This is a genomic window from Pseudomonas campi (assembly GCF_013200955.2).
Taxonomy (GTDB): Bacteria; Pseudomonadota; Gammaproteobacteria; order Pseudomonadales; family Pseudomonadaceae; genus Aquipseudomonas; species Aquipseudomonas campi.
Genome location: NZ_CP053697.2, coordinates 1,984,888 through 2,097,512, shown reverse-complemented (window position 1 = coordinate 2,097,512; position 112,625 = coordinate 1,984,888). Strand labels below are relative to the sequence as shown.

Below are 112,625 nucleotides of genomic sequence, written 5' to 3'. Positions count from 1 at the left end.
GGGCGATCTTCTCGATCTCGCGGGCCAATGGTGCCGGCACCTCGTCGCGGCTCATGCCCAGGTAATTGAGCACCGCATCCACCGCACCCTTGCGGTAGCTGTGGCCATTCCAGTCGGCGCCGGACAGGCGCGTCTCGGCACTGAAAGCAATCGACTTGATCGCACTGCGCTCCGGCTCCTGCATCGGGCTCAAGGCGCGCAGGTACTCGACGATCGACTTGCCTTCGGCAGTGTCGTCGGCCAGCGAGGCCAGCAGCCCAGCTTCCGTCAGATCCTTGCCGGATACGCCGGGGGCCTTGATCATCGCGCTGCAACGACGGTTACCGAAGGTGATGGTGCCGGTCTTGTCCAGCAGCAGCACATGCACGTCACCGGCGGCTTCCACCGCACGGCCGGACTTGGCGATCACGTTGAGGCGCACCAGACGGTCCATGCCGGCGATGCCGATGGCCGAGAGCAGGCCGCCGATGGTGGTCGGGATCAGGGTTACCAGCAGCGCCACCAGATACACCAGCGGCAGGTCGCCACCGGCATAGCGGGCGAACGGCTGCAGGGTGGCCACCACCAGCAGGAAGATCAGGGTCAGGCCGATCAGCAGGATATCCAGCGCCACTTCGTTGGGCGTCTTCTGCCGCTTGGCGCCTTCGACCAGGGCGATCATGCGGTCCAGGGTCGACTCACCCGGGTTGGCAGTGATCTTCACCAGCAGCCAGTCGGAGACCACGCGGGTGTTGCCGGTTACGGCCGAACGGTCACCACCGGACTCGCGGATCACCGGCGCGGACTCACCAGTGATGGCCGCTTCGTTGACCGCGGCGATGCCTTCGATGACTTCGCCGTCACCGGGGATCAGCTCGCCGGCTTCGACGCGGACGATATCGCCGCTGCGCAAACTGCTGGCCGCCACGGTCTCGAACTGCTGACCACTCTTGCGGCGCGCATTGAGCCCCTGGCTACCGGCTTTGAGGCTGTCGGCGCGGGCCTTGCCACGGCCTTCGGCCAGCGCCTCGGCAAAGTTGGCGAACAGCACGGTGAACCACAGCCACAGGGCGATCTGCACGGCAAGGCCGGTAGAAACCTGCGGGTTGGGGATAAAGCACAGCACGGTGGTCACCACGGCAGTCAGTTCGACCACCAGCATCACCGGAGAGCGCAGCAGTTGGCGCGGATCGAGCTTGACGAAAGCCTGGCGCAGCGCCGGCTGCCACAGCGCGGCGAGGGAGGTTTTCGGCTGTTGCTTGGCGCTTTTCAGCGCCTTGCTTTCAGGTTGGGTACGGGCGTTCATCATGGTTCTCCCTTAGAAGCCCTGGAACATGGTCAGGTGCTCGGCAATCGGGCCCAGGGCCAGTGCCGGCAGGAAGGTCAGGCCGCCAACCAGCAGAATGGTCAGGGTCAGCAGGGTGACGAACAGCGGGCCATGGGTCGGGAAGCTGTTGCTGCCCACCGGTGCGCGCTTCTTCGCCGCCAGGCTGCCAGCGATGGCGAGGATCGGCAGGATGTAGCCGAAACGACCGATCAACATGGCCAGGCCGATCATCAGGTTGTGGTACGGCGTGTTGGCGCCGAAGCCGCCGAACGCAGAGCCGTTGTTGGCAGTACCCGAGGTGTAGGCATAGAGAATCTGGCTGAAACCGTGGGCACCGGGATTGGTGACCGAGGCCGCCGGGCCCGGCAGGCTGGCCGCCAGCGCGCCGAACACCAGCACACCCATCGGCATCACCAGCAAGGTGGCCACCAGCAGGCGGACTTCGCGGGCTTCCAGCTTCTTGCCGAGGTATTCCGGGGTGCGGCCGATCATCAGGCCGGCGAGGAACACCGCGATCAGCACGAACAGCAGCATGCCGTAGAGCCCCGCACCAACGCCGCCGAAGATCACCTCACCGAGCATCATGTTGAACATCGGGATCATGCCGCCCAGGGCACTGAAGCTGTCGTGCATGGCGTTGACCGAGCCGTTGGACGCAGCGGTGGTGCTCACCGCCCACAACGCCGAGGCCGTGGTACCAAAACGGCTCTCCTTGCCTTCCAGCGAACCGACCTGCTCGATCGGCAGTGCGGCCAGGGCCGGGTTCGGCTGGTATTCAGCCCACAGGGTTGCACCCAGACCGATGACGAACAGAATCAGCATGCAGGCCAGCAGCGCGCGACTCTGGCGCAGGTCCTTGACGTAGTGGCCGAAGGTGAACAACAGCGCTACCGGAATCAGGATGATCGAGGCGGTCTCGAACAGGTTGCTCCAGGCCGTCGGGTTCTCGAACGGATGCGCCGAGTTGACGCCGAAGAAGCCGCCACCGTTGGTGCCCAGCTGCTTGATGGCGATCTGGCTGGCCGCAGGACCCAGCGGTACGACCTGATCAGTGCCGGTCAGGGTGTTCGCCGTCACGTACTCGAGGAAGGTTTGCGGAACCCCCTGCCAGACCAGGAACAGCGCCAGCAGCAGACAGAACGGCAGCAAACCGTAGAGCGTGGCGCGGGTCAGGTCGACCCAGAAGTTGCCGACGCTGTTGCTCGAACGCCGCGCGATACCTCGGCAGAACACCACCAGCACGGCCAGGCCGACCGCCGGGCTGACGAAGTTCTGCACACCGAGTCCGACCATCTGGCTGAAGTAGCTCATCTGCGCTTCGCCGCTGTAGGCCTGCCAGTTGGTGTTGGTGACGAAGCTCACCGCGGTGTTGAACGCCAGGGTCCACTCCAGGCCAGCGAAGCCCTGCGGATTAAGCGGCAACACACCTTGCAGCAGGAGGATGGAAAACAGCGCCAGCAGGCTGACCAGGGTGAAGGCCAGCAGCGCCAGGCTGTAAGTTTTCCAATCCTGCTCGGCCTGGCTGTCGATACCGGCCAGGCGATAACAAAGCCGCTCGACGGGTTCGAGCACGGGGCTCAGCAGGGTCTTCTGCCCTTCCATCACGCGGAACAGGTAGCGCCCGAGGAACGGTGCCGGCAGCAATACCAGCACGAAGAAGGCCAGGATCAGCCAGTAGTCTTGGACTTGCATGTTGCCTCCTAGCTACGCTCGGCGCGCAGCAGCGCAACCAGCAAATAAATAAAAAGTCCCACGGCCAGGCCGAGTGACATCCCGTCGAGAATGCTCATGTGTGTACTCCTTGTTGCGGTGGTTACCGCGTGAGCGAATTTTCGGCAGGGAGGGCGTAAAGGAACGAGTGCCGAGCCCGTGGCGCGGCATAAAGAAAGCGTAAAGATGCGCCTAAAAACTGGCGGCGGCCGACTTAGGCAGGCCTTGAAAGGATGTCGATACCAGCCCTGCCAGCCCGTGCGCTAAATCAGGAGGGTGACGAGCAAGCAAAACTAGAAGCGGATCTCAAACAGTGCGCTAGCAGTGGCCGCGACTCGTCGAGCAGTGGCGGGCAGCTGAATAGCTCGGCCAGAAGCAAAACGGCCAACCGACCTGCGGCTGCAGGTGGGTTGGCCGTTATTCAAACGGCGGGCGACAAAGGTCGCCCGACAGTGCTTATTGCTCGAGCGAGGTTTCCTCGGCGGCACCTTCACCGTCCATCAGCGCCGGGTCTTCGATGACCGGAGCCTCTTCTGGCATATCACCGCCCATGCCGGCACCCAGGCCGCCACCGGTGGCGAAGGCCATGGCGACGAACTCTTCGACGCTCATCTGCTTGCCGTTGAAGTTCACCTGATTGTTGGCGTAGTGCAGGCTGGAAACGATGTTCTCGCCTTCCACGGTGGCCAGCTCGGTGGCCACGGCCATGCCGCTGGCCATTTCGCTCATCATCGTGGCCTGCTGGGCAATGGCTTCCTTGTCGGTTTCACCACCGATGGCCGCCTGCACACCCACCACGTCACCGATCATGGCCTTGGACACCAGCAGTTTGGCGTCGAGCTGGGCGATCAGCTGCTTGGCCAGTTCCGGCGCCGGCAGTTCGAAGGACTCAGGTTTGTTCAGGTCCAGCGCCAGGCTGAAGCTGCTTTCGCCGTTGGCGGTCTTGAACGAGAGTTTTTCCAGGGCCAGGCTCGGTTTGCCGGCCAGCAGCGTCTCGATGTCGGCCTTGAGCAAGGCGCTCTGCTCTGCGCTCAGCGTGGGCATGCCGGTTTCGCTGTCGACCTGGCCGGCCTGCAGCAGCTGGCCATACAACTCGACCAGCGACTGCAGTGCCGTGGCATCGAGGTTCTTCACGCCCCAGATCATCTGCGAGCCACCGATATCGTTGCCCTGGTAGCTGATCATGCCGATGTCGTAGCTGTAGCGAGCGGACAGCTTGTTGTCGTTCTCGGTGGTTTCGTCGCGCTGGACGAAATCCTTGAGCAGGATCGGCTGGCTGTCGCCCAGCAGCAGTTCGATGCTCTGCAGGCGCACTTCGTTGTTGCCCAGGTAGAAGTCGCTGCTGCCCTTGTGCGCCTCGCTGTCGAGGGTCAGGCCCTTGAACTCCAGGGTCATGTTCTGCGCGTTGTCCAGCGTGGAGGTGATCTTCAGGCTGTCCATCACGCCGTTGGCGCTGACTTCCTGGACATCGGCGCTGCTGTCGAAGTCGATGTTGAAGCCGCTGAAGTCGACCGCGCTCTCTTCGTCCAAGGCCGCTTTAAGCGGCTGCAGTTGCAGGTTGCCGTCGAAGGAGCGGTCATAGCCGAGGCTGACCTGGCCATTGAGCGGCGACACACCGTTGCTGGCGACGAACCATTTTTCCAGTTCCGGGCTCTGTTCCAGCGCGTAGTTGCTGGTGGCCATAACCGGCATCAGTTTGAAGGCCTGCAGGCGCGACAGCGGGAACGGGCCGTGCTCGATGCGATCGGTGATCACCCACTCCAGGTTGCTCGGCGACTCGCCATCCAGCGAACCGGAGAACTTGACGCGGTAGCGCGCGTTGCTGCTGAAGAACTGGCGCTCCAGCGACAGCAGCTCGATCGACACGCTGATACCCACGGCAGGAAGGGTCTTGGCCATTTCCTCGTTGGCTTGCTTGATCGAGGTGTCGAGCAGCGCGGGGAGTTGTTGCCCGGTGTACCAGGCTCCGGCCGTGCCCAATGCACCAATGGCCAGGATGACGCCTACAGCAATGCCTGCAGATTTTTTCATGGAATGACTCGCGATTATCCGTTGTGTTGTGTTGGTTCTTCCCTGCGCCCGCATGAGCTTCTAACGAGCTGTTGCGCGGCCTGAGGCGAGACTGGGAGGACTCCTCCCGCCCCGGCTTCACCTGCCTGAGGCAGTGACAAAGCGCAGCAAGGCTAACACCGGATCAAGCCAGCGACCAAGGCAGGGCTGGCAAGAAATTGCGCAGGATGCCAACCCGGTCGAACAACCCGACAGGCCAACAGACACGAGCAGATACCCGTGCTGCGGGATCAATCGCGGTTTTCTTCGCTGACCATGGTAACGACCTGCACGGATTCCTTCGGTTCGCTGCTGACCCAATCGCCGAGCAGGCTGAACGCCACAGCCAGCAAGGTCGGGCCAAGGAACAGGCCCATGAAGCCGAAAGCCAGGATGCCGCCGAACACACCCAACAGCACCACCACCAGCGGCAGATTGCCGCCGCGGCTGATCAGGTAGGGCTTGAGCACGTTGTCCACACCACTGATGACGAACATGCCCCAGAGGCCGAGGAATATGGCAAAGCCGTAATCGCCCTGGCTGACCAGCCAGGCCGTGGCCGGTATCCACACCAGTGGCGGGCCCATGGGTATCAGGCTGAGCACGAAAGTAAGGAGGCCCAGCACCAGGGCACCCGGTACGCCAGCGATATAGAAGCCGATCAATCCCAGCAGCGCCTGGGCCACCGCGGTGCCGATCACCCCGTTGACCACCCGCTGCACGGTGCCGGCAACCAGCTCCTGGTAATGCCCGGCGCGCTCGCCGATCAGGCGTTGCAACATGCTCTGCACGAAGTCCGCCATGCGCGGGCCGTCGCGGTAGAAGAAAAACACCAGCACCAGGCTCAAGGTCAGTTCGAGCATGCCACCGCCGATCTGTGCACTGCGCGCCAGCAGCCAGTTGCCCACCTGACCCAGGTACGGACGGATAGCGGCGAACAGGGCCACGCCCTCCTCGTCGATGCGGTTCCACAGCCCGACCAGGCGCTCGCCCACCAACGGCAGACCACCCAGCCAGCCCGGCGGGTTCGGCAGGCCATCGACCTGAAAGTCTTTGAACAGCTCGGTCGCATCGCGGACATGGTCGGCCAGGTTGAAGCCCAGCCAGACCAGCGGCACCGCCACCAGCACCATCCAGCAGGCGGTGAGGATGGCGGCGGCGGTGTTTTCCCGGCCATTCAGCGCCCGCGTCAACAGGCGCATCAGCGGCCAGCTGGCAAAGGCCAGCACGGCAGCCCAGAACAGCGCCGAGAAGAACGGTGCCAGTACCCAGGCGCAAGCACCGAGCAGCACCAGCAGGAGGATCTGTACCAGCAGGCGATCATTGTTGAGCATTGCAAAGGTCCTGCAAAAAGATCTCGATGGGCCGCCAGGCGACCGACGCACATTATTCAGCGCAATTGTTGCAACAGCAGACCATCACCTGAGGCAGAGCCAAGCTCCAGGCGGCTGGCGCGCACACCCTGCTTCTGCAAGGCCTGCGCCCATGCAGCCGCGCTGGCCCCGGACAAACTGACTCGCAGGGTGCTGTCCAGGTTCAGCGTCCGCCCCAGCAATTCGCTCCACACCTCATCTGGGGCCTGCAGATGCGGCAAGGCCAGCGCGCCATGCTCACGCAACTGGCGCAGCAAGGTCGCGGCAACCGGCAGCACCGCCTGCAATGGCGTGCTGGCATCCAGTTGCTCGGCATGCAGATAGCTACGCCGATTACCACGCGTAATACCGTACAAGGCCAGCAGACTGTCCTGCTGAGGAGGTGCCAGACGCAGCAGCAGATAGCTCTGGCGTTCTTCCGGGCCATACAACTTGGCGTTATCGAAAATGACGTTGGCCCACAAACTGCTGGAGCCGCACTCGCGGCCCACGCACCAGTAAAGCAACTGGGCGCCCTGCTCCAGCAAGGTCTGGCGCGCTGCAGTGAGGGCATCACGGGGCGTATGTTCGTCCGGCAAGCGGTAGGTCAGCGAACGCAGGCGCCCTTCGGCCAGCACCTCGCGCTCCAGACGCAGCTGGCTGCTGATGCGTTGCACCGCGCCCAGTGGGTAGCGTTTCTCCAGGCTGGCAACATCCTGGTAGTCGACTATTTCGCTACGCGGCAAGCGTGGCAGCACGTCGAGATCCTGGCTGCCCGGCATATCGGCAGCCAACGCGGAACCGCTCAGGCACAGCAGGTAAAAGGAAAGTCTGGAAAGCATCCGGCCCTCAGCGTATCAGCATGGTTTGCGCAGTTTTCACCACAGATTCTTCGTCGCTTGCCCGTTGCGGAACTTGCAGACCACGCTGCACCGCTGGGCGCGCTTCGAGGGCCGCCATCCAGCGCTGCAAGTGGGGCAGACCGTCGACGGCAACCCCGGCCCAGTCATGTACGCGCACCCACGGATAGGTGGCGATATCGGCAATGCTGTAGTCACCTGCAAGGTAATCGGCTTCGCCCAGGCGGGTGTCGAGCACTTCATAGAGACGCCGGGTTTCATGCTGGTAGCGGTCGATGGCGCCTTGCAGTTTCTCCGGAAAGTAGCGGAAGAAAACGTTGGCCTGGCCCTGCATCGGCCCTACCCCGCCCATCTGCAACATCAGCCACTGGATCACCCGTGAGCGGCCCTTGGCATCACTGGGCAACAGCTGGCCAGTCTGCTCGGCGAGGTAGATGAGGATGGCGCCGGACTCGAACACGGCAAAGTCGTCGTTGCTTCTGTCGACTATCGCCGGGATGCGCCCGTTGGGGTTGATGGCGAGAAATGCCGCGGCCTTCTGTTCCCGCTTGTCGAAGGACAAGGCATGTACCTGATAGGCCAGCCCCAACTCCTCGAGGGCGATGGACACCTTGTGGCCGTTGGGTGTCGCCGCCGTGTAGAGATCGATCATGCGCGCTTCCCTGAACAATCTGCCCAGCCTCGGCAGTTGCAGGGGGCAAGTCAAGTCACAGCGAAGAATCGATTGAAACAGTCTGCAACCTGCTGTGCGCCCGCCTCCTCGTTCAGGTGCAGGTGATGGCCGCCAGGCAAGGTGTGCACATCGAAATGACGCCCTTCGAGCAGACTGGCAATCCGCGGTTCGACCGCCATCTGCCCCTGCGCTGCCAACACCAGACTGACTGGGCACTGCACACTGCGCACGAACTGCTCGACATGGGCGAAGGTCAGGCGCATCACCGAGGGCAAGGTCAGGCGGATATCGGAGCGCCAGGTGTAGCCGCCCGGTACGGGTTCCAGGCCGCGTTGGGCAAGCAGCTCGGCGGCTTCGCGGCTGACCGCGACCACGCCCTGCATGCGTGCCTGTACCGCACGTTCCAGGTCGGCATACACCGGCTTGCGTTTGTCACGTACCGCCAGGCGCGCGCGCAACGCATCGCCCAGGCGCTTGGCCGCGCCATCGGCTTCCCCGGTGAATGGGATCAGGCCATCGATCAATGCCAGGCGCTCGATGCGCTCCGGCACGGCGGCAGCCAGCAGGGTCGAGATGATGCCGCCGAGGGAATGCCCCATCAGGCTGAACCGCTCCCAACCCAGCTTTTCGGCCACCAGCAGCACGTCCTCCAGGTATTCCCACATGCTGTAGCTGGAGTTGCTGGCGTAATGTCCGGAGTGGCCGTGACCGGGGAAGTCCAGGGCGACGATGCGCAGCCCCTTTAGCTTGGGTGCCAGGCGTGCGTAGGTCATGGCGTTGTCCAGCCAGCCATGCAGGGCGATCACCGGGATGCCGTCTTCGGGGCCGAACAGGTGTGCGGCCAGCTCGACATGCGGCAGGCTGAAACGGGTTTCCTCGACGCTGAAAGTCATGCGCTGCGCTCCATATCCTGGCCCTGCCAGCGGCTGAACAGTTCGCGCAACAGGCGCGCGGTGTCTTGCGGGCGTTCCAGGGGGAACATGTGCCCACCCGGCAGGCTGTGATACTCGCCCTGGGGTACACGGTTGACCAGGCGCGCATGGTGCGCCATCACCACCCGGCTGTGTCGACCGCGCACCAGGGCCAGCGGCACCTGCAGCTGCTGCGGGCGGCCCGGACTGGTATGCGGCACGCTGCGGTAGATATTGATCTCGGTGGCCGGATCGAAGCGCAGGCGCAAGCCGTGTTCGGCTGGCCGCAGGCCATGCTGCACGTAGGCGTCCAGGCATTCCGGATCGAAACGGTTGAACAGGGTCTTGCCGGCGAAGTAGCTGCGCGCCTCGGCCAGATCAGTGAAGGCTTCACGGCGGCCCACGGTGCGGCCCGCCGGAGTGATCCGGTCGATGAAACCGAAGCGCTTGGCGGCGCGGATCACCAGTTGGTCGACACGGGTCAGCAGCGGTGAATCGAGCATCACCACACCGCGATACAGATCAGGCCGGCGCAGCGCCGCATGGTAGTGCAGCACGCCGCCGAGGGAATGGCCGACACCCCAGACCGGTTGTTGCCAGGCCTCAAGGTGCGCGATCAGTTCGTCGACCAGGTTCTGCCAGTTGTCGTCCACCGGGAAGCGCGGATCGTGGCCGTGCTGCTCCAGATGCTGCACCTGGTAGTCCGGCGCCAGGGCGGCGAACAGCTTGCCGTAGGTGGCCGAGGGGAAGCCGTTGGCGTGGGCGAAGAACACGGATTGCGACATGACGGCGAGCTGCACGGGAAAGATGCCTGAATTGTCGTGCAGCACAGGCTGGGCAGCAATCGGCGATCAGCCGTAGATGGGTGGCACAACGGCCAAAAAACAGCAGCGACGCGCCAGAAGGCGCGTCGCAGAGGGGTTAGCAGGCTTCTGGCTGCGCTTCGCCGCGCAGCCGATCCAGCCCTGCCGCCGCCAGCAGGGTCAGCGCCACTGGCACCACCCAACCCAGTCCCTGCGCAGCCAAGGGCAGTTGCGCGAGAAAGCCTGGCAGCAGCGACTTGAAACCGGCTGCACTGATTGCATCCGCCAGGCCGAACAGCAGGGTCACCAGCATCACCGGAATGAACACCCGCGGTGCCGAGGTCCAGAAGCGACTGAGCAGACTCAGGCCGATCAGCACGATGGCCAGCGGGTACAGACCGACCAGCACCGGTATCGACACGCTGATCAGTTGCGACAGCCCCTGGTTGGACACCAGCAGGCTGAACAGGCCGAACGTCAGCACCACCTTGCGGTAGGACACCGGCAGCAGCCCGCTGAAATACTCGCCACAGGCGGTCAGCAGGCCCACGGCAGTGGTCAGGCAGGCCAGGGTGATAACGACGGCCAGCAGCAGGCTGCCTGGCGTACCGAAGGTGAACTGCACATAGGCGGTAAGAATCTGCACGCCGTTCTGCGCATCGCCGGCAATCCCCTGGCTGGTGGCGCCGAGGTAGAACAGCGACAGGTAGACCAGCGACAGCCCAGCAGCCGCGATCAGGCCGGCGATCACCGAGTAGTGCGTGACCAAGCGGCTGTCGGTTACCCCACGGCCACGAATGGCGGTGGCAATCACGATGCCGAACACCAGCGCGCCGAGGGTATCCATGGTCAGGTAGCCCTGCAGAAAGCCCTGCACCAGAGGCATCGCCTGATAGTCGGCGCTGCTCTGGCCGATCGCACCGGCCGGCGCCATCAGTGCCGCGCCACCGAGTACCAGCAGTGCAGCGAGCAGCACCGGGGTAATGTACTTGCCGATGCGGTCGACCAGTTGCCCGGGGTTCAGCGAGAGGAACAACACCACGGCGAAATAGGCGACGCTGTAGATCATCAATGCCGCCGGTTCGTTACCGGTGAACGGCGCCACGCCCATCTCGAACGACACTACCGCGGTGCGTGGCGTGGCAAACAGCGGGCCGATGGCCAGATAGACCGCCACAGCGAACAGCGTGCCGGCCTTGCGCCCGAGTGGCGCAGTGAGGTTGGCCATGCCACCGCCGACGCGGGCCAGGGCGACCACAGTGAGCAGCGGCAAGCCGACGCCGGTCAGGAGGAAACCGAGGGCGGCGGACCAGAGGTTCTCCCCCGCGGCCATACCGGCGCTGGGTGGGAAGATGATGTTGCCAGCCCCGAGGAACAGGGCAAAAGTCATAAAACCAAGGGCCAGGAGATCGGGGCCTTTCAAACGGGTCATAGCGGGAAGTACCAAGCTGGAAAACAGGGAGAAAACGCAGGTTTCCTTTGAGTTCAGGAAGCGTGCAGCGCCAGGTTCAGGCGATTCACAGGTACCCGCCGCCAGCCCTTGTGGAGCCTCGCCGGGGGAATACTTGCAAGCCTAACGATTTTCACGATAGACCGCGTCTGACAGCGGTCGGGCTGTCGATCGGACGCAACAATCTGTCGCCCCGACACAAATTTCTGATCGAATCGACAGCAATAAAAAAGGCCACCCGAAGGTGGCCTTTTTCCGATCAAGTCAGCCTCAGGCTTTCTTGACTTCCCAGCCGGTCAGCTCGGCCAGGGCCTTGCCGATGTCAGCCAAGGAACGCACGGTTTTCACACCAGCGTCCTGCAGGGCGGCGAACTTCTCGTCCGCAGTACCTTTACCACCGGAAATGATGGCGCCGGCGTGGCCCATGCGCTTGCCGGGCGGCGCGGTGACGCCAGCGATGTAGGACACCACCGGCTTGGTCACGTTGGCCTTGATGTAGGCAGCAGCTTCTTCTTCAGCGGAACCGCCGATCTCGCCGATCATCACGATCGCCTCGGTCTTCGGGTCTTCCTGGAACAGCTTCAGGATGTCGATGAAGTTGGAGCCCGGAATCGGGTCACCGCCGATGCCGACGCAGGTGGACTGACCGAAACCGGCGTCAGTAGTCTGCTTCACGGCTTCATAGGTCAGGGTGCCGGAACGCGACACGATGCCGACTTTGCCTGGCAGGTGAATGTGACCGGGCATGATGCCGATCTTGCACTCGCCGGGAGTGATCACGCCCGGGCAGTTCGGGCCGATCAGGCGTACGCCCAGCTCGTCACACTTGACCTTGGCTTCCAGCATGTCGATGGTCGCGATGCCTTCGGTGATGCAGACGATCAGCTTGATGCCGCCGAAAGCCGCTTCCAGGATCGAGTCCTTGCAGAACGGAGCCGGAACGTAGATCACCGAAGCGGTGGCGCCAGTGGCGTCAACGGCTTCCTTGACGGTGTTGAACACCGGCAGGCCCAGGTGAGTGGTGCCGCCCTTGCCCGGAGTCACGCCGCCAACCATCTTGGTGCCGTAGGCGATGGCTTGTTCGGAGTGGAAAGTACCCTGCGAGCCGGTGAAGCCCTGGCAGATGACTTTGGTGTCTTTATTGATCAGGACGCTCATTACTTGCCCTCCGCAGCTTTGACGACTTGCTCGGCAGCGTCGGTCAGGCTGGTTGCCGCGATGATGTTCAGGCCGCTTTCGGCCAGGACCTTGGCGCCCAGTTCAGCGTTGTTGCCTTCCAGACGAACCACGACCGGAATCTTCACGCCGACTTCTTTCACGGCGCCGATGATGCCTTCGGCAATCATGTCGCAACGAACGATGCCGCCGAAGATGTTGACCAGTACGGCCGCGACGTTGCTGTCGGACAGGATGATCTTGAAGGCTTCGGTCACGCGCTCTTTGGTCGCACCGCCACCTACGTCGAGGAAGTTGGCTGGCTTGCCGCCGTGCAGGTTGACGATGTCCATGGTACCCATGGCCAGGCCGGCACCGTTGACCATGCAGCCAATGTTGCCTTCCAGGGCTACGTAGTTCAGTTCGAACTTGGCAGCGTGGGCTTCGCGCGGATCGTCCTGCGACGGGTCATGCATGGCGCGCAGCTTGGGCTGGCGATACATGGCGTTGCTGTCGATGTTGATCTTGGCGTCCAGGCAGTGCAGGTTGCCGTCTTTCTTGATGACCAGCGGGTTCACTTCCAGCAGTGCCAGGTCGTAGTCCTGGAACAGCTTGGCCAGGCCAACGAAGATGTGGGTGAACTGCTTGATCTGATCGCCTTTCAGGCCCAGCTGGAAAGCCAGCTCGCGGCCCTGGTACGGCTGCGCGCCAACCAGCGGGTCGATGGTGGCCTTGAGGATCTTCTCGGGAGTGTCGTGGGCGACTTTCTCGATGTCCACGCCACCTTCGGTGGAAGCCATGAACACGATACGGCGGCTGGAACGGTCGACGACGGCACCCAGGTACAGTTCCTGATCGATGTCGGTGCACGACTCGACCAGAATCTTGGTCACCGGCTGACCATTGGCGTCAGTCTGGTAGGTCACCAGACGCTTGCCCAGCCACTGAGCGGCGAACGCCTTGGCGTCTTCCTTGTTACGCACCAGCTTTACACCGCCCGCTTTACCGCGGCCACCGGCGTGCACCTGGGCTTTGACAACCCACTCGCTGCCACCGATCTTTTCGCAGGCCGCAGCCGCTTCTTCCGGGGTGTCAACGGCGTAGCCAGTGGAAACCGGCAGGCCGTATTCAGCGAACAGCTGCTTACCCTGATACTCGTGAAGATTCATGCTTATCTACCGTTCTTCGTTTAGGTATTGCGCATCGGTGCTGCGCTCGAAGGCGCCGCACCACCTGTGACTGCTCTGGTTAGCAGTCCTGACGGACATTCCTGCGACACACCGTGTGAGGCTGCCGCGGGCCGTACGCCGTGGTTCTTTTCCTGCGTTTGAGCGCCCGGCCAGGCCGGGCGCCGCATGCTCTGGTGGTACTTAGCGCTTCTTGCGGTTAGCGATGTGGATGGCATGGCCATTCACCGCCAGGGCCGCCTCGTGCAGCGCCTCGGACAAAGTCGGGTGCGAGAACACCATCATGCCCAGGTCTTCGGCACTGGTGCCGAATTCCATGCCGATGGCGCCCTGCTGAACCAGCTCGGCGGCGCTTGGGCCGATCACATGCACGCCCAGCACGCGGTCGGTTTTGGCATCGGCGATGACCTTGACCAGACCGGCGGTGTCGTTGGCAGCCATGGCACGGCCGCTGGCGGCGAACGGGAAGGTGCCGACGTTGATTTCAACGCCCTCGCCTTTCAGCTGCTGCTCGGTCTTGCCGACCCAGGCGATTTCCGGGTGGGTATAGATGACCGACGGGATCAGATCGTAGTTCATCTGGGCTTTGTGGCCCTTGATGCGCTCGGCAACCATCACGCCCTCTTCCGAGGCCTTGTGCGCCAGCATCGCGCCGCGCACCACGTCGCCGATGGCGTACACGCCCGGCACGCTGGTGGCGCAGTAATCGTCGACAAAGATGAAACCACGCTCGTCCAGGGTCACGCCGCTATCGGCAGCCAGCAGGTCGGTGGTCACCGGGCGACGGCCCACGGCAACGATCAGCTTGTCGAAGGTCAGCTTCTGCTCGCCGGTGGCGTCGGTGAAGGTCACAGTTACCTGCTTCTTTTTCACTTCGCTGCCGGTCACGCGGGCACCCAGACGGATGTCCAGACCCTGCTTGCTGAGGATCTTCAGGGCTTCCTTGGAGATCTGGTCATCGGCGGCGGCGAGGAACTTGTCCATGGCCTCCAGCACGGTGACTTCGGCACCCAGGCGAGCCCAGACCGAGCCCAGTTCGAGGCCGATCACGCCGGCACCGATCACGCCCAGTTTCTTCGGCACGGCCTGAAATTCCAAGGCGCCGGTGGAATCGACGATCACATCCTGGTCGACCGGAGCCGGTGGGATGTCGACCGGCTTGGAGCCGGAGGCGAGGATCACGTTCTCGGCTTCGACGACCTGCACCGAGCCGTCAGTGCCAGTGACTTCGACTTTCTTGCCGGCCAGCAGCTTGCCGTGGCCTTCCAGCAGGGTCACGCCGTTGGCCTTGAACAGGCCAGCAACGCCGCCGGTGAGGTTCTTGATGATGCCGTTCTTGCGCGCGACCATCGCCGGTACGTCCATGGTGACGCTCTTGGCCTCGATACCATGGATTTTGAAGCCCTCGTGGGCCTCGTGATACTTGTAGGAGCTGTCCAGCAGCGCCTTGGATGGAATGCAGCCGACGTTCAGGCAGGTACCGCCCAGGGCAACCTTGCCGTCCTTGTCCTGGTACTTCTCGATGCAGGCGGTCTTCAGACCGAGTTGTGCGGCCTTGATGGCGGCCACATAGCCCCCAGGGCCAGCACCAATCACTACCACGTCGAATTTCTGGGTCATAACTCATTCCTTCTCGGATAAAACCGGGCGACCCCTCGTGAGGACCGCCGCGTGTACAGCAGCGTGATCAGATGTCCAGCAGCAGACGAGCCGGGTCTTCCAGCAGGTTCTTGATGGTCACCAGGAAGCTCACGGCTTCCTTGCCGTCGATCAGACGGTGATCGTAGGACAGCGCCAGGTACATCATCGGACGGATGACCACCTGACCATTGATGGCCATCGGGCGCTGGAGAATATTGTGCATGCCGAGGATGGCGGCTTGCGGCGGGTTGACGATCGGGGTCGACATCATCGAACCGAAAGTACCACCGTTGGTGATGGTGAAGGTGCCACCAGTCATGTCGTCGATCGACAGCTTGCCGTCGCGGGCCTTCTTGCCAAAGGTGGCGATGCCGTTCTCGATCTCGGCCAGGCTCATCAGCTCGGCATTGCGCAGCACCGGAACCACCAGGCCACGGTCGCTGGACACGGCAACACCGATGTCGGAGTAGCCGTGGTAAACGATGTCGGTGCCGTCGATCGATGCGTTGACCGCCGGGAAGCGTTTCAGCGCTTCGGTGGCTGCCTTGACGAAGAACGACATGAAGCCCAGGCGCACGCCATTGTGGGTCTTCTCGAACAGGTCCTTGTACTTCGAACGCAGGGCCATGACTTCGGTCATGTCGACTTCGTTGAAGGTGGTCAGCATGGCCATGGAGGACTGCGCCTCGACCAGACGCTCGGCCACCTTGGCACGCAGGCGGGTCATCGGCACGCGCTTCTCGACGCGGTCGCCAACGGCGAAAACCGGAGCGTCGGCAGCCGGCGCAGCGGGTTTGGCCACCGGAGCCGGAGCGGCTTTCTTGGCGGCAACAGCAGCCACAGCGTCTTCCTTGGTCACGCGACCGCCTTTGCCGGTACCGGTGATGCTGTTCGGATCGATACCACCTTCTTCGGCGATCTTGCGCGCGGCCGGCGAGAGGATCGCATCATCGTCAGCAGCGGTCGGGGCTGCAGCAGAAGCGGCAACCGGAGCGGCAGCAACCGGGGCAGCGGCTACGGCTGCGCCAGCGGCACCCAGTTTGCCCAGCAACTCGCCAGACAGCACGGTGTCGCCTTCATTCTTGACGATTTCGGCGAGTACGCCGTCGGCCTCGGCGAGTACTTCCAACACCACCTTGTCGGTCTCGATGTCGACGATCAGGTCATCGCGCTTGACCGCATCGCCCGGCTTCTTGTGCCAAGTAGCGACGGTGCCGTCGGCAACCGATTCCGGGAAGGTTGGGGCTTTGATCTCGATAGCCATTCTGAGTGTTTCCTTAAATTCGTTTTCTTCAAGGAGGCGGCGGCCCGTGCCGCCGCCTCGATACGCGAAGGCGTTAGACAGTAAAGGCGTCCAGCAACAGTTTTTCCTGCTGCTCGGCGTGCAACGAGGCATAACCGCAAGCCGGCGCAGCCGAAGCTTCGCGACCTGCGTACTCGAGGAACAGGGCCTTCTTGTGCGCAGAAGCGACACGACGCATGTGGTGTTGGCTGCAGTACCAGGCGCCTTGGTTCATCGGCTCTTCCTGACACCAGACGATGTGCTTGAGGTTCTTGTACGGTGCCAGAACCTCGGCCAGATCATCTTCCGGGAACGGATAGAGCTGCTCGATGCGCACGATGGCAATGTCTTCGCGACCTTCGGCTCGGCGCTTGGCCAGCAGGTCGTAGTAGACCTTGCCGCTGCACAGGACCAGACGCTCGACCTTCTTCGGATCGATCGGATCGATCTCGGGAATGACAGTCTGGAACGAGCCTTCGGCCAGATCTTCCAGGGTCGAGATGGCCAGCGGGTGGCGCAGCAACGACTTCGGTGTCAGCACCACCAGCGGCTTGCGCAGCGGACGAATCACCTGACGGCGCAGCAGATGGTAGATCTGTGCCGGGGTGGTCGGTACGCAGACCTGCATGTTGTGCTCGGCGCACAGCTGCAGATAACGCTCCAGACGCGCGGAGCTGTGCTCCGGGCCCTGCCCTTCATAACCGTGCGGCAGCAGCATGGTCAGGCCGCACAGACGGCCCCACTTGTGCTCGCCGCTGGAGATGAACTGGTCGAACACCACCTGGGCACCGTTGGCGAAGTCGCCGAACTGTGCTTCCCAGATCACCAGGGCGTTGGGCACGGTGGTCGAGTAGCCGTATTCGAAGGCCAGTACCGCTTCTTCGGAAAGGAAGGAGTCGTACAGGTCGAACTTTGGCTGGCCCTCGAACAGGTTCTGCAACGGCAGGTAGGTAGTCGCGTCCTTCTGGTTGTGCAGCGCCGCATGGCGGTGCGAGAAGGTGCCGCGGCCAACGTCCTGACCGGTGATGCGTACCGGATGACCGGCTTGCAGCAACGTGGCGTAGGCCAGGTTCTCGGCGTAGCCCCAGTTGATTGGCATGGCACCGGCAGTCATCTTGACCCGGTCTTCCAGCACCTTGGCCACCTGACGCTGCAGGACCAGACCTTCCGGCAGTTCGAGCAGCTTGCCAGCCAGATCCTGCAGGGTCTTCAGCTCACAACGGGTGTCGTGACGGGCAGTCCAGGCATGGCCCAGGTACGGGCGCCAGTCGACGAACAGCTCCTTGTTCGGCTCCTTGACCAGACTCTTGACCACGTGTTGACCGTTGTCCAGCGCGTTGCGGTACTCGTCGATCTTGGTCTGCACGCGCTCGAGGTCGAGGCGGCCGCCGTTGATCAGGCTTTCCGCATACAGCTCACGGGTGGTGCGCTGCTTGGCGATCTGCTGGTACATCAGCGGCTGGGTGCCGCTCGGCTCGTCGGCCTCGTTGTGGCCGCGACGACGGTAGCAGACCAGGTCGATGACCACGTCACGCTTGAACTGCATGCGGTAGTCGACGGCCAGCTGGGTGACGAACAGCACGGCTTCCGGATCATCGCCATTCACATGGAAAATCGGTGCCTGGATCATCTTCGCCACGTCGGTGCAGTACTCGGTGGAGCGCGAGTCTTCCGGACGGCTGGTGGTGAAGCCGACCTGGTTGTTGATCACCAGGTGGATGGTGCCGCCAGTCTTGTAGCCGCGGGTCTGCGACATCTGGAAGGTTTCCATGACCACGCCCTGACCGGCAAAAGCCGCGTCACCGTGGATGGAAATCGGCAGTACGCTGTCGCCGTTCGGGTCGCTGCGGCGATCCTGACGGGCGCGCACGGAACCCTCGACCACCGGAGAGACGATCTCCAGGTGCGAAGGGTTGAAGGCCAGTGCCAGGTGCACTTCGCCGCCCGGGGTCATGACGTTGGAGGAGAAACCCTGGTGGTACTTCACGTCACCGGAAGACAGGCCATCGACCTTCTTGCCTTCGAACTCGTCGAACAGGTCGCGCGGGTTCTTGCCGAAGGTGTTGACCAGTACGTTGAGACGGCCACGGTGGGCCATGCCGATGACGATTTCCTTGGTGCCGTAGGAGCCGCTGCGCTGGATGATTTCGTCCAGCAGCGGAATCAGGCTCTCGCCGCCTTCCAGACCGAAACGCTTGGTGCCCGGGTACTTGGTGCCCAGGTATTTCTCCAGGCCTTCGGCAGCGGTCAGACGCTCAAGCAGGTGGCCCTGCACTTCCGCGGAGAATGCCGGACGGCCACGCACGCTTTCCAGGCGCTGCTGGAACCACTTGCGCTGCTCGGAATCGACGATGTGGGTGAACTCGGCGCCAATGGTGCGGCAATATGTCTGCTGCAGCGCTTCGTGGATTTCCCGTAGAGTCGCCTCCTCCTTGCCGATGTAAAGCTCACCGGTACGGAAGGTGGTATCGAGGTCGGCGTTGGTCAGACCATAGTGGTTGACCGCCAGGTCAGCCGGAGCCGGACGCTGCCACAGACCCAACGGGTCGAGCGTCGCAGCCTGATGGCCACGCATGCGGTACGCCTGAATCAGACGCAGGACTTCAACCTGCTTCTTCTCGTGCTCGCTGCTGACACTGCCGGCGGAAACCGGTTGTGCGCGGCGCTGGTTCTTGGCCAGCAGCACGAAATGATCGCGGACGGTCGAGTGCGAAACGTCGGTGGCGGCATTGCCGTCAGTCGGCAATTTCTGGAAATAGGTGCGCCACTCTTCTGGCACAGCGTTGGGATCGTGCAGGTAGAGCTCATAGAGCTCTTCCACATAGGCAGCGTTACCACCGGATAGGTGGGCACTGTCCCACATGCGCTGCATCACGCTTTCTTGCATGCTTGGTCACCCTCGGTAAGGGGACACCACCGGCGTGGAGGCCGTAATTGAGGCTCAAAGTCCTGAAGCAGCGACGGGTAAGCCACTACGGATCCCGCAGATAGTCCGGGCACCAGCCCGGATGCCCCTGCTGGTCATCAAATTCTTTTCAAGTAAGAACCGCGGCTTTGTGAGCTGCGGTTCTGGTTTTACTGCGGCAGCGGAGTTACGCCGCTGCCACAGGTGTCACGGGTAAAACTGAATCAGGTACCGCTCTGCAGCAGCATGTTACGTACGTGGCCGATTGCCTTGGTCGGGTTGAGACCTTTCGGGCAAACGTTCACGCAGTTCATGATGCCGCGGCAACGGAACACGCTGAACGGATCGTCCAGCGAGGCCAGACGTTCTGCGGTCTTGGTGTCACGGCTGTCGGCGAGGAAGCGATAAGCCTGCAGCAGTGCAGCGGGACCGAGGAACTTGTCCGGGTTCCACCAGAAGGACGGGCAGCTGGTGGAGCAGCACGCGCACAGGATGCACTCGTACAGACCGTCCAGCTTCTCGCGCTCTTCCGGCGACTGCAGACGCTCGATGGCCGGAGCCGGCGTGTCGTTCTGCAGGAAAGGCTGCACCTTCTCGTATTGCTTGTAGAAGATGCTCATATCGACCACCAGGTCACGAATGACCGGCAGACCAGGCAGCGGGCGAATCACCAGCTTGTTGCCCTTGACTACGGAGGAGATCGGCGTGACACAGGCCAGGCCGTTCTTGCCGCTGATGTTCATGCCATCGGAACCGCACACACCTTCACGGCAGGAACGACGGTAGGAAAAGCCCTCATCCTGCTCTTTGATCAGAGCCAGTACGTCGAGCACCATCAGGTCCTTGCCGTCGATATCGACGGTGAAGTCCTGCATGAACGGCGCGGCATCTTTTTCCGGGTTGTAGCGATAAACGCTGACTTGCAAAGTTTTACCAAGAGACATGATGACCACCCTTAATAAGTACGTACTTTGGGTTCAAAAGCAGGAACGGTCTTCGGCGCGAAGTTCACAGCGCGCTTGGCGACACGTTTCTCACCCGGGAAGTACAGGGAGTGGCACAGCCAGTTCTCGTCATCGCGATCCTCGTAGTCTTCGCGGGCGTGGGCACCACGGGACTCGGTACGGGTATCGGCGGCGATGGCAGTGGCTTCGGCCACTTCCAGCAGGTTCTGCAGCTCCAGCGCTTCGATGCGCGCGGTGTTGAAGGCCTGGCTCTTGTCGGCGATCTTGACGTTGGCGATGCGCTCGCGCAGATCGGCCAGCTGAGTGATGCCCTTCTTCATGTATTCGCCGGTACGGAATACACCGAAGTAGTTCTGCATGCACTGCTGCAGCTCTTTACGCAGCGGCGCGACATCTTCGCCGGAGCTGCGTTCATTGACGCCCGCCAGACGCTTGAGCGACTGCTCGATGTCGGTTTCGCTGGCACCGCGGACTTCCACGCCTTCTTTCAGCGCTTTTTCCAGGTGCAGGCCAGCGGCACGGCCGAATACCACCAGGTCGAGCAGCGAGTTGCCGCCCAGACGGTTGGCACCGTGTACCGATACGCACGCCACTTCGCCTACAGCGAACAGGCCTTCGATGATCTTGTCGTTGCCGTTGGCATCCTGGGTGATGGCCTGGCCATGAATGTTGGTCGGCACGCCGCCCATCATGTAGTGGCAGGTTGGGATCACCGGTACCGGAGCAACCACCGGGTCAACGTGAGCGAAGGTCTTCGACAGCTCACAGATGCCTGGCAGACGACTGTGCAGCACGTCTTCGCCGAGGTGGTCGAGCTTGAGCAGCACGTGGTCCTTGTCCGGGCCACAGCCGTTGCCGGCGAGCACTTCCTTGACCATCGAACGCGCTACTACGTCACGACCGGCCAAGTCTTTGGCGTTCGGCGCATAACGCTCCATGAAACGCTCGCCATGGGCGTTGATCAGGTAACCACCTTCACCACGGCAACCTTCAGTAACCAGTACACCAGCGCCGGCAATACCGGTCGGGTGGAACTGCCACATCTCGATGTCCTGCACCGGCACGCCGGCACGCAGGGCCATGCCCACGCCGTCACCGGTGTTGATCAGGGCGTTGGTAGTGGAGGCGTAGATACGACCCGCACCGCCAGTAGCCAGAACCACGGCCTTGGAACGGATATAAACGGTTTCACCGGTTTCGATGCAGATGGCGATGGTGCCGACGATGGCGCCATCCTGGTTTTTCACCAGATCGACCGCGTACCACTCGTTAAGGAACGAGGTGCCAGCTTTCAGGTTGGCCTGGTACAGGGTGTGCAGCAGGGCGTGACCGGTACGGTCAGCCGCGGCGCAGGTACGCGCAGCCTGAGTCGGGTTGTTCGGACCTTTGGACTGACCGCCGAACGGACGCTGATAGATGCGGCCTTGTTCGGTACGGGAGAACGGCAGACCCATGTGCTCCAGCTCAAATACGGCTTCCGGGCCGACGGAACACATATATTCGATCGCGTCCTGGTCACCGATGTAGTCGGAGCCCTTGACGGTGTCGTACATGTGCCAGCGCCAATCGTCGTTCGGGTCAGCCGAAGCGATGGCGCAGGTGATGCCACCCTGAGCAGATACGGTGTGCGAGCGAGTCGGGAAAACCTTGGTGACTACAGCGGTCTTGTGGCCGCCCTGAGCCAGTTGCAGCGCGGCACGCATGCCGGCACCGCCGCCACCAACGATGATGGCGTCATAGGAAAGAGTACGAATGCTAGACATTAATCAGACACCCCAGAGAATCTGTACGCCCCAGACGAAGAACGCGAACATGGCAATGCCGCAGAACGCCTGGAACAGGAAACGCACGACAGTCGCCCACTTGCCCAGCGCCATTGGCGTCAGGTAGTCAGTGGAGATGGTCCACATGCCGACCCAGGCGTGTACGCCCAGGGCCACCAGGGCCAACAGACTGAAGATGCGCATCGCCGTGTGAGCGAACAGACCGTGCCATTCGGCATAGCCGAGGCCCGGATTCACCACGAGGAAGCCGATCAGGAAGAGGAAATAAGCCGCGAGAACAACCGCAGACACGCGCTGGGCCATCCAGTCGTAGAGGCCCGAGCGAGAGAAGTTCGTTACGTTGGTTACCATATCCACACCCCTGCCAGCAGGATCACCACCACGGAAACCACGATGACGATTTTCGAGCCCAGCTTGCCGCCTTCCAGCGACTCGCCGACACCCATGTCCATGATCAGATGGCGTACACCGGCCACCAGGTGATACAGCAGAGCGGACAACAGGCCCCAGACAATCAGCTTGGCCAGCGGACTGGTCAGACACGCCTTGACTTCTGCAAAGCCTTCCTCGGAGCTCAGCGACTTGTCGAGTGCAAACAGCAGCACGGCAAGGCCGACAAAGAGGATGACACCGGAAACACGGTGCAGAATGGACGTATAAGCGGTGATCGGGAGTTTGATAGTCCTGAGATCTAGGTTTACAGGTCGTTGGCTATTCACGGCTTTTTTCACACTAGAGGCCCCTAACAAACAGGGCAAGTTGTCGGGAAGTGCACTGGTCAGGTACCCCTCACCAAGGGAGTGCCAACCGCCAAAACGCAGGCCCTAAAGCCCCTGACGGCCGGGCGCAGAGTATAGACAGTTAGGTAACTAATGACAACGTAAAGACCCTCGCTAAAAGCGGATTGCGCCACCTTAATAAATGACGTATTAGCGCCCCTTCCTGCGCCCCAAAACAGGGCTGGAAGCCGTCTGCCATCTGGCTTAGCGCAAATTGACATTCAAATTTATGTCTCTATAGTGTTGCGGGCCCTGCGTGGGGGGCGGTCTGATGATTTCAAGCATAAACAGGAGGCCGAACATGGCTGACAAAAAAGCGCAGTTGATCATCGAGGGCAATGCCCCCGTAGAGCTGCCCGTTCTGACCGGCACCGTTGGTCCCGATGTAGTTGACGTACGGGGCTTAACCGCCACGGGTCGCTTCACATTTGATCCTGGCTTTATGTCGACCGCCTCTTGCGAGTCGAAAATCACCTATATCGATGGCGACCAGGGCATCCTGCTGCATCGCGGCTACCCGATCGAGCAACTGGCCGAGAAATCCGACTACCTGGAAACCTGCTACCTGCTGCTGAACGGCGAACTGCCGACCACCGAGCAGAAAGCCAAGTTCGTCAGCACCATCAAGAACCACACCATGGTTCACGAGCAATTGAAGAGCTTCTTCAACGGCTTCCGCCGCGATGCCCACCCGATGGCCATCATGTGCGGCGTAGTAGGCGCCCTCTCCGCCTTCTACCACGACTCCCTGGACATCAATAATCCGCATCATCGCGAAATCTCGGCCATGCGCCTGGTCGCCAAGATGCCAACCATCGCAGCCATGGCCTACAAGTACTCCATGGGCCAGCCGATGATGTACCCGCGTAACGACCTGAACTACGCGGAAAACTTCCTGCACATGATGTTCAACACCCCGTGCGAGATCAAACCGATCAGCCCGGTGCTGGCCAAGGCGATGGACCGTATCTTCGTCCTGCACGCCGACCATGAGCAGAACGCCTCCACCTCCACCGTACGTCTGGCCGGCTCTTCCGGTGCCAACCCGTTCGCCTGTATCGCTGCCGGCATCGCCGCGCTGTGGGGCCCGGCACACGGCGGCGCCAACGAAGCCGTACTGACCATGCTGGACGAGATCGGCAGCGTCGAGAACATCGACAAGTTCATCGCCAAGGCCAAGGACAAGAACGATCCGTTCAAGCTGATGGGCTTCGGTCACCGCGTTTACAAGAACCGCGACCCGCGCGCCACCGTGATGAAGAAGACCTGCGACGAAGTGCTCGGCGAACTGGGCATCACCAACGACCCGCAGCTGCAACTGGCCATGCGCCTGGAAGAGATCGCCCTGACCGATCCGTACTTCAAGGAACGCAACCTGTACCCGAACGTCGACTTCTACTCGGGGATCATCCTCAAGGCGATCGGCATTCCGACCAGCATGTTCACCGTGATCTTCGCCCTGGCGCGCACCGTCGGCTGGATCTCGCACTGGAAAGAAATGCTCTCCAGCCCGTACAAGATTGGCCGTCCGCGCCAGCTGTACACCGGCTACGCGCAGCGTGACATCGTGCCGCTGGATCAGCGCAAGTAAGCATCGCTGCAACAAGAAAAAAGGCTGCCATCTGGCAGCCTTTTTTCGTTTCAGCAGAGCATTAACAGGCAGTTGAAAAACGTTGGCGAGGCAGCCAGCGCAAGGCGCTACACCAGTAACAGCCTCCGGCTGGTCAAAACGGCGGAACGGAGCAACGCGAAGTAACAGCCGAAGGCTGGCCCGCAGGGCGAACGTAGTGAGTCAAAAGCGCAGTTTACGAGCTGTAAATGAGCATTTTGAGACGCCGCGTCCCGGCCTGTTTTTAACGCCGCGATGGCAACGCAGGTAGTTTTTCAACAGCCTGTTAACGGCCCTCGGCTTTGGCCCGCAGCCCCTGCAGGGTGTTGAACGGCGCATCCACCACAAAGCTGTTGGCCAGCCAGGACGGTACGCTGCCGCCCGGCTCGGTGTGAACCTGATAGGTCACCTCCACCTCGCCTGCCGCCTTCGGCATGAAGGTCCACGAACCTTTCAGGCTGGCGACCCTTACATACGCCTTGTCCTCCGGCAGGTACTGCGGCTGGCCATCCATAAGCCGCACCAGGCTACCGTCGGCATTTACCTGGGTCACCACACGCAAGATCGAATCGCGAGCAGTCACGGGCCAAGGCATTTCGAAGCGGGTATAGACCCAGCTCTCCATCCCCTCATGTTTGAGCAACATCTGCCCAGCACAGGCATGAATCCAGGGACAGGAGCCCTGCACATCATCCTGCAGGGCGCGCAGCCTGGCGACATCGCTTTTGATCGTGGTCACGCCCCGGTAGGCCTTGTATTTCGAGCCTTCGACGGCACTCAGATAGACGCGGATACCCTCCTCATCCTTGACCAGCTGCCAGTCTTCGGCTCGAGTCAATCCGCTAGCGGCCAAGATACCGAGACCACAGAATGCAGCCACACGCGTCAATCCCTTCATGGGTATTCCTTAAACAAGAAAATCAGTCGGCAGAAAGTGCCGCCCGGATGAACATCACTATGCCGTGGCCTGTTCCAGCCAACCCAGCAGACGAATCGCCTCCTCCCGACTCTCACCACACACCACAGGATCGGCCCTGAAGCCAGAACACACGGCAGGGCGCTCGGCCTGACCGAAGATGGCGCAGAGGTAATCGAGCGTCAGATGGATACAACGCTGCCCCGCGGCCTTGCCTTCTGGCATGCCGGGGATCGGCGAACTGATGGAAGGGGCAATGCAGCAAGCACCGCAGCCCACACGGCAATTCATGGCAACAAAACCTCAGAACAGTCTGATCAGCTAAGACAGTCGATTTTATCCTTGGCGCCGAGAAAACACAGCTCCGCCAGGCCTGTTGCACCGGCAACGCCCTGGAGTGCTGGATACCTATCTGGCTGCTAGTGCTCCACGCGCACGGCGCACCCTACGCGCGCCCCGTGAACAGATCACTCAGCCCTTGGGCACCTGCCTGAGGCGCGCCAGCAGGCTGGAGGTGTCCCAGCGCCCACCGCCCATGGCCTGCACATCCGCGTAGAACTGATCGACTAGCGCCGTCACCGGTAGTTGCGCGCCGTTGCGGCGGGCCTCGTCCAGCAGGATCGACAGATCCTTGCGCATCCAGTCCACCGCGAAGCCGAAATCGAACTTGCCGGCCAGCATGTTCTGGTGACGGTTTTCCAGCTGCCAGGACTGCGCCGCGCCCTTGCTGATCACCTCCATCGCCGCATGCCCGTCGAGCCCCGCGCACTGGGCGAAATGCAGCGCCTCGGCCAGCCCCTGAACCAGGCCGCCAATGCAGATCTGGTTGACCATCTTGGTCAGTTGCCCGCTACCCACCGGGCCCATCAGCTTGACCATCTTGGCGTAGCTGTCGATCACTGGCGCAGCGCGCTCGTAGAAGGCCTGCTCGCCACCGACCATCACCGTGAGCGCGCCATTTTCCGCGCCGGCCTGACCGCCCGACACCGGCGCATCGAGAAAACCCAGCTCACGCTCAGCCGCCAGCACTGCCAGCTCACGGGCGACATCCGCCGAGGCTGTGGTGTGATCGACCAGCACGCTGCCGGGCGCCATGCCGGCAAAGGCGCCGTCGACACCGAGCACCACGCTGCGCAGGTCGTCATCATTACCCACGCAAGTCATCACCAGGTCGGCGCCTTGCGCCGCTTCACGCGGGGTCGCCGCCGACTCACCGGCGAACTGCGCAACCCACGCCGCCGCCTTGGCCGTCGAGCGGTTGTACACGCAGACCTGATGCCCCTTGCGCGCCAGATGCCCGGCCATGGGAAAGCCCATCACGCCCAGCCCGATAAACGCCACCTTCGCCATGCCCACCTCCGTCATCAATGGACGCAAGCATAGCCTGCCACCTGGGGTGTCCGGCCAGCACAGCGGTGCAGGAAAACTGTATGGATATCGTTTTGCCCAAACGCCACGCAACTCCCATACTGCCCGCAAGCAATGGAGGGCCTATGCGCAACTGGTTGGTGATCGACCTGGAAGCCACTACCGAAGAAGGTGGCTGGCCAGTGGAAGACATGGAAATCATCGAGATCGGTGCCAGCCTGGTGGCGGTCGATGGCCACGAACTGGACCACTTCCAGCGTTTCGTCCGCCCACTGCGGCGCCCCTGCCTGACCAGCTTCTGCCGTGAGCTCACCCATATCAGCCAAGCCAATGTCGACAGCGCCGCAACGCTGACGACGCTCTGGCCACAGTTCGAACGCTGGCTGGCGCCGCACCTGGGCAATCTGGCCGGCTGGGCCAGCTGGGGCGACTACGACCGCCGCCAGTTCGAACTGGAATGGCAGCGCCATGACCTGCGCAGCAGCCTGCGCCCGCTTCCCCATACCAACCTCAAACAACGCTTCGCCGAGGCCCGTAAGCTGAAACGTGCCGTTGGCCTGCACACGGCCCTGCAATTGGCCGGTCTGGCCTTTCAGGGCCAGCAGCACCGCGCCCTGGAAGATGCGCGCAATACCGCGCGCCTGCTGCCGCTGATCTTTGCCACCTAACAGGCCGTTGAAAAACGTAGGCGAGGCAGCCAGCGCAAGGCGCTACGTTAGTAACAGCCTCCGGCTGGTCAAAACGGCGGAACGGAGCAACGCGGAGTAACAGCCGAAGGCTGGCCCGCAGGGCGAACGTAGTGAGTCAAAAGCGCAGTTTACGAGCTGTAAATGAGCATTTGATTCGCTGCGCTCACCCCTTCGGGGCCGTGCTAAAGCACGTTCAGCCGTTGGCTGTGAGCCTGTTTTTAACGCAGCGATGGCAACGCAGGTAGTTTTTCAACGGCCTGCAAGGCCGCAAAGCGGGTGACGCCCCGGCATGCCTTGGGCATACTGACGGGCCATTTTTCACCCCTTCGAGGAACCCCGCATGTTCAAGGTCAACGAGTACTTCGACGGCACCGTCAAATCCATCGGCTTCGCCATGAACGAAGGCCCGGCCACTGTCGGCGTGATGGCCCCGGGCGAATACGAATTCGGTACCAGCCAGCTGGAAATCATGCACGTAGTGGCTGGCGCCCTGACCGTCAAGCTGCCGGGCAGCGACAACTGGGAAACCTTTGCCGCCGGCAGCCAGTTCACCGTGCCGGCCAACAGCAAGTTTCAGCTGAAAGTTGCGACTGATACTGCCTATCTCTGCGAATACCGCTGAGTCAGGCCGCTGTGAAGAACCGGCCCCGGTGGCCGGTTTTTTTATCCTTGCAAAACGACTGACCAGTCATAGTTACGGACCGCCCCATGCCCCGCTCCCGCGCCATCCTTCTGCCGATCGTCCTGCTCCTGGTGGCGATGGTTTCCATCCAGAGCGGTGCGTCCCTGGCCAAGGGCCTGTTCCCGCTGATCGGCGCCGAAGGCACCACCGCCCTGCGCCTGAGTCTCGGCGCACTGATCCTCTGCTTGGTCATGCGCCCCTGGCGCACACCGGTCAATTTCTCCGCCTGGCCGTCGCTGCTGGGCTATGGCTTGTCGCTGGGCAGCATGAACCTGCTGTTCTACATGTCGCTGAAGACCATTCCCCTCGGCATCGCCGTCGCCCTGGAGTTCACCGGGCCGCTGGCCCTGGCGTTGTTTGCCTCGCGCCGGCTGTTGGATTTCGTGTGGATCGTCCTGGCGGTGTTCGGTCTGTGGCTGCTGCTGCCAACCGAGCAATCCAGCGCCCATCTGGACCCGCTGGGCATGGCCTTGGCCCTCGGCGCCGGGGTCTGCTGGGCGCTGTACATCGTCTTCGGGCAGAAGGCTGGAGCCGCCCACGGCGCGCAGACCGTGGCCTTCGGCACTATTGTGGCGGCACTGCTGGTGTTCCCTATCGGCCTCTGGCAGAACGGCAGTGCGCTGTTTTCCCTAGACCTGCTGCCCATCGCCCTGGGCGTCGCCCTGCTCTCCTCGGCCCTGCCCTACAGCCTGGAGATGATTGCCCTGACCCGCATGCCGGCGCGCACCTTCAGCATCCTGATGAGCATGGAGCCGGCAGTTGCCGCACTGATCGGCCTGCTGGTGCTCAGCGAGCGTCTGAGTGGCAACCAGTGGCTGGCCATCGGCGCGATCATCCTTGCTTCAGTCGGCGCCGCAGCGACCAGCAAAGGCAAGCCGATGCCGCCAGTCGAGCATTAAGCCCTCAGGGGCGCCGGCGGCGCGCCCAGAGCAGCCCGACGATCTTCCAGGCCTTCCCTCCATCCAGGCGGCGTGCCGGCCACAGGTTGCCGCAGGCGATAAACAGGTTGAAGAAACCGAGGAAGAGCGCCACCGGGCCGTAGTACCCCAAATCTGGGCCAAGCAGCGGCAATGGCAACAGCACCAGGGCCGCCACGCTGAACTGTGCCAGCACGCCACCCCAAGCCACCTTGACCTCATCGAGGAAGTCCGCCGGTTTCTGGAATTGACACAGGCCGTGGAAGAACCCCAGCTGCACGGCGAACACCCGCAGGCCCAGACGATGGGCAACGAAGGCATGGCCCCACTCGTGGATCAGGATGATTGCCAGGTAGCAGAGCGTGGCCATCACCCCATAGAGCCCGTATTCCGCTGCCCAGATCAGGCAGAGCCCGGCAAACAGCCCCACCGACCAGTGCAGGAAAACCGGAGCCGTGTAGATACGCAGCCACGGCACCAGGAGGTAGCCGTTGTTCATACCGATACGCCGGCCTCGGGCAGCACCCGCAGCTCACTGCTGATCGCCAGCCCCTCCAGCTCGGCCAGGTACTCCTCCAGCGTCAGCAGGCCCAGGCAGGGCAACGCTCCGCGCGTGGCGAGGGTGCCGGCGGCCAATTTGCGCGCCAGGGCCACCGCCGCCATGCAGGGAATATTCGGCCCGTCGTTGTGCAGCGCCTGCAGCTCCCAGCACAGGGTTTGCGCCTGGCCGGCGTGATCCAGCCCCTGCAGACGCACGAACATGCCGCTCAGGCCATCACCCAGGGGTTCGACCAACACGGCGCCACGCCGGAGCAGGCCGGCCAGTGGCACGCCACTGCGCAACAGGCCTCCGCGCACCAGCCAGGACAGCAGCCAGGTGCCGAATTGGGTCAGGCGCAGGCTGACGCCAGCCGAAAAGCGCACGCTGCGCACGCCCGGATAACGCGCCGGGAACAGCTGTAGATCGGGGATATCGCAGTTGCCGACCCAGCGCCGACCCAGAGGCGCGGCAAAGTCATGCGGACTGAGATCCTGCCAGCCATAGACCGCCTGCCAGGCGCCATCACGCCACTGCTGAAAGGGTTTGCCACAGTAGTTGAGCACCGCCGCCAGGGTCGATACGCCCGGCGTCTTCTCCGAGGAGCTGATGCCATGCCAGATCGCATCCAGCCGCGAGAAGCGTGGCAGCAGGCTGTCGATCACCGCGGCGCTGAGTGCGGGCACCGAGCTGGCGCCGCCACAGATCAATACCCCGGCCGCTTGCGCCGCCTGATCCAGCGCACCGATGGCACAGACGAACTCACGCGCATCGGCCAGGTCGACGTAATGCGCACCCGCCGCGATGCAGGCCTCGGCCACCCGGTAATCCTGGTTCTGGAACGGCCCGGCCGTGGAGATCACCAGCTGCGCCCCCAGCGCGCGCAAACGCTCGGCCAGATCGGCCTGGTTCATGTCCAGGCGCACGGCCTGGCTGCCCGTCTCTTTCGCCAGGGCTTCAGCCTTGGCCAGGTCGCGGCCGGCCACCCACACACGAATGCCGGCAATAGTGCGCAGGCGGCGGACGATCACCGTACCGAAATTGCCGTAACCGCCCAGCACCACCACCCGATAATCCGTCACCCGCCCTACTCCTTGTTCAGTCCGCGTCATTGCTGTCGCTATTGAATTGCAGCTCAGCCAGCCGCGCGTACAGCGGGTTGCTCGCCACCAGCTCGCTGTGGCTGCCGATCGCGACCAGCTTGCCATGCTCGATCACCGCGATGCGGTCGGCACTTTTCACCGTGGCCAGGCGATGCGCAATCACCAGGGTGGTGCGGCCCTGCATCAGGGTCGGCAGGGCCTGCTGGATCAGGTGTTCGCTTTCCGCATCCAGGGCGCTGGTGGCCTCGTCCAGCAGCAGGATCGGCGCGTCCACCAGTAGCGCGCGGGCAATCGCCAGGCGCTGACGCTGGCCGCCGGACAGGCCCAGGCCGGCATCGCCCAGATGGGTCTGGTAACCCTGCGGCAGACGCTGGATAAATTCGTGGGCATGCGCCGCGCGCGCCGCCGCCTCGACCTCGGCCTGGCTGGCTTCGGGTTTGCCGTAGCGCAGGTTGTCTTCCACGCTGCCGTAGAACAGCGCCGGATTCTGCGAGACCAGGGCGAAGCAGCGGCGCAGATCGGCCGGATCGAGTCGGTCGATGGCCACGCCCTCGACCAGAATCCTGCCCTCCTGCGGATCGAAGAAGCGCAGCAGCAGATCGAACAGGGTCGACTTGCCGGCGCCGGACGGCCCGACCAGGGCCAATGTCTCGCCAGCGCGCACCTGCAGGCTGATGCCATCCACGGCGAAATGCTCGGGCCGCGACGGGTAAGCAAAACGCAGTTCCTCCAGCGCCAGCTCACCGCTGATCCGCGCTGGCAAGCGTTGCAGGTCATCGCTCGGCGCGGTGATGGCATTGTCCGTCTGCAGCAGTTCGGCGATGCGCTCGGCGGCGCCGGCAGCGCTCTGCAGCTCGCCGATAACCTCGCTGACCGCACCGAAGGCCATGCCGACGATCAGGCTGTAGAACACGAAGGCGGCCAGGTCGCCGCCAGAGATCTTCCCGGCGATCACATCCATGCCGCCGACCCAGAGCATCACCCCGACTGCGCCGAGCACCAGCACGATGACCACGGTGATCAGCCAGGCGCGCTGCTTGATGCGCTTGCGCGCCGTGTCGAAGGCCGCCTCTACCGTCTGGCCGAAGCGGGTCTTGTCCTGGGCCTGGTGGTTGTAGGCCTGCACCGTCTTGATCTGGCCGAGGGTCTCGCCGACATAGCTGCCGACATCGGCCACGCGATCCTGGGTCTGCCGCGACAGGGCACGCACGCGGCGGCCGAAGATCAGGATCGGCGCCACTACCAGCGGCAAGGCGACAATCACGATGGCGCTGAGCTTGGGGTTGGTGACGAACAGCAGGACGATGCCACCGAGCATCATGATGATGTTGCGCAGCGCCATCGACAGCGACGAGCCGATCACCGTTTGCAGCAAGGTGGTGTCGGCGGTCAGCCGCGACTGGATTTCCGAGGCGCGGTTGCTCTCGTAGAAGCCCGGATGCAGCTCAATCAGGTGGTTGAACACGCGCTTGCGGATATCGGCGACGAAGCGCTCGCCGATCCATGACACCAGGTAGAAACGGGTGAAGGTACCGACCGCCAGGGCCAGCACCAGGGCGAAGAACAGCCCGATCGACTGGTTCAGCGCCTGCTGCGACTGAGTCGCCAGGCCCTGGTCGACCAGCAGGCGAATGCCCTGGCCCATGGACAGGGTGATCGCGGCGGTGAACATCAGGGCCAGCAAGGCGCCCATCACTCGCCAGCGATACGGCGCGACGAAGCGGGCGGCCATGCGCAAGGCGGTACGCTGGCGGGAAGACAAAATCGACGGCATGCGGTTCTCGCAGACAGGCCCATGGCCCGGATTAGTCAGTTGCCGCACGCCGCAATGAGCCAGCAGAGGCTTGTTCACCGGTACAGGCCGGCCTGTTACAGCAGATGGGGGCTGTACGGCAGCAGATCAAGTCAGCTGTGCTTGGTGCATTTATTCATGCAGGAAACGTCGGGCATGGTCGGCATCCGGCAGCAGGCAACTGTCGTAGCGACCGAACAGGCGGTAGCGGTTGAGCGCGATGCGGTCGTAGCACCAGTCGCGCAGCGATCGCGGGATCAGGCGTAGCCCAGCCAGTAGGCGCCAGGGCGCTGGCAATTGGGCGAGGATGCGCAGCACGGCAGTGGAACGGACAAACAGTTCGGTGCCTTCGACATAGGCCATGGTGTCGAAATGATCGGTCGGCAAACCGAACCACTGCAGGATCGCCTGGCCTTCGTCTGACTGCACCGAACACAAGCGAATCCGTGCTTCACGGTCATGGCGGATAAGGAACTTCGCCCAGCCATTGCACAGCTTGCACACCCCGTCGAACAGCACCACGCGCTCGCCGGGCTGGATAAAGGGTGGCAACGGGTTAGCTGTCATCGCACGCTCCTTGGCGCCTGCATGCTACGCCAATCAACGACTGGCGAAGCGGTAATGGCCGGTCACGGTGAAGGCAAACAGGATGTCCTCTTCCTGGGTGCCACGGCCGATGTTGTGCAGGATCAGCGGCACGCCCTGCGCGGTACGGCGGTCGGAGACAATGCCGATATGGGTCAGGCCGCGGCCCAGATCCCAGGTGACGATGTCGCCGGGCTGGTAATCCGCCGCCTGGCGACTGATGGGCTGCGCCAGACCCTGACGGCGCAACCAGGTCATCAGATTGGGCACACGGCGGTGGTCGATATTGCGGTCCGGGCGCTTGAGCCCCCAGTTCTGCGGGTAAGCGGCGAAATGCCCGCGCATGTCCTCGTGCACCGCCTGCTGCAGGTCCAGGCCCTGGACACGCAGGGCACGGATCAGCACATCGGTGCACACGCCGGTAGCCAGCGGCACATCGCCACCGGGATAGGCCAACTGGCGGTAGACCGGGTCATAGCTGAGGGTCACGCCAACCTGCTGGCGGGCGGCGCTGATCAGCTGCTCCGGCTGGATCGACTGCGCCCATGCCGGCAGCGCCAGGCACAGACACAGCCAGACCACAACGGCACGGCCCACTGTCTGATAACGCTCCATCCTCTTGCAACCCTGGCGCATTTAACCCTCCTTGGGTGATTCCGCACTCCAACCTACCGGATAGAGCAGCTCTTCCTTGTACCCCGCCCAGACTCGCACCGCGTCGGGGAAAGCTTCGTCCAGCGCCGGATCGCCGCTATCGACCAGCAGCGGCCGGCCTTCCAGCGTAGCGAGTTTGCGCTTGGTGGCGATGACCCGCAGGTGTTCCAGGCCGATGGCGCGTAGTACCCGTGGGCTGATCTGCTGGTTGCCGCGGCCGATGATATGGCCCTGGCCGCCGATAGCGGTGACCAGCAGGCGCGCAGGGTAGCCGTCGACCAGCTCGAACAGCTGGGCTTCGGTCACATCGCGAGCCAGCACGGCGCCATCCTCGATCACGTCGACGCCGAGCAGGGTGGTCTGCAGGCCGAGGTTCTGCGCCAGCCCATGCAGGGTCGAACCGGGGCCGAAGACGTAGCGCACGCCCTGCTCCCAGCTTTCCTGCAGCCAGTCCGCCAGGTCGACCAGTACCAGCTCCTCGGACTCCACGCCGGCCTGCTTGGTGTGCTGCATGAAGCTGCCTTCGACCGGCACCGTCAGCTCGCCGTACCAACGGGCGCTGACCTTGCCATCGCGCAGCGCCGCTTCGTCGAGATCGCGCACTTCGCCACTGGCCAGACGTACCAGGCCGCCTTCCACCAGGCGCCGGGCCAGCTCACCAGCAGCGCGCGGGCTGATGGCGTAGACCCCGGAATGGATCTTCACCCCGGCCGGAATGCCCAGCACCGGCTGGTCCTCACGCACCGCGGCGCAGATATCGCGGGCGGTGCCATCGCCGCCGGCAAACAGGATCAGCGCACAACCGGCATCCTGCAGCGCCTGCACGGCACGTTGGGTATCGGCGGCGCTGGTCGCGCCCTCGCCCAGATCACCCAGCACGCGATGGGCATAGCCCAGTTCAGCCAGCAGATCGGCGCCCATCGGCCCGGGAAAGCTGAGGAACTGCAGACGCCCGGCCACCGGCCTCAGGCATTCCAAAGCGATGCGCGTGCGCTCGGCGGCACGCGGCTCGGCGCCTCGCGCCAGGGCCTCGGCGGCCACCCCATCACTGCCCTTGAGCGCAGCGGCACCGCCCAGGCCAGCCAGGGGGTTGATGATCAAGCCGATATGAAAGGTGGCGCTCATGCAGATTCCCGCTCCGACTACATACAAAGTCTGATTGGCAGACAGCTGGCTTTGCCGAAAACTGCCGCCATCGACTATAAGAAAACTTCCACGTGAAGCGCAGGCCCGATAACAGGGTCAACCCTCCTCGGGTGGAAAACGACGTGGCACAGGGTCTGCTTTACCGCGACCGAACCGCTTTTCAAGCGCTTTTTTGGCGCTTCTGACTGTCACCGCGCGTTCACACAGTCGCTCTAGACTGCGCACATTCACCTGATGAGGAGACAGGCCATGAGCTTGAAAGACAGCAACTCCACCCCTCAACGTCTCGTCCCGTTGCAACCGCAGCACGCGGTGGGCGGCTCGTTCATTGATGCCCAGGGGCGCGAAGTACCGATCACCGAAGGCATGATCCAACGCGCCTGTCGCGAATTGGAAAAGCACTGGTCGCTGCCCAAACAAGCCTGAGCCTTATCCCTCCTGCCCTATGGGCCAATCAACCCGGGCATTACCCAGGTTTTTCTTTGCGCTCACACCACCTGGGCACCCAGCGCGGCTACCAGTTGACGCAAGACCGTCGATTCATCCTGCAAGCGAACCCGCAGTCCGTCGATCTCGCGGCGATAGGGATAGTGTTTGCGCAAAGCATCGAAGGCCGCCTTGCGCTGCTCGGCGCTACCCACCAGCGAGCGGCGGAAATCGGCATCGTCGCGGCGCGGGTCGTAGACCGCACGGCACAGGGTGGCCAGCGCCCATTCAGGCGTAGCCTTGGCATGCAGGCTGAGTTCGCCGAGCCAGGCCGGCGGCAGCAGATCGCTCAGCTGCACCTGCTCGGCCAGGCCGTTGGCGGCGCAATAGGCTTGGTAGATCTGCGCGGTGCCGCGCAGCTTGCCGTCCAGGCTGTAGCCGGCGATATGCGGCGTGGCGATCTGGCACAGCGCGGCCAGCTCGGGGTCGGCCTGCGGCTCACCCTCCCAGACATCCAGCGCCACCTGCAGATCCGCCCCCGCGCGCAGATGGCCGAGCAGCGCCTGGTTATCCACCACCGCGCCCCGGCTGGCGTTGATCAGCCAGCTGCCGGGACGCAGCTGTTGCAGCTCGCTGGTGCCGATCAGATGACGGGTCGTGGCATCCAGCGGGGTATGCAGGCTGAGCACATCGCAGTCGCGCAGGATGCTTTGCAGCTCAACAAAGTCGCCCCCTTCGGCAGCCTGCCGCGGTGGGTCGCAGACCCGCACATCCCAGCCCAGCCCGCGCAGCACCTTGACCAGGCGCCCACCCACCTGGCCGGCGCCGATCACGCCATAGCAGCGCTCGGCCAGCGGCTTGCCTGTCTGCTCAGCCAGGGCCAGCAGCGCGCCCAGCACGTAATCCACCACGCCACGGGCATTGCAGCCGGGGGCACTGGACCAGGCGATGCCGGCTTCCTTGAAATAATCGAGGTCGAGGTGGTCGGTGCCGATGGTGCAGGTACCGACGAAGCGCACCGCGCTGCCCTCCAGCAAGGCGCGGTCGACGCGGGTTACCGAACGCACCAGCAGGACTTCGGCATCGCCCAGGGCGGCACGGTCGATCGCGCGCCCCGGATGGCGGTTGATTGCGCCAAAACCGGCAAAGAACTCGTCGAGCAGGGGGATATTTTCGTCGGCTACGATACGCATGCGGCTCTCCACAACAGAGGCGCTATTCTAGGCGCAGCCGGGCCGCCTGGGTATTCGGCCTTTCCTGACCGATCCGTCAGCGCGTAAACTAACGCGCCTCGCGCCCTCTCCCGTTGGTCCTTGCATGTCCGCCCTGTCCCGCCCCGCCCGCGTCCACACCGAACTGCGCGCCCTGCTCAAACTGGCCACGCCAATCATCATCGCCCAGCTGGCCAACACCGCCATGGGCTTCGTCGATACCGTGATGGCCGGACGCGTCAGCCCCCATGACCTGGCCGCCGTGGCTCTGGGCAACTCGCTGTGGGTGCCGGTGTTCCTGCTGATGACCGGCATTCTCCTGGCCACCACGGCCAAGGTGGCGCAACGCTTCGGTGCCGGCCAGGAAAGCGACATCGGCGCGCTGGTGCGTCAGGGTCTGTGGCTGGGCCTGGCGGTGGGTTGCGGCTCGGCCGCCCTGCTGTGGAACGCCACGCCGGTGCTGCGCCTGATGGACGTCGACCCCAGCCTGATCGAACCGGCCATGGGCTACCTGCGCGGCGTCGCCTGCGGTTTCCCGGCAGTGGCGCTGTATTACGTGCTGCGTTGCTACAGCGATGGCCTCGGTCATACCCGACCGAGCATGGTCCTGAGCCTGTGCGGCCTGCTGCTGAACATCCCGCTCAACTATGTGCTGATCTACGGCAAGCTCGGCCTGCCGGCGCTGGGCGGCGTGGGCTGCGGCTGGGCCACCGGCATCGTCATGTGGTGCATGCTGCTGGGCATGCTGTGGTGGGTGAACTGGGCGCCGTTCTACAAGCCCAGCCAGCTGTTCAGCCGTTTCGACTGGCCGCAGTGGCCGGTCATTCGCCGTCTGCTCAGCGTGGGCGTGCCGATCGGCGTGTCGGTGTTCGCCGAGTCGAGCATCTTCGCCGTGATCGCCCTGCTGATCGGCAGCCTGGGCGCCACCGTGGTGGCCGGGCACCAGATCGCCCTCAACTTCAGCTCGCTGATCTTCATGATTCCCTACTCGCTGGGCATGGCCGCCACCGTGCGCGTCGGCCAGGCGCTGGGGCGCGGCGAGCCGCGCAATGCGCGTTTTTCCGCCGGGGTGGCGATGGGCACCGCGCTGGGCTATGCCTGCCTGTCCGCCAGCCTGGTGTTGCTGCTGCGCGAACAGATCGCGCAGATATACACACCAGACCCGGCGGTGATCGCCATCGCCGCCACCCTGATGGTCTATTCGGCACTGTTCCAGTTCTCCGATGCGGTACAGGTCACCGCCGCCGGCGCCCTGCGCGGCTACCAGGACACCCGCGCGACCATGCTCTTCACCCTGTTCGCCTACTGGGGCATCGGCCTGCCGGTAGGCTATGGCCTGGGCCTGGCCGACTGGTTCGGCGAGCCTTCCGGGCCCAGCGGGCTGTGGCAGGGGCTGATCGTCGGGCTGACCTGCGCGGCCGTCCTGCTCGGCATTCGCCTGGCGCGCAGCGCGCGCCGGCGTATACGCGCTCAGTCGTCGAGTGCGACGGTGGCGGCCAAAGCAGTCCAATAGTCAGCAGAAAGGTACTCGCGCCCGGCCAGCAGGTGTTCCAGATAAGCGCGACTGGGGGCCAGCCCCTCGCTGCGCCAGAACGGGTTGGCGATATAGACCCAGGCGGTGATCGGCCCCCGCTCGGTCTGCACCGCCAGGCGCTCGCGGCTGTAGTACACCGGGGTGCCTTCGAAGTGATCCAGCTTGAAGATCTCGTGCTGGTCGGCCAGACGATACAGCACGCCTTCGACCACGCCGCCGAGCTGATGGCGAATATTGGCGTAGGCGCGGCCAGGATGGTCATGGGCGCGCTTGTTGAAGCACAGGGCAAAGCCCGGCAAATGCCCGGACAGCGCCTCCTCCACCCGCAATCCGCGCGCCTGCATGCGCGCCGGGTTCATGTTGGAGCCATAGGCGAAGTAGTACGGCATTACTCGGCTTTCTTGCGAATCCAATAGAGATAGACGCCGCCTTCTTCGCTCTGCTCGACCAACTGGTGATCGAGGAACATGCAGAACTTGGGGATATCGCGGCGGGTCGAGGGATCGGTGGCGATCACCTTGAGCAGGCCACCGGGCGCCAGGTCACGCACCTTGTTGTGCAGCATCATCACCGGCTCCGGGCAGTTGAGCCCGCTGGCGTCGAGGATGGCGTCGGGGATGACGGCAGAGTGTTGGGACATCGAGTTACTCCAGAAACAGGCTGCAATTGTCGCCGATACGTGCCCCTCAGGACAGCCGACGCAGATGGCAGGTCACTTCCTCGCGGTCGTGGTAGAGCTGCTTGCAGGCGATCGAGACCTTGATCTTGCGCGCGGCGAAGGCATCTTCCAGGCGCTGCAGCAGGCGGCAGACCTCGGCATAGCGCTGCTTCATCGGCAGTTTGAGGTTGACCACCGCCTCGCGGCACAGCCCTTCCCCGATCCAGGTTTCCAGCAGCGCGGCGTTGCGCGCCGGCTTCTCGACGATGTCGCAGACCATCCAGTCCACCGGCTGCTTGGGCTTCCAGGTGAAACCATCGACCATCAGGTGCTGAACCAGGCCAGTATCCATCAGGCTCTCGGCCATCGGCCCGTTGTCGATGGCGGTGACCAGCATGCCGCGCTTGACCAGTTGGTAAGTCCAGCCGCCCGGTGCGGCACCGAGGTCGACGCCGGTCATCTCATCCGACAGGCGCGCGTCCCACTGCTCGCGCGGGATGAAGTAGTGCCAGGCCTCTTCCAGCTTGAGGGTCGAACGGCTCGGCGCCTCACGTGGGAACTTCAGGCGCGGGATGCCCATTGGCCAGGGCGCCTGATTGTTGGCCTCGGCGAGACCGAGGAACACCTCGCGGCCGCTCTTGAAGGTCAGCAGCAGGCGCGGCTTGCTCGGGTCGTCGACCAGCTTGCCCGCCGCCGTCAGCGCCTTGCGCAGCGGCGCCTCGAATTTCTTGCAGAAGTTCGACAGCTCCTTGCCGTCGTTGGTGTCGAACACCTCCAGCCACAGGCTGCCGCACACCGGGTAAGTGGCCAGGCTGCTCAGCAATACGCTGATGCGGTCAGTTTCCGGCAACTCCACGTAACTGCCACGGGCCCATTGCCGCGGGAAGATCAATTTATTGAACCGCAGGCCCTGCATCAGCCTCTCAGTACCATCGGCCTCGCTGCAGACGAACTCGGCGTGGGCGCTGCTCGCCTTGCCCTTGGCATAGCCGGACACCCCCAGGCGCGCGGCGTGGTCGCTGATCTCGGAACAGACTTCACCTTCGAAGCCCGGGCGGCAGTGCATTAGCAGGGTATTCATGGTGGTTCTCCTCAGGCCGCGCATGATAGCCGAGTCCACCCTGCGCAGCGCGTCCGGTAGCAGGGCGAAACTGGCAGGAGTTGACTGGGCGGTCTAGTTTCACTGCTTGGTCTGAATCGATACTGACCATTCAGGAGATATGCAGATGGCTTCCCTTGATAGCCTCAATTGCCAGCGCAGCCTGGATATCGACGGCACGATTTACCACTACTACAGCCTGCCGGAGGCAGCCAGGAGCCTCGGCGATATCAGCCGCCTGCCGCTGTCGCTCAAGGTGCTGCTGGAAAACCTGCTGCGCTGTGAAGACAACGCCACGGTCAGCGTTTTCGATATCAAGGCCATGGTCGACTGGCAGCAGGAGCGGCGCAGCGACCACGAGATCCAGTTCCGCCCGGCGCGTGTGCTGATGCAGGACTTCACCGGCGTGCCGGCGGTGGTCGACCTGGCCGCCATGCGTGCCGCCATGGCCGCAGCCGGCGGTGACCCGCAGAAGATCAATCCGCTGTCGCCGGTGGACCTGGTGATCGACCACTCGGTGATGGTCGACCAGTACGCCTCGCCCGGCGCCTTCGGCCAGAACGTCGACCTCGAGATGCAGCGCAACGGCGAGCGCTACGCCTTCCTGCGCTGGGGACAGGACGCCTTTGCCAACTTCCGCGTGGTGCCGCCAGGCACCGGCATCTGCCACCAGGTCAACCTGGAATACCTGGCACGCACCGTGTGGACCAAGGAAGAGAACGGCCAGACCTTGGCCTTCCCCGACACCCTGGTCGGCACCGACTCGCACACCACCATGATCAACGGCCTCGGCGTGCTCGGCTGGGGCGTCGGCGGCATCGAAGCGGAAGCGGCGATGCTCGGCCAGCCGGTGTCGATGCTGATTCCCGAGGTGATCGGCTTCAAGCTCAGCGGCAAGCTGAAGGAAGGCATCACCGCCACCGACCTGGTGCTGAGCGTGACGCAGATGCTGCGCAAGCACGGCGTAGTGGGCAAATTCGTCGAGTTCTATGGCGACGGCCTGGCCGAACTTCCCCTGGCCGACCGCGCTACCATCGCCAACATGGCCCCGGAATACGGCGCCACCTGTGGTTTCTTCCCGGTGGACGCGATCACCCTCGACTACCTGCGCCTGTCCGGGCGCCCGGAGGCCACCATCAAGCTGGTCGAGGCCTACAGCAAGGCCCAGAGCCTGTGGCGCGAGCCTGGCCATGAGCCGCTGTTCAGCGCCAGCCTGGAGCTGGACATGGGCAGCGTCGAGGCTTGCCTGGCCGGGCCCAAACGCCCGCAGGATCGCGTACCACTGCCGCTGGTAAGCCAGGCCTTCGACGACTTACTGGCGCTGCAACTCAAACCCGCTGCGGGCGCGCCCGGCAATAGCCTGGTCAAGCATGACAGCCAGATCTACAAGCTGCAGGACGGCGCCGTGGTAATCGCCGCTATCACCTCCTGCACCAACACCTCCAACCCCAGCGTGATGATGGCCGCCGGCCTGCTGGCGAAGAAAGCGGTAGAGAAAGGACTACAGCGCAAGCCCTGGGTGAAGAGTTCGCTGGCCCCCGGCTCCAAGGTGGTCACCGAATACTTCGCCGCCGCCGGACTGACTCGCTACCTGGACGAACTGGGCTTTGCCCTGGTCGGCTACGGCTGCACCACCTGCATCGGCAATTCCGGGCCGCTGCTCGAACCGATCGAGACCGCCATCCAGCAGGCCGACCTGACCGTGGCCGCGGTGCTGTCTGGCAACCGCAACTTCGAAGGCCGCGTGCACCCGCTGGTCAAGGCCAACTGGCTGGCCTCACCGCCGCTGGTGGTGGCCTACGCCCTGGCCGGCACAGTGCGAATCGACCTCAGCAGCCAGCCACTGGGCACCGGCCGGGACGGGGCGCCGGTGTACCTGCGTGATATCTGGCCGAGCCAGGCAGAGATCGCCGCGGCCGTGGCCCAGGTCAGCAGCACCATGTTCCGCCAGCAATACGCTGCGGTGTTCAGCGGCGATGCGCAGTGGCAGGCGATCGCCGTGCCGCAGGCCGCCACCTATGTGTGGCAGGCGGACTCCACCTATATCCAGCACCCGCCGTTCTTCGCCGATATTGCCGGCGATCCGCCGCATGTCGGTGATATCCACGGCGCACGCATCCTCGCCCTGCTGGGTGACTCGGTGACCACCGACCACATCTCCCCCGCCGGCAATATCAAGAAGAACAGCCCGGCCGGGCGCTACCTTGGCGAGCACGGCGTGGCCCAGGCCGACTTCAACTCCTACGGCTCCCGGCGCGGCAACCACGAGGTGATGATGCGCGGCACCTTCGCCAATATCCGCATCCGCAACGAGATGCTCGGCGGTGAGGAAGGCGGCAATACCCTGTACATGCCCAGTGGCGACAAGCTGGCTATCTACGACGCAGCCATGCGTTATCAGGACGAAGGCGTGCCGCTGGTGATCTTCGCTGGCCAGGAATACGGCACCGGCTCCAGCCGCGACTGGGCGGCCAAGGGCACCAACCTGCTGGGCGTGAAAGCAGTGATCGCCGAGAGCTTCGAGCGTATCCACCGCTCCAACCTGGTGGGCATGGGCGTGCTGCCGCTGCAGTTGCGTGCTGGGCAAACGCGCAAGACGCTGCAATTGAATGGCACGGAGAAAGTCACCATCGGTGGTCTGGATGGCGTCAGCCTGCGCCCGCATATGAGCCTGGCCCTGGACATCACCCGCGCCGACGGCAGCCATGAGGAAGTCGAAGTGCTGTGCCGCATCGACACGCAGAACGAGGTGGAATACTTCAAGGCCGGCGGCATCCTGCATCACGTGCTGCGGCAGATGCTGAAGAGCTGACTGAACAGGAACGTAGCCCGGATGCAATCCGGGAAATATCCATCACGCCCCGGATTGCATCCGGGCTACGCCTGAAGCTGGCTGGTGGTCGGCCGCCAGCTTCAGGCCACCGCGTCAGCTGGTCACCGTAGCCTTCGGCGTGCGCCCGTAGACGTCTTCCAGGCGTTCGATGTCGTCCTCGCCCAGGTAGCTGCCGGACTGCACCTCGATGATCTCCAGGGGGATCTTGCCGGGGTTGCTCAGGCGGTGCACCGAGGCGATGGGGATGTAGGTCGACTGGTTCTCGGTGAGCAGGAACACCTTGTCGTCACAGGTCACCTGCGCCGTGCCAGACACCACGATCCAGTGCTCGGCGCGGTGGTGATGCATCTGCAGCGACAACTGCGCACCGGGTTTGACCGTGATGTGCTTGACCTGGTGGCGCGAGCCGTTGTCCACCGAGTCGTAACTGCCCCAGGGGCGGTAGACGGCGCAGTGACTCTGGGTTTCCTTGCGGCCCTGGGCGTCGAGCAGATTGACCATCTTCTTGACGTCCTGCACGGCATCCTTGTGCGCGACCATCACCGCATCCTTGGTCTCGACCACCACCACGTCACTCATGCCGATCAGGGTCACCAGTTTGGACGTGCCATGCACGAAGCTATTCTGGCTGCTGTGGGTTACCACATCGCCCTTGAGCACATTGCCGTCGCTGTCCTTCTCATGCACATCCCACAACGACGACCAGGAGCCGACATCGCTCCAGCCCGCCGCCAGCGGCACGACACAGGCCCGCGCGGTTTTCTCCATCACCGCATAGTCGATGGAGTTGTCCGGGCAGCACTCAAAGGTGCCGGCATCGATGGTCAGCATGCCAACCGTAGCCTTGCTGCGCTCCAGGGTCAGCACGCAGGTATCGTAGATATCCGGTTCATGGTTGCGCAGTTCATCCAAGAATCGACTGGCGCGAAACAGGAACATGCCGCTGTTCCAGTAATAGCCTCCGCTGCGCACAAACTCGCTGGCGCGCAATGCATCCGGTTTCTCGACGAACTGAGTCACCCGGTAGGCGCCGGGAACCAGGCCATCACCTTCCTCGCTGCGGCCGGCCTTGATGTAGCCGAAGCCGGTCTCGGGTTTGTCCGCCGGCACGCCGAACAGCACCATCTCCCCCTCTTCCGCCGCCGCGCGCGCCAGCTCCAGGGCCTTGCGCAGGTTCAGCTCGTCGTTGATCACATGGTCGGCAGGCAAGATCAGCATCAGCTCGTCGCGCCCCTCGGCCAGCAGTTGCAAGGCGGCCATGGCCACTGCCGGTGCCGTGTTGCGACCGAAGGGTTCAAGCAGCATCGACTGGGCATGGCTGCCGATTTTGGCCAGCTGTTCGTTGACGATGAAGCGGTGATCCAGGTTGCACACCACGATGGGCTTCTGCATACCTTCGAAAGCCAGGCGCTGCAGGGTCTGCTGGAACAGCGACTGCTCGCCGGTAAGGGCAAGGAATTGCTTGGGATACAGCTTGCGCGACAGGGGCCAAAGCCGCGAACCGCTACCGCCGGAAAGGATGACCGGGATCATGGGGTGTCTCCATTTAATATCCGTTTTAAATAGGACCTGTCCCGCGCAGCCGGAACGGATGTACCGGGCCTGGGAAATGCTTCAGGTCTCACCTCAAGGCAGTTGCCCGCATGACGCGTGGCGATGGAGTCGCCCGGCAGCCGGCAGAGTGCAGTCACACAGCGGTCGTCAGGATACCAAGACGAGCTGTAATGAATCTCCGTCAACCGAGCAGCGGCTTCCCTGCGCGTCCTCCATGGCGGGCCGAGCAGCCGTTTTTCTTGGAAATTGTGCCCACCGCCAGCAAGCGCGAGCTGAATGGATAACGCCTTACCAGCCGATACCGACCAGTTGCTCGGTACTGGTATGGCGCATGAAACCGACCAGATCGAGCATCTTCTTCTCCGGAGCGAGCTTCTCCACCACAGCGGCGAACAGTTCATCGCCATTGCCCAGCACGATCACATCCGCATCGGCTACCACCTGCTCGAGGTCGGTGCGCAGCAAGGAAGATACGTGAGGGATTTTCGACTCGATGTACTCGCGATTGGCCCCATGGACCCGGGCATACTCGACATTGCGGTCATAGATCTGCAGGTCGAAGCCCTTGCCGATCAGCATCTCCGCCAGCTCCACCAGCGGGCTTTCGCGCAGGTCATCGGTGCCGGCCTTGAAGCTCAACCCCAGCAGCGCCACCTTGCGTTTGTCGAAGCCAGCGATGATGTTGAAGGCTTTCTGCACCTGGCCACTGTTGCTGCGCATCAGTGAGTTGAGCAGCGGCGAGTCGACATCCAGCTGGTTGGCCCGATAGGCCAGCGCGCGCACATCCTTGGGCAGGCAAGAGCCACCAAAGGCGAAGCCGGGTTTCATGTAGTACTTGGACAGGTTGAGCTTGTGGTCCTGACAGATCACATCCATCACCTCGCGCCCATCGACCCCGACCGCCATGGCGATGTTGCCGATCTCGTTGGCGAAGGTGACCTTGGCCGCGTGCCAGACATTGCAGGTGTACTTGATCATCTCCGCAACTTCGATGCTCTTGCGGATGATCGGCGCATCCAGCTCGCTGTAGATGGCTTCGAGCAGGTCACCGGAGGTGCTGTCGAGTTCACCGATCACGGTCATGGCCGGGAAGTCGTAGTCCTTGATCGCCGTGCTTTCGCGCAGGAACTCCGGGTTGACTGCCACGCCGAAGTCCTTGCCGGCCTTAAGCCCCGAGTACTTCTCCAGGGTCGGGATGACCACCCCACGCAACGTCCCCGGTAGCACGGTACTGCGCACCACCACGGTGTGCCGCGTGGCTTTCTCCGGCAGAACCTTGCCAATCTGCTGGCAGACTTCCTCGATATAGGACACATCGAGGTCGCCATTGCGTTTGCTCGGTGTTGGCGGAGCCAGGAAGGAAATATCCGTGGCCATCACCGCCTCGCGCACGTTGAGCGTGCCGCGCAAGTTGCCGCTGGCCACCCCCTTTTGCAGCAGAGCTTCCAGGCCCGGCTCGACTATGGGTGACTTGCCGCTGTTGATCAGGTCTATTTTCAACGCCGAGATATCCACCCCGACAATCTGGTGGCCACGCGCCGACAGACAACCGGCACATACCGCGCCGACGTACCCCAAGCCAAAGATGCTAATGCGCATTGAACGATCTCCTCCTTGCGTTAACCCGTGCAGCAACCCCCAGGTAGCTGCACCCTCGCGAGACCGACAGGTACTACAGACTCCTCGTCCCACACTTCAAATTGCACATTCCACTGATGCTTATTTGAAATGCTATTCCGGCATTCAACGTGTCGAGAGCAAAACCGGTGCCAGTTATATCCAGCCAGACTCAAGACCGAACACTTTCAAACTTTCCTTACAAAACAGCCATCTAGTTAGCGACAACAACCGCAGCACAGCCCGAGAAAACCAATATGACGGCACCAAAACAAGGCAACCGCTCTAGAATGCAGCGCACGGCAGGTTTTTTAGAAAACATCACCTAATTAATAGATAGCTAAAAATGAAATAAAAACACTGGATTAGTAACCAATTCTACTAACCAGCCAGTTTATTGACCCTGAGTAAAGTCAGCGAGTTATTACCCTGAACAGAGATGCCAGATCGAGATGAACAAATGATTAAACCTTACTGCCTTATTTCGACAGCGCTCATCCGCCGCCCCATGGAGTAAACGGCAAGTTCAAAAAATATTATTGACGTCAAAATATTATTGATCGCCTTCTGCCGTTACACTGCAACCCCTTCAGGATCAGCCGCTAAACTTCCAGCAGCCACGGCCGATCCATCCTGGACAGCCACCCGCACAAGAATCGACACGCATGCGCAATAATCAGCCCGTCACACAGCGTGAACGCACCTTCCCCGCCCAGCAGCGCCTGATCTCCACCACGGACATCAAGGGCCAGATCACCTACTGCAATGAAGCCTTCATCGAGATCAGCGGCTTTTCCCGGGAAGAGCTGATGCGTGCTCCGCACAACCTGGTGCGCCATCCGGACGTGCCACCGGCCGTGTTCGATCACATGTGGACGACCCTGAAGAAAGGCCGCCCCTGGATGGGCATCGTCAAGAACCGCAGCAAGAATGGCGACCACTACTGGGTCAACGCCTATGTCACCCCGGTGCTGGATAACAATCAGGTGGTGGGCTACGAGTCGGTACGGGTAAAACCCACCAGTGAACAGATCAAACGCGCAGAAGCCCTCTATGCGCGGATCAATGCCGGCAAGTCGGCCATCCCCAGCAGCGATGCCTGGTTGCCGATGCTGCAGGCCTGGTTGCCGTTCATCCTGGTCAGCCAGATCGGTTTCCTGGTCGGCCACTGGATGGGTTCGACCTGGGGCTTCCTGCTCGCCGCCCTGCTCTCCGTGCCGCTGGGTCTGGCTGGCCTGGCCTGGCAGAACCGCGGGGTAAAACGTCTGTTGCGCCTGGCCGAACAGACCACCTCCGACCCGCTGATCGCACAGATGTACACCGACAGTAGGGGCGCCGAGGCGCGCCTGGAAATGGCCATGCTCAGCCAGGAAGCGCGTCTGAAGACCTGCCTGACCCGCCTGCAGGACACCGCCGAGCGCCTGACCAAGCAAGCCCGCCAGGCCGATCAACTGGCGCACAACAGCTCCGCCGGCCTGGAGCGCCAGCGCGTGGAGACCGAACAGGTCGCCACCGCCATCAACGAAATGGCCGCCACCACCCTGGAAGTGGCCAGCAACGTGGCGCGCACCGCCATTGCCACCCAGGAAGCCAATCGCCTGACCGGCGAAGGCCGTAATGTGACGGCGGAAACCCGCGCCGCCATCCAACGCCTCTCGGTATCGGTCGGCGAAACCGGCGAAACCGTGTCGCGCCTGGCCCAAGACAGCAATGAAATCGGCGGCGTGGTCGATGTGATCAAGGGCATTGCCGATCAGACCAACCTGCTCGCGCTCAACGCCGCCATCGAGGCGGCGCGTGCCGGCGAGATGGGCCGCGGCTTTGCCGTGGTGGCCGACGAGGTGCGCTCGCTGGCGCAGCGTACCGCCGAATCCACCGGGCAGATCCACGGCCTGATCGCCAAGCTGCAGCGCACCGCGGAGGAAGCGGTGATGACCATGGAAATCGGCCGCAAGCAGGCCGACGAAGGCGTCGAGCGCGTGCTGCAGGCCGACCAGGCCCTGGCCGGGATCAGCGAGGCAGTGGCCAATATCACCGACATGGCCAATCAGATCGCCGCAGCCGCCGAGGAACAGAGCGCCGTAGCCGATGAGGTCAACCAGAACATCACCACCATCGCCCAACTGGCCGACCAGACTGCCGGAGAGGCCTTGAGTACCGCCCATCTCAGCCAGGAGCTGACAGCCACCGCGCAGGATCAGTACTCGCTGGTCGAACGCTTCAACCGCTGATTGGCGACACCCTAGAAAGTCCGGCATCTGCCTGATGCTGCTCACTTGAGAAAACGCCGCGATTTCGCCCAGGAATCGCGGCGTTTTTTCTGCGGTGGGCAAACTGTAGGAGCGAGCTCTGCTCGCGAACTTGGCGTCCCAAGAGCTTCGCGAGCAGAGCTCGCTCCTACGGTCTGGGTGTTTTACCTGCCCCAATCCCGTTGCAACGGTTTTTATCCAGCCGTAGCCCGGATGCAATCCGGGGAACAGGCAGCTCCGCCCCCGGATTGCATCCGGGCTACGACTGTTTGCGATCTTGTGGCGGCAGCTCCAAGGGATGCAGCCAGTGCAGACTGCTTTGCTCCCTCTCTCGTTTACGGGAGAGGGCTGGGGAGAGGGTTAGTGGGCCAACCCCCTCTCCCCCCAGCTCCTCTCCCACAAGTGGGCGAGGGGAGTATTCGGCGCCCGCTCAGGTCCCGCTAGCGAGCCAGGAATGCCGCCACGGCATCGGCCGCCGCCTGCAGATGCTGCTCATGACTGAAGCCGGAAGCTTTCAGCGGTTTCAGATCATGATCCCCCGCAGCTAACCAGTGCAGCTGGATACTCGGCGCCAACGTATAGCCAGCCACCGTCTGGCGATTGCCCATGGCATCGCGCTCGCCCTGCACGATCAGGGTGGGCGTGCGCAGTTCGGCCAGGTGCGCCACCCGCGGCTTGTCCTGTTTGCCCACGGCATGGAAGGGATAACCGAGACAGACCAGCGCATCGGCCTGTAGCTCATCAGCCAGCAGGCTGGCCATGCGCCCGCCCATGGACTTGCCGCCAATCGCCAGTGGCCCGGACACCTGCGTGCGCACGGCCGCATACATCTGGCGCCAGCACTCCAACAGCTGCGCCTGCGGGTTGGGCGGGCGCTTGCCGCCATCGACGCGCCGCGCAGCCATATAAGGAAACTCGAAGCGCAGCACGCTGACGCCCCGCGCCGCCAGTAGCTCGGCCATGCCCTGCATGAAGGCGCTGTCCATCGGTGCGCCAGCGCCATGGGCAAGGATCAGCGTGGCCTGCGGTATCTGGCCTGTTTGCGACGTCAGCGCTGCCTGCGACATTCCGTCCGCCCCATTCCATAGCCACCCGCGCGCCTGGCATTGATCCCCGTCAATAACTGTCACCGTGCCATTACCCATGCTTAGCCTGCTTTTAATAAACCGTGGATGGAAGCCCAACAAATGAACACAACCAGCAGCACCGCCTACAACTATAAGGTGGTCCGCCAGTTCGCCATTATGACGGTGGTTTGGGGCATAGTCGGGATGGGGCTCGGCGTGTTCATCGCCGCGCAACTGGCCTGGCCCGAACTCAACTTCAACCTGCCGTGGACCAGCTTTGGCCGCTTGCGCCCGCTGCACACCAATGCGGTGATCTTCGCATTCGGTGGCTGCGCGCTGTTTGCCACCAGCTATTACTCGCTGCAACGCACCTGCCAGACCCGGCTGATCTCCGACAGCCTGGCCGCCTTCACCTTCTGGGGTTGGCAGCTGGTGATCGTGCTCGCCGCGATCAGCTTGCCGCTGGGCTGGACCAGCTCCAAGGAATACGCCGAACTGGAATGGCCGATCGACATCCTGATCACCATTGTCTGGGTCGCCTATGCCCTGGTGTTCTTCGGCACCCTGCTCAAGCGCAAGACCAAGCACATCTATGTGGGCAACTGGTTCTTCGGTGGCTTCATCCTCACCGTGGCGATTCTGCACATCGTCAACAACCTGGAGCTGCCGGTCAGCCTGACCAAGTCGTACTCGCTGTACGCCGGCGCCACCGACGCCATGGTGCAGTGGTGGTACGGCCACAACGCCGTGGGCTTCTTCCTCACCGCCGGCTTCCTGGGGATGATGTACTACTTCGTGCCCAAGCAGGCCGAGCGTCCGGTGTATTCCTATCGTCTGTCGATCGTGCACTTCTGGGCGCTGATCACCCTGTACATCTGGGCCGGCCCGCACCACCTGCACTACACCGCGCTGCCGGACTGGGCGCAGTCGCTCGGCATGGTCATGTCCCTGGTGCTGCTGGCACCGAGCTGGGGCGGCATGATCAACGGCATGATGACCCTCTCGGGTGCCTGGCATAAGCTGCGCAGCGACCCGATTCTGCGCTTCCTGGTGGTGTCCCTGGCGTTCTACGGCATGTCGACCTTCGAAGGCCCGATGATGGCGATCAAGACCGTCAACGCCCTGTCCCACTACACCGACTGGACCATCGGCCATGTGCACGCTGGCGCCCTCGGCTGGGTCGCGATGATCTCCATCGGCGCGCTGTACCACCTGATCCCCAAGGTCTTCGGGCGTGAGCAGATGCACAGCATCGCCCTGATCAACGCCCACTTCTGGCTGGCCACCATCGGCACCGTGCTGTACATCGCTTCGATGTGGGTCAACGGCATCACCCAGGGCCTGATGTGGCGTGCGGTCAACGAAGACGGCACCCTCACCTACTCCTTCGTCGAAGCCCTGGAAGCCAGTCATATCGGCTTCGTGGTGCGGGTACTGGGTGGCGCGATCTTCTTCGCCGGTATGTTGCTGATGGCCTGGAACACCTGGCGCACCGTGCGCGCCGTGCAAGCGGCCGAATATGACGCAGGCGCACTGATTGGCGAGGGGGCCCACTGATGAGCAGCAAACACGAAATACTCGAGAAAAACGTCGGCCTGCTGGCCCTGGCCATGGTGCTGGCCGTCAGCATCGGCGGCCTGACCCAGATCGTTCCGCTGTTCTTCCAGGACGTAGTCAACGAGCCGGTGCAGGGCATGAAGCCCTACACCGCGCTGCAACTGGAAGGCCGTGACATCTACATCAAGGAAGGCTGCGTCGGCTGCCACTCGCAGATGATCCGGCCGTTCCGTGCCGAAACCGAGCGCTATGGCCACTACTCGGTCGCCGGCGAAAGCGTCTGGGATCACCCATTCCTCTGGGGCTCCAAGCGTACCGGCCCGGACCTGGCCCGCGTGGGCGGGCGCTACTCCGATGATTGGCACCGCGCGCACCTGTACAACCCGCGCAACGTGGTGCCGGAGTCGAAGATGCCGGCCTACCCCTGGCTGGTGGAAAACAAGCTGGACGGCAAGGGCAGCGCTGCCAAGCTCGAAGCCATGCGCACCCTGGGCGTGCCCTACAGCGATGCCGACATTGCCGGCGCGGCCGAGGCCGTGCAAGGCAAGACCGAAATGGAGGCGCTGGTCGCCTACCTGCAGGTCCTCGGTACCAGCCTGAAGAACAAGAGGTAAGTCATGGTCATTCCCCCCAACCTGTTCCTGTCACGGAGTACACAGCCATGACCTCTTTCTGGAGTGGCTATATCACCCTGCTCACCCTTGGCAGCCTGGTCGCCTTGCTCTGGCTGATCTTCGCCACCCGCCGTGGCGAGCGTCCGGGCCCTACCGACCAGACCATGGGCCACGCCTTCGACGGCATCGAGGAGTACGACAACCCGCTGCCCAAGTGGTGGTTCATGCTGTTCCTCGGCACCATCGTCTTCGCCGTCGGCTACCTGGTGCTCTACCCCGGTCTGGGCAACTGGAAAGGCGTGCTGCCGGGCTATGAGGACGGCTGGACCCAGGTCGCCCAGTGGCAGCGCGAAATCGACAAGGCCAACCAGCAGTACGGCCCGATCTACGCCAAGTACGCGGCCATGCCGGTCGAGGACGTGGCCAAGGATGAGTACGCGGTGAAGATGGGCGGTCGCCTGTTCGCCTCCAACTGCTCGGTCTGCCACGGCTCCGACGCCAAGGGCGCCTATGGCTTCCCCAACCTGACCGACCGGCACTGGCGCTGGGGCGGTTCACCGGCAGAAATCAAGCAGACCATCAGCGCCGGCCGCCACGGCATGATGCCTGCCCAAGCACCGATGATCGGCGACGATGGCGTGCGTAACGCTGCCGCCTTCGTCCTCGTCGAACTGGCCGGGCGCAAGCTGCCGGAAGGTGTCAGCGCAGATATCGAGGCTGGGCGCAAGGTCTTCTCCAGCACCTGCTTCGCCTGCCACGGCGCAGCAGGCAAAGGCACCCCGAGCATGGGCGCGCCGGACCTGACCAACCCCAGCGCCTTCATCTACGGCAGCAGCTACGCGCAACTGCAGCAAACCATCCGCTACGGCCGTAACGGCAACATGCCCGCTCAATTGCCCTTTGTCGGCAGCGAGGACAAGGTGCATCTGCTGGCCGCCTACGTGTACAGCCTGTCACACGACGAACGTAGCGCTGCAGTCGAGCAGTAAGCGAAAACGGAGGGCGTCGCCCGACGCCTTCCTTCACCTAGCAACACCCTCTCCCCTGCCTGCAACCCACGCTGCAGGCGGCCTGCCGCGCTGCGACCCAGTGTCGCACCCCGCCGACAAGTTGCACGTCAGCCCCCTTGACATGGGCTAAGCTGCTGACAATCGCACGTTGTAACAATTCCAACGCGACCCCTTCTTCAGCGCAACACGCTCCAGCTGCGAAATGTTCGCAACTGGATGGCTATTTTTACCGTTCGAAACCAGGGTAAAAGCCGCTAAAACCTTGATCGTACAGGCATGTAGCGTTGCAATGGGCACCCCGTTTCTCCATACTTGCCGCCGATTTTTACCCCCCTAAGAAACCTCCATTAACCGTGGAACCCCTAGCATGAGCACAGCAATCAGTCAGACTGCTTATAACTACAAGGTGGTCCGCCAGTTCGCCGTTATGACGGTGATCTGGGGCGTCATCGGCATGGGTCTAGGCGTGTTCATCGCCGCACAACTCGTGTGGCCGGAACTCAACCTGAACCTGCCGTGGACCAGCTTCGGCCGCCTGCGCCCGCTGCACACCAACGCAGTAATCTTCGCCTTCGGCGGCTGCGCCCTGTTCGCCACGTCCTACTACGTGGTGCAGCGTACTTGCCAGGCCCGCCTGATTTCTGATGGTCTGGCTGCCTTTACCTTCTGGGGTTGGCAGGCTGTGATCGTGCTGGCCGTAATCACCTTGCCGCTGGGTTACACCAGTTCCAAGGAATACGCCGAGCTGGAGTGGCCGATCGACATCCTCCTGGGGATCGTCTGGGTCACCTACTGCGTGGTGTTCTTCGGCACCATCGTCAAGCGCAAAGCCAAGCACATCTATGTAGGCAACTGGTTCTTCGGTGCCTTCATCCTGGTTACCGCCATGCTGCACATCGTCAACAGCATGGAAATGCCGGTAAGCCTGTTCAAGTCGTACTCGATGTACGCCGGCGCCACCGACGCCATGGTGCAGTGGTGGTACGGTCACAACGCCGTGGGCTTCTTCCTCACCACCGGTTTCCTGGGGATGATGTACTACTTCGTGCCCAAGCAGGCCGAGCGTCCGATCTACTCCTATCGCCTGTCGATCGTGCACTTCTGGGCGCTGATCACCCTGTACATCTGGGCCGGTCCGCACCACCTGCACTACACCGCGCTGCCGGATTGGGCGCAGTCCCTGGGCATGGCTATGTCGCTGATCCTCCTGGCTCCGAGCTGGGGCGGCATGATCAACGGCATGATGAGCCTCTCGGGCGCCTGGCATAAGCTGCGCAGCGACCCCATCCTGCGCTTCCTGGTGGTGTCCCTGGCGTTCTACGGCATGTCGACTTTCGAAGGCCCGATGATGGCCATCAAGACCGTCAACGCCCTGTCCCACTACACCGACTGGACCATCGGCCACGTGCACGCTGGCGCCCTCGGCTGGGTCGCGATGATCTCTATCGGCGCGCTGTACCACCTGATCCCGAAAGTCTTCGGTCGTGAGCAGATGCACAGCATCGCGCTGATCAACGCCCACTTCTGGCTGGCGACCATCGGCACCGTGCTGTACATCGCCTCCATGTGGGTCAACGGCATCACCCAGGGCCTGATGTGGCGTGCAGTCAACGAAGACGGCACCCTCACCTACTCCTTCGTCGAAGCGCTGGTTGCCAGCCACGAGGGTTACCTGGTGCGCATGATCGGCGGTGCGTTCTTCGCTACCGGCATGCTGCTGATGGCCTACAACACCTTCCGCACCGTGCGCGCAGCCAAACCGACTGAATACGAAGCTGCCGCCCGCATTCCTGCCGAGGTTGCTCACTGATGAAAAGCCACGAAATAGTCGAGAAGAACATTGGCCTGCTGGCGTTCTTCATGGTCATCGCCGTCAGCATCGGTGGCCTGACCCAGATCGTCCCGCTGTTCTTCCAGGACGTGACCAACACCCCGGTCGAAGGCATGAAGCCGCGTACCGCGCTGGAAGTCGAAGGTCGTGACATCTACATCCGCGAAGGCTGCGTTGGCTGCCACTCGCAGATGATCCGGCCGTTCCGTGCCGAAACCGAGCGCTACGGTCACTACTCCGTCGCCGGCGAAAGCGTCTGGGATCACCCGTTCCTCTGGGGCTCCAAGCGTACCGGCCCGGACCTGGCCCGCGTTGGCGGCCGCTACTCGGATGAGTGGCAGCGCGCGCACCTGTACAACCCGCGCAACGTAGTGCCCGAGTCGAAGATGCCGGCTTACCCGTGGCTGGTCGAGAACAAGCTGGATGGCAAGAACACCGCTACCAAGCTTGAAGCCATGCGCACTCTGGGCGTGCCCTACACCGACGAAGATATCGCCGGCGCGGCAGAAGCTGTGAAAGGCAAGACCGAGATGGATGCGCTGGTCGCATACCTGCAAGGTCTGGGCACCTCAATCAAGAACAAACGGTAACGCATGATGGATATCGGGACGCTTCGCGGTATCGGCACCGCCGTGGTTTTCATCGCTTTCATTGGCGTGGTGCTCTGGGCCTACAGCAGCAGACGCAAAGACAGCTTCGACGAGGCCGCCAACCTGCCCTTCGCCGACGACGCCCCCGCCAAAGAGCGTGACGAACAAGCTTCTGGGAGCAATAAAGAATGACTACCTTCTGGAGTCTCTACATCACGGTGCTGAGCCTGGGCACCATCATCGCCATGGCCGTGCTGATCTTCAGCGTGCGCAAGGGCCAGCGCCAGGACCCCACCGAGGAAACCGTCGGCCACGAGTTCGATGGCATCGCCGAGTACGACAACCCGCTGCCGAAGTGGTGGTTCATGCTGTTCGTCGGCACCATCGTCTTCGCCCTCGGCTACCTGGTGCTCTACCCAGGCCTGGGTAACTGGAAAGGTCTGCTGCCGGGCTACAACGAAGCCGGTGACGGCAAGCCGTTCGCCAATGGCGAAGCCGGCTGGACCGGTGTGCACCAGTGGGAAAAAGAGATGGTGCGGGCCGACAAGCAATACGCCCCGCTCTATGCTGCCTACGCCAAGATGCCGATCGAGGAAGTGGCCAAGGACGAGAAGGCCCTGAAAATGGGTAACCGTCTGTTCGCCTCCAACTGCTCGGTCTGCCACGGCTCCGACGCCAAGGGTGCCTATGGCTTCCCCAACCTGACCGACAACGAATGGCGCTGGGGCGGCTCGCCGGCCGAGATCAAGCAGACCATCATTGCTGGCCGCAGTGGCGCCATGCCGCCGCAGGCTCCGCAGATCGGCGAAGACGGCGTACGCAATGTTGCCGCCTACGTGCTCACCGAACTGGGCGGCCGCAAGCTGCCGGAAGGTGTGACTGCTGACATCGCTGCCGGTAAGAAAGTGTTCGAAACCACCTGCTTCGCCTGCCACACCAAGGAAGGCACCGGCAACAAGATGATGGGCGCACCGAACCTGACCAACCCCAGCGCCTTCATCTACGGCAGTAGCTACGCGCAACTGCAGCAGACCATCCGCTATGGCCGTAACGGCAACATGCCGGCGCAGCTACCCTATGTGGGCAGCGAAGACAAAGTGCACCTGCTGACCGCCTACGTGTACAGCCTGTCGCACGGCGAGAAAGCCGAGCCAGTCGAGAAGTAAGCATCACCCGCCCGGGACGCGACCGCTGGTCGCACCCGGGCACAGCTCGATCAGGCGTACCATAGAGCCGTGAAATTCTGACTCCTTCGGCAAGTATCGACAGGAGCACTCACCCAAGCCGTGGTACGACCCTGATGAGCGACCAGATTCCCGTTCGAAACATCACCCCTCCTGCGGCCACAGGCAACGCCAGCGTCGACCTGTACGCCAGCCAGGAAAAAATCTATACCCGCGCCTTTACCGGCCTGTTCCGCAACCTGCGGGTCAGCGGCGGGGCCTTCCTGTTCCTGCTCTATTTCGGTACCGCCTGGCTTAGCTGGAATGACCGGCAAGCGGTCTGGTGGGACCTGCCCGAGCGCAAGTTCTACATCTTCGGCGCCACCTTCTGGCCGCAGGACTTTGCCCTGCTGTCCTGGCTGCTGATCATCTGTGCCTTCGGCCTGTTCTTCATCACCGTGTTCGCCGGCCGCGTCTGGTGCGGCTATACCTGCCCGCAAAGCGTGTGGACCTGGGTGTTCATGTGGTGTGAGAAAGTCACCGAGGGTGACCGCAACCAGCGCATGAAGCTGGACAAGCAGCCCATGAGCGGCGAGAAATTCGCTCGCAAGGCGGCCAAGCACAGCCTGTGGATACTCATCGGTCTGGTGACCGGCCTGACCTTCGTCGGCTACTTCTCACCGATCCGTGATTTGATCCCCAGCCTGCTCAGTGGCGAGGCCGATGGCTGGGCCTATTTCTGGGTCGGTTTCTTCACCCTGGCCACCTACGGCAATGCCGGCTGGCTGCGCGAACAGGTGTGCATCTACATGTGCCCCTACGCGCGCTTCCAGAGCGTGATGTTCGACAAGGACACCCTGATCGTCTCCTACGATCCGCGCCGCGGTGAAAGCCGTGGCCCGCGCAAGAAGACCGCCGACTACAAGGCCGACGGCCTCGGTGACTGCATCGACTGCACCATGTGCGTCCAGGTCTGCCCGACCGGCATCGACATCCGCGACGGCCTGCAGATCGAGTGCATCGGCTGCGCCGCCTGCATCGACGCCTGCGACAGCATCATGGAGAAGATGAACTACCCCAAAGGCCTGATCAGCTACACCACCGAGCACAACCTCTCCGGGCAGAAGACCCACCTGCTGCGCCCACGGCTGATCGGCTATGCGATTGCCCTGGTCGCCATGATGGGCCTGTTCGCCTGGGCGGTCGGTCATCGTTCGCTGGTGGAACTCGACATCCTCAAGGATCGAGTGCTGTTCCGCGAGAACGAGCAGGGCTTCATCGAGAACGTCTACACCCTCAAGCTGATGAACAAGGCCCAGCGCGACCTGACCTTCCGGGTCAGCGTCGAAGGTCTGGATGGCCTGGTCTATGGGGGCAAGAGCGAACTCAAGGTCGCCGAAGGTGAGGTACTCTCCGTGCCGGTGGAATTGTCCATACCACCGGAGAAACTGCCCTCCAGCGCCAACGAAATCCTCTTCAAGGTTCAGGCCGTTGAAGACCCGAGTATCCACAGCGACACCGACAGCCGCTTCATCGGCCCCAGCGTTCGCTAACCTTAGGAAATTGCATGCAACCCGACCCCCTCGCCCGGCCCTGGTACAAAGAATTCTGGGTCTGGTTCATTCTCGGCATTCTCGGCATGTCCGTGGTGCTGGGCACCTCCATGCTGGTGATCGCCACGCGCAATCCGCCGGGGCTGATCTCCGACAACTATTACGATGTCGGCAAAGGCATCAACACCTCGCTGGAGCGCGAAAACCTCGCCGTGCGCCTCAAGCTCAAGGCCAGCCTGCAGCTGGACAATGAGCGAGGCACCGCCAGCCTGCAGCTGCAGGGCTACAGCAAGCCGCCGCAACTGGTGCTCAACCTGATCTCGCCGACCCAGCCCGAGCGTGATCGGCGGGTAGTGCTGCAAGCCCAGGCGGACGGCAGCTATGCCGGCAACCTGCTGGATGCGGTCGAAGGCCGTCGCTTCGTCGAAGTCATCGGTCAGGAAGGCGGCCAGGACTGGCGCCTGTTCGAGGAAGAACAACTGGCCAGCGGCCAGTCGGTTCAGCTCGGCGAGTGATCCGCCAGCGTCCATGAGCAGCAGTCCCCTTCCCTGCTATCACTGCGGCCTGCCGGTACCTGCCGGCAGCCGTTTCGAGGCCCGCGTGCTGGGTGCACCGCGGGCCTTGTGCTGCCCAGGCTGCCAGGCCGTGGCCGAAGCCATCGTCGCCGGCGGCCTGGAAAACTACTACTGCCACCGCAGCGACAACGCGGTCAACCCGCAGGCCTTGCCCAAGGCCTTGCCGGATGAGCTGGAACTGTACGACCGCGACGAGGTGCAGCAGGACTTCGTCCAGCACCAGGGTGAACTCAGCGAAACCAGCCTGTTGATCGAAGGCATCAGCTGCGCCGCCTGCGGCTGGCTGATCGAGAAGCACCTGCGCACTTTGCCTGGCGTCGCCGAAGCCCGTCTCAACCTGTCCAACCATCGCCTGACCCTGCGCTGGGCCGACAGCCTGCTGCCGCTCAGCCAACTGCTCAAGGAGCTGCGCAGCATCGGTTATGCCGGTCACCCCTGGCAGGACGATGCAGCCAGCACCCGCCTGGCGGCCGAGAACCGCAAGTCGCTACGGCAGATCGGCGTCGCCGGTCTGCTGTGGATGCAGGTGATGATGGCGGCCATGGCCACCTGGCCGGAATTCAATGTCGACCTCTCGCCCGAGTTGGACAAGATCCTGCGCTGGACCAGTCTGTTCCTCACCACGCCCATCGTCTTCTACTGCTGCGGCCAGTTCTTCCGCGGCGCCCTGCGTGACCTGCGCACCCGTCACCTGACCATGGACGTGTCGGTGTCGCTGGCCATCGGCGGCGCCTATGTCGCCGGCATCTGGTCCACCGTCACCGGCATCGGCGAGCTGTATTTCGACGCGGTCGGCATGTTTGCCCTGTTCCTTCTCGCCGGTCGTTACCTCGAGCGGCGTGCCCGCGAGCGTACGGCGGCGGCCACCGCGCAACTGGTCAGCCTGCTGCCGCCGTCCTGCCTGCGCCTGGATGCCGAGGAGCGCAGCGAGCGCGTGCTGCTGCGCGAACTGCAGGTCGGCGACCGTGTACTGGTGCCACCGGGCGCGCTGCTGCCGGCCGACGGACATATCGTCGCCGGCCAATCCAGCGTCGACGAATCGCTGCTCACTGGCGAATACCTGCCGCTGCCACGCGGCATCGGCGATGCGGTGACCGCCGGCACCCTCAACGTCGAGGGCCCGCTGACCCTGCAGATCAGCGCCCTCGGTGCCAACACCCGGCTATCCGCCATCGTCCGTCTGCTGGAGCGCGCCCAGGCCGACAAGCCGCGCATCGCCGAACTGGCCGACCGGGTCGCCCAGTGGTTCCTGCTGATCGTCCTCGGTGTGGCCGCCATCGTCGGCCTGGTCTGGTGGCAGATCGACAGCGACCGCGCCTTCTGGATCGTCCTCGCCCTGCTGGTCGCCACCTGCCCCTGCGCCCTCTCCCTGGCCACCCCGACCGCGCTGACCACCGCTACCGGCAGCCTGCACAAGCTCGGCCTGCTGCTGACCCGCGGCCATGTGCTGGAAGGCCTCAAGCAGATCGACACATTGATCGTCGACAAGACCGGTACGCTCAGCGAAGGGCGCCTGACCCTGGAACGCATCGAGACCCTGCGCGAGCTGGATGGCGACGCCTGCCTGGCTCTGGCGGCGGCCCTCGAACATGGTTCCGAACACCCCATCGCCCGCGCCTTCGGTCACTGCACGCAAGGTGCCGAACAGCTGGCCAGCGAACCCGGCCAGGGCCTGCAAGGCGTGGTCGACGGGCGCCGCCTGCGCATCGGCCAGCCGGCCTATGTGGCCGCCCTCGCTGGGCGCAGCGCGCCGGCCATTCCCGGCGAGCACGGTCAGTGGCTGCTGCTCGGTGACGAACGCGGCCCGCTGGCCTGGTTCGTTCTCGGCGATCGCCTGCGCGAAGACGCCCCGCAGCTGCTGGAAGCCTGCCGCGCGCAGGGCTGGCAGATCATCCTGCTGTCCGGCGACAGCTCGCCGATGGTTGGCGAAGTGGCGCGCCAGCTGGGCATCGCTGACGCCCGCGGCGGCCTCACCCCGGATGCCAAACTGGCCGTACTAAAACAGCTGCAACAGGCCGGCCACCGCGTGCTGATGCTCGGTGACGGGGTCAACGACGTGCCGGTGCTGGCCGGCGCCGACATCAGCGTGGCCATGGGCAGCGCCACCGACCTGGCCAAGACCAGCGCCGACGCGGTGCTGCTGTCCAACCGCCTGGGCAGCCTGGTGCAGGCCTTCGCCATGGCCCGCCGTACGCGGCGCATCATCCTCGAGAACCTGGCCTGGGCAACGCTGTACAATGGCCTGGTGCTGCCCTTCGCTGCCCTGGGCATGGTCACTCCGCTGTGGGCCGCGGTCGGCATGTCGGTCAGCTCGCTGCTGGTGGTGCTCAACGCCCTGCGCCTGAGCCGTCCGTAGGGTGGATCGTGCTTCATCGATCCACCACAACGCCGCAATGGTGGATGTAAAAAGCGACATCCACCCTACGTCTGAGCCTTATCCGGAGACCCCATGTCCGCCATCTACATCCTGATCCCGATTGCCGTAGCCCTGGTCGGCTTCGCCATCTGGTTGTTCGTCTGGGCGGTGGACAATGGCCAGTACGACGACCTCGACGGCCCGGCCCACAGCATCCTGTTCGACGACGAAGACCCGCAGCACAAGGCCGGTATCGCCGAAGCCGACCAGCCCGAGCAACAGGACCAGCCCCGTGCTTGAACTTGCCCCACTGCTGGTTTCCGCACTGATCCTCGGCCTGCTCGGCGGCGGGCACTGCCTGGGCATGTGTGGCGGCCTGATGGGCGCGCTGACCCTGGCCATCCCAGCCGAACAACGGGCCCGGCGTTTTCGCCTGCTGCTGGCCTACAACCTCGGGCGCATCCTCAGCTACACCACGGCCGGGGTGTTGATCGGCCTGGCCGGCTGGGCCGTGGCCAGCAGCCCGGCGGCCATGGTTCTGAGGGTGATCGCCGCGCTGCTGCTGATCGCCATGGGCCTGTACCTGGCCGGCTGGTGGAGCGGCCTGACCCGCATCGAAGGCCTCGGCCGCCACCTCTGGCGCCACCTGCAACCCATAGCCACGCGCCTGATGCCGGTCAGCAGCCTGTCCCGCGCACTGCTGCTCGGCGCCATCTGGGGCTGGCTGCCCTGCGGCCTGGTCTATAGCACCCTGCTGTGGGCGGCCAGCCAGGGTTCGGCGCTGGATAGCGGCCTGCTGATGCTGGCCTTCGGCCTCGGCACCTGGCCGGTGCTGCTGGCCACCGGCCTGGCGGCAGAACGCCTGACCGCCCTGCTGCGCAAGCGCGGCGTGCGCATGGCCGGTGGCCTGCTGGTGATCCTGTTCGGCCTGTGGACCTTGCCCGGCCCGCATCAGCACTGGCTGATGGGCCATTAGCCAGAGCGAACACTGCTCGCCAGCCTGCTTCGCCAGCAGTGCCCGCTCCTCCAGCTTGATACAGGTCAAGATCAAACGCTGCGCACCTCCCTAGACTCGCAACCACTGCTTGCCTATCCAGGGACAATCGTATGCTCGACGCCATTCGCTGGGACGCTGACCTGATCCGGCGCTATGACCTGCCCGGCCCGCGTTACACCTCCTATCCCACCGCCATGCAATTCCACAACGAGGTCGGCTCGTTCGACCTGCTGCATGCGCTGCGCGACAGCCGCAAGGCCCTGCGCCCGTTGTCGCTTTACCTGCATGTGCCGTTCTGCGCGAACATCTGCTACTACTGCGCCTGCAACAAGGTGATCACCAAGGACCGCGGCCGCGCCCTGCCTTACCTGGAGCGCCTGGAGAAGGAGATCAGCCTCCTCGCCTGCCACCTGGACCCACGTCAGCCCGTCGAGCAGCTGCATTTTGGTGGCGGCACTCCGACCTTTCTCAGCCATGACGAGCTGCGCCGACTGATGGGCCATCTGCGCCAGCACTTCAACCTGCTGGATGACGACAGCGGCGACTACGGCATCGAGATCGATCCGCGCGAGGCCGACTGGTCGACCATGGGCCTGCTCCGCGAGCTGGGTTTCAACCGGGTCAGCCTCGGCGTGCAGGACCTCGATCCGGCCGTGCAGCGGGCAGTCAACCGCCTGCAGAGCCTGGAGGAAACCCGCGCCATCGTCGAAGCGGCGCGCACCCTGCAGTTCCGCTCGGTGAACATCGACCTGATCTACGGCCTGCCCAAGCAGAACCCGCAAAGCTTTGCCCGCACCGTGGCGGAAGTCATCGCCCTGCAACCGGATCGCCTGTCGGTGTTCAACTACGCCCACCTGCCGGAGCGCTTCATGCCGCAGCGGCGGATCAACAGCGAGGAGCTGCCCAGCCCGGCGGACAAACTGGCCATGCTGCAAGGCAGCATCGAGCAGCTGACCGCCGCCGGTTATCGCTACATCGGCATGGACCACTTCGCCCTGCCCGATGACGAGCTGGCCACCGCCCAGGAAGACGGCACCCTGCAACGCAACTTCCAGGGCTACACCACCCACGGCCACTGCGACCTGATCGGGCTGGGCGTGTCGGCCATCAGCCAGATCGGCGACCTGTACTGCCAGAACAGCAGCGACCTGGGCAACTACCAGCAGAGTCTCGACAACCACCAGCTCGCCACCCTGCGCGGCCTGCAGTGCAACGAAGACGACCGCATCCGCCGCGCCGTGATCCAGCAACTGATCTGCGAATTCCAGCTGGACTTCGCCACCATCGAAGCGCAGTTCAGCCTCGATTTCCGCGACTACTTCGCCCCGCTCTGGCCGCAGCTGCAGCAACAGGCACGCGACGGCCTGATCGACCTCACGGACAAGGGTATCGACGTGCGCCCGGCAGGCCGCCTGCTGGTACGTTCGGTGTGCATGCTGTTCGACCGCTACCTGGAGCAGCAGAACCTGCAACGCTTCTCGCGGGTTATCTGATTACCGGCGTAGCCCGAATGCAATCCGGGGCAGGCTCAACCCGGATTGCATCCGGGCTACACGCAGCCATGTCCGCGCCAAACGTGCAGGAAATTACTTGCGGGATCTCAGCCCAGCGCCAGCCCGGCCGCCGTCTGCATCTGCTCGTCACTCAAGCCGGCTTCGCGCATGGCCTTGAGCAGATTGGCACTGGCGCTGCTGAGCGCCCCTTGCAACGAAGCAAGCTCACTGCGCAGTGCCTCGACGCGCAGCTGGCGGATCTCGGGGGCCAGCCCTGGTTCGGCCATCACTGCCTCCAGCTCGGCCTGCTTCTCGGCGATCTGCTGTTTCAACGCACGGATCAGCCTGAGCAGCTCCTTGACGCTGTCCGGCAGGTTGCTCTCATCGATATCCGCGTTCTTCGCGCTCGAGCGTACCCTTCCCAGCTCCGAAAGGCTGACGCGCAAGCCATCGGCCACCGCCTCCGCGCTAGGCGTTTCGCCACGTTCCCGCGCCACCTGGCGCTGGATGCCCAGGCTCAGGCGCTCCGTCAGGCCACCCACATCGATCCGTAACATGAACTTGCCCTGCAGCTGTACTCAACGGCCTTGTCGGCTGAGCGCCAAAAAACTTGAACATCCGGTCAAACGCTGGCCAGCCCACCCGCCCCTGCGTTACCCTTGCGCTTTATAGGTGTTTAGCCAGCAGGGATCTCCGAGATGTCCGAATCCATCAAGGTTCACACGCCCCATCAGGCCCATTGCAAGGATTGCAGCCTGGCAGCGCTGTGCCTGCCGCTGTCGCTCAATCTCGAGGACATGGATTCCCTGGACGAAATTGTCAAACGCGGACGTCCGCTGAAAAAGGGCGATTTCCTCTTTCGCCAGGGCGACACCTTTTCCTCCGTGTTCGCCGTGCGTGCCGGCGCGCTGAAGACCTTCAGCCTGTCTGACGGCGGTGAAGAGCAGATCACCGGCTTCCATTTGCCCAGTGAGCTGGTCGGCCTCTCCGGCATGGATACCGAGCTCTACCCGGTTTCCGCCCAGGCCCTGGAAACCACTTCGGTCTGCGAGATTCCCTTCGAGCGCCTGGACGAGCTGTCCGTAAAACTGCCCCAGCTGCGGCGCCAGCTGATGCGGGTGATGAGCCGGGAAATCCGTGACGACCAGCAGATGATGCTGCTGCTGTCGAAGAAGACCGCCGACGAACGCATCGCCACCTTCCTGGTCAACCTGTCCGCGCGCTTCCGCGCCCGTGGTTTTTCCGCCAACCAGTTCCGCCTGGCCATGTCGCGCAACGAGGTCGGCAACTACCTGGGGCTGGCGGTGGAGACCGTGTCACGCGTGTTCACCCGCTTCCAGCAGAACGGCCTGCTCGCCGCAGAAGGCAAGGAAGTGCACATTCTCGACCCGATCGAGCTGTGTGCACTGGCCGGCGGCAACATGGATCGCTGATAATTCGCTGCCCATAGCGCCTGGAGTACCGCGATGATGTTCGACGAATTCAGCATCAAGTCCCTGATTCGCCCCGTGCCCGACTTCCCCAAGCCAGGCGTGGTGTTTCGCGATATCACCCCGCTGTTCCAGTCGCCCCGCGCCCTGCGCCTGGTGGCCGACAGCTTTATCCAGCGTTATGTGGAGAGCGATTTCAGCCATATCGCCGCCATGGATGCCCGGGGTTTCCTGATCGGCTCGATCATCGCCTACGAACTGAACAAGCCGCTGATCCTGTTCCGCAAACAGGGCAAGCTACCCGCCGATGTGCTCGCCGAAAGCTACCAGACCGAATATGGCGAGGCGCTGCTGGAAGTGCATGCCGACAGCCTGTGCGAAGGCGACTCGGTGCTGATTTTCGATGACCTGATCGCCACCGGCGGCACCCTGCTCGCCGCCGCCCGCCTGGTTCGGCGCATGGGCGCCACGGTGCACGAAGCCGCCGCGATCATCGACCTGCCCGAACTGGGCGGCTCGCAAAAACTCCACGACAGTGGCATCCCCACCTTCTGCCTGACGGCCTTCGCGCTCAACGAGCGCTGAGTTCCACCGCACGCCGCAGAGTGGCCAATGGCGACACTCAGTCGTCGCGGGTCAGCACTTCCAGCAATTCGATCTCGAAGATCAGGTTGGCGTTCGGCGGAATCGAACCGACCTGGCGTTCGCCATAGCCCAGATGCGCCGGCACCCACAGCTTGCGCTTGCCGCCCACGCGCATGCCCATCAGCCCCTGGTCCCAGCCTTGAATGACCCGGCGCGTACCGATCACGCACTGGAACGGCTTGCCACGCTCATAGGACGAGTCGAAGGAGCTGCCGTCCTCCAGCCAGCCGCGGTACTGGGTGGTGATCAAGGCGCCCTTGACCACGACCTTGCCGTCGCCCAGCTGGATATCTTCAACCTGCAATTCGTTGCTCATCGCTCACTCTCGTTCGATCAATCGGCAGCCTGCCGCGGCGGCCCGCGCAGGCTTTTCGCAGGATTTTGCCGAACTGGCAAGCCACGCACAGCAACTTCGCCAGCCTGCCAGCTACGCTCACTCGCTAAAAACTAAACGCCACTTGGCAGGCAAAGACAGAAAGCCTGCGCTTTCAGGCTAAAATGCCCGGCTGTTTACCGATCATCCTGTCGAAGCCTGAAACCATGTCCCTGCCCAAGCACCAGCTCGAACTGTTAAGCCCGGCGCGCGATGCCGCCATCGCCAAGGAAGCCATCCTGCATGGCGCCGACGCCGTGTATATCGGCGGGCCGAGCTTCGGTGCGCGGCACAACGCCAGCAACAGCGTGGCGGACATTGCCGGCCTGGTGGAGTTCGCCCACCTGTTCCACGCCAAGGTCTTTGTCACCATCAACACCATTCTGCACGACGACGAAGTCGAGCCGGCGCGCCAGCTGATCCACCAGCTCTACGACGCCGGTGTCGATGCGCTGATCGTGCAGGACATGGGCGTGATGGAAATGGACATCCCGCCGATCGAGCTGCATGCCAGCACCCAGTGCGATATCCGCACCCTGGACAAGGCCAAATTCCTCTCCCAGGCCGGCTTCTCGCAGATCGTCCTGGCGCGCGAGCTGAACCTGGAGCAGATCCGCGAGATCAGCGACAGCGTCGATGCCGCCGTCGAGTTCTTTATCCATGGCGCGCTGTGCGTGGCCTTCTCCGGCCAGTGCAACATTTCCCACGCGCAGACCGGGCGCAGCGCCAACCGCGGCGACTGCTCGCAGGCCTGCCGCCTGCCCTACACCCTGAAAGATGACCAAGGCCGCGTGGTGGCCTACGACAAGCACCTGCTGTCGATGAAGGACAACAACCAGACCGCCAACCTGATCCACCTGGTCGATGCCGGCGTGCGCTCGTTCAAGATCGAGGGCCGCTACAAGGACATGAGCTACGTGAAGAACATCACCGCTCACTACCGCCAGGAGCTCGACGCCATCCTCACCCAGCGTCCCGAGCTGGCGCGCAGCTCCAGCGGCCGCACCGAACACTTCTTCACCCCGGACACGGAAAAGACCTTCCACCGCGGCAGCACCGACTACTTCGTCACCGACCGCAAGATCGACATTGGCGCCTTCGAGTCACCCAAGTTCGTCGGCTTGCCGGTGGGTGAAGTGCTCAAGGTCGGCAAGCATGACCTCACCGTGCAAACCAGCGAACAGCTGAACAACGGCGACGGCCTCAACGTGCTGATCAAGCGTGAAGTGGTGGGCTTTCGCGCCAATACCGCCGAGCTACTGGACCAGGTCGAGGAAGACGGCATCAGCCTGTGGCAGTACCGCGTGGTACCCAACGAGATGCCGGCCGAGCTCAAGCAGTTGCGCCCGCACCACGTGCTCAACCGCAACCTCGACCACAACTGGCAGCAGGCGCTGCTCAAGACCTCGTCCGAGCGCCGCGTGGCGGTCAGCTGGCAAGCCGAGCTACGCGAAGCCGAGCTGCGCCTGACGGTGACCAGCGAGGACGGCAGCAGCGCCACCACCAGCCTGCCCGGCCCATTCGGCCCGGCCAAGGATGCCGAACAGGCCCGCGCGCAGCTGGCCGACACCCTGAGCAAGCTGGGCACTACCATCTATTACGTTACTGATGTGCAGATCGACGCGCCGCAGGCGCTGTTCATCCCTAACTCGCAACTCAAGTCCCTGCGCCGCGAAGCCATCGAGGCGCTGAATGCCGCACGTGTGGCTGGCCATCCGCGTGGCAGCCGCAAGGCGGTCAGCGTGCCGCCGCCGGTGTACCCGGAGTCGCACCTGACCTTCCTCGCCAACGTCTACAACGACCAGGCCCGCGCCTTCTACCAGCGTTTCGGCGTGCAGCTGATCGACGCGGCCTACGAGGCCCACGAGGAAACCGGCGAAGTACCGGTGATGATCACCAAGCACTGCCTGCGCTTCTCCTTCAACCTGTGCCCCAAGCAGGCCAAGGGTGTCACCGGCGTGCGCACCAAGGTGGCGGACATGCAGCTGATCCACCAGGACGAAGTGCTGACCCTGAAGTTCGACTGCAAGCCGTGCGAGATGCACATCATCGGCAAGATGAAGGGCCACATCCTGCACCAGCCGCAACCAGGCAGCGCAGCTAGCTCGGGTGGCATGGTCGGCTACATCAGCCCGGACGATTTGCTCAAGACCATCAAGCGCAAGCCGGCTGGCCGGCCGTAAGGATCTGCACAAAAGTCGCCAGTCCTTCCGGCACCTCGCTACGCTGGAGGCCGCTGCGGCTTCGCAATCATGGCTCAACTGCAGTCACCGATCGCCCCATGCTCGAGGCCGGTGTAGCTTCATGCGGTCACAGCTGACACACAGCTAGCTTGCTTACCCAGCTCCGTCAGGTAATAGCACTGCAGGCGACTATTGGGCTTGTCCGGCCGAGTCATGGCAATCAGTCCAGCATCCAGCGCCGGACGCAGATAGCGCTCGCGGAAAGATTTGCGGTCTGCCAAGCCCAGAGCAGCTTGCAGCTTCTCACGACTGACCTCACCGACCACATGCTTGAGCAACGCCGCGACTTGGGGGGCGACTTGGGGCGTTACTTGGGGGATCACGCTCAAAATCGCATCACGCAGCATGCTCAACATAAACACAATAAACGGCGCGCTATCGGCTTGCTGGGTGCTGTCATTGATCGCTGCGTAGTACTCGGCTTGGTGTGCGTGCACCAGGCTTTCCACCGGCACATGCGCGAACAGTGGCTGCCAACGGCTCAGAATCAAGGTTTGCCACAGCCGCCCCATGCGCCCATTGCCATCGGCAAAGGGGTGGATAAATTCGAACTCGTAGTGAAAGACGCAGCTGGCAATTAGCGGCGGCTGATCGGTAATTTCCAGCCAATGCAGAAGGTCGCGCATTAGCTTGCTGACGCGATTGGCCGGCGGGGCCATGTGCACCACCTGATCACCCTTCATCACGCCAACACCGCCCTGGCGATAATGCCCGGCATCGTCGATCAGGCCTTTCATCAGCAGCGCATGAGCATCAAGCAGATGCTGTTCACTCGCGGGCTGCCAAGCCTCCAGCTGCTCGTAAACGGCCAGCGCGTTACGCGCTTCCTGCACATCTTTGGGCGGGGCGATGATGCGCTTACCGTCGAGGATCGCGGTGATCTGCTCCTCGCTCAGCGTATTTCCCTCAATCGCCAGCGAGCCCTGCACGGTGCGGATCCGGTTGATCCGCCGCAAGCGCAAAGCATTGGCATGCTCCGGCTGCGCGCTTAAACGGCCGACGCTTTGCGCAATCTCCGTCACCAACGACAGAATGCTGCCGTTCAACGTAAAGGGAGGCTGATACATCACGCCGCCGCACTACGCTTGATTGCCGCGACCACCGCCACAATCGCGTTGGCATCGGCACCGTCCAGGCCCTCATGGTGCAGCGCAGTAAACGGTGGTTCGTAGAGTTGCCCCGCCTCCATACCGCCGCTCCAGAACGCATTCCAGAGCTGGTCAACTTGGGATTTGATAGCGCCTGTGATCACTGTGTAGGGCTGCCTGAATTCAATAATGTAGGTTTACTGCCCGGCTGCGTTGCGCGGCGGGCAATAGCCCAGGCCGGGAAAACCGGGCCTGGCAAGGTGTGCGCAGTGTAACGAATAGCCCTGAAGACGGTTACTCATCCGACTGGTCATCGTTACTCAATCGAGAGCCAGACAACAGCGGCACTAGTGGCCTGGCTTAGAGCCTGCTTCGGACTTTGGGGCACCGCCATAACGGCGCGCAGGATGGCACGGTGCGCTTTTTCCCCCTCTCACGTTCACGGGAGAGGGGAGTTTCCGAGAGCCTAAACGGGTTCTTACAGCCCCATCTGCTTGCTGATGATCTCGTTCATCACTTCGCGCGTGCCGCCGCCGATGGAGAGGATACGGTTGTCGCGGTACAGGCGCTCGACCAGCGACTCGCGCATGAAGCCCATGCCGCCGAGCAACTGGGTGGCGTCGTAGGTGATGCGGTCGGAAACGTCGGTGGCGAAGTTCTTGGCCATGGAGATTTCCTTGATCACGCTCTTGCCGGCGGCCATCTTTGCCGCCTGGCGATAAGTGAACTCGCGGGAGACTTCCAGCTGGGTGGCCATCTCGGCCAGACGATGCTTGAGCACTTGGAACTTGCCGATCGGCTTACCAAAGGCGTGGCGCTCGGCGGACCACTTCAGCGCTTCCTCCAGGGCCAGCTGCGAGGTCATGTTGGCCATGATCGCCAGCGACAGGCGCTCACTCTGGAAGTTGGCCATGATCCCGGCAAAGCCCATATTCTCGGCGCCGATCAAGTTGCCCAGCGGCACCTTACAGTCGTCGAAGAACAGCTCGGCAGTATCAGAAGCCCACCAGCCCATCTTCTTCAGCGAGCGGCCAATAGTGAAACCTGGCGTGCCCTTCTCGATCAGCAGCAGGCTGACGCCGCCGAACCCTTCGCCACCGGTACGCACCGCCACGGTGTAGTAGTCGGCGCGCACGCCGCTGGTGATGAAGGTCTTGCTGCCGGTGACGCGATAGAAGTCACCCTCTTTCACCGCGCGGGTCTTCAGGCTGGCCACGTCGGAGCCGCCCGAAGGTTCGGTCACCGCCAGGGCCATGATCTTCTCGCCGGCCAGCACCTCTGGCACTACCCGCTCACGCACCTCCGGCCGCGCCCACTTGAGTACCGGCGGCAGGCCGATATCCAGTGAGCCAAGACCGGCCACCAGGCCGCCAGAGCCGCAACGCATCAGCTCCTCGCTGGCCGCTACCTTGGCGAACAGGTCGCCCTCGTGACTGCCGCCGAACTGTTCCGGATAACCGATGCCGAGGATGCCGGCGGCACCGGCCTTGCGGTACAGCTCACGGGGAAATTCCTCGGCCTCCTCCCAGTCAGCCACATGCGGCAGGATCTCGCGCTCGACAAAGCGGCGCACCGAATCACGCACCAGTTGATGGGAGTCGTCGAAGTATTCCTGGAAGGCGCTCATCGGGCAGCTCTCGGTTATTGTTTTCACAACCCTAACCGAGCGCTTGCTTGGTTTTCAAGGCTTAATATGTGCAGCGCCCTGCCATGCGCGCTCACCCGCTACGACCTGAGGCCTGCAGCGAAGAGCCCTGCGCGATGTCTCAAGCCTATCGGCACCCTCGCCAAGTACAGGCATCCCCGCATTTTCCGCGGCGCGTAGCTGGCTATGCTGTAGAGACGCCGCCAATTCAAGGAGAACCTTATGCGCCGGATACGGATGGTACTGCTTGCCCTGCTGCTGACAGGCTGCACCTCGACACAGGTCGATTATTCACCCCAGGGCATCAGCGAACAGGACGCCTATGCGGTGATCAAGCAGGTGGTGCTGGCGCAGCCGCAGACGCTGCGCCCCGACTCGGTCTACATCGACCAGCACTACATGGGCTTCAACGACCCGGGCGCCGCCGGCAAGCCGGTCACGGCCGACGCCAAGGCTGCGGGTGAGCGGATCTACTTCAACAGCATCGATTCGCTGCACATGTACAAGCTGTTCGGCCGCTACACGGTGCAGCTGTTCCGTGCCGACGGCCAGGCGCTGCAGGGCTTCACGATGGACAGCCGCGCGCAGGCCGAGCGCTTTATCGATGCCGTGCAGTTCTATCGCAGCCAGGCGCCGGAGTCTGCTGGCTTCAACTAGCCACTGCAGCCTCTTATCACCTGCCGCTCAGCGCAGCACCAAAGCGCTCGCGGTACGCGGCAGGCGCCAGTCCGACACTGTTGCGAAAGGCGATGCGAAAACCCTCCACGGTACGAAAGCCACATTGTTCGGCGACTCGTTCGATATTCTGCGCCCCGCCTTCCAGCAACAGGCGCGCGCGGGCCATGCGCTCGTGCTGCAACCAGGCCTTGGGCGACATGCCGGTGGCATCGCTGAAACGCCGCAGAAAGGTGCGCTCGCTCATCGCCACCCGTTTGGCCAACTGGCTGATTTCCAGCGGTTCGGACAGGTGCTGACGCACCCACTCCAGCAGACCGGACAAATCATGGCGCACGGCCTGAGCCACCGGCGCGGGAATGAACTGGGCCTGGCCGCCGGCACGCTGCGGCGCCATCACCAGACGCTGCGCCACGCGGTTGGCCACTTGGCTGCCGAAATCCCGCGCCACTAGGTGCAGGCAGGCATCGATACCGGCCGCGCTGCCCGCCGAGCTGATCAGTTGGCCGGCATCCACGTAGAGCACCTGCGGGTCCACCTCGATGGCCGGATAGCGCCGCGCCAGTTCATCGGTATAACGCCAGTGGGTGGTGGCGCGCTGGCCATCGAGCAGGCCGCTGGCCGCCAGCACGAACACCCCGGAACAGATCGACAGCAGGCGCGCGCCGCGCTCATGAGCTGCGCGCAAGGCCTCAAGCAGCTCGGCGGGTGGCAATTCGGCACGGTCGCGCCAACCGGGGATGATGATGGTACGGGCTTCGGCCAGAGCCTCCAGGCCGGCGTCCGCCAGCACCTGGATGCCGCCCATAGCGCGCATCGGCCCGTGGTCCAGGCCGACGATGCAGTGGCGGTACCAGGGGAAGTCGAACTCCGGGCGGGCCAGGCCGAACACTTCCACGGCAATGCCGAACTCGAAGGTACAGAGGCCATCGTAGGCAAGGATGGCCACCAGGCCGGGGTCGTTGCGCATTGGCGGATTTTTTCCTATCACTGTCCGAGCCGCCACTGTAGCCAAGATTGGCGTCTGGATACAGTGGCGCCACACCCACCGACCGGAGCCTCACATGAGCCTGATCAGCCAACACCCCGCAGCCTCTTCCGCCATCGCCCTGATGCACTTCAGCCAGCGCCTGAGCTTCGAGACCGACTGCTCGGACGTACATGCCAGCCAGCAGGACGGCGATGTCGACTATGTACTGGTCGACGTGCGCGGCGAGGCGGCCTACGCCAGCGGCCATGTGCCAGGCGCCATCAACATCCCGCACCGGCTGATGGAGCGCGAGTACATGGCACGCTACCCGCGCGACACCCTGTTCGTCGTTTACTGCGCCGGCCCCCACTGCAATGGCGTGCACCGCGCCGCCGTGCGCCTGGCCAGCCTGGGTTATGCGGTGAAGGAAATGCTCGGTGGCGTCACCGGCTGGCTCGACGAAGGCCTGAGCCTGGTAGGCGCCAGCGGCGAGCAATCGGCTAGCAGCCAGCCGGGCATCAGCTGCGCATGCTGAATCAGGCCAGAGTACGGGCAGCGCAGGTGACGGACATCCCCGCGCTGCTGGTACTCATGCGCGAGCTGGCGGCATTCGAGGATTACCTGACGGACTTCGCTGTTGATGCCCAGGCGCTGTGTGAACGGGCCTTTGGCCCCGGCGCGCAGTGCCAGGTGTTTGTCGCCGAGAGCGTTGGTGTGCCGTGTGGCTATGCCGTGGCGCTGCTGATCCCCTTCACCTACGATCTGCGCCCAACCTGCCTGCTCAAGGAGCTGTACCTGCAACCTGAACAGCGCGAGCAGGGACTGGGCAGGCAGCTGCTGGCCGGCGTGGCGAGCTGGGCTATAGACCAGGGCGCAGGGCGCAGGGCGCATGAAGTGGGACGTATTGGTCGGCAACAGCCGTGCGGAACGCTTCTACCAGCGTCTCGGCGGACGCCCGGTGAGCAAGTGGCTGGCCTATGAAATGGCGGAGCCAGCCCTGGCGCAATTGGCCGGGCAGCTACCTGGATAACTCGCTCAGTCAGCGATTGGCCGGCGCCCGGCGAAGGCATGCGCCAGGGTGCCGCCATCCACCAGCTCCAGCTCACCACCCAGGGGCACACCGTGGGCAATGCGCGACAGGATGATGCCTTTGCCGGCGAGCATCTGTGCGATGTAATGGGCCGTAGCCTCGCCTTCCACCGTCGGGTTGGTGGCGAGGATCAGCTCGGCGAAATGGCTGACCGAAACCCGCGCCAGCAACTCGGGAATGCCGATGGCTTCAGGACCCAAGCCATCAAGCGGTGACAGGTGGCCCTTGAGCACAAAGTAGCGGCCGCGGTAGCCGGTCTGCTCCACCGCAAATACATCCAGCGGCCCTTCCACCACGCACAGCAGCGAATCATCGCGGCGCGGGTCGGCACACTGCGGGCACAGCTCATCCTCACTCAAGGTACGGCAGCGCGAGCAATGCCCCACCCCTTCCATCGCCGCAGTCAGCGCCTGAGCCAGACGCATACCGCCACTGCGATCGCGCTCGAGCATCTGCAACGCCATGCGCTGAGCGGTCTTCTGCCCCACTCCGGGCAGGATGCGCAGGGCGTCGACCAGTTGGCGAATCAGCGGGCTGAAGCTCATGGGGAATACCGTAGGAGATGGCTTTGAATGATAGGCACGGAGCGAGGGGTGATCAGACGCGGTGCAGAGCAAGGCGCGATTCGGTCCGGGCAGCGGAGTTTACTGGCCGTAAATGAGCATGCCCGGACCGAATCGCAACGCCGCTATGTGCTGCGGCTGGACGCCCCGATTTAGAAGGGCATTTTGAAGCCGGGGGGGAGTTGCATGCCGGCTGTCACGCCGGACATCTTGTCCTGGCTGTTCTGCTCGACCTTGCGCACCGCATCGTTGACCGCTGCAGCGATCAGGTCTTCGAGCACTTCCTTGTCTTCCTGCATCAGGCTGTCGTCCAGGGTGATGCGCTTGACGTCGTGGCGACCGGTCATCACCACGCTGACCAGGCCAGCGCCGGACTGGCCGGTGACTTCGGCGTTGGCCAACTCTTCCTGCATCTTGGCCATTTTTTCTTGCATCTGCTGAGCCTGTTTCATCAGGCCTGCCATGCCACCTTTCATCATGGTGAACTCCTTAATTGTTCACAGGTTCGATGGAGTCGGCGCGGATCACCGCGGCGAACTGTTGAATCATTTTCTGCACCAGCGGGTCATCGTGGATCGACTGCTCCGCCTGGCGCTGGCGCTCGGCACGCTTGCGCGAAGCCGCCTGGGCCGGTGTTTCCTGCTCGGGCAGGATCAGCTCGATGCGCAGGTTGATACTACGCCCGAGATGCTGGTTGAGGGCATCGTTGAGGCGACGCTGCTGGGTGGCATTGAACAGGGCACTGTGGCCCGGGTCCAGGTGCAGCAACCAGTCATCGCCATTGGCTTCGATCAGGGTGCAGTTGGCGCCGATGCTGCCGGTCATGCCGGACAGCCCCAGGCGCGGGAACAGGTCCAGCCACTCGGCAGCCAGGCCGGTGGCCGGTTGGGCCGCTGGCAAGGGTTCCGCCTCAGCCACGGGTTCGGCTGCGGACACATCGAAGTTGTAATCGAGGCTATCGCCATCGACTTCGGCATAGTCGTAATCGCCAGGAGGCGGTTCGTCGTCATCGCCCTCCTCGACGACTGCAGCGACCGGGACTGCAGGTGCAGCCAGCGCGGCTGCCGCCGGTACAGCGGCGGCCGGCGCAGGTTCTGGGGCGGCTACAGCAGGAACCGGTTCGGGCTCGCTGACCGGCTCAGTGACAACCGGTGGCGCCAGTGGCTCGACTACGGCTTCAGCCACTTGCACGACTGGCTGGGTCGATTTCTCTTCCCAAGGCAGATCGATCACCGGTGTCGCTGCAACCACGCTGGCTACGCTGACCGGCGAGCTGCTTTGTTCCTCGACAACCACCGGCGCAACGGGCGCAGAAACCGGCACCGGGGCAGCGGCCACTGGCGCTGGCACTACAGCAGCAGGCTGCGGGGCAACAGGAGCAACGATAGGAGCCGGCTGGGCAGCAATGGCTGCGCCGGCCACTGGGTTGTGCGTGGAATCAGCTGTGGCCTTGCTGATTCCCAGGTCCTTTGACGGTAACTCCTTCAAAGGTGAGCGTGGTGCTCCGTCGGCATCTGCGGGACGGAACGCCAGCATACGCAGCAACACCATCTCGAAACCGCTGCGCGGATCCGGCGCCAGCGGCAGGTCGCGGCGGCCGATCAGACCCATCTGGTAATAGAACTGCACATCCTCGGCCGGCAGCGCCTGGGCCAGCGCCAGCACCTTGTCGCGGTCGCCCTGGCCGTTGTCCACCGCTTCCGGCAGAGCCTGAGCCACGGCCACACGGTGCAGCACGTTGAGCATCTCGGACAGCACGCCGCCCCAATCCGGGCCTTGCTCGGCCAGATGACGCACCGCTTCGAGCAGAGCTCGGGCATCGCCTTCCAGCAGCGCATGCAACACGCCATACACCTGGCCGTGGTCGAGGGTGCCGAGCATGGAACGTACATCGGCGGCCAGCACCTTGCCTTCACCGAAGGCGATGGCCTGGTCGGTCAGACTCATGGCATCACGCATCGAACCATCGGCGGCGCGGCCGAGCAGCCACAGAGCGTCGTCCTCGAACGGCACGCTCTCGGCAGTCAGCACGTGGGTCAGGTGCTCGACCACCCGCTCCGGCGGCATGTTCTTCAGGGAGAACTGCAGGCAGCGCGAGAGAATGGTGACCGGCAGTTTCTGCGGGTCGGTGGTGGCGAGCAGGAATTTGACGTGGGGTGGCGGCTCTTCGAGGGTCTTGAGCAGCGCGTTGAACGAGTGCGTGGAGAGCATGTGCACTTCGTCGATCAGGTAGACCTTGTAGCGCCCGCGGCTGGGTGCGTATTGCACGTTTTCCAGCAGTTCACGGGTGTCTTCGACCTTGGTGCGGCTGGCGGCGTCGACTTCGATCAGGTCGACGAAGCGGCCCTCGTCGATCTCGCGGCACACCGAGCACTGTCCACACGGGGTGGAGCTGATGCCGGTCTCGCAGTTCAGGCACTTGGCGATGATCCGCGCGATGGTGGTCTTGCCCACCCCGCGGGTGCCGGTGAACAGGTATGCATGGTGCAGGCGCTGGCTGTCCAGGGCATTGATCAGGGCCTTGAGCACATGGGTCTGGCCGACCATTTCGCGGAACGAGCGCGGACGCCATTTACGTGCAAGAACCTGATAACTCATGGAAAACCGTCGCGTCTGGGTAACCGAGGGGCTAATCCTAGCGGAGCACCGGGTAAATTGCATCCGCGCTGGCGGATTGCGCGTCGGCAATCGCCATGCGCAGCAGTCAAAGCGACTTTCCGCGCCCACGACAAGACGTTTGCCCAGCCACAGCACACAGGGCTAGCCAGCAAAAGAGTTGAGATAGGGAGGAGAAACGACTAACCCAAGGCGGGTTATGGAGGCGGCCCCACCAGCCACACCCCGGCACACGATGTTCCCGCTGTGGCTGCTTCCTTCCGGATCTGACCAGGTTAACGGGTAATCGTTGCGAGGGGACCGATGGGACCACCATAACGAAGCCCGTCAGGAGACGAGCCGCGCCATTGTACTGATTGGAGGCGAACTTACAACCGCTTCAAGCACTTAGCTCAGAGAACAGGCCAATACCCGCATCTCTGGTCAGACGCGGAAGCGGCCCACCAGTTGCTCCAGGCCGTGGGACAGCTCGGACAGTCGGGCGCTGGCCTGGGTGCTCTGCTCGGACGTTTGGGCCGCCTCGTTGGACAGGTCGCGGATATCGCTGATATTGCGCGCGATCTCTTCGGTCACCGCACTCTGCTCCTCGCAAGCGGTGGCGATCTGTGCCGCCATGTCGTTGATCCGCGCCACCGAGTCGCCAGTGGCCGACAACGCACCATCCACCCCGGCCGCCCGCTCAACACTGTCGCGGGCCTTCTCGCTGCCCGAGTGCATGGCCTTGACCGCATTCTGCACGCCTGTCTGCAGGCGCTCGATCATCTGCTGGATGTCCTTGGTCGAGTCCTGGGTACGTGCCGCCAAGGCGCGCACCTCATCGGCGACCACGGCGAAGCCGCGGCCCTGCTCACCGGCACGCGCGGCTTCGATGGCGGCATTCAGCGCGAGCAGGTTGGTCTGTTCGGCAATGCCCTTGATCACCGCCAGCACGGCGCCGATGTTGGCGGTTTCCTGCTCCAGGGTCTGGATGGTCGCCGAGGCACTTTCCACTTCCTGGGCCAACTGGCGGATGGCATGGATGGTCGCACCCACTACCTGCGCACCATCACGCGACTGGGTTTCGGCACTGCGCGCAGCATCGGCGGCATTCTGCGCATTGCGCGCCACCTCGTGCACGGCGCTGCTCATTTCGGTCGCCGCGGTACTGACCTGATCCACCGCGGCATGTTCGCTGCTGATCAGGCGATCATTGGCTGCCGCCATGCCGGCCAGGGAATCCGCCGAGTCAGCCACCTCACCGGTAACCCGACCGACCTCCTTGATCAGCGGCTGCAGTTTGTCGAGGAAGCGGTTGAAGGCATGGCTGAGCTTGCCCAGCTCATCACGCGAAAGCACCTCCAGGCGCACGCGCAGGTCACCATCACCATCGGCGATCTGCTCGATGCGGTGCAGCAGGTTGTGCAGTGGGCGGGTCACCAGGATCGGGAAGCCCACCACCAGCACGGTGCAGATCAGCAGGCCGATAATGATGATCCCGCCTTGCTGCCAGCTGCGCTTCTCGCCCAGGGCAATAGCTGCGGTGCCTTCGGCATTGGCGGCGGTGTCTTCCAGCTCGCCGAGCTTGTCGATCGGGTCGCGGATAGCCTCGAACTGCGCCTCACTGTCACCGTAGCTCAGTTGGGAAGCTGCAGCAGGATCACTGCTGGCCAACTCCAGCACGCGGCTGGAAGTGGCCTTCCACTGGGCGAAACCCCGATCAAAGTCCGCTACCAGCTTGAGCGCTTCAGGGCTCGGCTGCATCTCGGCGAACTTGTGCACGCGCTCATAGGCTTGCTGGGCATTCTCGGCATGGGCTGCCTTGAGCGCCTCGGCATGGTCACTGGCACCCTCGTCGAGCAAGCTGCGCTCGGCGACGAAGGCCTGGTACAGGTCGCGGTCGGCATTCAACAACAGGCTGATGGCGGGCAGGTAGCGGTTGGTCAGACGGGTACTGGAGTCGGTCACCTGGCTGATGCCCTGCATACCCAGAACGCCCATGAGCACCAGCAACAGGGCGAGCAGAAAAATCGGCAGGGCAATTTTCCAGCGGAATCCTAGATCGGCGAATAGACGAAACATGACAAGACTCCACAGCTTATGAGCAGTTTGTAGTTATGTCGGTAAGCATAGTCATTTTCTTGAACAGCGCGCCTAGCAGCCCCTAAGCCCTGGCAGCGATGCCGAAACAACAGCGCTTTGTGGTAGCGTGCCAGCCGAATCGCCCGCCCTGCGGGCATCTTCCCCCTGTTGCATGGAGCGCCTCATGGCCATCACCAAAGACCAGCTGATTTCCGACCTCGCCGAAGCCATCGACCTGCAGAAGAGCGATGTACGCGCCCTGCTCGAACAACTCGGGGAGATCGTTACCGACGCCCTGGAAAACGACGGCGAAATCACCCTGCCGGGCATCGGAAAACTGAAAGTCAGCGAGCGCCCTGCGCGCACCGGGCGTAACCCGCAAACCGGCAAGGCCATCGAAATCGCCGCCAAGAAGGTGGTCAAACTGGTACCGGCCAAGGCCCTGACCGACGCGCTTAACTAAATAGCCAGTCTGCCTGCGCGCCTGCATTGCTGTAGAACAGGTCAGGAAGTTGATCCAGGTTCAGGAACCATCAACGCGAGCTGTACCGCAGCCCAATGCTCCTTTAACGTCGTCTGGACCTCGCCCCCCGCGGCGAGGCCCCATGGATAGATAAGAACAAGGAAATCACAGCATGTTGAAGAAGATTGTTACTGCCGCAGCACTCGCCACCCTGTTGAGCGGTTGCGCCACTGGCCTGTCGCCAGTCGGTGTTGGCCTGATCACGGATGTCAAAGGCCCGATCACCGCCACCACCGCTCAGGGCAGCAAGCAGGGTACTTCCTGCGCTACCACCATCATCGGTTTGATCAACAAGGGCGACGCCTCCATTGAAGGCGCCAAGGCCAATGGCAGCATCTCCAGCGTTGCCTCCGCCGACTACCACACCAAAGGTTTCTACCCGTTCTTCGGTAAAACCTGCGTGACTGTCACCGGTAGCTAAGCAGTACCGCGACCCCGGGCTTGCCCCGGGGTCGAACCGCCCCGCGCGTTAAGCGCCGAAGCCGCTCAAAGCGGTCAGAAACTCCGCTTCATCCATCACCCGCACCCCCAGCTCACTGGCCTTGGCCAGCTTCGAGCCAGCGCCAGGCCCGGCAACCACGCAGGTGGTCTTGGCCGACACCGAACCAGCCACCTTGGCACCCAAAGCCTCCAGCTTCTCCTTGGCAACGTCGCGACTCATCACCTCCAGCGTGCCGGTCAGAACCCAGGTCTGCCCAGCCAGCGGCAAGCCGGCGACCTGCTTCTTCTCGCTGGCCCAGTGCATGCCGAACGCCAGCAACTGCTGCTCGATGGCGCGCGCCCTGGCGACGTTCTCGGCCACGACAAAAAACTCGCGCAGCGACTGTTTGGCCTTTTCGTTGAGGCCCTTCATCACGGAAAGCTCCAGCCAGTCCTGGCTGAGGGCGATTACCCCTTCCAGGCTGCCGCCTTTTTCTGCGAGATTCTTCGCCCCGGTGGCGGCGATTCCGGCGATATTCAGGCGATCGAGGAATTCGGGGAACGTGGTGCAGGCGGCGAACTCGGCATGCAGCTCGCCCTCCTCCTGCAACTGCACGCCGCGCTCCAGCAACTGGGCGATAACAGTCTGGTTGTGACTGTCCTCGAAGAAGCTGTGGATCTCATGAGCCACTTCGCCACCGACATCCGGCAGCCAGGTCAGCACTTCAGGTAGCGCTGCCTGGATACGGGCCAGCGAACCCAGAGCGCGGGCCAGCAGCTTGGCGGTCTCTTCGCCGACATCGGGAATACCTAGGGCATAGATGAAGCGCGCCAGGGTCGGCCGCTTGCTCTCGGCAATCGCCGTCAGCAGGTTGCGCGTGGACAGGTCGGCGAAACCTTCCAGCACCACCACCTGCTCATAGCTCAGGGTGTAGAGATCGGCCGGCGAGGCGACGAGGCCGGTATCCACCAGCTGCTCGACGATCTTGTCGCCCAGCCCTTCGATATCCAGGGCCCGTCGCGACACGTAATGGATGATCGCCTGCTTGAGCTGGGCACCGCAGGCCAGGCGGCCGACGCAGCGGTATACCGAGCCCTCGCTGAAGGTTTCCTTGCCCTTGCTGCGTTTGACCAGCTGGGTGCGTTCCACCGCCGAGCCACACACCGGGCACTGCTCGGGGATATGCACCGGCCGTGCATCAGCCGGGCGGCGCTCGAGCACCACCTGCATAACCTGCGGAATCACATCACCGGCGCGGCGGATGATCACCGTATCGCCGACCATCAGGCCCAGGCGCGCCACTTCATCCATGTTGTGCAAGGTCGCGTTGGATACCATCACCCCGGCCACCTTGACCGGTTTCAGCCGCGCCACCGGCGTGACCGCACCGGTGCGGCCAACCTGGAACTCGACATCCAGCAGCTCGGTCAGCTCCTCGCTGGCCGGGAACTTGTGGGCAATGGCCCAGCGCGGCTCGCGGGCGCGGAAGCCCAGCTCGCGCTGGTAGGCCAGGTCGTTGACCTTGAACACCACGCCATCGATCTCGTAGGCCAGGCTGGCGCGGCGTTCACCGATATCGCGGTAGTAGGCCAGGCACGCATCGGCGCCCTTGGCCAGTTTCAGCTCGCGACTGATCGGCAGCCCCCAGACTCTCAATTGCTGCAGGATGCCCACCTGGGTCGTCGGCAACTCGCCTTCGACCCGGCCTATGCCATAGCAGCAGAACTCCAGCGGGCGACTGGCGGTGATCTTCGGATCGAGCTGGCGCAGGCTGCCGGCTGCGGCGTTGCGCGGGTTGGCGAAGGTCTTGCCACCACTTTCCACTTGCCGCGCGTTGAGCGCATCGAAGCCGGCCTTGGACATGAACACTTCGCCGCGCACTTCCAGTACGCTCGGCCAGCCCTCGCCATGCAGCTTGAGCGGCACGTTGCGGATGGTGCGCACATTCGTGCTGATGTCCTCGCCGGTGCTGCCGTCGCCACGGGTCGCGCCGCGCACCAGCAGGCCGTTTTCGTACAGCAGGCTGACGGCCAGGCCATCCAGCTTGGGTTCGCAGCAATACTCGATCTCCGCGCCGCCACCGAACAGGTCACCGGCCGGCAGATCCAGGCCTTCGCGCACGCGGCGATCAAAGTCCAGCAGGTCGTCTTCCTCGAAGGCGTTGCCCAGGCTGAGCATCGGCACTTCATGCCTGACCTCACCGAAGGCGCTGAGCGCGGCGCCACCGACTCGTTGGGTCGGCGAGTCTGCCGTGACTAGCTCGGGATGCGCCGCCTCCAGCGCCTTCAGCTCGTTGAACAGGCGGTCGTACTCGGCATCCGGGATGCTCGGTTCGTCCAGCACGTAGTAACGGTGGCTGTGCAGGTCCAGCTCGGCGCGCAGGGCAAGAATGCGGGCGGCAATAGTGGCGTCGGTCATTGCGGTGATCTCTCAAACGAAAAGAGCAGCCGGGGCTGCTCTTTCTCTGTAGCGATGATGATTAGCGCTTGTGGGTCAGTTTCTTGCGTTCAAACTCGGCGATGCGCTGACGGTAATGCTCGATGGTCTGCGCGGTCATCACACTGCGCTGGTCATCCTTCAGCTCGCCGTTCAGCTCATGGGACAGCTTGCGTGCAGCAGCCACCATCACATCGAAGGCCTGCTTCGGATGACGCGGCCCCGGCAGGCCGAGGAAGAAGCTAACGCCACGGGTGCTGAACAGCTCGATATCGTCCAGATCGAAGGTGCCCGGCTTGACCGCGTTGGCCATGGAGAACAGCACCTCGCCATTGCCCGCCATGCTTTCGTGGCGGTGGAAGATGTCCATCTCGCCGAAACGCAGACCACTTTCCAGGATGTTCTGCAGCAACGCCGGGCCATTGAAGACTTCGCCTTCGCGGGCCACCACGTTGATCACCAGCACTTCCTCGACCGGCAGTGTTTCCTTCGGCGTACCCAGCACCGGCTCAGGGCCGTCATCGACCGGATTGAGCAGGGTCGGTACCGGCTCTTCGGTGTCGAGGTTGAGGTCGCCCTGCTGCGGTTCAATATTGCGCCGGCGATTCAGCTCGGTGGCGCTCATCGAGGGCATGTCTTCTTCGCTGAGGCCGGGCTCGCGCTTGCGATCGAGGATGCGCGGCGGGCTGAGCAGATCCGGATCGGAATCATCGTCCGGCAGATTGCTGAAACTGTGGTCGAGCTTGAACTTCAGTTTGCCCTTACCGCCACGCATGCGTCGCCAGCCGTCGAAGAGAATGCCGGCAATGACGATGATGCCGATGACGATCAGCCATTCGCGCAGACCGATTTCCATGAAGTTTTCGAGCCCCTGAACCAGTAATTATGATGATGAAGAAAGGGCTTCCTGCCCTCTGAAAAACGCAGACAACTGTATGTTCTTACAGGTATTTTCCGCGCCTAATAAAATTGAGGCCTAAGCTAGCACGACGAACGGTAAATGTGCACCGTTGGCAGGCAATCTTGACCATATCGCTACGCCTCGACCAGCGACAGCGCCTCCTCCACGTCCACCGCCACCAGGCGCGAGCATCCGGGCTCGTGCATGGTAACCCCCATCAGTTGATCGGCCATTTCCATGGCGATCTTGTTGTGGGTGATGTAGATGAACTGCACCGTTGCCGACATTTCCTTGACCAGGCGCGCATAGCGGCCGACGTTGGCGTCGTCCAGCGGCGCATCCACTTCGTCGAGCATGCAGAACGGCGCCGGGTTGAGCTTGAAGATGGCGAACACCAGGGCCAGCGCAGTCAGCGCCTTTTCCCCGCCGGAAAGCAGGTGGATGGTGCTGTTCTTCTTGCCTGGCGGCCGCGCCATGATCGCCACGCCGGTATCCAGTAGATCTTCGCCGGTCAGCTCCAAATAAGCGTGCCCACCGCCGAACACCTTGGGGAACAGCGCCTGCAGGCCGGAGTTGATCTGGTCGAAGGTTTCCTTGAAACGATTGCGGGTTTCCTTGTCGATCTTGCGGATGACGTTTTCCAGGGTATCCAGGGCCTCGACCAGGTCGGCATTCTGCGCGTCCAGGTAGCGTTTGCGCTCGGACTGCTGCTGGTATTCGTCGATGGCCGCCAGGTTGATCGGCCCCAGGCGCTGGATCCGCGCAGCCAGGCGCTCCAGTTCCTCTTCCCAGGCCTTCTCGCTGGCCTCGCCCGACAGGCTGGCCAGCACGCCGTGCAGGTCGTAGCCGTCTTCCAGCAACTGATCGTGCAGCGCCTTGCGCCGCACGCTGAGTTCCTGCCAGCCCATGCGCTGCTGCTCCAGCTGGCTGCGCAGCAATTGCGATTGCTGCTCGGCCTGGGTGCGGCGCTTTTCGGCATCGCGCAGCTCGCGGTCGGCGTCTTCGAGGGCCAGGCGCGCCAGCTTGAGTTCGTCTTCCACGCCCATGCGCTTGTCGAGCAGATCTTCCAGCTTGATGCGCAGCTCTTCCAGCGGCGCCTCGCCCTCCTCCAGATTGAGGCTGAGCTGTTCACGGCGCTCGATGGCGCGTTCGAATTGCAGCTCCAGACGCTCCAGGGCCTGGCGGGTGGACTCGTGCTGGGCCTTGATCGAACCCAGGCGCACGGCCAACTGGTGGGCGTGATCCTTGTGCTGGCGGGCCTCCTGACGCACCCGATCGAGGCGCTCGCGCAACTGGTCACGCCGGGCCAGCAGCTGCTCGCGCTGCTCGGTGTCGACGGCCATGGCATCCAGGGCGTCCTGCAGGATCAGGCGTGACTCGCCCAGCTGCTCCTGCTCCAGCTCGCGCTGCTCAGCCAGCTCCATCAGCTCGCCGTCCAGACGGCGGCGCCGCAGAGTCAGCTGCTCGGCCTTGGCCTGACCGGCGGACAGCTGCGCCTTCAGCTCGCCCTGGCGGCGAGCCTGCTCCTGCACCAGGCGGCGCTGCTGCTCGCGGGCCTCTTCCTGCTGACGCTGGCTGGCCTGCAGCTGCTGCAGGCGCTCTTCCAGATCGGCCAGTGCCGCTTCCCGTTCTTCGCGCTCCAGGCCCAGGCGTTCCAGCTCCTGACCACGGGCCAGGACACCACTCTCGGCGGCACTGGCGCGGCGCACCCGCAAGAAGTGCCGACCGACCCAGTAACCATCACGGCTGATCAGGCTCTCGCCCTCGCTCAGCTGACTGCGCCGGGCCAGAGCCTCGTCGAGGGTCTCGACCGGGCGTACCTGACCCAGCCAGGGCGCCAGATCGAAGCCGGCCTCGACCTTGTCGAGCAGGCTGCCGGCCAGGCGCGCGCCGCCAGACTGCGGATTGACCAGGAGCAGTTCACCTTGGTCGAAGCCGGCCAGGTCGAGACCAGTGAAATCATCCAGCAACACCGCCTGCAGGTCGGCGCCGAGCACGGTTTCCACCGCCAGCTCCCAGCCGGCCTCCACGCGCAGGCCTTCGGCCAGGCGCGGGCGATTGTTCAGTTGCTGCTCGCGCAGCCATTCGGCGGCGCCCTTGCCGGGATTCAGCGCCGCCTGCTGCAGGGCTTCCAGGGACACGATGCGGCCATTCAGGCGCTGCAGTTCGCCCTGGGCCTGCTGCTGGGCCTGGCTGGCCTGTTGCAGCTCGCCGCGCAGCTGTTCGAGGCGCTCGACCAAAGCGTCTTCGGCGGCATGCAGCTCTTCCAGGTTCAGCTCGCTGGCGGCCAGCTGCTCGGAGAGTTCGAGAATCGCCGCGTCTTCCGGGTCGGCAGCCAGCTGCGCCAACTCCTCGGCCAGCCGACGCTGACGTTCGCTCAGGCGTTCCAGACTCTGTTCCAGCTGTTGCAGGCGCGACTGCTGCACTTCGGCCTGGCGCTGCGGCTCGGCACTGCGCTGGTTGAAGCCTTCCCACTGCTCCTGCCAGCCGTGCATGGCGCTTTCCGCCTCTTCCAGGCTGGCGGCGGATTCTTCGGCGGCGGCGGCGGTCAGCTCCTGCTCGGGTTCGAGCATGGCCAGCTCTTCGCCCAGAGTGGCCAACAGGGTGCGGTCGTGGCCGAGGTGTGATTCGGTTTCCAGGCGCGCGCGCTCGGCCTCGTTGAGGTCGTCCTGCAATTGGCGCAGGCGCTGCTGGCCATGCTGGATGCTCTGCTCGACGCGGGCAATATCGCCGCCCACCGAGTAGAAGCGCCCCTGCACCTGGTTGAAACGCTCGGACAGCTCATGGTGGCCGTCACGCAGGCGCTCGATGCTGGCATCGGCATTGCGCTGCTCGGCCACCAGCGCTTCGAATGCCACTTCCTGGTCGCCGATCACCCGCTCGCGGTTGCCAACCTGTTCATTCAGCGCCTGCCAGCGCAGGGCCGACAACTGGGCCTTGAGCTGGCGCTCCTCGGCCTTGTATTCCTGGTATTTCTCGGCGGCCTGGGCCTGGCGGTGCAGGCGTTCCAGCTGGCGTTCCAGCTCTTCACGCAGGTCGGTCAGGCGCGCCAGGTTCTCGTGGGTGCGGCGGATGCGAGTCTCGGTCTCGCGGCGGCGCTCCTTGTACTTGGAGATACCGGCGGCTTCCTCGATGAAATTGCGCAGGTCCTCGGGCTTGGCCTCGATCAGCTTGGAGATCATGCCTTGTTCGATGATCGAGTAACTGCGCGGGCCCAGGCCGGTGCCGAGGAAGATATCGGTGATATCACGACGGCGGCATTTCACGCCGTTGAGGAAGTAGGTGTTCTGCGAGTCGCGGGTCACCCGGCGGCGAATGGAAATCTCGGTCCAGGCCGCGTATTCGCCACCCAGGCCGCCGTCGGAGTTGTCGAAGATCAGCTCGATGCTGGCCTGGCTCACCGGCTTGCGCGTGTTGGAGCCGTTGAAGATGACGTCGGTCATCGACTCGCCGCGAAGGTTCTTCGCCGAACTCTCGCCCATCACCCAGCGTACGGCGTCGATAATGTTGGACTTGCCGCAACCGTTGGGGCCGACCACCGCCGCCATGTTGCTCGGGAAAGTCACCGTGGTCGGATCGACGAAGGACTTGAAGCCGGCCAGCTTGATGCACTTCAGGCGCATGCCATGACCTCCACCGGGGCAAACCCGGGAGACTGCAGAGCGAGGCTGTCCGCTGCCGTGGAGGTCATGTTTTTCCTTGGAATTCGGGGGTTGCGCGCAAGATCGGCGGAGTTTACCACAGGGTTTTTGCCGGCCAAGCCTGTCATTCGCTGGCTATCTGGCACAGCACCCGGGGCTTGCAGCGTGGGCGGCAAACTCCCTAGGCTGCGCTGTAGCGGCAATCCACGACTATCGCCAAGGAGCCATTCGCACATGCTCAGTGAAGACCGCTGGCAGACACTCTGGCGCAAGCTCGGAACATCCGCGCCGGCCGGCAGTTTTATCGAACTGCAGCAGGCCTACAGCGAGCCCCATCGCCACTACCACAGCAGCACGCATATTGCGGCCTGCCTGGCACACTTCGACCAATGGCAGCACCTGGGCGAGCAGCCACTGCTGATTGAGCTGGCACTATGGAGCCACGACCTGATCTACGACACCCAGCGCCAGGACAATGAAGCGGCCAGCGCCGAGCGTGCCGGTCAGTGGCTAAACCAGGCCGGGCTGCACCAACATGCCGACACCTTGCGCGAACTGATCCTCGCCACCCGCCACCAGCAGCCCGCCGAAACGATCGACGCCGCACTGGTAGTGGATATCGACCTGGCCATTCTGGCGGCGCCCGCCACTGTCTATGCCGATTATGAACAGGCCGTGCGCCGTGAATATGCCTGGGTTCCCGAACCGCTGTTCCGCACAGGACGCAGCCAGCTACTGCGGCATCTGCTGGCAATGCCAGCGCTGTACCAGCACAGGGAACTGGCCGAGCAGTGGGAAAGCCGCGCCCGCAACAACCTTCAAGAGGCCCTGCTGGTGCTGCAGCAGGCCTGACGCCTACTGCGCGTACTGGCGGCCTAGGCCCGCCGGCACACTGCTGGCATCGGTCGGCTGCCAAGGGCCATGCGGATTGCTCGCCCAATTCCAGCCATCGGCCCAGCGATAGTAGGTGCGCTCGCGGTAATAGAGATCGCGACTGCCCTTGAGCACGTACACGCCCAGGGCGCCATCCCAGTAGCTGTTGCCGCCCGGCGGCGGGGCAAAACGGGGATGGTTCTGCGCCTGCTGCGGAGCGCTCTTGGGCACCGTCGGCGCGATGCCGCCGAGACTGCAACCACCGAGCAGAACCAGCAACGCCAGCGGCAAATGGCGGCTCAGACGGCTCACTTGCGCTGGTCCGCGCTATCGATCAGCAACCGTTGAGGATCGCGACTGCTGCTGGCAATCGGCTGACTGTTGCCGATCCACTCGCCGGCGGTGGCATTGCCGGCCCGCGAAATTCGCGCCACCAGCTGCACTTGGGCGAAGCTGGAGATCTTCAACTGCTCCATCATCGCATCGCGGTCGCTCAGCTCGACGTCCGCCGGCAGCTCGGCCACCGTCAGGCGCTTGACCGCCAGCGGCATCGGCGGGCCGGACACCGCACGGGCGAAGACAAACACCGTGTCGCCCGGCTGCACCTTGGCCTGCAGCGCCGATGCCAGCTCGACGCGCACCTTGAGCAGCGGCATCGACTTGGTCAGCGTATCGCCCGCCGGCGCAGGCTGACCCGCCGCCTGCAAGCGCTCACGCGCCCGCTCGATGCCACCCTGGATCGACTGGCGGGACGGATCCTCCGCCGGCATCAGCGCCACCAGGCGCTGCCAGTAGTCGATGGCTTCGGCGAAACGCTCATCCTCGAACGCCGCAATCCCCAGCAGGCCGAGGCTGGTCGCTTCCTGCGGATCCGCCTTGAGCGCTTCGTCGGTCAGCGCCTGGATCTGCTGCGACCACTGTTTCTGATTGGCAAAGTACAGGGCCTGGGCCCACTGGCCGAGCAGTTCCGGCGCCCGCCCGGCAATCCCGACCGCCTGTTCGTAGGCGGCAGCGGCTTCACCGGCACGCTCCTGGGCCATGTAGATGCGCCCGAGGAAATACCAGGACTCGGCCGACTTGGGATCGGCCTGCACCGCCCGTTCCAGCTTGGCGGTCATCTCGCCGATGCTCGGCTGGCTTGGGTTTTCCAGCTCGGCCAGCTGCTGACTGGCACCCCAGTGCATGTACAGGCCCAACCCGGCGAACGGCACCAGCAGTGCGGCAATCAGCGGCAGCGCCTTGCCCAGACGGGAGACGCGTTCGCCAGCCGTGCCTTCGGTATCGGCCAGCAGCTCGCGCGCGGCCTCGGCCTGGCCCGCCTGCAACTGCTCGGCAGTCAGCACACCGGCGGCCTGTTGGCCTTGCAGCTCGGCCAGGCGCTCCTGATACAGGGCGACGTTCAGCGCGGTACGGTCTTCTTCAGCCTGCGCCTTGCGCCCACGCAGTACGGGAATCAGCAGAAAAGCCAGGGCGACCAGCAACAGCAGGCCGGCAGCGAGCCAGAATTCGATCATTTGGGGTCCTGGGAGTTTTGCTTGAGCAGCGCATTCAGGCGCTGATTTTCACTGGCCGACAGGGCAACCTGTGCCGGATTGTTCTCCACCTTGCGCCGGCGCAACACCAGCACGCCGAGCCCCAGGGCGCCAAGGCCGAGCAAGGCGAACGGGCCGTACCAGAGCAGGTAGGTGCGGGTATCCACCGGTGGCTTGTAGAGCACGAAGTCGCCGTAGCGCAGCACCAGGAAATCGACGATCTCGGCGTTGCTCTTGCCCTCTTCCAGCATGCGGAAGATTTCCCGGCGCAGGTCGGTGGCAATCGGCGCATTGGAGTCGGCGATGTTCTGGTTCTGGCACTTCGGGCAACGCAGCTCCGCGGTGAGCGTACGGAAGCGCTCGCGCTCGGCTTCGTCCTTGAACTGATAGGTGTCGATGGCCGCCTGGGCCATGCCGAACAGGCCGAGGCTGAACAGGCCGGCAAGCAGCAGACGCTTCATTGCCCCACCCCGCTCTCGTCGACCAGATTTTGGTAGATCGGTGCCAACTTGGTCCGCCAGACCTGCTCGTCGATCACCCCGACGTACTTGTCACGGATGATGCCCTTGGCATCGACGAAGAAGGTTTCCGGCGCGCCATACACGCCGAGGTCCAGGCCCAGCGAGCCCCTGGCGTCCTCGATGTTCAACTGATAGGGATTGTGCAGCTCGCGCAGCCATTTCTGTGCCGGCTCGCGCTGGTCCTTGTAGTTGACGCCGTGGATGTTCACCCCGCTGGCGGCCAGCTTGTTCAGCACCGGATGTTCGGCACGGCAGGACGGACACCAGGTGGCCCAGACGTTGACCAGCGATGGCTTGCCGAGCAGATCGGCCTGGGTGAGGGTCTTGCCCGGCTCGATCACCGACGGCAGGGAGAACGCCGGGAACGGTTTGCCGATCAACGCCGACGGCAGCTCGGACGGATCGAGGAACAAGCCACGGTAGAGAAAGACCGAGACGCCGAGGAACAACACCAGCGGCAACAGCAGGATCAGCCGCTTCATGCCGTCACCCCGTTCAGGCCGAGGGCATCGCGCACACGGGTCTTCACCTTGACCCGGTAGCGTGGGTCGAAGGCCGCCAGCAGACCGCCGAAGCCCATCATCAGGCCGCCGAACCAGATCCAGCGCACGTAGGGTTTGATGTGTACGCGCACAGCCCAGGCGCCGTCTTCCAACGGTTCACCGAGCGCCACGTAGAGGTCACGGGTGAAGCCGGCGTCGATGCCAGCCTCGGTCATCGGCATGTTCTGCACGGTGTACAGGCGTTTTTCCGGATGCAGCAGGGCCACTTCCTCGCCGTCTTCCAGCACGCGGATGGTGCCTTTGTCCGAGGTGAAGTTCGGGCCTTCGTGGTGCTGCGCCCCTTCGAAGACGAAGCGGTAGCCGCCCAGCTCCAACGACTCGCCGGGGGCCAGGCGCAGGTCGCGCTCGGCGCTGCCCTGGCTGACCAGTACCACACCGATGGCACACACGGCGATACCCAGGTGCGCCAGCTGCATGCCCCAGTAGCTGCTGTTGAGGCTCAGGATGCCCTTGAACAGGCCCTTGTGCCGGGTCTTGTCGAGCAGGTCGCGCACACCGGCCAGCAGCACCCAGGCCGCCAGCAGGAATACTGCCAGCACCGCCCAGCTGAAGTCGCCGAACAGCCAGGTGGCCAGACCACCCAGCGCAGCGCTGCCGAGCAGCACCGGCGCGAGCATGCCGAGCAGCCAGCGCACCGGCGTGTCCTTCCAGCGCACCAGTACACCGATCGCCATCACCAGCATCAGCAGGGCCATCAGCGGCACGAACAGCGCGTTGAAGTAAGGCGGGCCGACCGACAGTTTGGCGCCGCTCAGAGCATCCAGCACCAGCGGGTAGAGGGTGCCGAGCAGGATCATCGACGCGGCCACCACCAGCACCAGGTTATTGGCCAGCAGCAGGGTCTCGCGTGACCACAGGGCGAAGCCGACCTGGCTCTTGACCACCGGCGCACGCACGGCGAACAGGGTCAGCGAACCGCCGATGACGATCAGCAGGAAAGCCAGGATGAACACGCCGCGCTCCGGATCGGTGGCGAAGGCGTGCACCGAGGTCAGCACGCCGGAGCGTACAAGGAAGGTGCCGAGCAGGCTGAGGGAGAACGCGGCAATGGCCAGCAGCACGGTCCAGCTCTTGAACACGCCGCGCTTCTCGGTCACCGCGAGCGAATGAATCAGCGCCGTGCCGACCAGCCAGGGCATGAAGGAGGCGTTTTCCACCGGGTCCCAGAACCACCAGCCGCCCCAGCCGAGTTCGTAATAGGCCCACCAGGAGCCCAGGGCGATACCGATGCCGAGGAAGGCCCAGGCGACGATGGTCCACGGCCGCGACCAGCGCGCCCAGGCCGCATCCAGCTTGCCGCCGAGCAGCGCGGCGATGGCAAAGGCGAAAGCGACGGAGAAGCCGACATAGCCCATGTACAGCATCGGCGGATGGACGATCAGGCCGATGTCCTGCAGCAGCGGGTTGAGGTCGCGGCCATCCTGCGGCATATCCGGCAGCAGGCGTTCGAAGGGGTTGGAGGTGAGGATCAGGAACAGCAGGAAGCCGATGCTGATCATGCCCATCACCGCCAGCACGCGGGCCAGCATCACTTCCGGCAACTGCCGGGAGAAGATCGACACGGCGAAGGTCCAGCCCGCCAGAATCAGCGCCCACAGCAGCAGCGAACCTTCGTGAGCGCCCCATACGGCACTGAACTTGTAGTACCAAGGCAAGGCACTGTTGGAATTGCTGGCCACGTAGGCGACGGAAAAGTCGTCAACCATGAACGACCAGGTCAAACAGGCAAAGGCAAACAGCAGAAAAGCGAACTGGCCCCAGGCTGCCGGCTGCGCCAGGCTCATCCACTGCCGATCACCGCGCCAGGCGCCGATCAGCGGCAAGCTGGCCTGGACCAGGGTCAGGCACAGGGCGAGGATCAGCGCCAGGTGGCCCAGCTCGGGCACCATCAGATTCAGGTTCATGCTCAGCCCTCGCTCTTGCCGGGCTGCAGCTGACCGCTGTCTTTCAGGGCCTTGGTCACTTCCGGCGGCATGTAGTTCTCGTCGTGCTTGGCCAGCACTTCATCGGCGATCAGTACGCCATCGGCATTCAGCTTGCCCAGGGCAACGATGCCCTGCCCTTCGCGGAACAGGTCCGGAAGGATGCCGCGATAACGGATAGTGACGTTCTTGGCGAAGTCGGTAACCACGAATTCCACGTCCAGTGAATCGCCGCTGCGTTTCAGCGAACCCTCGGCCACCATGCCGCCGGCACGGATACGGGTATCGACCGGCGCCTCGCCACTGGCGATCTGGGTCGGCGTATAGAACAGGTTGATGTTCTGGCTCAGCGCCATCAGGGCCAGCGCCACAGCGATGCCGGCGCCGATCAGGATGGCGAGGACGATATACAGACGTTTCTTGCGGACCGCGTTCACTGTTGTTTCTCCCGGCGCAAACGGCGCGCCTCGTCTTGCAGGTAACGGCGCCGGGCCAGGATCGGCAAGGCGACGTTGATGAGAATAACGGCGACGCTCAGACCGTAGGATGCCCAGACAAACACACCGTGTTTACCCATGGACAAGAAGTCGGAAAGTGACGTGAAGGTGGTAAAGGCTGTAAAGAACGCATCCATCATTTCACCCCAATCATCCGCTCGACTTCAGCCTTGACCCAACTGCTACGAGCTTCCCGCTTCAGTACTTCCGTTCGCATGCGATAAAAAAGCACCGCTGCGAAAAAACAATAAACAGCGGCGACCATCACCAGCAACGGCACCAAGTGTTCCACCAGCATCTTTGGCGCTGCGGTAAGGGTGATCGTGGGTTCCTGATGCAGCGTGCTCCACATGTAAACCGATAGTTTGATGATGGGAATATTCACCGAGCCGACTAGTGCCAGCACAGCACACGCCTTGGCCGCACTGTCACGATTGGTGATAGCAGCACCGAGGGAAATGACGCCGAAATAGAGGAACTGCAGGATCAGCATCGAAGTCAGACGACCATCCCAAACCCAGTAGGTACCCCAGGTTGGCTTACCCCAGAGAGCGCCGGTCACGAGAGCGATAAAAGCCATCCATGCGCCAATCGGGGCAGCCTGCTGCAGGGCTACATCCGCCAGCTTAATCTTCCAAATAAGACTAACCGCCCCCGCCGCAGCCATTAGCAAGTAGCAGGACTGGGCCAGAAATGCTGCCGGCACGTGGATGTAAATGATCCGGAACGAGTTCCCTTGCCCCTGATTCGATTCAATGGGTGAAAAAACTATTCCCCAAACTAAGCCCACGACCAGCAGGACCATAGCCGCCGCGGTCAGCCAGGGTAGCCAGCGCCCGCTTCTTTCATAGAAGTACTTTGGCGAGCCCCACTTATGAAACCAGGTCCAATTCATCTTCACGGTAACTCTGTAGTTATTCGCCAACGCTGATCTTCAGGCCAGCGGCAATTGCAAAGGGTGTCAGGGTGACCGCCAGGGCAGTCAGGCTGGCCAGCCACAACAGGTGACCGGCTGCCGGCAATCCTTGCAGGGCCGCCTGCAACGCCCCGCTGCCGAGAATCAGCACCGGGATGTACAGCGGCAGAATCAACAGTGCCAGGAGCAAACCGCCGCGTTTGAGGCCGACGGTCAGGGCTGCACCCACCGCACCGAGCAGGCTGAGCACGGGGGTGCCGAGCAGCAACGCCAGCAGCAGCACCGGCACACAGTGCGACGGCAAGCCCAGCATCAACGCCAGCAACGGCGACAAGATGACCAGCGCTAATCCAGAGAAAGCCCAGTGTGCCAGCACCTTGGCCAACACCAGAAGAGGCAGGGGGTGCGACGAAAGGACCCACTGTTCCAAAGAACCGTCTTCGAAATCGCTGCGAAACAGGCCATCCAGCGAGAGCAGCACGGCCAGCAGCGCCGCGACCCAGACCAATCCGGGCGAAAGGGTTCGCAACAATTGAGGCTCCGGACCAACGGCCAACGGAAACAAGGCAATGACGATGGCGAAAAACACCAAAGGATTAGCCAGCTCCGCCGGACGACGGAACAGCAGGCGTGCCTCGCGGGCGACCAATTGCAGGAACACACTGCTCATGCTGCCGGCCTGCCAAGCTCAAGCTCGCGGTAGCCGGAGGGCTTCTCGGCGAGCGTGTGGTGAGTGGTCAGCACGACGATGCCGCCCTGCTCGCAGTGCCGGGCCAGATGGCTCTCCAGCTGGGCCACACCCTGCTTGTCGAGGGCAGTGAAGGGCTCATCGAGAATCCACAGCGGCGGTGCATCGAGGTACAGGCGGGCCAGGGCCACGCGGCGCTGCTGGCCGGCCGATAGCGTGTGACAGGGTACGTCTTCGAAGCCGCGCAGGCCGACGGCGGCCAGCGCCTGCCAGATCGCCTCGCGCTCGGCCGGGCAATGCAGGGCGCACAGCCAGGCCAGGTTTTCTTCGGCAGTCAGTAGGCCTTTGATCCCCGCCGCGTGGCCAATCCACACCAGGCTGCGGCCCAGTTCGCCATGCTGTTTGGCCAGGGCCTTGCCATTGAGCAGAACCGCCCCCGCCGTGGGCTGCATAAGACCGGCCAGCAAACGCAGCAGGCTGGTCTTGCCGCTGCCATTGGGGCCGCTGACCTGCAGCAGGGTGCCGCCGGACAGGTGCAGGTCCAACCCCTCGAAGAGCAGGCGCCAATCCCGCTCGCAGGCAAGGGCTTGGGCTTCTAGATGCAGGCTGGTCAAGGCATGGCTACCCATCAGGGGTTCAAGTCGGCAATATTCAGGCCGCTATACTGACGCAAGATAACTGCACAGCCGGCCCGAACGGGGCGGCATTATACATGCCGGGCTCCGCCCTCGAAGCCGGCTTTTTCGACAGGGTGTAACCCGGCAATGGCAGAAATCACCAGCCCTCGCCCACTTCCGCCAGTACCGCCGCCAACGCGCCCGGCGCAGCCTGCTGCCGACCTGGCAGTCAAGCTGCTGCAGCCCCTGGAAGGCCTGCTCGCAGCCGGGCAGACGGCCAAAGCCGAGGTGGTGGCGCTCAAGGAAGTCGCGCAAAGCTTTCAACTGGTGCTCAAGCTGACCCTGGACAACGGCAAACAGACCACGGTGGAAGCCAGCAGCTCGCGCCCCTTGAATCAAGGCACGGCGCTGGCAGTAACCGCCCTGTCGGATACTCGCCTGTTGCTGGCCCTGCAAACCGGCAACAGCAAGGTGCTGAACAGCCTGGACCTGCAGGAACTACCCATCGGCACCCTGCTGCAAGGCAAGGTCGAGGCCCGCGAACAGCTGGTACAGGCCAAAGCCCAGCAGGTTATCTACAAGGTACTGGTCAGTCTGCTCAACACACCGCTGGCCGGCAGCAAACTCAGCGTGGAAACCCCGCTGCCCTTGCCCATCGGCAGCTTGCTGACGGCCCAGGTACAGGGCAGCCAGGCACTCAACTTCCTGCCCCTGAGTGGTCGCCTCGACCAGTTGGTACTGGGTCAACAACTGGCCACCCAGCAGGGGCGCCAGGGCTCCTTAGAGGGCCTTTTCAAAGGCCTGCAGGCCCTGAGCCAGCAAAGCGCCCTGCCGGAAAACCTGCGTGCCAGCGTCGACAAGCTGCTCGGCCTGCTGCCAGAGGCTGGCCAGCTGAGCACACCCAAGGGCTTGGCCCAGGCCCTGGAAAACAGCGGTGTGTTCCTCGAGGCGAAACTGCTCGGCGGCCAGACCAGCAACCTGCCGCAGGATCTCAAGGCCAACCTGCTGCGCCTGGTCGCGCAACTGCTGCCCAATCTGCCAACGGCCCCGGCGCTACCAGGTACTCTCGGTGCAGTCAGCACCGCCACCGCACTGGCTCAGGCGCTTCCGGCCCTGGTGCGCAATGCCCTGGGCAGCCTAGGCCAGGCCAATTTGCGCCAGCAGGGCCTGAGCTTCCCCCTGCCCTCGCGCCTGCTGCAGTCGATGGAGGGCGAGGCCGATCTGGAAGCCCTGCTGAAGCTGGCCGCCGCCGCCGTATCGCGCCTGCAGACCCACCAACTGTCGAGCCTGGCGCAGAGTCAGGTAACGGCCGAAGGCAATCTGCTGACCACCTGGCAGCTGGAGCTGCCAATGCGTAATCAGCAAGACATCGTGCCGCTGCAGATCAAACTGCAGCGTGAAGAGCAGAACAACGCCAGCAAGAAGGAGCAGAAAGAGGTGCTCTGGCGGGTCGACCTGGCCTTCGACCTGGAGCCGCTGGGACCGCTGCAGGTCCAGGCGCAGCTGATTCGCGGCAGCCTGTCCAGCCAGCTATGGGCCGAACGCTCGCATACCGCCGAGCTGATCGACCACGAACTCGGTCATCTGCGCGAGCGTCTGCTGGCTGCAGGACTGGAGGTAGGCGAGTTGGCCTGTCGTCAGGGCATGCCGCCACAAGGGCCGAAGACCCATGTGGAACAACGCTGGGTGGATGAAACCGCATGAAGCAGAAAGCGCCGCGCCAGGCCATCGCCCTGTCCTATGACGGCAGCAGCGCCCCAAGCCTGACCGCCAAGGGCGACGACGAGCTGGCCGAAGCCATTCTGGCCATCGCCCGCGAATACGAAGTCCCGATCTACGAGAATGCCGAATTGGTGCGCCTGCTGGCGCGCATGGAGCTGGGCGACGCGATTCCCGAGCCGCTCTATCGCAGCATCGCCGAGATCATCGCCTTCGCCTGGTACCTCAAGGGCAAGTGCCCGCCCGGCTTCGACGAGGAGCGCGACGTAACCCCGCCACTGCCGCTGCTCAGCGCCCCTCAAGAATAAACGCGAACATCTCGTTCTCACTGCCTTTGCCCAGCGGAAAGTCCAGCAGTTGCCAGGCGAAATAGCCGGAGCGGAAGTAATACACCTGCTGGAAGCCCCAACCTACGGCGCGCTGTGCCGCTTCCGCGCTGTGCGGGCAGACCTCACTGTCGCAATACAGCACGATCGGCATGCTGCGCGGCCAGGTCGGCTCGGCCAGATCGGCAAAACGGCCATGCAGGTCCAGATGCAAGGCGCCGTGTACATGCCCCCACGCCCACTCGCGCGCGGGGCGCACATCGATGAACAGCACACCGAATTCATACAGCTGGCGAGCCTGGATGGCATTCACCGTGGTCGCGCCCTTGACCTCCAGCGGCGCCTCGGCGGCTTCCACGCGCCAGACCAGCAACAGGCATAACAACAGCAGACTGCAACGCATGGCAGACCTCCACGGGAAGGCAAGACCCTGAGTTTCAGCTTAGGTGGACGGTCATCGGCGGCTTGGAACCATTCGCGCAAGCTAGCGAAGGGCTAAGAGCAGGAGGGAGTAAGAACCTGTTTACGATCTTCTGGATTAGAGCCAGACAAGGCGCTACGTCAGTAACAGCCTCCGGCTGGTCAAAACGCCGAGGAAGCGGAGTTTACGAGTTGTAAATGAGCATTCCGAGGCCATTTTTAACGCAGGATGGCCGACAGCCAGGAGATCGTAGACAGGTTCTAAGAATTCAGGAGCGCTGTTTCTGCGCCAGCTGCAGCTTGCTGACCAGCTCGGCTTCGGCCTTGGTCAGGCCACAGGAATGGGTCAGGTCATCGACGCTGGCGCCCATGCCAGCCAGGCGCGCAGCCTGGGTGAAGGACAGACTGGAAGGATCGCGCTGCTCCATCTGGTTGAGCTTGTCCGGCAGCGGCGCCACCACCCGACGCAGTTCATGCAGCTCTTCGCCCATGCGAATACTGCCGGTCAGGTAGGTATCCAGGCGCCGGCTCAGTTCGCGCAGGCGCTGGTCACGCACGGTGTCGCGCTCACTCTGCAGCTGTGCCTGCTGGCGCAGGGTCATCACCAGCCAGAAGCAGGTGCCTGCGAGCAGTACACAGAACAGGCCAAGCACGGCCACCGCGATCTCCAGCATGGATCAGAAGCTCTCCAACTCGGACCATTCTTCTTCGGACATCATCTTGTCCAGTTCGACCAGGATCAGCAGCTCGCCGTTCTTGTTGCAGACGCCCTGGATGAACTTGGCGGACTCGTCGTTGCCCACGTTCGGCGCGGTTTCCACCTCGGACTGACGCAGATAGACCACTTCCGCCACGCTGTCGACGAGGATGCCGACCACTTGTTTGTCCGCCTCGATGATCACGATGCGGGTGTTATCGGTAACTTCCGCCGAGTCGAGGCCAAAGCGCTGGCGGGTGTCGATAACCGTCACCACATTGCCACGCAGGTTGATGATGCCCAGCACATAGGCAGGAGCACCCGGCACCGGGGCGATTTCGGTGTAGCGCAACACTTCCTGGACCTGCATCACGTTGATGCCGTAGGTCTCGTTATCCAGGCGGAAGGTTACCCACTGCAGAATGGGATCTTCAGTACCTTGCGCAGACGTTTTCTTCATTTCCCTAGCCTCGTCTAAAACCACGTTGGGCGGCATACGCGGGTGCACCCCGCTGTCATTACTGTCGCTGTCATTACTATAGAGCCCCGCGCCAGGCGGGGCCGAGCAAATTAATGGCGCTTGGCGGATGCCTGCTTGCGCGTCGCACCACTGGCGATCAACTCGGCCAGGACAGACACATCCAGCAGCGCGCACATGTGTTCGATCACCGTGCCGGCCAACCAGGGCCGCTGGCTACGCTGACTGCGCCACTTGACCTCATCCGGCACCAGGCGGATGGAGCGACTGACCTGATGCACCGCCAGCCCCCACTCGTAGCCCTCGACCGAAATCACGTACTGCAGGCCATCGCGAAAGTCGTCACGGTAACGTTCGGGCATCACCCAGCGCGCCGTATCCAGCACCTTCAGGTTGCCGGCCTGGCTGGGCAATATGCCGAGAAACCAGTCGGGCTGACCGAACAAGGGGGTCAGCTCGGCATTGGCCAGCGGGTAGATGGTGCCCAAGCACACCAGCGGCACCGCCAGAGTGAGGCCGGCGACATCGAACAACAAGCATTCGAAGGGCTCCTCGGCCCAGCTCGGTCGGCCATCGACGCTGAACTTGGCCGGCTCGACCGGAAGTTGCGGCTCCTGCTGCTCGACCCGCGCCTCTATCACCGGCGCGACGGGTTCAATTACCGGCACGTTGACGGCAGGCGGCAACTCGATGGTGGGCAAAACCAGGGGACGCGCTTCGGCTAGCGCCAGCGGCCGCTCGACAGGAGCGGCAAGCACCGGATGCGGCGTCAGGCGCGCATCACGCACCTGCTCCTCGATAACGGCCGCTTCGAATTCGTCCAGAGTGATGCTCTGCTCCAGCTCGGCAGCCGCTTCCTGCAGCAAGGCATCCAGATAGGATTGCAAGGCCTGCTGAGGTCGGGTGGCGGTGGCAACAGTACGACTCATAACGGACTTCCACAAAAAAGGGTTCTACAACCTATCGGCCGGCCTACTGCATGACTTGAACCGATACCCTCAGCATAGGCCAGCATTTCAGGCTACCTGGGTTGCTGGCGATGCCGCCAGCAGATGCTTGAGCAAGGCACGGTAGGCAATCACGCCACGGCTGTTGGCATCGAACTGCGAAGGGGTCTGCCCGGCACGGCTAGCGTCGCGCAAGCGCGTATCAACCGGCACGTAAGCCTGCCACAGATGCTCCGGATAGGAATTGCGCAGCACGCGCAGGGTATTCAACGACGCCTGAGTGCGGCGGTCGAACAGGGTCGGCACGATGGTGTAGGGCAACGCCTGCTTGCGCGAGCGATTGATCATGGCCAGGGTACTGACCATGCGCTCCAGGCCTTTCACCGCGAGGAATTCGGTCTGTACCGGAATCACCAACTGCTGGCTGGCTGCCAGCGCGTTGACCATCAGCACGCCGAGCAACGGCGGGCTGTCGATGATCGCGTGGTCAAACTGGTTCCATAGCTGCGCCAGGCTCTTGGCAATAACCAGCCCCAGACCACTCTGCCCCGGCGATTGCCGCTCAAGCGTGGCCAGCGCCGTGCTGGAGGGCAGCAGTGAAATACGTTCGTTGCTGGTCGGCAGCAATAGGCGCGCCGGCAAGCCTTCAGGCACAACCCCCTGGTGCTGGAACAGGTCGAAACAGCTGTGCTCCAGACTGTCCGGATCGTGCCCGAAATAGCTGGTCATCGAACCATGCGGATCGAGGTCGACTATCACCACGCGCTTGCCGGCGTCGGCCAGCAGGCCGGCCAGAGCGATGGATGTGGTGGTCTTGCCGACCCCACCTTTTTGATTGGCTACTGCCCAGACTTTCATCTTCATCGTCCTCCCGGCACGGCCATTACCTTACCGAGAACTGATTGTCGCCTCATGGCGCAGGCGTCGGAATATTGGCGGAATCCCCAGCAGGGACCGCTACCGGGGTCACCGGTGCAGGTTGCGTGCCAGCCCGTTGCAGCGCCGCATCGGGCTTGGCATTGGCACTGCCTGTTCCACTGATACTGCGCCTTACCTCCAGATTACGCGAGATCACCAGCACCACGCGGCGGTTACGCGCGCGCCCCTCCGCGGTGGCGTTGTCCGCCACCGGCTGGAACTCACCATAACCCACCGCAGCCAGCCGCCCCGGATCAACCCCATCCATCGCCAGCATGCGCACGATGCTGGCCGCACGCGCTGTCGACAGTTCCCAGTTGCTGGGGTACTCAGCCGTACTGATCGGCAGATTATCGGTAAAGCCTTCGACGTGGATCGGGTTCTCGTAAGGCGCGAGGATCTTCGCCACCTTGTCGATCAGGGTGAAGGCCAACTCGTTCGGCACCGCATCGCCGCTGGGGAACAGCAGGCTGGAATTCAGCTCGATCTCGATCCACAACTCATTGCCACGCACGGTCAGCTGCTCGGCATTGACCAGGTCACCGAATGCATCCCGCACGCTGCTGGCGATCTCTTGCAGCGGATCTTTCGCCTGCGGCGATGAACTGTTCGGGTTGTCCTCGATCATCGAGCGATCGGGTTCAGTGGTGCGCGGTTTCTCCTCGCCGATGGGAATCGGCTTGATCGCCCGCTCCGGCTCACTGAACACCCCGACCAGGCTCTGCGAAAGCACCTTGTACTTGCCTTCGTTGATCGAAGAAATCGAGTACATCACCACAAAGAAGGCGAACAGCAGGGTGATGAAGTCCGCGTAGGACACCAGCCAGCGTTCGTGATTCTCATGTTCTTCGTGGTTGCGTCGCCGGGCCATGTCGGTCCCCTGCCCCTGTCAGTCCATGAAGCCTTGCAGCTTCAGCTCGATGGAGCGCGGATTCTCACCCTCGGCAATGGACAGAATGCCTTCCAGCAGCATTTCGCGATAACACGACTGCCGGCCGGCAATGGCCTTGAGCTTGTTGCCCACCGGCAACAGCAGCAGGTTGGCGAAAGCCACGCCATAGATAGTGGCCACGAAAGCAACAGCGATACCGCTACCCAGTTTGCTCGGGTCAGCCAGGTTGCCCATCACATGGATCAGGCCCATCACCGCCCCAATGATGCCAATGGTCGGCGCATACCCGCCCATGCTTTCGTAGACCTTGGCAGCCTGGATATCGCGGCCTTCCTGGGTATACAGATCGACCTCGAGAATACTGCGAATGGCTTCGGGCTCGGCGCCATCGACCAGCAACTGCAGGCCCTTGCGCGCATAAGGATCGGTCTCGGTGTCGGCAATCGGCTCCAGTCCGAGCAACCCTTCCTTGCGCGCGGTCATGCTCCAGCCGACGACCTTGGCGATACCCCCGGCCAGATCGATCCGCGGGGGAAAGAGAATCCAGCGCAGGATGACCAGCGCGCGCTTGAACACACTGACCGGCGCCTGCAGAAACGCCGCGCCCAGGGTGCCACCAATCACGATCAGCGCGGCGGGACCATTCAGCAGAGCCCCTAGATGACCACCCTCCAGGTAGTTGCCACCGATAATGGCGACAAATGCCAGGATGATCCCAACAAGACTCAGTACATCCATCAGATGCAGGCCTCGGCCAGATGACGGCCAATATCTTCGAGCGAGTAGATCGCATCCGCGAGGTCTGCTTTGACGATGGCCATCGGCATGCCATAGATCACACAGCTGGCCTCGTCCTGCGCCCACACCTGGCTGCCGCTCTGCTTGAGCAGACGTGCCCCTTCGCGGCCATCGGCGCCCATGCCGGTGAGGACCACGGCCAACACCTTGTCGTTATACGACTTGGCGGCCGAGCCGAAAGTGATGTCGACACAGGGTTTGTAGTTCAGACGCTCATCGCCCGGCAGAATGCGCACAGTGCCACGCGGATCAACCATCATCTGCTTGCCACCGGGCGCCAGCAGGGCGAGACCGGGGCGCAGCACGTCGCCATCCTCGGCTTCCTTGACGGAAATCCGGCACAGCTTGTCCAGCCGTTCGGCGAATGCCTTGGTGAAAGCAGCCGGCATGTGCTGGATCAGCACAATGGGCGACGGGAAATTAGCCGGCAGCTGAGTCAACACCCGCTGCAGGGCCACCGGGCCACCGGTAGACGTACCGATAGCCACGAGCTTGTAGGACTTACGCTTTGGGGCAGGCGAGTTCCCCCCGGCAGATGCCGTGGCGCCGGCGTGTGCAGTCGCCGCCCGTGCAGCCGGAGCCGCTGCGGGTGCAGCACTGCGGGCTGTCGCGGCAGGCGTAACCGGTGCCGCTACGGGCGCCGAACTGTAGCCGCTATTACGGCGGTTACTGCGGGCAATCGAATGAACCTTCTCGCACAGCAGCGCCTTGACCTTCTCCGGGTTACGCGAGATGTCTTCGAAGTTCTTCGGCAGAAAATCCACCGCGCCGGCATCCAGCGCATCCAGGGTGACCCGGGCGCCTTCGTGGGTCAGCGAGGAGAACATCAATACGGGCGTCGGACAGCGCTGCATGATGTTTCGTACCGCCGTGATGCCGTCCATCATCGGCATCTCGTAGTCCATGGTGATCACGTCCGGCTTCAATGCCAGCGCCTGATCGATCGCCTCGCGGCCATTGGTCGCGGTACCGACCACCTGGATATTCGGGTCGGCGGAGAGAATTTCCGATACCCGGCGACGGAAGAAGCCGGAATCGTCCACCACCAGGACCTTGACAGCCATAAACACTCCTGAGCGACTGGCGATGCCAGGCCGCAATCAATCAGAGACGACGCGCGTAGCGCTTGAGCATACTCGGTACGTCGAGGATCAGGGCAATGCGCCCGTCGCCGGTAATAGTCGCGCCGGACATGCCAGGAGTGCCCTGCAGCATCTTGCCCAGTGGCTTGATCACCACTTCCTCCTGACCGACCAACTGGTCGACCACGAAGCCGATGCGCTGGCTGCCAACCGTAAGTATCACCACATGACCTTCACGCTGCTCTTCGTAGCTGGCGCCACGCACCAGCCAGCGCTTGAGATAGAACAGCGGCAGGGCCTTGTCGCGCACGATCACCACTTCCTGACCGTCCACCACGTTGGTACGCGACAGGTCGAGGTGGAAAATCTCGTTGACGTTGACCAGTGGGAAGGCAAAGGCCTGGTTACCAAGCATGACCATCAGGGTCGGCATGATCGCCAGGGTCAGCGGCACCTTGATGATGATCTTCGAGCCCTGCTCCTTGACCGAGTGCACGTTGATGATGCCGTTGAGCTGGGAAATCTTGGTTTTCACCACGTCCATGCCCACGCCACGGCCGGACACATCGGAAATCTCGGTCTTGGTCGAGAAGCCCGGGGCGAAGATCAGATTGAAGCACTCGGTTTCGCTCAGACGATCCGCGGCATCCTTGTCCATCAGGCCCTTTTCGACGGCCTTGGCGCGGAGAATCTCCGGATCCATGCCTTTGCCGTCATCGGAGATCGACAGCAGAATGTGGTCGCCTTCCTGCTCGGCCGACAACACCACTCGGCCACCACGCGCCTTGCCCGAACTCTCGCGCTCTTCCGGCATCTCGATACCATGGTCGACGGCGTTGCGCACCAAGTGCACCAGCGGATCGGCCAGGGCCTCGACCAGGTTTTTGTCGAGATCGGTTTCTTCACCGATCAGTTCCAGATTGATCTCTTTCTTGAGCTGGCGCGCCAGGTCGCGAACCAGGCGCGGGAAGCGGCCGAAGACCTTCTTGATCGGCTGCATACGGGTCTTCATGACCGCAGTCTGCAGATCCGCAGTCACCACATCGAGGTTGGAAACGGCCTTGGACATGGCCTCGTCGCCGCTGTTCAGGCCCAGGCGCACCAGACGGTTACGCACCAGCACCAGCTCACCGACCATGTTCATGATCTCATCCAGGCGCGCGGTATCCACCCGCACCGTGGTCTCGGCTTCACTGGCGGCTGGCGGGGCTTTGTCTGCTGCGGGGGCTGGCGAAGGTGGTGGTGCGGCAGCTTTTACCGGTTCGGCCTTGGCCGCAGGTTTGGCGACTGGCTTGGCGGCAGCAGGCTTTGCGGCAACAGGTGTGGCCGGCGGCGCGGCTTTCACCGCCGCGACAGGCGCGGCGGCCGGCACCGCGGCCGTTTCATCGAACTTGCCTTTGCCGTGCAGCTGATCGAGTAGTGCCTCGAATTCGTCATCGGTGATGTCGTCGCCCGCTGCTGCGCTAGCCGGCGCTTTGGAAACAACAGGAGCGGGTTCTTCCTCAGCCGCTACGAACTTGCCCTTGCCGTGCAGCTGGTCAAGCAGCGCCTCGAATTCGTCATCGGTGATCTCGTCACCGGCCTTGGTCGGAGCTGCCGCAACGGCAGCCGGCGCAGCTACGACAGGCTCGGCGAACTTGCCCTTGCCGTGCAACTGATCGAGCAATGACTCGAATTCGTCATCGGTGATTTCATCACCGGAAGCTGCCACGGGAGGCGCGCTCTGCTCACCCGGTTCACTGATCGCTTCGAGCAACTGCTCGAACTCGCTATCGGTGATGTCACCAGAAGCGACCTCAACTGGCGCCTCTTCGGGCTCCAGTTCTGCTTCGGGCTCGGCGACTTCATCCGCGCTTTGCGGGTCAGCCAAGCGCGCCAGCGCTGCCAGCAACTCGGGGGAAGCCGGAGTGACAGTCGTGCGCTCGCGCACCTGGCTGAACATCTCGTTGACCGCATCCAGAGCCTGCAGCACCACGTCCATCAGTTCGGCAGTGACTCGCCGCTCACCCTTGCGCAGGATGTCGAAGACGTTTTCCGCGATGTGGCAGCACTCCACCAGCTCGTTCAGCTGAAGGAAACCTGCGCCCCCTTTGACCGTGTGAAAACCGCGGAAAATAGCATTGAGCAGATCCGTATCATCCGGTCGGCTTTCCAGCTCGACCAGCTGTTCGGACAGCAACTCAAGAATTTCGCCGGCCTCAACCAGGAAGTCCTGGAGGATTTCTTCATCGGCGTCGAAGCTCATCGGTGCGCTCCAAAGGCTCTGTTAGAGCCTTAAAATCCCAGGCTGGACAGCAGATCATCGACATCGTCCTGATTGGATGCGACGTCCTCACGCTTATCGGCATGAATCTGCGGACCTTCACCCCGGGAAGGCTCTTTTTGTTGTTCTTGCTCGGCGCGTAGCGCCTCGTGGTCATGCTGGATACCAGCAAACCGATCGACATGGCTGGCCATCAACACCAGCTTCAGCAGATTTCCTTCAACCTCGGTGACCAGTTGCGTCACGCGCTTGATCACTTGGCCGGTCAGGTCCTGATAGTCCTGCGCCAGCAAAATGTCGTTCAGGTAACCGGAGAGCTTCTGGCTGTCACGCTCGCTGTGAGCGAGGAACAGTTCGATACGTTTAGCCAACTCGCGGAAGGCATCGGCGCCCAGCTCGCGGCGCATGAACTTGCCCCAGTCGGCGCTGAGACTCTGCGCCTCGTCACCCAGGCCATTGACCAGCGGCGCGCTCTGCTCGACCAGATCCATGGTGCGGTTGGCCGCTTTCTCGGTCATCGTCACTACATAGGAGAGCCGTTCAGTAGCATCACTGATCTGCGAGATTTCCTGAGCGTGGGGATTACCGGGATCGATCTGAAAATTGACGATGGCGTTGTGCAATTCCCGCGTCAGCCGGCCAACTTCCTGATACAGGCCACGGTCGCGGGTCTGGTTGAGTTCGTGAATGAGTTGTACGGCTTCGCCAAAACGGCCTTTTTCCAGGCTGTCGACAAGTTGCGTTGCATGCATCTTCAGGGTCGATTCAAGCTCGCCCAGGGAGTCATCGTGTGCCATAGCGCCCTCGTGGCGAACATCAGCCATTAACCCGCTCGAAGATCTTTTCGATCTTCTCCTTCAGCACCTGAGCCGTGAACGGCTTGACCACGTAGCCATTCACCCCGGCCTGCGCGGCCTCGATGATCTGGTCACGCTTGGCCTCGGCCGTCACCATCAGCACCGGCAGGGTTTTCAGGCGATCGTCGGCACGCACCGCGCGCAACAGGTCGATGCCGGTCATGCCGGGCATGTTCCAGTCGGTCACCAGAAAGTCGAAGCTGCCACTCTGCAGCATCGGCAATGCGGTCACCCCGTCATCCGCCTCGGCGGTATTGGTAAATCCCAAATCACGCAAGAGGTTCTTGATGATCCGTCGCATCGTCGAGAAGTCATCAACGATGAGGATTTTCATGTTCTTGTCCAAGTCGACCTCCGTACAGTCTTAAACGTCACCGGCCCCCGGAGACGCCGCAATCATGAAACCGGTAGCCCTTCAGCTGGCCCGCCACTCACCCAGACGCGCACGCAAACGTGCGGCGCACTGGCTGTGCAGTTGACTGACACGGGACTCACTGACTCCCAGGACCTCACCGATTTCCTTGAGATTCAGTTCTTCGTCGTAGTACAGCGCCAAAACCAGGCGTTCGCGCTCCGGCAAGTTGGCGATGGCTTCAGCCAGCGCCGACTGGAAGCGCTCGTCTTCCAGCTCATGCAGGGGTTCGGTCTGGGTGCTCCCGGTGTCTTCATGCATGCCGCCATGTTCACCGTCCTGCATCAGGTCGTCGAAACTGAACAGGCGGCTGCCCAAAGTGTCGCCAAGAATGCCGTAGTAATCCTCGAGACTCAATTGGAGTTCGGCCGCAACCTCTTGATCTTTAGCGTCTCGACCCGTGCGGGCTTCAATCTTTCTGATTGCGTCGCTGACCATGCGGGTGTTGCGGTGTACCGAGCGCGGTGCCCAGTCGCCCTTGCGCACCTCGTCGAGCATGGCGCCACGGATGCGGATACCGGCGTAGGTTTCGAAACTGGCGCCCTTGCCTCCGTCATATTTCTTCGAGGCTTCGAGCAGGCCGATCATGCCGGCCTGGATCAGATCATCCACCTGAACACTGGCCGGTAGCCGTGCCAGCAGATGGTAGGCAATACGCTTGACCAGCGGCCCGTAGCGCTCAATCAGCTGGTGCTGGGAATCCTGCGCCTGCGCCTTGTTGTACATACGGAGTCCACTGGCTGCTGCTGTCATACCGCCGTTCCCGCGATCGGTTGCTGCACCAAACGTTCGACGAAAAACTCCAGATGGCCGCGCGGGTTGGCCGGTAAGGGCCACGTGTCGACTTTCTGGGCGATCGCCTTGAACGCCAGTGCGCACTTCGAGCGCGGGAAAGCTTCATAGACCGCGCGCTGCTTCTGCACGGCCTTGCGGACTGACTCGTCGTACGGCACGGCACCCACGTATTGCAGGGCCACATCGAGGAAACGGTCAGTCACTTTAGTCAGCTTAGCAAAGAGGTTGCGACCTTCCTGCGGGCTGTGGGCCATATTGGCCAGAACACGGAACCGACTCATGCCGTAATCGCGGTTGAGCAGCTTGATCAGGGCATAGGCGTCGGTGATCGAGGTCGGTTCATCGCAGACCACGACTATCACTTCCTGGGCGGCGCGAACGAAGCTGACCACGCCATCACCGATGCCGGCAGCGGTATCGATCACCAGCACGTCGAGGTTGTCGCTGATGTCGCTGAAGGCCTGGATCAGGCCGGCATGCTGCATGGGCGTCAGTTGCACCATGCTCTGCGTGCCGGAAGCGGCCGGCACCACACGAATGCCGCCGGGCCCCGGGATTAGTACGTCCTTGAGGTCGCACTCGCCGGATATCACGTCGGCCAGGGTGCGCTTGGCCGTGAGGCCAAGCAGCACATCGACGTTGGCCAGGCCGAGGTCGGCGTCCATCAGCATGACCCGACGGCCGAGATCGGCCAGCGCCAGTGACAGATTCACCGACACGTTGGTCTTGCCGACGCCACCTTTGCCGCCGGTCACTGCAATCACCTGTACGGGATGCAAACTACCCATGTTTTCTACACACCTTGTCTTGCCTGGACTGGGCTGATCGGGCAACTACACCGACCTTTCCTCAACACTAGATCGCCTTGACCGCTACTGCCTGCCCTAACCCGCCCGCCTGGCCGGATTGTGGTACAGACCGGCGAATACATCTGCCATGGCTTCTTCGCTCGGATCTTCCGTGGTTTGCAGGCTGACGGCGCGACTCACCAACTGGTGGCTGCGCGGCACCTGCACATCGTCCGGAATCTTCGGCCCATCAGTCAGATAGGCTACCGGTAGATGCTGGCTGATAGCCAGCCCTAAAACTTCGCCAAGGCTGGTGGCTTCATCCAGTTTACTCAGGATGCAACCGGACAGACCGCAGCGCTTATAACTATGGTAGGCCGCCTTGAGCACTTGGCTCTGGCTGGTGGCGGCCAGCACCAGGTAATTTTTGGCATTCACGCCGCGCCCTGCGAGGCTTTCCAGCTGCATGCGCAGAGCCGGATCGTTGGCTGGCAGGCCGGCGGTATCGATCAGCACCACGCGCTTGCGCGCCAGCGGTGCCAGAGCTTGAACCAGCGACTGGCCCGGATCGACCTGAGTCACCGACACATTGAGGATACGCCCGAGAGTCTTCAGCTGCTCCTGGGCACCGATGCGGAAGCTGTCCATACTCACCAGGGCAATGCTCTGCGAGCCGTATTTGAGTACGTAGCGCGCCGCCAGCTTGGCCAGGGTGGTGGTCTTGCCCATGCCGGCCGGGCCAACCAGGGCGATCACCCCACCCTCTTCCAACGGCTCGACTTTCGGCGTCTTGATCGCGTGGGCCAGATGCGCCAGCAGCATGCGCCAGGCCTGGCGCGGTTCGGCCACCTTGCCGACACGTTCCAGCAGCGCCTTGGACAGCTCAGCGGACAGGCCCATGCGCTGCAGGCGACGCCACAGATTGGCCTGTTGCGGCTTGCGGGTCTGCAGCTGGCCCCAGGCAATCGAGCCCAGCTGCACTTCGATCAGTTCACGCAGGCCATGCAGCTCAAAGCGCATGGCATCGATGGCGCCCTGGTCGGCGCTCGGGCGAGCAGCCACGGGGGCCGCCTGCGGGGCTGCCGGGCGCTGCGGTTTGACCATCGAGGCCGGCAGCTCCGGGGCAATGATCGATTCGTTGGCGAACAGCTGGCGATCCTTGCGCTCATCGGCACTCGCCCGGCTGCTCAGGTCGGCCTGGGCAGTGGCGATCTTCGCCTGGGTCTTGCGCAGCTCGGCTTCCAGCGCCGGGTTGGGCTGGCGCACCGGCTCGGCCGGCAGCTGATAGTCCAGCGCGGCAGTCAGCTCGACACCGCCGGCCACCCGACGGTTGCCGATGATGGCAGCGTCGGCGCCCAGCTCATCGCGCACCAGTTTCATGGCTTGACGCATATCGGCGGCGAAGAAGCGTTTGACTTGCATGGCTTAGAACCCTCAGTTCTGGCCGACCGTGGCAACGATCGTGACCTGCTTGTTATCCGGTATTTCCTGATAAGCCAGGACATGCATGCTGGGTACCGCGAGCCGCGCAAAACGCGAGAGCATCGCCCGAACCGGGCCGGCTACCAGCAGGATCACCGGTTTGCCGAGCATTTCCTGGCGCTGCGCCGCTTCCACCAGGGAGCGTTGCAGCTTTTCGGCCATGCCAGGTTCGAGGAGGATGCCATCCTCGGAGCCCTGACCGGCCTTCTGCAGGCTATTGAGCAATATCTGTTCCAACCTGGGTTCCAGAGTGATCACAGGCAGCTCGGGCTCTAGTCCCACAACGCTTTGCACGATTGCACGAGCCAGCGCGACACGCACCGCGACGACCATCGCGGCGGGATCTTGACTCTTTGGCGCCACATTGGCGATGGCTTCGGCGATGGTGCGAATGTCGCGTACCGGCACCTGCTCCTGCAGCAAAGCCTGCAACACTTTAAGCAGGGTCGACAGCGACACCAGGCCCGGCACCAGCTCTTCGGCCAACTTCGGCGAGCTCTTGGCCAGCAGCTGCAGCAGCTGCTGCACTTCCTCATGACCGAGCAGTTCGTGGGCGTGCTTGTGCAGCACCTGGTTGAGGTGCGTGGCGACTACGGTACTGGCGTCGACCACCGTGTAGCCAAGCGATTGCGCCTGGTCGCGCTGGGTCGGGTCGATCCACACCGCCTCCAGGCCGAACGCCGGGTCCTTGGCGGCAATGCCGTTGAGGGTGCCGAACACCTGCCCCGGGTTGATCGCCAGTTCGCGTTCCGGGTACACCTCGGCTTCGGCCACGCTGACGCCCATCAGGGTCAAACGGTAGGCATTCGGCAGCAGGTCGAGGTTGTCGCGGATATGCACCGAGGGCATCAGAAAGCCCATCTCCTGGGAGAGCTTCTTGCGCACCCCCTTGATCCGCGCCAGCAGCTGCCCGCCCTGGGCCCGATCGACCAGCGGGATCAGACGATAACCCACCTCCAGGCCGACCATGTCCACCGGGGTGACATCATCCCAGCCCAGCTCCTTGACCTCCGGGGAGCGCTGCGCCGGCAGCAGTTCCTGCTGGCGCTGGACTTCCTTGACCTCTTCTTCCTTGCCCTTGCGCTGCTTGTTGGCGATCCAGTAGGCAGCGCCAGCGGCCACCAGGCCGAGGCTGATGAAGGAGAAATGCGGCATGCCCGGCACCAGGCCCATGGCGATCATGATGGCCGCGGCAACCGCCAGTGCGCGTGGCGAAGCGAACATCTGCCGGCTTACCTGGGCGCCCATGTCTTCCGAGGTCGACACGCGGGTGACCATGATCGCCGCCGCAGTGGACAGCAACAGCGAGGGAATCTGCGCCACCAGGCCGTCACCGATGGTCAGCAAGGTGTAGATGCGCCCTGCATCGCCGAAGGACAGATCGTGCTGGAACATGCCGATGGCGACGCCGCCGATCAGGTTGATGAACAGAATCAGCAGACCGGCAATGGCGTCGCCGCGGACGAACTTGCTGGCACCGTCCATCGAGCCATAGAAGTCGGCTTCCTGGGACACTTCGGTACGCCGGCGCTTGGCTTCCGGCTGGTCGATCAGGCCGGAGTTGAGGTCGGCGTCGATGGCCATCTGTTTGCCAGGCATGGCATCCAGGGTGAAGCGCGCGCTCACCTCGGAAATACGCCCGGCACCCTTGGTGACCACCACGAAGTTGATGATCATGAGGATGGCGAACACCACCGCACCGACCACGTAGTTACCGCCGATCACCACCTCACCAAAGGCCTGAATCACCTTACCGGCGGCATCGTGACCGTCCTGACCGTGCAGCAACACCACCCGCGTGGACGCCACGTTCAGCGCCAGACGCAGCAGCGTCGCGGCCAGCAGCACCGTCGGGAATACGGCGAAATCCAGCGGGCGCAGGGAATAGATCGCCACCAGCAGGACCACGATGGACAGCGCGATACTGAAGGTGAACAGCACGTCGAGCAGGAATGGCGGGATCGGCAGCATGACCATGGCGAGCATGACCAGCAGCATCAGCGGGATGCCCAGGTTGCCGTGGCGTAACCCCGACAGGTTGGTGCGTACGTCACCGATGATTTGCGCGCGATCCACTGCCACTTGTTTTCCCCAGCCTATTCAATCTTTTGACGCGAAAGCGCGCCGTGCTGGAGTTATGGCAAGAAGCATTCCAACTTGCTCGACGAGCCTGCAGCGCCCGCAGAGCATGGGCCGCCCTGCGGGCTGCTGGGCGGCTCAGGGGCTAGGCGGCAATGCGCTGACGCACCCGTGGATCGCCCGGCAGGTAGCCACCGGTCACCCGTTGGTAAGCCTCAGAGGTGCGCTTGCCGGGAATGCCGTCGACCTTGACGAAGATCCCCGGGAAGGTATTCAGCCAACCCTGTAGCGCCTCGACCCGCCGCGTCTCGAGTGGATCGGCGCAGGCACTCATCGAGTAGGCCACCACCAACGGCCCGGTTGCCGCCTCTGGTTTGGGCTGATCGGCGAACTCGACCAGGCCGCGCTCGGCCATGCGCCGCAGCAACACAGCGGCGCCACATTGCTTGGAAACCGCGCTGTCGGACCAAGTCCCATCCGCCACGTATTTACCGCTGCTGTAGTGGTTGCAATAGCTCCACAGATAAGGCGTCAGCACATGCGGGTGGTGCAGGCGATAGCCGAAGCCGTTGTACAACTCCAACTGGTAGAGCGTGCCGGCCAGACTCCAGTCGGTCATAGCGCCCAGCTTCTTCAGCAGCAAGGCATCTTCGGCGCTCTCTTCCCAGGGGAACGGTGGATTGCCGGTCTTTGGCCGCCCGGCGGGTACCTGCACGGTACGCGCCGTCAGGGGATCGCCGTTGTGCAGGTGACCGCTGAAGCTTTGCCCGCTTTCCATGTTGTGCACCACCGCGATGAAGCCCCAGGGAATGCCCAGCGCCTGGCCTACCTGCTGGTAGCGCGGGCGGTTGCCATTCAGCTTGTCGATCAGGGCTTCGACCTCGCCGGCCTTGGCCGGGCGGATCTGGCAGCTATTGAAGAGGTGTTCGTATTCGCCGCGCAGGGCGCTGGTGAGGGCAATTCTGGCCATGAGGCTCTCCGATACAGTTGGTCTGACTCCGTTCAGGTTCAGTACCACGGCAACGGCAAGGCCACCGACCTACTAGCAGGTGTAGGTCGCACGGCAGAGCTGTCAAAGGCAGGCGACGAACGTACAGCGCACTACTCGTCGCGGCGCAGATCCGGCGGGATCGGCAGGTTGTTCAACGGGCTCGGGCGCTTGCCCTTGCCAGCGCGGAACTGCTTCAGTTGGTAGACGTAGGCCAGCACCTGGGCCACGGCCAGGTAGAGGCCGGCGGGAATTTCGTGATCGATTTCGGTGGAGAAGTACACCGCCCGCGCCAGGGCGGGTGATTCCAGCAGGGTGACCTTGTGCTCCTGGGCGATCTCGCGAATCTTCAGCGCCAGGAAGTCGCCACCCTTGGCCAGCAGCACCGGCGCATTGCCCTTGGCCGGGTCGTACTTGAGGGCCACGGCGAAGTGCGTCG

107 protein-coding genes and 1 other RNA gene (2 of these 108 only partly in view) are annotated in these 112,625 nt (G+C 63.2%); 32 read left to right on the top strand and 76 right to left on the bottom strand.

Going from position 1 to position 112,625, the window contains the following annotated elements; translation table 11 throughout:
* The 19 genes from kdpB to sdhC form a co-directional block, all read right to left on the bottom strand.
* Positions 1-1,285 carry the 5' portion of a potassium-transporting ATPase subunit KdpB gene (gene kdpB, locus HNE05_RS09710; RefSeq protein ID WP_173206238.1) on the bottom strand. The gene continues 776 nt to the left of window position 1, outside the view, so the window shows 1,285 of its 2,061 coding nt (coding positions 1-1,285); its start codon is at positions 1,283-1,285; its stop codon lies off the left edge, out of view.
* Between the two features lie 12 nt (positions 1,286-1,297).
* The gene (gene kdpA / locus HNE05_RS09705) at positions 1,298-2,998 is read right to left on the bottom strand and encodes a potassium-transporting ATPase subunit KdpA (RefSeq protein ID WP_173206235.1); all 1,701 of its coding nucleotides are present in this window, start codon (positions 2,996-2,998) and stop codon (positions 1,298-1,300) included.
* Positions 2,999-3,006: 8 nt separating this feature from the next.
* Complete coding sequence (kdpF, locus tag HNE05_RS09700; RefSeq protein ID WP_173206232.1) at positions 3,007-3,096, bottom strand: K(+)-transporting ATPase subunit F; 90 nt, start codon at positions 3,094-3,096, stop codon at positions 3,007-3,009.
* A 376-nt stretch (positions 3,097-3,472) separates the two neighbouring features.
* On the bottom strand, positions 3,473-5,047 hold the full coding sequence (locus HNE05_RS09695) for a YdgA family protein (protein WP_173206229.1): 1,575 nt from the start codon (positions 5,045-5,047) through the stop codon (positions 3,473-3,475).
* 269 nt (positions 5,048-5,316) lie between these two features.
* Entirely contained in the window at positions 5,317-6,399 is a 1,083-nt protein-coding gene (locus HNE05_RS09690) for an AI-2E family transporter (RefSeq protein WP_173206226.1), read from the bottom strand.
* Between the two features lie 56 nt (positions 6,400-6,455).
* Positions 6,456-7,259 carry a DUF4892 domain-containing protein gene (locus tag HNE05_RS09685; RefSeq protein WP_173206223.1) on the bottom strand — a complete coding sequence of 268 codons (804 nt, stop codon included), beginning with the start codon at positions 7,257-7,259 and terminating at the stop codon, positions 6,456-6,458.
* Between the two features lie 7 nt (positions 7,260-7,266).
* Entirely contained in the window at positions 7,267-7,929 is a 663-nt protein-coding gene (locus HNE05_RS09680) for a glutathione S-transferase family protein (protein ID WP_173206220.1), read from the bottom strand.
* A 50-nt stretch (positions 7,930-7,979) separates the two neighbouring features.
* The gene (locus HNE05_RS09675) at positions 7,980-8,843 is read right to left on the bottom strand and encodes an alpha/beta hydrolase (RefSeq protein WP_173206217.1); all 864 of its coding nucleotides are present in this window, start codon (positions 8,841-8,843) and stop codon (positions 7,980-7,982) included.
* Positions 8,840-9,646, bottom strand: coding sequence for an alpha/beta fold hydrolase (locus tag HNE05_RS09670; RefSeq protein ID WP_173206214.1), 807 nt, complete (start codon positions 9,644-9,646; stop codon positions 8,840-8,842). The genes HNE05_RS09675 and HNE05_RS09670 overlap by 4 nt, the downstream gene beginning before the upstream one ends.
* A gap of 136 nt (positions 9,647-9,782) precedes the next feature.
* Positions 9,783-11,096, bottom strand: a complete 1,314-nt coding sequence (gene brnQ / locus HNE05_RS09665; protein ID WP_173206211.1) for a branched-chain amino acid transport system II carrier protein — start codon at positions 11,094-11,096, stop codon at positions 9,783-9,785.
* A gap of 288 nt (positions 11,097-11,384) precedes the next feature.
* A complete protein-coding gene (gene sucD, locus HNE05_RS09660; RefSeq protein ID WP_173206208.1) occupies positions 11,385-12,272 on the bottom strand; it encodes a succinate--CoA ligase subunit alpha in 888 nt (295 codons plus the stop codon).
* Complete coding sequence (sucC, locus tag HNE05_RS09655; protein ID WP_173206205.1) at positions 12,272-13,438, bottom strand: ADP-forming succinate--CoA ligase subunit beta; 1,167 nt, start codon at positions 13,436-13,438, stop codon at positions 12,272-12,274. The genes sucD and sucC overlap by 1 nt, the downstream gene beginning before the upstream one ends.
* Positions 13,439-13,639: 201 nt before the next feature.
* On the bottom strand, positions 13,640-15,076 hold the full coding sequence (gene lpdA / locus HNE05_RS09650) for a dihydrolipoyl dehydrogenase (RefSeq protein ID WP_173206202.1): 1,437 nt from the start codon (positions 15,074-15,076) through the stop codon (positions 13,640-13,642).
* Between the two features lie 67 nt (positions 15,077-15,143).
* Positions 15,144-16,361, bottom strand: coding sequence for a 2-oxoglutarate dehydrogenase complex dihydrolipoyllysine-residue succinyltransferase (gene odhB / locus HNE05_RS09645; protein WP_173206198.1), 1,218 nt, complete (start codon positions 16,359-16,361; stop codon positions 15,144-15,146).
* Between the two features lie 73 nt (positions 16,362-16,434).
* Positions 16,435-19,266, bottom strand: a complete 2,832-nt coding sequence (locus tag HNE05_RS09640) for a 2-oxoglutarate dehydrogenase E1 component (protein ID WP_173206195.1) — start codon at positions 19,264-19,266, stop codon at positions 16,435-16,437.
* Positions 19,267-19,508: 242 nt separating this feature from the next.
* Positions 19,509-20,228, bottom strand: a complete 720-nt coding sequence (locus tag HNE05_RS09635; protein WP_173206192.1) for a succinate dehydrogenase iron-sulfur subunit — start codon at positions 20,226-20,228, stop codon at positions 19,509-19,511.
* 11 nt (positions 20,229-20,239) lie between these two features.
* Positions 20,240-22,012, bottom strand: coding sequence for a succinate dehydrogenase flavoprotein subunit (gene sdhA / locus HNE05_RS09630; protein ID WP_173206189.1), 1,773 nt, complete (start codon positions 22,010-22,012; stop codon positions 20,240-20,242).
* A gap of 3 nt (positions 22,013-22,015) precedes the next feature.
* A complete protein-coding gene (sdhD, locus tag HNE05_RS09625) occupies positions 22,016-22,384 on the bottom strand; it encodes a succinate dehydrogenase, hydrophobic membrane anchor protein (protein ID WP_173206186.1) in 369 nt (122 codons plus the stop codon).
* The gene (gene sdhC / locus HNE05_RS09620) at positions 22,378-22,764 is read right to left on the bottom strand and encodes a succinate dehydrogenase, cytochrome b556 subunit (protein WP_173206183.1); all 387 of its coding nucleotides are present in this window, start codon (positions 22,762-22,764) and stop codon (positions 22,378-22,380) included. The genes sdhD and sdhC overlap by 7 nt, the downstream gene beginning before the upstream one ends.
* 349 nt (positions 22,765-23,113) lie before the next feature.
* Here sdhC and gltA point away from each other — a divergent pair, with 349 nt between their 5' ends.
* Positions 23,114-24,403, top strand: coding sequence for a citrate synthase (gltA, locus tag HNE05_RS09615; protein ID WP_173206180.1), 1,290 nt, complete (start codon positions 23,114-23,116; stop codon positions 24,401-24,403).
* A gap of 304 nt (positions 24,404-24,707) precedes the next feature.
* Here gltA and HNE05_RS09610 read toward each other — a convergent pair whose 3' ends face one another.
* The 3 genes from HNE05_RS09610 to HNE05_RS09600 form a co-directional block, all read right to left on the bottom strand.
* The gene (locus HNE05_RS09610; RefSeq protein WP_173206177.1) at positions 24,708-25,319 is read right to left on the bottom strand and encodes an START domain-containing protein; all 612 of its coding nucleotides are present in this window, start codon (positions 25,317-25,319) and stop codon (positions 24,708-24,710) included.
* A gap of 57 nt (positions 25,320-25,376) precedes the next feature.
* Positions 25,377-25,628, bottom strand: coding sequence for a YkgJ family cysteine cluster protein (locus tag HNE05_RS09605; protein WP_173206174.1), 252 nt, complete (start codon positions 25,626-25,628; stop codon positions 25,377-25,379).
* A 180-nt stretch (positions 25,629-25,808) separates the two neighbouring features.
* A complete protein-coding gene (locus tag HNE05_RS09600) occupies positions 25,809-26,687 on the bottom strand; it encodes an NAD(P)-dependent oxidoreductase (RefSeq protein WP_173206171.1) in 879 nt (292 codons plus the stop codon).
* A 143-nt stretch (positions 26,688-26,830) separates the two neighbouring features.
* Between HNE05_RS09600 and HNE05_RS09595 the strand changes: the two genes are divergently transcribed.
* From HNE05_RS09595 to rhtA, 3 genes are all read left to right on the top strand, one after another.
* On the top strand, positions 26,831-27,373 hold the full coding sequence (locus HNE05_RS09595; protein WP_173206168.1) for a 3'-5' exonuclease: 543 nt from the start codon (positions 26,831-26,833) through the stop codon (positions 27,371-27,373).
* Between the two features lie 361 nt (positions 27,374-27,734).
* Complete coding sequence (gene ppnP, locus HNE05_RS09590; protein ID WP_173206166.1) at positions 27,735-28,016, top strand: pyrimidine/purine nucleoside phosphorylase; 282 nt, start codon at positions 27,735-27,737, stop codon at positions 28,014-28,016.
* 86 nt (positions 28,017-28,102) lie between these two features.
* Positions 28,103-28,975, top strand: a complete 873-nt coding sequence (rhtA, locus tag HNE05_RS09585; protein WP_173206163.1) for a threonine/homoserine exporter RhtA — start codon at positions 28,103-28,105, stop codon at positions 28,973-28,975.
* A 4-nt stretch (positions 28,976-28,979) separates the two neighbouring features.
* Here the strand turns inward: rhtA and HNE05_RS09580 are convergent, their stop codons facing one another.
* From HNE05_RS09580 to HNE05_RS09555, 6 genes are all read right to left on the bottom strand, one after another.
* On the bottom strand, positions 28,980-29,492 hold the full coding sequence (locus HNE05_RS09580) for a zinc metalloprotease (protein ID WP_173206159.1): 513 nt from the start codon (positions 29,490-29,492) through the stop codon (positions 28,980-28,982).
* On the bottom strand, positions 29,489-30,613 hold the full coding sequence (locus HNE05_RS09575) for a saccharopine dehydrogenase family protein (protein WP_240008842.1): 1,125 nt from the start codon (positions 30,611-30,613) through the stop codon (positions 29,489-29,491). Before HNE05_RS09575 ends, HNE05_RS09580 begins: the two co-directional genes overlap by 4 nt.
* A gap of 16 nt (positions 30,614-30,629) precedes the next feature.
* The gene (locus tag HNE05_RS09570) at positions 30,630-32,408 is read right to left on the bottom strand and encodes an ABC transporter transmembrane domain-containing protein (RefSeq protein WP_173206154.1); all 1,779 of its coding nucleotides are present in this window, start codon (positions 32,406-32,408) and stop codon (positions 30,630-30,632) included.
* A gap of 150 nt (positions 32,409-32,558) precedes the next feature.
* Positions 32,559-32,993: a thiol-disulfide oxidoreductase DCC family protein gene (locus tag HNE05_RS09565; RefSeq protein WP_173206151.1), complete on the bottom strand. Its 435-nt coding sequence runs from the start codon at positions 32,991-32,993 to the stop codon at positions 32,559-32,561.
* Between the two features lie 33 nt (positions 32,994-33,026).
* Positions 33,027-33,626, bottom strand: coding sequence for a DUF1287 domain-containing protein (locus HNE05_RS09560; protein ID WP_173211646.1), 600 nt, complete (start codon positions 33,624-33,626; stop codon positions 33,027-33,029).
* A gap of 21 nt (positions 33,627-33,647) precedes the next feature.
* On the bottom strand, positions 33,648-34,790 hold the full coding sequence (locus HNE05_RS09555) for an ATP-NAD kinase family protein (RefSeq protein ID WP_173206148.1): 1,143 nt from the start codon (positions 34,788-34,790) through the stop codon (positions 33,648-33,650).
* A 270-nt stretch (positions 34,791-35,060) separates the two neighbouring features.
* On the opposite strand from HNE05_RS09555, the gene HNE05_RS09550 reads away from it, so the two are divergent.
* Entirely contained in the window at positions 35,061-35,237 is a 177-nt protein-coding gene (locus tag HNE05_RS09550) for a PA1571 family protein (RefSeq protein WP_173206145.1), read from the top strand.
* A 62-nt stretch (positions 35,238-35,299) separates the two neighbouring features.
* On the opposite strand, the gene pdxB is transcribed toward HNE05_RS09550, so the two are convergent.
* A complete protein-coding gene (gene pdxB / locus HNE05_RS09545; protein WP_173206143.1) occupies positions 35,300-36,430 on the bottom strand; it encodes a 4-phosphoerythronate dehydrogenase PdxB in 1,131 nt (376 codons plus the stop codon).
* Positions 36,431-36,554: 124 nt separating this feature from the next.
* Between pdxB and HNE05_RS09540 the strand changes: the two genes are divergently transcribed.
* Positions 36,555-37,961 (top strand): MATE family efflux transporter, encoded by a 1,407-nt coding sequence (locus HNE05_RS09540; protein ID WP_173206141.1) that lies wholly within the window; start codon positions 36,555-36,557, stop codon positions 37,959-37,961.
* On the opposite strand, the gene HNE05_RS09535 is transcribed toward HNE05_RS09540, so the two are convergent.
* From HNE05_RS09535 to rlmM, 3 genes are read right to left on the bottom strand one after another with little or no spacing between them, the layout of a single operon-like run.
* Positions 37,919-38,371: a gamma-glutamylcyclotransferase family protein gene (locus HNE05_RS09535; RefSeq protein ID WP_173206138.1), complete on the bottom strand. Its 453-nt coding sequence runs from the start codon at positions 38,369-38,371 to the stop codon at positions 37,919-37,921. The genes HNE05_RS09540 and HNE05_RS09535 overlap by 43 nt on opposite strands.
* Positions 38,371-38,622, bottom strand: coding sequence for a sulfurtransferase TusA (gene tusA / locus HNE05_RS09530; RefSeq protein ID WP_173206136.1), 252 nt, complete (start codon positions 38,620-38,622; stop codon positions 38,371-38,373). The genes HNE05_RS09535 and tusA overlap by 1 nt, the downstream gene beginning before the upstream one ends.
* Before the next feature lie 46 nt (positions 38,623-38,668).
* Complete coding sequence (rlmM, locus tag HNE05_RS09525) at positions 38,669-39,721, bottom strand: 23S rRNA (cytidine(2498)-2'-O)-methyltransferase RlmM (protein ID WP_173206133.1); 1,053 nt, start codon at positions 39,719-39,721, stop codon at positions 38,669-38,671.
* 145 nt (positions 39,722-39,866) lie between these two features.
* Between rlmM and acnA the strand changes: the two genes are divergently transcribed.
* A complete protein-coding gene (gene acnA, locus HNE05_RS09520) occupies positions 39,867-42,551 on the top strand; it encodes an aconitate hydratase AcnA (RefSeq protein ID WP_173206130.1) in 2,685 nt (894 codons plus the stop codon).
* A gap of 114 nt (positions 42,552-42,665) precedes the next feature.
* Here acnA and HNE05_RS09515 read toward each other — a convergent pair whose 3' ends face one another.
* Both HNE05_RS09515 and HNE05_RS09510 read right to left on the bottom strand, forming a co-directional pair.
* Positions 42,666-44,105, bottom strand: a complete 1,440-nt coding sequence (locus tag HNE05_RS09515) for a mannose-1-phosphate guanylyltransferase/mannose-6-phosphate isomerase (RefSeq protein ID WP_173206127.1) — start codon at positions 44,103-44,105, stop codon at positions 42,666-42,668.
* A 309-nt stretch (positions 44,106-44,414) separates the two neighbouring features.
* Positions 44,415-45,725, bottom strand: coding sequence for a nucleotide sugar dehydrogenase (locus tag HNE05_RS09510; RefSeq protein ID WP_173206124.1), 1,311 nt, complete (start codon positions 45,723-45,725; stop codon positions 44,415-44,417).
* A gap of 683 nt (positions 45,726-46,408) precedes the next feature.
* Here HNE05_RS09510 and HNE05_RS09505 point away from each other — a divergent pair.
* On the top strand, positions 46,409-47,974 hold the full coding sequence (locus HNE05_RS09505) for a methyl-accepting chemotaxis protein (protein ID WP_173206121.1): 1,566 nt from the start codon (positions 46,409-46,411) through the stop codon (positions 47,972-47,974).
* A 458-nt stretch (positions 47,975-48,432) separates the two neighbouring features.
* On the opposite strand, the gene HNE05_RS09500 is transcribed toward HNE05_RS09505, so the two are convergent.
* Positions 48,433-49,137 carry an alpha/beta family hydrolase gene (locus HNE05_RS09500; RefSeq protein ID WP_420826997.1) on the bottom strand — a complete coding sequence of 235 codons (705 nt, stop codon included), beginning with the start codon at positions 49,135-49,137 and terminating at the stop codon, positions 48,433-48,435.
* 42 nt (positions 49,138-49,179) lie between these two features.
* Between HNE05_RS09500 and ccoN (HNE05_RS09495) the strand changes: the two genes are divergently transcribed.
* From ccoN (HNE05_RS09495) to hemN, 13 genes are all read left to right on the top strand, one after another.
* Positions 49,180-50,616, top strand: coding sequence for a cytochrome-c oxidase, cbb3-type subunit I (gene ccoN / locus HNE05_RS09495; protein WP_173206116.1), 1,437 nt, complete (start codon positions 49,180-49,182; stop codon positions 50,614-50,616).
* Positions 50,616-51,230: a cytochrome-c oxidase, cbb3-type subunit II gene (gene ccoO / locus HNE05_RS09490; RefSeq protein ID WP_173206113.1), complete on the top strand. Its 615-nt coding sequence runs from the start codon at positions 50,616-50,618 to the stop codon at positions 51,228-51,230. The genes ccoN (HNE05_RS09495) and ccoO (HNE05_RS09490) overlap by 1 nt, the downstream gene beginning before the upstream one ends.
* 47 nt (positions 51,231-51,277) lie before the next feature.
* On the top strand, positions 51,278-52,219 hold the full coding sequence (ccoP, locus tag HNE05_RS09485) for a cytochrome-c oxidase, cbb3-type subunit III (protein WP_173206110.1): 942 nt from the start codon (positions 51,278-51,280) through the stop codon (positions 52,217-52,219).
* A gap of 388 nt (positions 52,220-52,607) precedes the next feature.
* Positions 52,608-54,050 (top strand): cytochrome-c oxidase, cbb3-type subunit I, encoded by a 1,443-nt coding sequence (ccoN, locus tag HNE05_RS09480; protein ID WP_173206107.1) that lies wholly within the window; start codon positions 52,608-52,610, stop codon positions 54,048-54,050.
* Complete coding sequence (ccoO, locus tag HNE05_RS09475) at positions 54,050-54,661, top strand: cytochrome-c oxidase, cbb3-type subunit II (protein WP_173206104.1); 612 nt, start codon at positions 54,050-54,052, stop codon at positions 54,659-54,661. Before ccoN (HNE05_RS09480) ends, ccoO (HNE05_RS09475) begins: the two co-directional genes overlap by 1 nt.
* Positions 54,662-54,667: 6 nt before the next feature.
* Positions 54,668-54,853, top strand: a complete 186-nt coding sequence (locus HNE05_RS09470; protein WP_173211645.1) for a cbb3-type cytochrome oxidase subunit 3 — start codon at positions 54,668-54,670, stop codon at positions 54,851-54,853.
* On the top strand, positions 54,850-55,827 hold the full coding sequence (gene ccoP, locus HNE05_RS09465; RefSeq protein WP_173206102.1) for a cytochrome-c oxidase, cbb3-type subunit III: 978 nt from the start codon (positions 54,850-54,852) through the stop codon (positions 55,825-55,827). Before HNE05_RS09470 ends, ccoP (HNE05_RS09465) begins: the two co-directional genes overlap by 4 nt.
* Positions 55,828-55,961: 134 nt before the next feature.
* Positions 55,962-57,377 carry a cytochrome c oxidase accessory protein CcoG gene (gene ccoG, locus HNE05_RS09460; protein ID WP_173206100.1) on the top strand — a complete coding sequence of 472 codons (1,416 nt, stop codon included), beginning with the start codon at positions 55,962-55,964 and terminating at the stop codon, positions 57,375-57,377.
* A gap of 14 nt (positions 57,378-57,391) precedes the next feature.
* Positions 57,392-57,892 carry a FixH family protein gene (locus HNE05_RS09455; RefSeq protein WP_173206098.1) on the top strand — a complete coding sequence of 167 codons (501 nt, stop codon included), beginning with the start codon at positions 57,392-57,394 and terminating at the stop codon, positions 57,890-57,892.
* A gap of 13 nt (positions 57,893-57,905) precedes the next feature.
* Complete coding sequence (locus HNE05_RS09450; protein ID WP_173206096.1) at positions 57,906-60,308, top strand: heavy metal translocating P-type ATPase; 2,403 nt, start codon at positions 57,906-57,908, stop codon at positions 60,306-60,308.
* 93 nt (positions 60,309-60,401) lie between these two features.
* Positions 60,402-60,608, top strand: coding sequence for a cbb3-type cytochrome oxidase assembly protein CcoS (gene ccoS, locus HNE05_RS09445; RefSeq protein WP_173206094.1), 207 nt, complete (start codon positions 60,402-60,404; stop codon positions 60,606-60,608).
* Positions 60,601-61,284 (top strand): sulfite exporter TauE/SafE family protein, encoded by a 684-nt coding sequence (locus HNE05_RS09440; RefSeq protein WP_173206092.1) that lies wholly within the window; start codon positions 60,601-60,603, stop codon positions 61,282-61,284. The genes ccoS and HNE05_RS09440 overlap by 8 nt, the downstream gene beginning before the upstream one ends.
* A 131-nt stretch (positions 61,285-61,415) precedes the next feature.
* A complete protein-coding gene (gene hemN, locus HNE05_RS09435) occupies positions 61,416-62,798 on the top strand; it encodes an oxygen-independent coproporphyrinogen III oxidase (protein ID WP_173206089.1) in 1,383 nt (460 codons plus the stop codon).
* 107 nt (positions 62,799-62,905) lie between these two features.
* Here the strand turns inward: hemN and HNE05_RS09430 are convergent, their stop codons facing one another.
* Positions 62,906-63,355, bottom strand: a complete 450-nt coding sequence (locus tag HNE05_RS09430; RefSeq protein WP_173206086.1) for a hypothetical protein — start codon at positions 63,353-63,355, stop codon at positions 62,906-62,908.
* A 141-nt stretch (positions 63,356-63,496) separates the two neighbouring features.
* Here HNE05_RS09430 and fnr point away from each other — a divergent pair, with 141 nt between their 5' ends.
* Positions 63,497-64,231, top strand: a complete 735-nt coding sequence (gene fnr, locus HNE05_RS09425) for a fumarate/nitrate reduction transcriptional regulator Fnr (RefSeq protein ID WP_173206083.1) — start codon at positions 63,497-63,499, stop codon at positions 64,229-64,231.
* 33 nt (positions 64,232-64,264) lie between these two features.
* Positions 64,265-64,813: an adenine phosphoribosyltransferase gene (locus HNE05_RS09420; RefSeq protein ID WP_173206080.1), complete on the top strand. Its 549-nt coding sequence runs from the start codon at positions 64,265-64,267 to the stop codon at positions 64,811-64,813.
* 37 nt (positions 64,814-64,850) lie between these two features.
* On the opposite strand, the gene HNE05_RS09415 is transcribed toward HNE05_RS09420, so the two are convergent.
* Complete coding sequence (locus HNE05_RS09415; RefSeq protein WP_173206077.1) at positions 64,851-65,189, bottom strand: FKBP-type peptidyl-prolyl cis-trans isomerase; 339 nt, start codon at positions 65,187-65,189, stop codon at positions 64,851-64,853.
* 224 nt (positions 65,190-65,413) lie between these two features.
* On the opposite strand from HNE05_RS09415, the gene HNE05_RS09410 reads away from it, so the two are divergent.
* The gene (locus HNE05_RS09410; RefSeq protein ID WP_173206074.1) at positions 65,414-67,429 is read left to right on the top strand and encodes a peptidase U32 family protein; all 2,016 of its coding nucleotides are present in this window, start codon (positions 65,414-65,416) and stop codon (positions 67,427-67,429) included.
* Between the two features lie 119 nt (positions 67,430-67,548).
* Here the strand turns inward: HNE05_RS09410 and HNE05_RS09405 are convergent, their stop codons facing one another.
* The 3 genes from HNE05_RS09405 to HNE05_RS09400 form a co-directional block, all read right to left on the bottom strand.
* Positions 67,549-68,556, bottom strand: a complete 1,008-nt coding sequence (locus tag HNE05_RS09405; protein ID WP_240008840.1) for a Fic family protein — start codon at positions 68,554-68,556, stop codon at positions 67,549-67,551.
* On the bottom strand, positions 68,556-68,678 hold the full coding sequence (locus tag HNE05_RS20565) for a hypothetical protein (protein ID WP_275679066.1): 123 nt from the start codon (positions 68,676-68,678) through the stop codon (positions 68,556-68,558). The genes HNE05_RS09405 and HNE05_RS20565 overlap by 1 nt, the downstream gene beginning before the upstream one ends.
* 377 nt (positions 68,679-69,055) lie before the next feature.
* Positions 69,056-70,204: an acyl-CoA dehydrogenase family protein gene (locus tag HNE05_RS09400; protein ID WP_173206068.1), complete on the bottom strand. Its 1,149-nt coding sequence runs from the start codon at positions 70,202-70,204 to the stop codon at positions 69,056-69,058.
* A gap of 240 nt (positions 70,205-70,444) precedes the next feature.
* On the opposite strand from HNE05_RS09400, the gene HNE05_RS09395 reads away from it, so the two are divergent.
* Positions 70,445-70,879: a hypothetical protein gene (locus tag HNE05_RS09395; RefSeq protein ID WP_173206065.1), complete on the top strand. Its 435-nt coding sequence runs from the start codon at positions 70,445-70,447 to the stop codon at positions 70,877-70,879.
* A 16-nt stretch (positions 70,880-70,895) separates the two neighbouring features.
* Here the strand turns inward: HNE05_RS09395 and ftrA are convergent, their stop codons facing one another.
* Positions 70,896-71,867 carry a transcriptional regulator FtrA gene (ftrA, locus tag HNE05_RS09390; RefSeq protein ID WP_173206062.1) on the bottom strand — a complete coding sequence of 324 codons (972 nt, stop codon included), beginning with the start codon at positions 71,865-71,867 and terminating at the stop codon, positions 70,896-70,898.
* A gap of 94 nt (positions 71,868-71,961) precedes the next feature.
* Here ftrA and HNE05_RS09385 point away from each other — a divergent pair, with 94 nt between their 5' ends.
* Together HNE05_RS09385 and HNE05_RS09380 are read left to right on the top strand one after the other, a co-directional pair.
* Positions 71,962-72,402, top strand: a complete 441-nt coding sequence (locus HNE05_RS09385; protein WP_173206059.1) for a rhodanese-like domain-containing protein — start codon at positions 71,962-71,964, stop codon at positions 72,400-72,402.
* A complete protein-coding gene (locus tag HNE05_RS09380; protein WP_240008839.1) occupies positions 72,396-72,848 on the top strand; it encodes a GNAT family N-acetyltransferase in 453 nt (150 codons plus the stop codon). Before HNE05_RS09385 ends, HNE05_RS09380 begins: the two co-directional genes overlap by 7 nt.
* A 54-nt stretch (positions 72,849-72,902) precedes the next feature.
* Here the strand turns inward: HNE05_RS09380 and recR are convergent, their stop codons facing one another.
* From recR to HNE05_RS09355, 5 genes are all read right to left on the bottom strand, one after another.
* Positions 72,903-73,502, bottom strand: a complete 600-nt coding sequence (gene recR / locus HNE05_RS09375) for a recombination mediator RecR (protein WP_173206056.1) — start codon at positions 73,500-73,502, stop codon at positions 72,903-72,905.
* A gap of 170 nt (positions 73,503-73,672) precedes the next feature.
* A complete protein-coding gene (locus HNE05_RS09370) occupies positions 73,673-73,999 on the bottom strand; it encodes a YbaB/EbfC family nucleoid-associated protein (protein ID WP_173206053.1) in 327 nt (108 codons plus the stop codon).
* A gap of 10 nt (positions 74,000-74,009) precedes the next feature.
* Complete coding sequence (gene dnaX / locus HNE05_RS09365; RefSeq protein WP_173206050.1) at positions 74,010-76,118, bottom strand: DNA polymerase III subunit gamma/tau; 2,109 nt, start codon at positions 76,116-76,118, stop codon at positions 74,010-74,012.
* Positions 76,119-76,345: 227 nt separating this feature from the next.
* Positions 76,346-76,442, bottom strand: an RNA gene (gene ffs, locus HNE05_RS09360) — signal recognition particle sRNA small type.
* Positions 76,443-76,559: 117 nt separating this feature from the next.
* Positions 76,560-78,194, bottom strand: coding sequence for a methyl-accepting chemotaxis protein (locus HNE05_RS09355; RefSeq protein WP_173206047.1), 1,635 nt, complete (start codon positions 78,192-78,194; stop codon positions 76,560-76,562).
* Between the two features lie 184 nt (positions 78,195-78,378).
* On the opposite strand from HNE05_RS09355, the gene HNE05_RS09350 reads away from it, so the two are divergent.
* Both HNE05_RS09350 and HNE05_RS09345 read left to right on the top strand, forming a co-directional pair.
* Positions 78,379-78,657 carry an HU family DNA-binding protein gene (locus tag HNE05_RS09350; protein WP_173206043.1) on the top strand — a complete coding sequence of 93 codons (279 nt, stop codon included), beginning with the start codon at positions 78,379-78,381 and terminating at the stop codon, positions 78,655-78,657.
* A gap of 172 nt (positions 78,658-78,829) precedes the next feature.
* Positions 78,830-79,138: a TRL-like family protein gene (locus HNE05_RS09345; protein WP_173206040.1), complete on the top strand. Its 309-nt coding sequence runs from the start codon at positions 78,830-78,832 to the stop codon at positions 79,136-79,138.
* A 48-nt stretch (positions 79,139-79,186) separates the two neighbouring features.
* On the opposite strand, the gene ligA is transcribed toward HNE05_RS09345, so the two are convergent.
* The 3 genes from ligA to smc all read right to left on the bottom strand — a co-directional run bounded on the left by ligA (position 79,187) and on the right by smc (position 86,098).
* Positions 79,187-81,556, bottom strand: coding sequence for an NAD-dependent DNA ligase LigA (gene ligA, locus HNE05_RS09340; RefSeq protein WP_173206037.1), 2,370 nt, complete (start codon positions 81,554-81,556; stop codon positions 79,187-79,189).
* Between the two features lie 61 nt (positions 81,557-81,617).
* On the bottom strand, positions 81,618-82,430 hold the full coding sequence (gene zipA / locus HNE05_RS09335) for a cell division protein ZipA (RefSeq protein ID WP_173206034.1): 813 nt from the start codon (positions 82,428-82,430) through the stop codon (positions 81,618-81,620).
* 179 nt (positions 82,431-82,609) lie between these two features.
* Complete coding sequence (gene smc / locus HNE05_RS09330) at positions 82,610-86,098, bottom strand: chromosome segregation protein SMC (protein ID WP_173206031.1); 3,489 nt, start codon at positions 86,096-86,098, stop codon at positions 82,610-82,612.
* A gap of 252 nt (positions 86,099-86,350) precedes the next feature.
* Between smc and HNE05_RS09325 the strand changes: the two genes are divergently transcribed.
* A complete protein-coding gene (locus tag HNE05_RS09325) occupies positions 86,351-86,968 on the top strand; it encodes an HD domain-containing protein (RefSeq protein ID WP_173206028.1) in 618 nt (205 codons plus the stop codon).
* A 3-nt stretch (positions 86,969-86,971) separates the two neighbouring features.
* Here HNE05_RS09325 and HNE05_RS09320 read toward each other — a convergent pair whose 3' ends face one another.
* The 10 genes from HNE05_RS09320 to ccmA all read right to left on the bottom strand — a co-directional run bounded on the left by HNE05_RS09320 (position 86,972) and on the right by ccmA (position 94,242).
* On the bottom strand, positions 86,972-87,232 hold the full coding sequence (locus HNE05_RS09320; RefSeq protein ID WP_240008850.1) for a hypothetical protein: 261 nt from the start codon (positions 87,230-87,232) through the stop codon (positions 86,972-86,974).
* 65 nt (positions 87,233-87,297) lie between these two features.
* Positions 87,298-88,503, bottom strand: coding sequence for a c-type cytochrome biogenesis protein CcmI (gene ccmI, locus HNE05_RS09315; RefSeq protein WP_173206025.1), 1,206 nt, complete (start codon positions 88,501-88,503; stop codon positions 87,298-87,300).
* Complete coding sequence (locus tag HNE05_RS09310; protein ID WP_173206022.1) at positions 88,500-88,982, bottom strand: cytochrome c-type biogenesis protein; 483 nt, start codon at positions 88,980-88,982, stop codon at positions 88,500-88,502. Before HNE05_RS09310 ends, ccmI begins: the two co-directional genes overlap by 4 nt.
* Positions 88,979-89,524, bottom strand: a complete 546-nt coding sequence (locus tag HNE05_RS09305; protein WP_173206019.1) for a DsbE family thiol:disulfide interchange protein — start codon at positions 89,522-89,524, stop codon at positions 88,979-88,981. The genes HNE05_RS09310 and HNE05_RS09305 overlap by 4 nt, the downstream gene beginning before the upstream one ends.
* Positions 89,521-91,509 (bottom strand): heme lyase CcmF/NrfE family subunit, encoded by a 1,989-nt coding sequence (locus HNE05_RS09300; protein WP_420826996.1) that lies wholly within the window; start codon positions 91,507-91,509, stop codon positions 89,521-89,523. The genes HNE05_RS09305 and HNE05_RS09300 overlap by 4 nt, the downstream gene beginning before the upstream one ends.
* A 2-nt stretch (positions 91,510-91,511) precedes the next feature.
* Positions 91,512-91,964: a cytochrome c maturation protein CcmE gene (gene ccmE, locus HNE05_RS09295; protein WP_173206017.1), complete on the bottom strand. Its 453-nt coding sequence runs from the start codon at positions 91,962-91,964 to the stop codon at positions 91,512-91,514.
* The gene (ccmD, locus tag HNE05_RS09290) at positions 91,961-92,161 is read right to left on the bottom strand and encodes a heme exporter protein CcmD (RefSeq protein WP_173211642.1); all 201 of its coding nucleotides are present in this window, start codon (positions 92,159-92,161) and stop codon (positions 91,961-91,963) included. The genes ccmE and ccmD overlap by 4 nt, the downstream gene beginning before the upstream one ends.
* Positions 92,161-92,919 carry a heme ABC transporter permease gene (locus tag HNE05_RS09285; RefSeq protein ID WP_173211641.1) on the bottom strand — a complete coding sequence of 253 codons (759 nt, stop codon included), beginning with the start codon at positions 92,917-92,919 and terminating at the stop codon, positions 92,161-92,163. Before HNE05_RS09285 ends, ccmD begins: the two co-directional genes overlap by 1 nt.
* Positions 92,920-92,938: 19 nt before the next feature.
* On the bottom strand, positions 92,939-93,610 hold the full coding sequence (gene ccmB / locus HNE05_RS09280) for a heme exporter protein CcmB (RefSeq protein ID WP_173206015.1): 672 nt from the start codon (positions 93,608-93,610) through the stop codon (positions 92,939-92,941).
* Positions 93,607-94,242, bottom strand: coding sequence for a cytochrome c biogenesis heme-transporting ATPase CcmA (gene ccmA, locus HNE05_RS09275; RefSeq protein ID WP_420827006.1), 636 nt, complete (start codon positions 94,240-94,242; stop codon positions 93,607-93,609). The genes ccmB and ccmA overlap by 4 nt, the downstream gene beginning before the upstream one ends.
* A gap of 150 nt (positions 94,243-94,392) precedes the next feature.
* Between ccmA and fliK the strand changes: the two genes are divergently transcribed.
* On the top strand, positions 94,393-95,949 hold the full coding sequence (fliK, locus tag HNE05_RS09270) for a flagellar hook-length control protein FliK (protein WP_173206011.1): 1,557 nt from the start codon (positions 94,393-94,395) through the stop codon (positions 95,947-95,949).
* Positions 95,946-96,272 carry an EscU/YscU/HrcU family type III secretion system export apparatus switch protein gene (locus tag HNE05_RS09265; RefSeq protein WP_173206009.1) on the top strand — a complete coding sequence of 109 codons (327 nt, stop codon included), beginning with the start codon at positions 95,946-95,948 and terminating at the stop codon, positions 96,270-96,272. Before fliK ends, HNE05_RS09265 begins: the two co-directional genes overlap by 4 nt.
* Here HNE05_RS09265 and HNE05_RS09260 read toward each other — a convergent pair.
* The 17 genes from HNE05_RS09260 to flhB all read right to left on the bottom strand — a co-directional run.
* Positions 96,253-96,693 (bottom strand): rhodanese-like domain-containing protein, encoded by a 441-nt coding sequence (locus HNE05_RS09260; RefSeq protein ID WP_173206008.1) that lies wholly within the window; start codon positions 96,691-96,693, stop codon positions 96,253-96,255. The genes HNE05_RS09265 and HNE05_RS09260 overlap by 20 nt on opposite strands.
* A 286-nt stretch (positions 96,694-96,979) precedes the next feature.
* Entirely contained in the window at positions 96,980-97,384 is a 405-nt protein-coding gene (locus HNE05_RS09255) for a DUF2802 domain-containing protein (RefSeq protein ID WP_173206005.1), read from the bottom strand.
* Between the two features lie 3 nt (positions 97,385-97,387).
* Positions 97,388-97,867: a chemotaxis protein CheW gene (locus HNE05_RS09250; RefSeq protein WP_173206002.1), complete on the bottom strand. Its 480-nt coding sequence runs from the start codon at positions 97,865-97,867 to the stop codon at positions 97,388-97,390.
* A gap of 110 nt (positions 97,868-97,977) precedes the next feature.
* Positions 97,978-98,814 (bottom strand): CheW domain-containing protein, encoded by an 837-nt coding sequence (locus tag HNE05_RS09245; protein WP_173205999.1) that lies wholly within the window; start codon positions 98,812-98,814, stop codon positions 97,978-97,980.
* Positions 98,815-98,901: 87 nt separating this feature from the next.
* Positions 98,902-99,690, bottom strand: coding sequence for a ParA family protein (locus tag HNE05_RS09240; protein WP_173205996.1), 789 nt, complete (start codon positions 99,688-99,690; stop codon positions 98,902-98,904).
* Between the two features lie 52 nt (positions 99,691-99,742).
* Entirely contained in the window at positions 99,743-100,621 is an 879-nt protein-coding gene (gene motD, locus HNE05_RS09235) for a flagellar motor protein MotD (RefSeq protein WP_173205993.1), read from the bottom strand.
* Positions 100,622-100,639: 18 nt separating this feature from the next.
* Positions 100,640-101,380 carry a flagellar motor protein gene (locus HNE05_RS09230; protein WP_173205991.1) on the bottom strand — a complete coding sequence of 247 codons (741 nt, stop codon included), beginning with the start codon at positions 101,378-101,380 and terminating at the stop codon, positions 100,640-100,642.
* Positions 101,380-102,504 carry a protein-glutamate methylesterase/protein-glutamine glutaminase gene (locus HNE05_RS09225; RefSeq protein ID WP_173205988.1) on the bottom strand — a complete coding sequence of 375 codons (1,125 nt, stop codon included), beginning with the start codon at positions 102,502-102,504 and terminating at the stop codon, positions 101,380-101,382. The genes HNE05_RS09230 and HNE05_RS09225 overlap by 1 nt, the downstream gene beginning before the upstream one ends.
* A gap of 40 nt (positions 102,505-102,544) precedes the next feature.
* Positions 102,545-104,767, bottom strand: a complete 2,223-nt coding sequence (locus HNE05_RS09220) for a chemotaxis protein CheA (RefSeq protein ID WP_173205985.1) — start codon at positions 104,765-104,767, stop codon at positions 102,545-102,547.
* A 29-nt stretch (positions 104,768-104,796) separates the two neighbouring features.
* Entirely contained in the window at positions 104,797-105,582 is a 786-nt protein-coding gene (locus tag HNE05_RS09215; protein WP_173211640.1) for a protein phosphatase CheZ, read from the bottom strand.
* Positions 105,583-105,601: 19 nt separating this feature from the next.
* The gene (locus HNE05_RS09210; RefSeq protein ID WP_090254048.1) at positions 105,602-105,976 is read right to left on the bottom strand and encodes a chemotaxis response regulator CheY; all 375 of its coding nucleotides are present in this window, start codon (positions 105,974-105,976) and stop codon (positions 105,602-105,604) included.
* An 81-nt stretch (positions 105,977-106,057) separates the two neighbouring features.
* Entirely contained in the window at positions 106,058-106,807 is a 750-nt protein-coding gene (gene fliA, locus HNE05_RS09205) for an RNA polymerase sigma factor FliA (protein ID WP_173205982.1), read from the bottom strand.
* Positions 106,804-107,637, bottom strand: a complete 834-nt coding sequence (fleN, locus tag HNE05_RS09200; protein ID WP_173205979.1) for a flagellar synthesis regulator FleN — start codon at positions 107,635-107,637, stop codon at positions 106,804-106,806. The genes fliA and fleN overlap by 4 nt, the downstream gene beginning before the upstream one ends.
* Before the next feature lie 96 nt (positions 107,638-107,733).
* Positions 107,734-109,059, bottom strand: a complete 1,326-nt coding sequence (flhF, locus tag HNE05_RS09195) for a flagellar biosynthesis GTPase FlhF (protein ID WP_173205976.1) — start codon at positions 109,057-109,059, stop codon at positions 107,734-107,736.
* Positions 109,060-109,071: 12 nt separating this feature from the next.
* Positions 109,072-111,195, bottom strand: a complete 2,124-nt coding sequence (gene flhA, locus HNE05_RS09190) for a flagellar biosynthesis protein FlhA (protein WP_173211639.1) — start codon at positions 111,193-111,195, stop codon at positions 109,072-109,074.
* 148 nt (positions 111,196-111,343) lie between these two features.
* Positions 111,344-112,168: a hypothetical protein gene (locus HNE05_RS09185; protein WP_173205973.1), complete on the bottom strand. Its 825-nt coding sequence runs from the start codon at positions 112,166-112,168 to the stop codon at positions 111,344-111,346.
* Positions 112,169-112,299: 131 nt separating this feature from the next.
* Positions 112,300-112,625: the 3' portion of a flagellar biosynthesis protein FlhB gene (gene flhB / locus HNE05_RS09180; protein WP_173205970.1), read on the bottom strand. The gene runs 811 nt beyond the window's last position; only the last 326 of its 1,137 coding nucleotides appear in the window; its start codon lies beyond the right edge, outside the window — the gene reads right to left on this strand; it ends in the stop codon at positions 112,300-112,302.

Bases quoted from the DNA above. Each gene is read 5' to 3' on its own strand.
- kdpA (WP_173206235.1), bottom strand. From the start codon at position 2,998: ATGCAAGTCCAAGACTACTGGCTGATCCTGGCCTTCTTCGTGCTGGTA.
- kdpF (WP_173206232.1), bottom strand. From the start codon at position 3,096: ATGAGCATTCTCGACGGGATGTCACTCGGCCTGGCCGTGGGACTTTTT.
- HNE05_RS09695 (WP_173206229.1), bottom strand. From the start codon at position 5,047: ATGAAAAAATCTGCAGGCATTGCTGTAGGCGTCATCCTGGCCATTGGT.
- HNE05_RS09690 (WP_173206226.1), bottom strand. From the start codon at position 6,399: ATGCTCAACAATGATCGCCTGCTGGTACAGATCCTCCTGCTGGTGCTG.
- HNE05_RS09685 (WP_173206223.1), bottom strand. From the start codon at position 7,259: ATGCTTTCCAGACTTTCCTTTTACCTGCTGTGCCTGAGCGGTTCCGCG.
- HNE05_RS09680 (WP_173206220.1), bottom strand. From the start codon at position 7,929: ATGATCGATCTCTACACGGCGGCGACACCCAACGGCCACAAGGTGTCC.
- HNE05_RS09675 (WP_173206217.1), bottom strand. From the start codon at position 8,843: ATGACTTTCAGCGTCGAGGAAACCCGTTTCAGCCTGCCGCATGTCGAG.
- HNE05_RS09670 (WP_173206214.1), bottom strand. From the start codon at position 9,646: ATGTCGCAATCCGTGTTCTTCGCCCACGCCAACGGCTTCCCCTCGGCC.
- brnQ (WP_173206211.1), bottom strand. From the start codon at position 11,096: ATGACCCGTTTGAAAGGCCCCGATCTCCTGGCCCTTGGTTTTATGACT.
- sucD (WP_173206208.1), bottom strand. From the start codon at position 12,272: ATGAGCGTCCTGATCAATAAAGACACCAAAGTCATCTGCCAGGGCTTC.
- sucC (WP_173206205.1), bottom strand. From the start codon at position 13,438: ATGAATCTTCACGAGTATCAGGGTAAGCAGCTGTTCGCTGAATACGGC.
- lpdA (WP_173206202.1), bottom strand. From the start codon at position 15,076: ATGACCCAGAAATTCGACGTGGTAGTGATTGGTGCTGGCCCTGGGGGC.
- odhB (WP_173206198.1), bottom strand. From the start codon at position 16,361: ATGGCTATCGAGATCAAAGCCCCAACCTTCCCGGAATCGGTTGCCGAC.
- HNE05_RS09640 (WP_173206195.1), bottom strand. From the start codon at position 19,266: ATGCAAGAAAGCGTGATGCAGCGCATGTGGGACAGTGCCCACCTATCC.
- HNE05_RS09635 (WP_173206192.1), bottom strand. From the start codon at position 20,228: ATGTCTCTTGGTAAAACTTTGCAAGTCAGCGTTTATCGCTACAACCCG.
- sdhA (WP_173206189.1), bottom strand. From the start codon at position 22,012: ATGTCTAGCATTCGTACTCTTTCCTATGACGCCATCATCGTTGGTGGC.
- sdhD (WP_173206186.1), bottom strand. From the start codon at position 22,384: ATGGTAACCAACGTAACGAACTTCTCTCGCTCGGGCCTCTACGACTGG.
- gltA (WP_173206180.1), top strand. From the start codon at position 23,114: ATGGCTGACAAAAAAGCGCAGTTGATCATCGAGGGCAATGCCCCCGTA.
- HNE05_RS09610 (WP_173206177.1), bottom strand. From the start codon at position 25,319: ATGAAGGGATTGACGCGTGTGGCTGCATTCTGTGGTCTCGGTATCTTG.
- HNE05_RS09605 (WP_173206174.1), bottom strand. From the start codon at position 25,628: ATGAATTGCCGTGTGGGCTGCGGTGCTTGCTGCATTGCCCCTTCCATC.
- HNE05_RS09600 (WP_173206171.1), bottom strand. From the start codon at position 26,687: ATGGCGAAGGTGGCGTTTATCGGGCTGGGCGTGATGGGCTTTCCCATG.
- HNE05_RS09595 (WP_173206168.1), top strand. From the start codon at position 26,831: ATGCGCAACTGGTTGGTGATCGACCTGGAAGCCACTACCGAAGAAGGT.
- ppnP (WP_173206166.1), top strand. From the start codon at position 27,735: ATGTTCAAGGTCAACGAGTACTTCGACGGCACCGTCAAATCCATCGGC.
- rhtA (WP_173206163.1), top strand. From the start codon at position 28,103: ATGCCCCGCTCCCGCGCCATCCTTCTGCCGATCGTCCTGCTCCTGGTG.
- HNE05_RS09580 (WP_173206159.1), bottom strand. From the start codon at position 29,492: ATGAACAACGGCTACCTCCTGGTGCCGTGGCTGCGTATCTACACGGCT.
- HNE05_RS09570 (WP_173206154.1), bottom strand. From the start codon at position 32,408: ATGCCGTCGATTTTGTCTTCCCGCCAGCGTACCGCCTTGCGCATGGCC.
- HNE05_RS09565 (WP_173206151.1), bottom strand. From the start codon at position 32,993: ATGACAGCTAACCCGTTGCCACCCTTTATCCAGCCCGGCGAGCGCGTG.
- HNE05_RS09560 (WP_173211646.1), bottom strand. From the start codon at position 33,626: ATGGAGCGTTATCAGACAGTGGGCCGTGCCGTTGTGGTCTGGCTGTGT.
- HNE05_RS09555 (WP_173206148.1), bottom strand. From the start codon at position 34,790: ATGAGCGCCACCTTTCATATCGGCTTGATCATCAACCCCCTGGCTGGC.
- HNE05_RS09550 (WP_173206145.1), top strand. From the start codon at position 35,061: ATGAGCTTGAAAGACAGCAACTCCACCCCTCAACGTCTCGTCCCGTTG.
- pdxB (WP_173206143.1), bottom strand. From the start codon at position 36,430: ATGCGTATCGTAGCCGACGAAAATATCCCCCTGCTCGACGAGTTCTTT.
- HNE05_RS09540 (WP_173206141.1), top strand. From the start codon at position 36,555: ATGTCCGCCCTGTCCCGCCCCGCCCGCGTCCACACCGAACTGCGCGCC.
- HNE05_RS09535 (WP_173206138.1), bottom strand. From the start codon at position 38,371: ATGCCGTACTACTTCGCCTATGGCTCCAACATGAACCCGGCGCGCATG.
- tusA (WP_173206136.1), bottom strand. From the start codon at position 38,622: ATGTCCCAACACTCTGCCGTCATCCCCGACGCCATCCTCGACGCCAGC.
- rlmM (WP_173206133.1), bottom strand. From the start codon at position 39,721: ATGAATACCCTGCTAATGCACTGCCGCCCGGGCTTCGAAGGTGAAGTC.
- acnA (WP_173206130.1), top strand. From the start codon at position 39,867: ATGGCTTCCCTTGATAGCCTCAATTGCCAGCGCAGCCTGGATATCGAC.
- HNE05_RS09515 (WP_173206127.1), bottom strand. From the start codon at position 44,105: ATGATCCCGGTCATCCTTTCCGGCGGTAGCGGTTCGCGGCTTTGGCCC.
- HNE05_RS09510 (WP_173206124.1), bottom strand. From the start codon at position 45,725: ATGCGCATTAGCATCTTTGGCTTGGGGTACGTCGGCGCGGTATGTGCC.
- HNE05_RS09505 (WP_173206121.1), top strand. From the start codon at position 46,409: ATGCGCAATAATCAGCCCGTCACACAGCGTGAACGCACCTTCCCCGCC.
- HNE05_RS09500 (WP_420826997.1), bottom strand. From the start codon at position 49,137: ATGGGTAATGGCACGGTGACAGTTATTGACGGGGATCAATGCCAGGCG.
- ccoN (WP_173206116.1), top strand. From the start codon at position 49,180: ATGAACACAACCAGCAGCACCGCCTACAACTATAAGGTGGTCCGCCAG.
- ccoO (WP_173206113.1), top strand. From the start codon at position 50,616: ATGAGCAGCAAACACGAAATACTCGAGAAAAACGTCGGCCTGCTGGCC.
- ccoP (WP_173206110.1), top strand. From the start codon at position 51,278: ATGACCTCTTTCTGGAGTGGCTATATCACCCTGCTCACCCTTGGCAGC.
- ccoN (WP_173206107.1), top strand. From the start codon at position 52,608: ATGAGCACAGCAATCAGTCAGACTGCTTATAACTACAAGGTGGTCCGC.
- ccoO (WP_173206104.1), top strand. From the start codon at position 54,050: ATGAAAAGCCACGAAATAGTCGAGAAGAACATTGGCCTGCTGGCGTTC.
- HNE05_RS09470 (WP_173211645.1), top strand. From the start codon at position 54,668: ATGGATATCGGGACGCTTCGCGGTATCGGCACCGCCGTGGTTTTCATC.
- ccoP (WP_173206102.1), top strand. From the start codon at position 54,850: ATGACTACCTTCTGGAGTCTCTACATCACGGTGCTGAGCCTGGGCACC.
- ccoG (WP_173206100.1), top strand. From the start codon at position 55,962: ATGAGCGACCAGATTCCCGTTCGAAACATCACCCCTCCTGCGGCCACA.
- HNE05_RS09455 (WP_173206098.1), top strand. From the start codon at position 57,392: ATGCAACCCGACCCCCTCGCCCGGCCCTGGTACAAAGAATTCTGGGTC.
- HNE05_RS09450 (WP_173206096.1), top strand. From the start codon at position 57,906: ATGAGCAGCAGTCCCCTTCCCTGCTATCACTGCGGCCTGCCGGTACCT.
- ccoS (WP_173206094.1), top strand. From the start codon at position 60,402: ATGTCCGCCATCTACATCCTGATCCCGATTGCCGTAGCCCTGGTCGGC.
- hemN (WP_173206089.1), top strand. From the start codon at position 61,416: ATGCTCGACGCCATTCGCTGGGACGCTGACCTGATCCGGCGCTATGAC.
- HNE05_RS09430 (WP_173206086.1), bottom strand. From the start codon at position 63,355: ATGTTACGGATCGATGTGGGTGGCCTGACGGAGCGCCTGAGCCTGGGC.
- fnr (WP_173206083.1), top strand. From the start codon at position 63,497: ATGTCCGAATCCATCAAGGTTCACACGCCCCATCAGGCCCATTGCAAG.
- HNE05_RS09420 (WP_173206080.1), top strand. From the start codon at position 64,265: ATGATGTTCGACGAATTCAGCATCAAGTCCCTGATTCGCCCCGTGCCC.
- HNE05_RS09415 (WP_173206077.1), bottom strand. From the start codon at position 65,189: ATGAGCAACGAATTGCAGGTTGAAGATATCCAGCTGGGCGACGGCAAG.
- HNE05_RS09410 (WP_173206074.1), top strand. From the start codon at position 65,414: ATGTCCCTGCCCAAGCACCAGCTCGAACTGTTAAGCCCGGCGCGCGAT.
- HNE05_RS09405 (WP_240008840.1), bottom strand. From the start codon at position 68,556: ATGTATCAGCCTCCCTTTACGTTGAACGGCAGCATTCTGTCGTTGGTG.
- HNE05_RS20565 (WP_275679066.1), bottom strand. From the start codon at position 68,678: ATGGAGGCGGGGCAACTCTACGAACCACCGTTTACTGCGCTGCACCAT.
- HNE05_RS09400 (WP_173206068.1), bottom strand. From the start codon at position 70,204: ATGAGCGCCTTCCAGGAATACTTCGACGACTCCCATCAACTGGTGCGT.
- HNE05_RS09395 (WP_173206065.1), top strand. From the start codon at position 70,445: ATGCGCCGGATACGGATGGTACTGCTTGCCCTGCTGCTGACAGGCTGC.
- ftrA (WP_173206062.1), bottom strand. From the start codon at position 71,867: ATGCGCAACGACCCCGGCCTGGTGGCCATCCTTGCCTACGATGGCCTC.
- HNE05_RS09385 (WP_173206059.1), top strand. From the start codon at position 71,962: ATGAGCCTGATCAGCCAACACCCCGCAGCCTCTTCCGCCATCGCCCTG.
- HNE05_RS09380 (WP_240008839.1), top strand. From the start codon at position 72,396: ATGCTGAATCAGGCCAGAGTACGGGCAGCGCAGGTGACGGACATCCCC.
- recR (WP_173206056.1), bottom strand. From the start codon at position 73,502: ATGAGCTTCAGCCCGCTGATTCGCCAACTGGTCGACGCCCTGCGCATC.
- HNE05_RS09370 (WP_173206053.1), bottom strand. From the start codon at position 73,999: ATGATGAAAGGTGGCATGGCAGGCCTGATGAAACAGGCTCAGCAGATG.
- dnaX (WP_173206050.1), bottom strand. From the start codon at position 76,118: ATGAGTTATCAGGTTCTTGCACGTAAATGGCGTCCGCGCTCGTTCCGC.
- HNE05_RS09355 (WP_173206047.1), bottom strand. From the start codon at position 78,194: ATGTTTCGTCTATTCGCCGATCTAGGATTCCGCTGGAAAATTGCCCTG.
- HNE05_RS09350 (WP_173206043.1), top strand. From the start codon at position 78,379: ATGGCCATCACCAAAGACCAGCTGATTTCCGACCTCGCCGAAGCCATC.
- HNE05_RS09345 (WP_173206040.1), top strand. From the start codon at position 78,830: ATGTTGAAGAAGATTGTTACTGCCGCAGCACTCGCCACCCTGTTGAGC.
- ligA (WP_173206037.1), bottom strand. From the start codon at position 81,556: ATGACCGACGCCACTATTGCCGCCCGCATTCTTGCCCTGCGCGCCGAG.
- zipA (WP_173206034.1), bottom strand. From the start codon at position 82,430: ATGGAAATCGGTCTGCGCGAATGGCTGATCGTCATCGGCATCATCGTC.
- smc (WP_173206031.1), bottom strand. From the start codon at position 86,098: ATGCGCCTGAAGTGCATCAAGCTGGCCGGCTTCAAGTCCTTCGTCGAT.
- HNE05_RS09325 (WP_173206028.1), top strand. From the start codon at position 86,351: ATGCTCAGTGAAGACCGCTGGCAGACACTCTGGCGCAAGCTCGGAACA.
- ccmI (WP_173206025.1), bottom strand. From the start codon at position 88,503: ATGATCGAATTCTGGCTCGCTGCCGGCCTGCTGTTGCTGGTCGCCCTG.
- HNE05_RS09310 (WP_173206022.1), bottom strand. From the start codon at position 88,982: ATGAAGCGTCTGCTGCTTGCCGGCCTGTTCAGCCTCGGCCTGTTCGGC.
- HNE05_RS09305 (WP_173206019.1), bottom strand. From the start codon at position 89,524: ATGAAGCGGCTGATCCTGCTGTTGCCGCTGGTGTTGTTCCTCGGCGTC.
- HNE05_RS09300 (WP_420826996.1), bottom strand. From the start codon at position 91,509: ATGAACCTGAATCTGATGGTGCCCGAGCTGGGCCACCTGGCGCTGATC.
- ccmD (WP_173211642.1), bottom strand. From the start codon at position 92,161: ATGGATGCGTTCTTTACAGCCTTTACCACCTTCACGTCACTTTCCGAC.
- HNE05_RS09285 (WP_173211641.1), bottom strand. From the start codon at position 92,919: ATGAATTGGACCTGGTTTCATAAGTGGGGCTCGCCAAAGTACTTCTAT.
- ccmB (WP_173206015.1), bottom strand. From the start codon at position 93,610: ATGAGCAGTGTGTTCCTGCAATTGGTCGCCCGCGAGGCACGCCTGCTG.
- fliK (WP_173206011.1), top strand. From the start codon at position 94,393: ATGGCAGAAATCACCAGCCCTCGCCCACTTCCGCCAGTACCGCCGCCA.
- HNE05_RS09265 (WP_173206009.1), top strand. From the start codon at position 95,946: ATGAAGCAGAAAGCGCCGCGCCAGGCCATCGCCCTGTCCTATGACGGC.
- HNE05_RS09260 (WP_173206008.1), bottom strand. From the start codon at position 96,693: ATGCGTTGCAGTCTGCTGTTGTTATGCCTGTTGCTGGTCTGGCGCGTG.
- HNE05_RS09255 (WP_173206005.1), bottom strand. From the start codon at position 97,384: ATGCTGGAGATCGCGGTGGCCGTGCTTGGCCTGTTCTGTGTACTGCTC.
- HNE05_RS09250 (WP_173206002.1), bottom strand. From the start codon at position 97,867: ATGAAGAAAACGTCTGCGCAAGGTACTGAAGATCCCATTCTGCAGTGG.
- HNE05_RS09245 (WP_173205999.1), bottom strand. From the start codon at position 98,814: ATGAGTCGTACTGTTGCCACCGCCACCCGACCTCAGCAGGCCTTGCAA.
- HNE05_RS09240 (WP_173205996.1), bottom strand. From the start codon at position 99,690: ATGAAAGTCTGGGCAGTAGCCAATCAAAAAGGTGGGGTCGGCAAGACC.
- motD (WP_173205993.1), bottom strand. From the start codon at position 100,621: ATGGCCCGGCGACGCAACCACGAAGAACATGAGAATCACGAACGCTGG.
- HNE05_RS09230 (WP_173205991.1), bottom strand. From the start codon at position 101,380: ATGGATGTACTGAGTCTTGTTGGGATCATCCTGGCATTTGTCGCCATT.
- HNE05_RS09225 (WP_173205988.1), bottom strand. From the start codon at position 102,504: ATGGCTGTCAAGGTCCTGGTGGTGGACGATTCCGGCTTCTTCCGTCGC.
- HNE05_RS09220 (WP_173205985.1), bottom strand. From the start codon at position 104,767: ATGAGCTTCGACGCCGATGAAGAAATCCTCCAGGACTTCCTGGTTGAG.
- HNE05_RS09215 (WP_173211640.1), bottom strand. From the start codon at position 105,582: ATGGCACACGATGACTCCCTGGGCGAGCTTGAATCGACCCTGAAGATG.
- HNE05_RS09210 (WP_090254048.1), bottom strand. From the start codon at position 105,976: ATGAAAATCCTCATCGTTGATGACTTCTCGACGATGCGACGGATCATC.
- fliA (WP_173205982.1), bottom strand. From the start codon at position 106,807: ATGACAGCAGCAGCCAGTGGACTCCGTATGTACAACAAGGCGCAGGCG.
- fleN (WP_173205979.1), bottom strand. From the start codon at position 107,637: ATGGGTAGTTTGCATCCCGTACAGGTGATTGCAGTGACCGGCGGCAAA.
- flhF (WP_173205976.1), bottom strand. From the start codon at position 109,059: ATGCAAGTCAAACGCTTCTTCGCCGCCGATATGCGTCAAGCCATGAAA.
- HNE05_RS09185 (WP_173205973.1), bottom strand. From the start codon at position 112,168: ATGGCCAGAATTGCCCTCACCAGCGCCCTGCGCGGCGAATACGAACAC.